General features: G+C 72.1%; 104 protein-coding genes, 2 tRNA genes and 1 riboswitch (2 of these 107 cut by a window edge). Of the genes, 70 read left to right on the forward strand and 36 right to left on the reverse strand.

Annotated elements, in window-relative coordinates:
* Positions 1 to 854 carry the 5' portion of an HAD family hydrolase gene (locus ACZ64A_RS25090; protein WP_469813292.1) on the reverse strand. 256 nt of this gene lie to the left of the window's left edge, so 854 of the gene's 1110 nt are visible here — the first part of the coding sequence; the start codon lies at positions 852 to 854; its stop codon lies off the left edge, out of view.
* A gap of 178 nt (positions 855 to 1032) precedes the next feature.
* Here ACZ64A_RS25090 and ACZ64A_RS25095 point away from each other — a divergent pair, with 178 nt between their 5' ends.
* On the forward strand, positions 1033 to 2016 hold the full coding sequence (locus ACZ64A_RS25095) for an extracellular catalytic domain type 1 short-chain-length polyhydroxyalkanoate depolymerase (protein ID WP_469813294.1): 984 nt from the start codon (positions 1033 to 1035) through the stop codon (positions 2014 to 2016).
* A 131-nt stretch (positions 2017 to 2147) separates the two neighbouring features.
* On the opposite strand, the gene ACZ64A_RS25100 is transcribed toward ACZ64A_RS25095, so the two are convergent.
* Complete coding sequence (locus ACZ64A_RS25100; protein WP_469813296.1) at positions 2148 to 3434, reverse strand: MFS transporter; 1287 nt, start codon at positions 3432 to 3434, stop codon at positions 2148 to 2150.
* Between the two features lie 120 nt (positions 3435 to 3554).
* Between ACZ64A_RS25100 and ACZ64A_RS25105 the strand changes: the two genes are divergently transcribed.
* The 6 genes from ACZ64A_RS25105 to ACZ64A_RS25130 all read left to right on the forward strand — a co-directional run bounded on the left by ACZ64A_RS25105 (position 3555) and on the right by ACZ64A_RS25130 (position 12547).
* On the forward strand, positions 3555 to 4508 hold the full coding sequence (locus tag ACZ64A_RS25105; RefSeq protein ID WP_469813297.1) for a LysR family transcriptional regulator: 954 nt from the start codon (positions 3555 to 3557) through the stop codon (positions 4506 to 4508).
* Between the two features lie 367 nt (positions 4509 to 4875).
* The gene (locus ACZ64A_RS25110) at positions 4876 to 6141 is read left to right on the forward strand and encodes a hypothetical protein (RefSeq protein ID WP_469813298.1); all 1266 of its coding nucleotides are present in this window, start codon (positions 4876 to 4878) and stop codon (positions 6139 to 6141) included.
* Complete coding sequence (locus ACZ64A_RS25115) at positions 6141 to 8333, forward strand: glycosyltransferase (RefSeq protein WP_469813300.1); 2193 nt, start codon at positions 6141 to 6143, stop codon at positions 8331 to 8333. Before ACZ64A_RS25110 ends, ACZ64A_RS25115 begins: the two co-directional genes overlap by 1 nt.
* Positions 8330 to 9628, forward strand: a complete 1299-nt coding sequence (locus ACZ64A_RS25120) for an acyltransferase family protein (protein WP_469813302.1) — start codon at positions 8330 to 8332, stop codon at positions 9626 to 9628. Before ACZ64A_RS25115 ends, ACZ64A_RS25120 begins: the two co-directional genes overlap by 4 nt.
* A gap of 177 nt (positions 9629 to 9805) precedes the next feature.
* Positions 9806 to 11185: a nitrate/nitrite transporter gene (locus ACZ64A_RS25125; RefSeq protein ID WP_469813304.1), complete on the forward strand. Its 1380-nt coding sequence runs from the start codon at positions 9806 to 9808 to the stop codon at positions 11183 to 11185.
* A 210-nt stretch (positions 11186 to 11395) separates the two neighbouring features.
* On the forward strand, positions 11396 to 12547 hold the full coding sequence (locus ACZ64A_RS25130; protein ID WP_469813305.1) for a uroporphyrinogen-III synthase: 1152 nt from the start codon (positions 11396 to 11398) through the stop codon (positions 12545 to 12547).
* Positions 12548 to 12864: 317 nt separating this feature from the next.
* On the opposite strand, the gene ACZ64A_RS25135 is transcribed toward ACZ64A_RS25130, so the two are convergent.
* Complete coding sequence (locus tag ACZ64A_RS25135) at positions 12865 to 13407, reverse strand: anthrone oxygenase family protein (RefSeq protein ID WP_469813307.1); 543 nt, start codon at positions 13405 to 13407, stop codon at positions 12865 to 12867.
* Positions 13408 to 13564: 157 nt separating this feature from the next.
* Between ACZ64A_RS25135 and ACZ64A_RS25140 the strand changes: the two genes are divergently transcribed.
* The 6 genes from ACZ64A_RS25140 to ACZ64A_RS25165 all read left to right on the forward strand — a co-directional run bounded on the left by ACZ64A_RS25140 (position 13565) and on the right by ACZ64A_RS25165 (position 21094).
* Positions 13565 to 14230, forward strand: a complete 666-nt coding sequence (locus tag ACZ64A_RS25140; protein ID WP_469813308.1) for a CGNR zinc finger domain-containing protein — start codon at positions 13565 to 13567, stop codon at positions 14228 to 14230.
* 219 nt (positions 14231 to 14449) lie between these two features.
* Positions 14450 to 15031, forward strand: a complete 582-nt coding sequence (locus tag ACZ64A_RS25145) for a sigma-70 family RNA polymerase sigma factor (RefSeq protein ID WP_103784269.1) — start codon at positions 14450 to 14452, stop codon at positions 15029 to 15031.
* A complete protein-coding gene (locus ACZ64A_RS25150) occupies positions 15031 to 15852 on the forward strand; it encodes an anti-sigma factor family protein (RefSeq protein ID WP_469813310.1) in 822 nt (273 codons plus the stop codon). The genes ACZ64A_RS25145 and ACZ64A_RS25150 overlap by 1 nt, the downstream gene beginning before the upstream one ends.
* Positions 15853 to 16061: 209 nt before the next feature.
* Complete coding sequence (locus ACZ64A_RS25155) at positions 16062 to 18356, forward strand: HelD family protein (protein WP_469813312.1); 2295 nt, start codon at positions 16062 to 16064, stop codon at positions 18354 to 18356.
* 701 nt (positions 18357 to 19057) lie between these two features.
* Positions 19058 to 20473, forward strand: coding sequence for an NAD-dependent malic enzyme (locus tag ACZ64A_RS25160; RefSeq protein WP_469813313.1), 1416 nt, complete (start codon positions 19058 to 19060; stop codon positions 20471 to 20473).
* Positions 20474 to 20812: 339 nt separating this feature from the next.
* Positions 20813 to 21094, forward strand: a complete 282-nt coding sequence (locus ACZ64A_RS25165) for an HU family DNA-binding protein (RefSeq protein ID WP_103784273.1) — start codon at positions 20813 to 20815, stop codon at positions 21092 to 21094.
* A 204-nt stretch (positions 21095 to 21298) separates the two neighbouring features.
* Here ACZ64A_RS25165 and murA read toward each other — a convergent pair whose 3' ends face one another.
* Entirely contained in the window at positions 21299 to 22636 is a 1338-nt protein-coding gene (murA, locus tag ACZ64A_RS25170) for a UDP-N-acetylglucosamine 1-carboxyvinyltransferase (RefSeq protein ID WP_469813315.1), read from the reverse strand.
* 252 nt (positions 22637 to 22888) lie between these two features.
* Here murA and ACZ64A_RS25175 point away from each other — a divergent pair, with 252 nt between their 5' ends.
* From ACZ64A_RS25175 to ACZ64A_RS25205, 7 genes are all read left to right on the forward strand, one after another.
* Positions 22889 to 23461 (forward strand): YqgE/AlgH family protein, encoded by a 573-nt coding sequence (locus ACZ64A_RS25175; protein WP_361622439.1) that lies wholly within the window; start codon positions 22889 to 22891, stop codon positions 23459 to 23461.
* Positions 23462 to 23490: 29 nt separating this feature from the next.
* Positions 23491 to 23787 (forward strand): DUF3039 domain-containing protein, encoded by a 297-nt coding sequence (locus ACZ64A_RS25180; protein ID WP_469813317.1) that lies wholly within the window; start codon positions 23491 to 23493, stop codon positions 23785 to 23787.
* 460 nt (positions 23788 to 24247) lie between these two features.
* Positions 24248 to 25876: a beta-N-acetylhexosaminidase gene (locus ACZ64A_RS25185; RefSeq protein ID WP_469813319.1), complete on the forward strand. Its 1629-nt coding sequence runs from the start codon at positions 24248 to 24250 to the stop codon at positions 25874 to 25876.
* Between the two features lie 325 nt (positions 25877 to 26201).
* Positions 26202 to 27095, forward strand: coding sequence for an FAD binding domain-containing protein (locus ACZ64A_RS25190; protein ID WP_469813320.1), 894 nt, complete (start codon positions 26202 to 26204; stop codon positions 27093 to 27095).
* The gene (locus ACZ64A_RS25195; protein WP_469813321.1) at positions 27092 to 29077 is read left to right on the forward strand and encodes a (2Fe-2S)-binding protein; all 1986 of its coding nucleotides are present in this window, start codon (positions 27092 to 27094) and stop codon (positions 29075 to 29077) included. The genes ACZ64A_RS25190 and ACZ64A_RS25195 overlap by 4 nt, the downstream gene beginning before the upstream one ends.
* Positions 29074 to 31380: a xanthine dehydrogenase family protein molybdopterin-binding subunit gene (locus tag ACZ64A_RS25200; RefSeq protein WP_469813322.1), complete on the forward strand. Its 2307-nt coding sequence runs from the start codon at positions 29074 to 29076 to the stop codon at positions 31378 to 31380. Before ACZ64A_RS25195 ends, ACZ64A_RS25200 begins: the two co-directional genes overlap by 4 nt.
* 90 nt (positions 31381 to 31470) lie before the next feature.
* Entirely contained in the window at positions 31471 to 31986 is a 516-nt protein-coding gene (locus ACZ64A_RS25205) for an SUKH-4 family immunity protein (RefSeq protein ID WP_469813324.1), read from the forward strand.
* Positions 31987 to 32066: 80 nt separating this feature from the next.
* On the opposite strand, the gene ACZ64A_RS25210 is transcribed toward ACZ64A_RS25205, so the two are convergent.
* Positions 32067 to 32138: transfer RNA gene (locus ACZ64A_RS25210), tRNA-Cys, on the reverse strand.
* Between the two features lie 173 nt (positions 32139 to 32311).
* On the opposite strand from ACZ64A_RS25210, the gene ACZ64A_RS25215 reads away from it, so the two are divergent.
* The 5 genes from ACZ64A_RS25215 (at position 32312) to dapE (ending at position 39746) form a co-directional block, all read left to right on the forward strand.
* Positions 32312 to 33793: an MFS transporter gene (locus ACZ64A_RS25215; RefSeq protein WP_469813325.1), complete on the forward strand. Its 1482-nt coding sequence runs from the start codon at positions 32312 to 32314 to the stop codon at positions 33791 to 33793.
* Positions 33794 to 34265: 472 nt separating this feature from the next.
* A complete protein-coding gene (locus ACZ64A_RS25220; protein WP_469813326.1) occupies positions 34266 to 36068 on the forward strand; it encodes a DEAD/DEAH box helicase in 1803 nt (600 codons plus the stop codon).
* 392 nt (positions 36069 to 36460) lie between these two features.
* Complete coding sequence (locus tag ACZ64A_RS25225) at positions 36461 to 37102, forward strand: IclR family transcriptional regulator (protein WP_361622472.1); 642 nt, start codon at positions 36461 to 36463, stop codon at positions 37100 to 37102.
* A gap of 134 nt (positions 37103 to 37236) precedes the next feature.
* Positions 37237 to 38697 (forward strand): amino acid permease, encoded by a 1461-nt coding sequence (locus tag ACZ64A_RS25230; protein ID WP_469813327.1) that lies wholly within the window; start codon positions 37237 to 37239, stop codon positions 38695 to 38697.
* Complete coding sequence (dapE, locus tag ACZ64A_RS25235) at positions 38694 to 39746, forward strand: succinyl-diaminopimelate desuccinylase (RefSeq protein WP_469813328.1); 1053 nt, start codon at positions 38694 to 38696, stop codon at positions 39744 to 39746. Before ACZ64A_RS25230 ends, dapE begins: the two co-directional genes overlap by 4 nt.
* On the opposite strand, the gene ACZ64A_RS25240 is transcribed toward dapE, so the two are convergent.
* Entirely contained in the window at positions 39727 to 41268 is a 1542-nt protein-coding gene (locus ACZ64A_RS25240; RefSeq protein WP_469813329.1) for a PucR family transcriptional regulator, read from the reverse strand. The genes dapE and ACZ64A_RS25240 overlap by 20 nt on opposite strands.
* 101 nt (positions 41269 to 41369) lie before the next feature.
* On the opposite strand from ACZ64A_RS25240, the gene ACZ64A_RS25245 reads away from it, so the two are divergent.
* The 3 genes from ACZ64A_RS25245 to ACZ64A_RS25255 all read left to right on the forward strand — a co-directional run bounded on the left by ACZ64A_RS25245 (position 41370) and on the right by ACZ64A_RS25255 (position 44363).
* The gene (locus ACZ64A_RS25245) at positions 41370 to 42155 is read left to right on the forward strand and encodes a chorismate synthase (protein WP_469813330.1); all 786 of its coding nucleotides are present in this window, start codon (positions 41370 to 41372) and stop codon (positions 42153 to 42155) included.
* Positions 42152 to 43288, forward strand: coding sequence for an o-succinylbenzoate synthase (menC, locus tag ACZ64A_RS25250; protein ID WP_469813331.1), 1137 nt, complete (start codon positions 42152 to 42154; stop codon positions 43286 to 43288). The genes ACZ64A_RS25245 and menC overlap by 4 nt, the downstream gene beginning before the upstream one ends.
* Before the next feature lie 283 nt (positions 43289 to 43571).
* Entirely contained in the window at positions 43572 to 44363 is a 792-nt protein-coding gene (locus ACZ64A_RS25255; RefSeq protein WP_469813333.1) for a S16 family serine protease, read from the forward strand.
* On the opposite strand, the gene ACZ64A_RS25260 is transcribed toward ACZ64A_RS25255, so the two are convergent.
* The 7 genes from ACZ64A_RS25260 to ACZ64A_RS25290 form a co-directional block, all read right to left on the reverse strand.
* Positions 44360 to 44539, reverse strand: coding sequence for a hypothetical protein (locus ACZ64A_RS25260; protein ID WP_469813334.1), 180 nt, complete (start codon positions 44537 to 44539; stop codon positions 44360 to 44362). The two genes, ACZ64A_RS25255 and ACZ64A_RS25260, sit on opposite strands and share 4 nt — an antisense overlap.
* Positions 44540 to 44552: 13 nt before the next feature.
* Positions 44553 to 45050, reverse strand: a complete 498-nt coding sequence (locus ACZ64A_RS25265; protein WP_469813335.1) for a helix-turn-helix domain-containing protein — start codon at positions 45048 to 45050, stop codon at positions 44553 to 44555.
* Positions 45051 to 45089: 39 nt separating this feature from the next.
* Positions 45090 to 45971 (reverse strand): glycine betaine ABC transporter substrate-binding protein, encoded by an 882-nt coding sequence (locus tag ACZ64A_RS25270; protein ID WP_469813747.1) that lies wholly within the window; start codon positions 45969 to 45971, stop codon positions 45090 to 45092.
* A 74-nt stretch (positions 45972 to 46045) separates the two neighbouring features.
* Positions 46046 to 46861, reverse strand: coding sequence for an ABC transporter permease (locus ACZ64A_RS25275; protein ID WP_469813337.1), 816 nt, complete (start codon positions 46859 to 46861; stop codon positions 46046 to 46048).
* A complete protein-coding gene (locus ACZ64A_RS25280; protein WP_469813338.1) occupies positions 46858 to 48132 on the reverse strand; it encodes a betaine/proline/choline family ABC transporter ATP-binding protein in 1275 nt (424 codons plus the stop codon). Before ACZ64A_RS25280 ends, ACZ64A_RS25275 begins: the two co-directional genes overlap by 4 nt.
* Positions 48125 to 48772 (reverse strand): ABC transporter permease, encoded by a 648-nt coding sequence (locus ACZ64A_RS25285; RefSeq protein WP_469813339.1) that lies wholly within the window; start codon positions 48770 to 48772, stop codon positions 48125 to 48127. The genes ACZ64A_RS25280 and ACZ64A_RS25285 overlap by 8 nt, the downstream gene beginning before the upstream one ends.
* 19 nt (positions 48773 to 48791) lie before the next feature.
* Positions 48792 to 49274: an Lrp/AsnC family transcriptional regulator gene (locus ACZ64A_RS25290; protein WP_469813341.1), complete on the reverse strand. Its 483-nt coding sequence runs from the start codon at positions 49272 to 49274 to the stop codon at positions 48792 to 48794.
* A 123-nt stretch (positions 49275 to 49397) separates the two neighbouring features.
* Between ACZ64A_RS25290 and hppD the strand changes: the two genes are divergently transcribed.
* Complete coding sequence (gene hppD, locus ACZ64A_RS25295) at positions 49398 to 50543, forward strand: 4-hydroxyphenylpyruvate dioxygenase (protein ID WP_469813342.1); 1146 nt, start codon at positions 49398 to 49400, stop codon at positions 50541 to 50543.
* Between the two features lie 106 nt (positions 50544 to 50649).
* Here the strand turns inward: hppD and ACZ64A_RS25300 are convergent, their stop codons facing one another.
* Positions 50650 to 52068, reverse strand: coding sequence for a tetratricopeptide repeat protein (locus ACZ64A_RS25300; RefSeq protein WP_469813344.1), 1419 nt, complete (start codon positions 52066 to 52068; stop codon positions 50650 to 50652).
* Between the two features lie 92 nt (positions 52069 to 52160).
* Between ACZ64A_RS25300 and ACZ64A_RS25305 the strand changes: the two genes are divergently transcribed.
* Positions 52161 to 53567, forward strand: a complete 1407-nt coding sequence (locus ACZ64A_RS25305; protein WP_469813345.1) for an FAD-binding oxidoreductase — start codon at positions 52161 to 52163, stop codon at positions 53565 to 53567.
* An 11-nt stretch (positions 53568 to 53578) separates the two neighbouring features.
* Here the strand turns inward: ACZ64A_RS25305 and ACZ64A_RS25310 are convergent, their stop codons facing one another.
* Complete coding sequence (locus ACZ64A_RS25310; RefSeq protein WP_469813347.1) at positions 53579 to 53989, reverse strand: SsgA family sporulation/cell division regulator; 411 nt, start codon at positions 53987 to 53989, stop codon at positions 53579 to 53581.
* 233 nt (positions 53990 to 54222) lie between these two features.
* On the opposite strand from ACZ64A_RS25310, the gene ACZ64A_RS25315 reads away from it, so the two are divergent.
* Positions 54223 to 56250 carry an RDD family protein gene (locus tag ACZ64A_RS25315; RefSeq protein WP_469813348.1) on the forward strand — a complete coding sequence of 676 codons (2028 nt, stop codon included), beginning with the start codon at positions 54223 to 54225 and terminating at the stop codon, positions 56248 to 56250.
* Positions 56251 to 56337: 87 nt separating this feature from the next.
* Positions 56338 to 57048, forward strand: a complete 711-nt coding sequence (locus tag ACZ64A_RS25320) for an RDD family protein (protein WP_469813350.1) — start codon at positions 56338 to 56340, stop codon at positions 57046 to 57048.
* A gap of 18 nt (positions 57049 to 57066) precedes the next feature.
* Here the strand turns inward: ACZ64A_RS25320 and ACZ64A_RS25325 are convergent, their stop codons facing one another.
* Entirely contained in the window at positions 57067 to 57309 is a 243-nt protein-coding gene (locus ACZ64A_RS25325) for a hypothetical protein (protein ID WP_469813351.1), read from the reverse strand.
* Positions 57310 to 57652: 343 nt separating this feature from the next.
* Here ACZ64A_RS25325 and ACZ64A_RS25330 point away from each other — a divergent pair, with 343 nt between their 5' ends.
* Together ACZ64A_RS25330 and ACZ64A_RS25335 are read left to right on the forward strand one after the other, a co-directional pair.
* Entirely contained in the window at positions 57653 to 60004 is a 2352-nt protein-coding gene (locus ACZ64A_RS25330; protein ID WP_469813353.1) for an immune inhibitor A domain-containing protein, read from the forward strand.
* A 145-nt stretch (positions 60005 to 60149) separates the two neighbouring features.
* Positions 60150 to 60491 (forward strand): hypothetical protein, encoded by a 342-nt coding sequence (locus ACZ64A_RS25335; RefSeq protein WP_469813355.1) that lies wholly within the window; start codon positions 60150 to 60152, stop codon positions 60489 to 60491.
* Positions 60492 to 60529: 38 nt separating this feature from the next.
* Here the strand turns inward: ACZ64A_RS25335 and ACZ64A_RS25340 are convergent, their stop codons facing one another.
* Both ACZ64A_RS25340 and ACZ64A_RS25345 read right to left on the reverse strand, forming a co-directional pair.
* Complete coding sequence (locus ACZ64A_RS25340; protein WP_469813356.1) at positions 60530 to 61123, reverse strand: isochorismatase family protein; 594 nt, start codon at positions 61121 to 61123, stop codon at positions 60530 to 60532.
* A gap of 137 nt (positions 61124 to 61260) precedes the next feature.
* On the reverse strand, positions 61261 to 62589 hold the full coding sequence (locus ACZ64A_RS25345) for a nicotinate phosphoribosyltransferase (protein ID WP_469813357.1): 1329 nt from the start codon (positions 62587 to 62589) through the stop codon (positions 61261 to 61263).
* 120 nt (positions 62590 to 62709) lie between these two features.
* Between ACZ64A_RS25345 and clpS the strand changes: the two genes are divergently transcribed.
* The 7 genes from clpS to ACZ64A_RS25380 all read left to right on the forward strand — a co-directional run bounded on the left by clpS (position 62710) and on the right by ACZ64A_RS25380 (position 67538).
* The gene (clpS, locus tag ACZ64A_RS25350) at positions 62710 to 63027 is read left to right on the forward strand and encodes an ATP-dependent Clp protease adapter ClpS (protein WP_366834278.1); all 318 of its coding nucleotides are present in this window, start codon (positions 62710 to 62712) and stop codon (positions 63025 to 63027) included.
* 12 nt (positions 63028 to 63039) lie between these two features.
* Positions 63040 to 63645 carry a DUF2017 domain-containing protein gene (locus tag ACZ64A_RS25355; protein WP_469813359.1) on the forward strand — a complete coding sequence of 202 codons (606 nt, stop codon included), beginning with the start codon at positions 63040 to 63042 and terminating at the stop codon, positions 63643 to 63645.
* A gap of 344 nt (positions 63646 to 63989) precedes the next feature.
* Positions 63990 to 65414, forward strand: a complete 1425-nt coding sequence (locus tag ACZ64A_RS25360; protein ID WP_469813361.1) for an amino acid permease — start codon at positions 63990 to 63992, stop codon at positions 65412 to 65414.
* A 133-nt stretch (positions 65415 to 65547) separates the two neighbouring features.
* Complete coding sequence (locus ACZ64A_RS25365; protein WP_469813362.1) at positions 65548 to 65970, forward strand: M67 family metallopeptidase; 423 nt, start codon at positions 65548 to 65550, stop codon at positions 65968 to 65970.
* A 115-nt stretch (positions 65971 to 66085) separates the two neighbouring features.
* Positions 66086 to 66181 (forward strand): putative leader peptide, encoded by a 96-nt coding sequence (locus ACZ64A_RS25370; RefSeq protein ID WP_019065921.1) that lies wholly within the window; start codon positions 66086 to 66088, stop codon positions 66179 to 66181.
* A 121-nt stretch (positions 66182 to 66302) separates the two neighbouring features.
* Complete coding sequence (locus ACZ64A_RS25375) at positions 66303 to 66581, forward strand: MoaD/ThiS family protein (RefSeq protein ID WP_469813364.1); 279 nt, start codon at positions 66303 to 66305, stop codon at positions 66579 to 66581.
* A gap of 6 nt (positions 66582 to 66587) precedes the next feature.
* Positions 66588 to 67538 (forward strand): PLP-dependent cysteine synthase family protein, encoded by a 951-nt coding sequence (locus ACZ64A_RS25380; RefSeq protein ID WP_361622547.1) that lies wholly within the window; start codon positions 66588 to 66590, stop codon positions 67536 to 67538.
* Between the two features lie 31 nt (positions 67539 to 67569).
* Here the strand turns inward: ACZ64A_RS25380 and ACZ64A_RS25385 are convergent, their stop codons facing one another.
* Positions 67570 to 68013 carry a type II toxin-antitoxin system PemK/MazF family toxin gene (locus ACZ64A_RS25385; protein ID WP_469813365.1) on the reverse strand — a complete coding sequence of 148 codons (444 nt, stop codon included), beginning with the start codon at positions 68011 to 68013 and terminating at the stop codon, positions 67570 to 67572.
* Positions 68014 to 68249: 236 nt separating this feature from the next.
* Between ACZ64A_RS25385 and ACZ64A_RS25390 the strand changes: the two genes are divergently transcribed.
* The gene (locus tag ACZ64A_RS25390) at positions 68250 to 69002 is read left to right on the forward strand and encodes an MBL fold metallo-hydrolase (protein WP_469813367.1); all 753 of its coding nucleotides are present in this window, start codon (positions 68250 to 68252) and stop codon (positions 69000 to 69002) included.
* 127 nt (positions 69003 to 69129) lie between these two features.
* On the opposite strand, the gene ACZ64A_RS25395 is transcribed toward ACZ64A_RS25390, so the two are convergent.
* Both ACZ64A_RS25395 and ACZ64A_RS25400 read right to left on the reverse strand, forming a co-directional pair.
* Positions 69130 to 70392 (reverse strand): PTS transporter subunit EIIC, encoded by a 1263-nt coding sequence (locus ACZ64A_RS25395; RefSeq protein ID WP_469813369.1) that lies wholly within the window; start codon positions 70390 to 70392, stop codon positions 69130 to 69132.
* A gap of 264 nt (positions 70393 to 70656) precedes the next feature.
* On the reverse strand, positions 70657 to 71976 hold the full coding sequence (locus tag ACZ64A_RS25400) for a PTS transporter subunit EIIC (RefSeq protein WP_469813371.1): 1320 nt from the start codon (positions 71974 to 71976) through the stop codon (positions 70657 to 70659).
* Positions 71977 to 72177: 201 nt separating this feature from the next.
* On the opposite strand from ACZ64A_RS25400, the gene ACZ64A_RS25405 reads away from it, so the two are divergent.
* The 4 genes from ACZ64A_RS25405 (at position 72178) to rdgB (ending at position 74392) form a co-directional block, all read left to right on the forward strand.
* Positions 72178 to 72411, forward strand: a complete 234-nt coding sequence (locus ACZ64A_RS25405) for a PTS sugar transporter subunit IIB (RefSeq protein ID WP_380483641.1) — start codon at positions 72178 to 72180, stop codon at positions 72409 to 72411.
* Between the two features lie 77 nt (positions 72412 to 72488).
* Positions 72489 to 73235 carry a ribonuclease PH gene (rph, locus tag ACZ64A_RS25410; protein ID WP_469813372.1) on the forward strand — a complete coding sequence of 249 codons (747 nt, stop codon included), beginning with the start codon at positions 72489 to 72491 and terminating at the stop codon, positions 73233 to 73235.
* Between the two features lie 118 nt (positions 73236 to 73353).
* Positions 73354 to 73755 (forward strand): hypothetical protein, encoded by a 402-nt coding sequence (locus tag ACZ64A_RS25415; RefSeq protein WP_469813374.1) that lies wholly within the window; start codon positions 73354 to 73356, stop codon positions 73753 to 73755.
* Between the two features lie 34 nt (positions 73756 to 73789).
* Positions 73790 to 74392 (forward strand): RdgB/HAM1 family non-canonical purine NTP pyrophosphatase, encoded by a 603-nt coding sequence (rdgB, locus tag ACZ64A_RS25420; RefSeq protein WP_469813375.1) that lies wholly within the window; start codon positions 73790 to 73792, stop codon positions 74390 to 74392.
* A gap of 46 nt (positions 74393 to 74438) precedes the next feature.
* Here the strand turns inward: rdgB and ACZ64A_RS25425 are convergent.
* The 4 genes from ACZ64A_RS25425 to bcp all read right to left on the reverse strand — a co-directional run bounded on the left by ACZ64A_RS25425 (position 74439) and on the right by bcp (position 76452).
* Positions 74439 to 74513, reverse strand: a tRNA-Leu gene (locus tag ACZ64A_RS25425).
* 15 nt (positions 74514 to 74528) lie between these two features.
* Positions 74529 to 75188 carry an HNH endonuclease signature motif containing protein gene (locus ACZ64A_RS25430; RefSeq protein WP_469813377.1) on the reverse strand — a complete coding sequence of 220 codons (660 nt, stop codon included), beginning with the start codon at positions 75186 to 75188 and terminating at the stop codon, positions 74529 to 74531.
* Positions 75185 to 75847 (reverse strand): HNH endonuclease signature motif containing protein, encoded by a 663-nt coding sequence (locus tag ACZ64A_RS25435; protein WP_469813378.1) that lies wholly within the window; start codon positions 75845 to 75847, stop codon positions 75185 to 75187. The genes ACZ64A_RS25430 and ACZ64A_RS25435 overlap by 4 nt, the downstream gene beginning before the upstream one ends.
* Before the next feature lie 137 nt (positions 75848 to 75984).
* Positions 75985 to 76452 (reverse strand): thioredoxin-dependent thiol peroxidase, encoded by a 468-nt coding sequence (gene bcp, locus ACZ64A_RS25440; RefSeq protein ID WP_469813379.1) that lies wholly within the window; start codon positions 76450 to 76452, stop codon positions 75985 to 75987.
* 93 nt (positions 76453 to 76545) lie between these two features.
* Between bcp and ACZ64A_RS25445 the strand changes: the two genes are divergently transcribed.
* The 3 genes from ACZ64A_RS25445 (at position 76546) to ACZ64A_RS25455 (ending at position 77756) form a co-directional block, all read left to right on the forward strand.
* Positions 76546 to 76875, forward strand: coding sequence for a DUF3618 domain-containing protein (locus ACZ64A_RS25445; RefSeq protein ID WP_469813381.1), 330 nt, complete (start codon positions 76546 to 76548; stop codon positions 76873 to 76875).
* A gap of 50 nt (positions 76876 to 76925) precedes the next feature.
* Positions 76926 to 77279, forward strand: coding sequence for a GroES family chaperonin (locus tag ACZ64A_RS25450; RefSeq protein WP_103784957.1), 354 nt, complete (start codon positions 76926 to 76928; stop codon positions 77277 to 77279).
* A 59-nt stretch (positions 77280 to 77338) separates the two neighbouring features.
* Positions 77339 to 77402: riboswitch (guanidine-III (ykkC-III) riboswitch) on the forward strand.
* A gap of 33 nt (positions 77403 to 77435) precedes the next feature.
* Complete coding sequence (locus tag ACZ64A_RS25455) at positions 77436 to 77756, forward strand: DMT family transporter (RefSeq protein WP_469813383.1); 321 nt, start codon at positions 77436 to 77438, stop codon at positions 77754 to 77756.
* A 57-nt stretch (positions 77757 to 77813) separates the two neighbouring features.
* On the opposite strand, the gene ACZ64A_RS25460 is transcribed toward ACZ64A_RS25455, so the two are convergent.
* Complete coding sequence (locus ACZ64A_RS25460) at positions 77814 to 80249, reverse strand: transglycosylase domain-containing protein (protein WP_469813748.1); 2436 nt, start codon at positions 80247 to 80249, stop codon at positions 77814 to 77816.
* Positions 80250 to 81669: 1420 nt separating this feature from the next.
* Here ACZ64A_RS25460 and ACZ64A_RS25465 point away from each other — a divergent pair.
* Genes ACZ64A_RS25465 through ACZ64A_RS25480 form a run of 4 tightly spaced genes read left to right on the forward strand, consistent with a single transcriptional unit; the run spans position 81670 to position 85294 of the window.
* Entirely contained in the window at positions 81670 to 82470 is an 801-nt protein-coding gene (locus tag ACZ64A_RS25465; RefSeq protein ID WP_469813384.1) for an ABC transporter permease, read from the forward strand.
* A gap of 49 nt (positions 82471 to 82519) precedes the next feature.
* Complete coding sequence (locus ACZ64A_RS25470) at positions 82520 to 83284, forward strand: ABC transporter permease (RefSeq protein ID WP_469813750.1); 765 nt, start codon at positions 82520 to 82522, stop codon at positions 83282 to 83284.
* 13 nt (positions 83285 to 83297) lie between these two features.
* A complete protein-coding gene (locus ACZ64A_RS25475; RefSeq protein ID WP_469813751.1) occupies positions 83298 to 84413 on the forward strand; it encodes an ABC transporter ATP-binding protein in 1116 nt (371 codons plus the stop codon).
* A gap of 32 nt (positions 84414 to 84445) precedes the next feature.
* Positions 84446 to 85294, forward strand: coding sequence for a DUF1707 SHOCT-like domain-containing protein (locus tag ACZ64A_RS25480; protein ID WP_469813386.1), 849 nt, complete (start codon positions 84446 to 84448; stop codon positions 85292 to 85294).
* Positions 85295 to 85381: 87 nt separating this feature from the next.
* Here ACZ64A_RS25480 and ACZ64A_RS25485 read toward each other — a convergent pair whose 3' ends face one another.
* Positions 85382 to 86716, reverse strand: coding sequence for an SGNH/GDSL hydrolase family protein (locus ACZ64A_RS25485; RefSeq protein WP_469813387.1), 1335 nt, complete (start codon positions 86714 to 86716; stop codon positions 85382 to 85384).
* A 309-nt stretch (positions 86717 to 87025) separates the two neighbouring features.
* Between ACZ64A_RS25485 and ACZ64A_RS25490 the strand changes: the two genes are divergently transcribed.
* Together ACZ64A_RS25490 and ACZ64A_RS25495 are read left to right on the forward strand one after the other, a co-directional pair.
* Complete coding sequence (locus ACZ64A_RS25490) at positions 87026 to 88330, forward strand: DUF445 domain-containing protein (protein ID WP_469813388.1); 1305 nt, start codon at positions 87026 to 87028, stop codon at positions 88328 to 88330.
* A gap of 54 nt (positions 88331 to 88384) precedes the next feature.
* On the forward strand, positions 88385 to 89923 hold the full coding sequence (locus ACZ64A_RS25495) for an MFS transporter (RefSeq protein ID WP_469813390.1): 1539 nt from the start codon (positions 88385 to 88387) through the stop codon (positions 89921 to 89923).
* Between the two features lie 52 nt (positions 89924 to 89975).
* Here ACZ64A_RS25495 and ACZ64A_RS25500 read toward each other — a convergent pair whose 3' ends face one another.
* Complete coding sequence (locus ACZ64A_RS25500) at positions 89976 to 90290, reverse strand: hypothetical protein (RefSeq protein WP_469813392.1); 315 nt, start codon at positions 90288 to 90290, stop codon at positions 89976 to 89978.
* Between the two features lie 164 nt (positions 90291 to 90454).
* Here ACZ64A_RS25500 and ACZ64A_RS25505 point away from each other — a divergent pair, with 164 nt between their 5' ends.
* The 3 genes from ACZ64A_RS25505 to ACZ64A_RS25515 all read left to right on the forward strand — a co-directional run bounded on the left by ACZ64A_RS25505 (position 90455) and on the right by ACZ64A_RS25515 (position 92474).
* Positions 90455 to 90880, forward strand: coding sequence for an Hsp20/alpha crystallin family protein (locus ACZ64A_RS25505; RefSeq protein WP_469813393.1), 426 nt, complete (start codon positions 90455 to 90457; stop codon positions 90878 to 90880).
* Between the two features lie 186 nt (positions 90881 to 91066).
* Positions 91067 to 91570, forward strand: a complete 504-nt coding sequence (locus tag ACZ64A_RS25510; protein WP_469813395.1) for a DUF2267 domain-containing protein — start codon at positions 91067 to 91069, stop codon at positions 91568 to 91570.
* Between the two features lie 82 nt (positions 91571 to 91652).
* Positions 91653 to 92474, forward strand: a complete 822-nt coding sequence (locus ACZ64A_RS25515) for an alpha/beta fold hydrolase (RefSeq protein ID WP_469813396.1) — start codon at positions 91653 to 91655, stop codon at positions 92472 to 92474.
* On the opposite strand, the gene ACZ64A_RS25520 is transcribed toward ACZ64A_RS25515, so the two are convergent.
* Together ACZ64A_RS25520 and ACZ64A_RS25525 are read right to left on the reverse strand one after the other, a co-directional pair.
* Entirely contained in the window at positions 92451 to 92648 is a 198-nt protein-coding gene (locus ACZ64A_RS25520; protein WP_469813397.1) for a DUF397 domain-containing protein, read from the reverse strand. The two genes, ACZ64A_RS25515 and ACZ64A_RS25520, sit on opposite strands and share 24 nt — an antisense overlap.
* Positions 92648 to 93493, reverse strand: a complete 846-nt coding sequence (locus tag ACZ64A_RS25525; protein WP_469813398.1) for a helix-turn-helix domain-containing protein — start codon at positions 93491 to 93493, stop codon at positions 92648 to 92650. The genes ACZ64A_RS25520 and ACZ64A_RS25525 overlap by 1 nt, the downstream gene beginning before the upstream one ends.
* 240 nt (positions 93494 to 93733) lie before the next feature.
* On the opposite strand from ACZ64A_RS25525, the gene ACZ64A_RS25530 reads away from it, so the two are divergent.
* A complete protein-coding gene (locus ACZ64A_RS25530) occupies positions 93734 to 94396 on the forward strand; it encodes an ATP-binding protein (RefSeq protein WP_469813399.1) in 663 nt (220 codons plus the stop codon).
* On the opposite strand, the gene ACZ64A_RS25535 is transcribed toward ACZ64A_RS25530, so the two are convergent.
* The 3 genes from ACZ64A_RS25535 to ACZ64A_RS25545 form a co-directional block, all read right to left on the reverse strand.
* Positions 94393 to 97602: a DEAD/DEAH box helicase gene (locus ACZ64A_RS25535; protein ID WP_469813401.1), complete on the reverse strand. Its 3210-nt coding sequence runs from the start codon at positions 97600 to 97602 to the stop codon at positions 94393 to 94395. The genes ACZ64A_RS25530 and ACZ64A_RS25535 overlap by 4 nt on opposite strands.
* Positions 97603 to 97990: 388 nt before the next feature.
* Complete coding sequence (locus ACZ64A_RS25540) at positions 97991 to 99007, reverse strand: SEC-C metal-binding domain-containing protein (protein ID WP_469813403.1); 1017 nt, start codon at positions 99005 to 99007, stop codon at positions 97991 to 97993.
* Positions 99008 to 99092: 85 nt separating this feature from the next.
* Positions 99093 to 100514, reverse strand: a complete 1422-nt coding sequence (locus ACZ64A_RS25545) for an MFS transporter (protein ID WP_469813404.1) — start codon at positions 100512 to 100514, stop codon at positions 99093 to 99095.
* A gap of 167 nt (positions 100515 to 100681) precedes the next feature.
* Between ACZ64A_RS25545 and ACZ64A_RS25550 the strand changes: the two genes are divergently transcribed.
* From ACZ64A_RS25550 to ACZ64A_RS25565, 4 genes are all read left to right on the forward strand, one after another.
* Positions 100682 to 101290 carry a winged helix-turn-helix transcriptional regulator gene (locus tag ACZ64A_RS25550; RefSeq protein ID WP_469813405.1) on the forward strand — a complete coding sequence of 203 codons (609 nt, stop codon included), beginning with the start codon at positions 100682 to 100684 and terminating at the stop codon, positions 101288 to 101290.
* 65 nt (positions 101291 to 101355) lie between these two features.
* Positions 101356 to 101667: a DUF6412 domain-containing protein gene (locus tag ACZ64A_RS25555; RefSeq protein ID WP_469813407.1), complete on the forward strand. Its 312-nt coding sequence runs from the start codon at positions 101356 to 101358 to the stop codon at positions 101665 to 101667.
* Positions 101668 to 101799: 132 nt separating this feature from the next.
* Positions 101800 to 102522 carry a YidC/Oxa1 family membrane protein insertase gene (locus tag ACZ64A_RS25560; RefSeq protein WP_469813409.1) on the forward strand — a complete coding sequence of 241 codons (723 nt, stop codon included), beginning with the start codon at positions 101800 to 101802 and terminating at the stop codon, positions 102520 to 102522.
* Between the two features lie 176 nt (positions 102523 to 102698).
* Entirely contained in the window at positions 102699 to 103556 is an 858-nt protein-coding gene (locus tag ACZ64A_RS25565) for a fumarylacetoacetate hydrolase family protein (protein ID WP_469813411.1), read from the forward strand.
* A 126-nt stretch (positions 103557 to 103682) separates the two neighbouring features.
* On the opposite strand, the gene ACZ64A_RS25570 is transcribed toward ACZ64A_RS25565, so the two are convergent.
* The 3 genes from ACZ64A_RS25570 to ACZ64A_RS25580 all read right to left on the reverse strand — a co-directional run bounded on the left by ACZ64A_RS25570 (position 103683) and on the right by ACZ64A_RS25580 (position 106206).
* Complete coding sequence (locus tag ACZ64A_RS25570; RefSeq protein WP_469813413.1) at positions 103683 to 104546, reverse strand: LLM class F420-dependent oxidoreductase; 864 nt, start codon at positions 104544 to 104546, stop codon at positions 103683 to 103685.
* A gap of 89 nt (positions 104547 to 104635) precedes the next feature.
* Positions 104636 to 105130 (reverse strand): heme-degrading domain-containing protein, encoded by a 495-nt coding sequence (locus ACZ64A_RS25575; RefSeq protein WP_469813414.1) that lies wholly within the window; start codon positions 105128 to 105130, stop codon positions 104636 to 104638.
* Positions 105127 to 106206 carry a Gfo/Idh/MocA family protein gene (locus ACZ64A_RS25580; protein WP_469813416.1) on the reverse strand — a complete coding sequence of 360 codons (1080 nt, stop codon included), beginning with the start codon at positions 106204 to 106206 and terminating at the stop codon, positions 105127 to 105129. Before ACZ64A_RS25580 ends, ACZ64A_RS25575 begins: the two co-directional genes overlap by 4 nt.
* 276 nt (positions 106207 to 106482) lie before the next feature.
* Here ACZ64A_RS25580 and ACZ64A_RS25585 point away from each other — a divergent pair, with 276 nt between their 5' ends.
* From ACZ64A_RS25585 to ACZ64A_RS25615, 7 genes are all read left to right on the forward strand, one after another.
* Positions 106483 to 107550 carry an ROK family transcriptional regulator gene (locus ACZ64A_RS25585; protein WP_469813753.1) on the forward strand — a complete coding sequence of 356 codons (1068 nt, stop codon included), beginning with the start codon at positions 106483 to 106485 and terminating at the stop codon, positions 107548 to 107550.
* 212 nt (positions 107551 to 107762) lie between these two features.
* Positions 107763 to 108593: a hypothetical protein gene (locus ACZ64A_RS25590; RefSeq protein WP_469813418.1), complete on the forward strand. Its 831-nt coding sequence runs from the start codon at positions 107763 to 107765 to the stop codon at positions 108591 to 108593.
* A gap of 51 nt (positions 108594 to 108644) precedes the next feature.
* A complete protein-coding gene (locus ACZ64A_RS25595; RefSeq protein WP_469813420.1) occupies positions 108645 to 109400 on the forward strand; it encodes a GntR family transcriptional regulator in 756 nt (251 codons plus the stop codon).
* Between the two features lie 133 nt (positions 109401 to 109533).
* Positions 109534 to 110658, forward strand: a complete 1125-nt coding sequence (locus tag ACZ64A_RS25600; protein WP_469813422.1) for a TIGR03364 family FAD-dependent oxidoreductase — start codon at positions 109534 to 109536, stop codon at positions 110656 to 110658.
* Between the two features lie 8 nt (positions 110659 to 110666).
* Positions 110667 to 111356, forward strand: coding sequence for an HAD family hydrolase (locus tag ACZ64A_RS25605; protein ID WP_469813423.1), 690 nt, complete (start codon positions 110667 to 110669; stop codon positions 111354 to 111356).
* A complete protein-coding gene (locus tag ACZ64A_RS25610; RefSeq protein WP_469813425.1) occupies positions 111353 to 112405 on the forward strand; it encodes an ABC transporter ATP-binding protein in 1053 nt (350 codons plus the stop codon). Before ACZ64A_RS25605 ends, ACZ64A_RS25610 begins: the two co-directional genes overlap by 4 nt.
* Positions 112398 to 112481 carry the start of a 2-aminoethylphosphonate ABC transporter permease subunit gene (locus ACZ64A_RS25615; RefSeq protein ID WP_469813426.1) on the forward strand. 699 nt of this gene lie beyond the right edge of the window, so only the first 84 of its 783 coding nucleotides appear in the window; the start codon lies at positions 112398 to 112400; its stop codon lies beyond the right edge, outside the window. Before ACZ64A_RS25610 ends, ACZ64A_RS25615 begins: the two co-directional genes overlap by 8 nt.

Consider the following 112481-nt stretch of genomic DNA (forward strand, 5'->3'; position numbering starts at 1 on the left):
GCGAGTTTGCCGACGTACCAGGTGGCCGGCGTCCACAGGTACGGCGTCACCACCATGCCCGCGTGCTTGCTCGCCGGGTACTGGGCGTCGAGGAAGTGGCCCTGCTCGATCTGCTTGCGGGCGGTGGTGAGGTCACCGGTGGCGGGGTCGCGCAGGAGGGTCGTGACGCCGATGACGTTCTGCGGCTCGACGCCGAGGCCGTAGCGCGGGTCGGAGACCACCATGCGCACCAGCTCCTCGTGCGCGGCCGTCATGACGTACGGCGTGATGCCGTGTTCCCGCAGGGCGTTGAGGAGTTCCCGCTGGCCCGGATAGATGCGGGGCGCGCTGACCGTGTCGTGCACGAGCGCGCCGCCGTCGTAGTACGTCACCGGGATGGGCTTGTCGTAGGCGAAGAGCTCGTCGACGCGGGTCTTCAGGTGGCGCAGGCTGAGGCCCGCGAACACCTGGGCGATCCACGGGTAGCCGACCTTGTCGTCGATCTCGCAGAGCCGGACGTAGTAGGAGTAGAGGCTCTCTCCCTCGCGGAAGGGGATCAGCTTCAGGGACGGGTCGATGGTCTCCGGGGTCAGTTCGCCCTTCATCTCCAGGTAGGGGAGAAGGGCTTCTTCCAGGTCGTGGCGCCAGATCGTGTTGTCCGCGTCGAACACCGCGTACGCACCGCGCCCCGCGGACCCGGTGATGAGCCGCTCCAGCCGACGCGCCTGCGCCGGGGGCCAGTTCGTCAGCCGTGCCCTTTCTCCGCCCCGGTGACCGGGTGCGGGCCCGTCCGATGCCCGCGCCGGTACCGGCACGGCCGCCGCCGCGCTGACCACCGGTACGGCACTGAGCAGACGACGCCGGGTGACGGCCATGCCGGCCCCTCTCTTCCGGTTGGTTTCGTATCGTGCAATACCTCGCCCTATGAGCAACGAAGGGAACTCCCGGCGGACGGTCCCTGTCAAGACGTACGACACAGCCACACGGGGACCGCCCGATTGTGGGCGCCCGCCCCATGTCGGCCCGGCGGCCCGGCTCTTACCGTCCCTGCGCATGACATCGACCAGAGCCGTACACCGTATCGCCGCCCTCCTGGCGGCCCTCCTCGTCGCCCTGAGCCTGACCTCCCTCACCCCCGGCCGGGCCACCGCGGCACCGGCCCTCGCGGAGGTCACCGGCTTTGGCTCCAACCCCGGCAACCTGCGCATGTTCCGCTACGACCCCGACGCTCTCCCCGCCGGGCGGCCCGTCGTCGTCGCGCTGCACGGATGCACCCAGGACGCCGCCGGGTACGGCACCGGCAGCGGGTGGCTCCAACTGGCCGACCGGTACCGCTTCTCCGTGGTGCTGCCCCAGCAGCAGAGCGGCAACAACGCCTCGAACTGCTTCAACTGGTTCCAGAGCGGGGACATCCAGCGCGGTCAGGGCGAGGCCGCGTCCGTCGCGCAGATGGTGGACCGGCAACTCGCCGACACCGGGGGTGACCCGGCGCGCGTGTACGTCACCGGACTGTCCGCGGGCGGCGGCATGACCGCCGTGATGATGGCGGCCTACCCCGAGAAGTTCGCCGGCGGCGGGATCGTCGCCGGGCTGCCCTACGGATGCGCGCAGGCCGCCGGTTCGCCGTATGTGTGCATGTACGTCGGCGCCACGCAGACCCCGCGCCAGTGGGGGGACCGGGTGCGGGCCGCCCGGCCGGGATACGGCGGGCGCTGGCCGGTGCTCACCGTCTTCCACGGCAGCGCCGACTACACCGTCAAGCCGGTCAACATGTCCGACCTGGTCGAGCAGTGGACCGATGTGCAGGGCGCCGACCAGACCGCCGACGTCTCCGACACCGTCGCCGGGTATCCGCACCGCGTGTACCGGGACGGCGCCGGACGGGCCGTCGTCGAGACCTACGGCATCACGGGCATGGGGCACGGGCAGCCCGTCGATCCAGGCACCGGCTGCGGGACCGCCGGGGCCTATCTGCTCGACGTGGGCCTGTGCGCCGGGTACCGCCTCGCGCTCACCTGGGGGCTCGCGGCCGGCTGAGCGCCGGGGCGGTGGACCTCCGGGGGAGCGCCGCTGTTGACGGACCGCCGGGTGAGCGCCGACGCGGTGGACCGCCGGGTGACGGAACTCGGCGGTGCACCGGGTGGCGGAACCCGGCGGTCCGCCGTCGCTCAGGCAGGCTTGCGCGACTGGTGGGCGAGCGCCAGGAGCAGGGCGAGGGCCGCCGCCGTCACCGGTACGCCGTAGCCGGCGGTCGGGGAGAGGTGCTCCACCATCCAGCCGCCCGTGGCGCTGCCGCAGGCGATGCCGCCGAGGAGGCCCGTCACGGCGAGGGTCATGCCCTCGTTGATGCGGCCCTCGGGGGTGCGTTCCTGGACCAGGGTCATCGTGGTGATCATCGTCGGCGCGGTGGCCGTCCCGGCGATCAGCAGCGCGGGCGCCAGGACCAGCAGCGAACCCGTCAGGGACGCCGCCAGCAGCGGCAGCGTCAGCAGGGCCGCCATCGCCGCCAGACACCACGGGTGGCGCCACTCGGCCGGCCCGGACGGGCGTACGGCGCCGAAGACCAGGCCCGCCACGCAGGAACCGGCCGCCTGCAGGGCGAGGACCACGCCCGCCGCCGCCCGGTGTCCGTGTGCGTCGGCGAACGCGATCGTGACGACCTCCGTCGCCCCGAACACCGCGCCCAGCGCCAGGCACACGGCCAGCAGCGGCGGCAGTCCGGGCGTGCGCAGCGGCGAGGCGAGGGCCGTACGGGGATGCGGCGGTGGCTCCGTCGAGCGCTGCGCCGCGAACAGCAGCACCCCGGTCACCAACAGGGCCGCCCCGGCCAGCGTGCCCGCCTCCGGGAAGAACGTCCCGCACAGGAAGGCCGCCAGTACCGGGCCCAGCATGAAACACAGCTCGTCCACCGACTGTTCGAAGGAGTTCGCCGTGTGCAGGGCCTGCGGCTCCCCCTTCAGCAGGTGAGCCCAGCGCGCGCGGGACATGCCTCCGGTGTTGGGCGTGGTCGCGGTCGCGGCGTACGCGGCGAAGAGCGTCCAGTCGGGCGCGCCGGTGCGCACGCACAGCAGCAGCGCCAGGCTGCCCAGGGCCGCGAACAGGGTGGCGGGGACGGCGACCCGGGCCTGCCCGTACCGGTCGACGAGGCGCGCGATGCGCGGCGCGAGCACGGCGGTCGCCGCGAGCCCGGTGGCCGTGACGGCGCCGGCCAGCGCGTACGACCCACGGGTTCCGGCGATCATCACGACCGCGCTCACACTGAACATGCCCATGGGCAGGCGGGCCAGGAGATTCCCGAGTGTGAAGGCGAGCGCGCCCCGGCGGGCGAAGAGACGGCGGTAGGGGCCGGGCGGGCGGTCCCGGGCGCGGGAGGTGAAGTCGACCAGGACGACGGTGTCGGCGGTCAGGGTGGGCAGGGGTGCGGGCGGGGTCGTCCCCCGGGAGGTCTGCGGCATGGGATCCAGGCTGGCCCGGTGCGGATCACGGGGTCCAACACCTGATCACCACCGATTCACGCGCCCGCGTTGTCAATCCTGTCCGCCGTGCCGGTCGTCCCCGCGTTGTAGGTTCGCCGGATGCCGTCCCCGTCCTCCGTCGAACCCCGCCTGCTGCGTGCCTTCGTCGCCGTCGCCGAGGAGTTGCACTTCACCCGGGCCGCCTCCCGTCTGTACATCGCCCAGCAGGCGCTCAGCCGGGATGTGCGGCGGTTGGAGCGTGAGCTGGGCGCGGAGCTGTTCCTGCGCACCACCCGGCAGGTCGCCCTGACGCCCGACGGCGAACGCCTGCTGCCGCTGGCCCGCAGGGTGCTCCAGGCGCAGGACGACCTGCTCGCCGCGTTCGGCCAGGCCCGTCCGCTGCTGGTCGACCTCAACTCGCCCGGCCTGGTCACCGGCCGCCGCGTCCTGGAGCGGGCCCGGGCACTCGCCCCCGACTGCGAACTGATGGCCCGCTACGAGAGCGGCCTGACCGGCGCGGCCGCCGAGATGATCGCCGGTCGCCTCGACGCGTCGTTCGGCCGTTTCGCCGGTCTGGACCCGGCGTTGCGGGCCGCCCTGGACCACCAGCCGGTGCGCCACGAGCCGATGGCCGTCATCCTCCCCGAGGCGCATCCGCTGGCCGCGCGCGAGGTCGTCCCGCTGGCGGCGCTGGCCGGGGAGACGGTGTACGCCGGTGCCGGGAACCCGCGCACGCCGGAGTGGACGCAGCTCGCCGGGCTGCTGTTCGAGGGGCGGGGCATCGAGATCGCGCCACCGGCTCCGCTGGCCGTCGGCGAGGAGGAGTTCCAGCGGCTGATGGCGAAGACCGGCCATCCCGTCCTCGCCGTCGTCGACTTCCCCGCGCTGCCCGGCACGGTGGTGCGGCCGCTCGTCGAGCCGGTGCCGCTGTCGCCGGTGTCCCTGGTGTGGCGACGTGGCCTCACCCACCCCGCGTTCGATGCCCTGCGGCAGGCGGCCGCCCAGCTCACGGCGGAGGAGGAGTGGCTGCGACGGCCGGCCGGCGGATGGATTCCGGTCGTGGACGAGGAGTGATTTTTGGTCATCCGTCAGGTCACAAAGCGGATCCACAACTGACACGTGGCGACCACGGGCCCCGCACGTGCGCTACATTCATGGCCCGAGCACGGTGTGGTAAAGGGGCGCTGGGCCCGGGTGGGGGCCCGGTCCGATCGACGGATGCTCGGTGTCGTAGGCGCTTCCAGAACTGTCCCGTGGGGGGAAGTCGCGCGTGAAACAGTGGCGGGAAGACGCCCAACCGGAATGGCCCGAGTCGGCGTCCGCGGCCTGGAACCACCCTTCAACAGGGAGAGACACCCAGGCCTTCCCCGAAACCGGACCGTCCGGCGTTCGGCCCTCGGGGCTGCCCGACGGCGCGGCCTCCGCGTCGCCCGGTGACGCGATGCCCTCCGGGAGTTCCGGTGCCGGCGGACCGGCCGGCTTCTTCGGCGACGCGAGGACCACCGGCCTCTCCGGCCGCCCGTCCGCCGGTTGGCCACCACTCGGCGCCACGGACCCCACCCAGGCACTGCCCTTCCGCGGCGACGCGGACCTTCCGACCTACCGCCCGACCGACCGGACGCCCGCCATGCAGCACTACGGCCCCACCGACCGGACGTCCGCCATACCGCCGCGTAATGGCGACGCCCTGACCGCACCGCTGTCCATACCCGGCCACGCCGGCCCGACCGCGGCCCTGCCCGCCTTCGCCGACGCCGATCCCACCACCGCCCTGCCTCCGGTCGGCCACCCCGGCCGGACGTCGGCCCTCCCGGCGCACGGCGGTCACAGTGATCCGACGTCGGTTCTCCCGGCCCACGGGCCGGCCGCCGCCGACGCCGCCGGTGTCCTGAGCGACCCGTGGAGCGAGCCCGCCGCCGTCACCGCCCCGGCCCGAGCGGAGCACGACCCGCACGAGGTCACCGTCCAGATGGACGCCGTGCAACTCGGCGACCTGCGGCTGCGCCCGGTCAAGGGCGGTCCCGGCTCGGCGCAGGACGGCTCCGACGGCCCCGTGTTCGTCGACGAGTCGGGCCGCCGCAGCCGTACCTTCCGGCGCCTCGGCATGGCGATCGCCCTGGCCTGCTCGGTCTACGCCGTCGTGATCATCGCGACGCTGCTGTCGGGCAGCTCCAGCGCACCCTGGCTGCCCGTGCCGGAGCCGAAGGCGGAGAAGCCCGCCGGGCAGGTCGACACGTCCCCGGCGCCGAGCGCGTCGGCGCAGCCCTCCGGCACCGCCGCCACCTCCCCGGGCGCGAGCGCCCCGGCGACCGGAGCCACCTCCGCGCCCGGCACCGGCGGTACCGCCCCCGGCGCGAGCGCCCCGGCCGGCTCCCGCAAGCCGGGTGCCTCGAAGGCCCCCGAGCCGCATGCCACCAAGTCCACCGCGGGCTCCGGCGGGACCAAGAGCTCTCCCGGCCCCGGCTCCACGCAGCAGCCCGCACAGCCCTCGTCCGGCCCGTCCAGCCCCGCGGGCGGCACCGGTGGTTCGCCCGACCCCGTCCCGACCGAGACGAGCGGCGGTGCCGGCGGCGGCATCGCCGGCACCGGGCCCGGCGCCGAGGGCAGCGGCCCTGTGGCCGCCGGACCGAGCGATCCCTCGCCCGTCGCCGAGCGCCCCGCCGACCAGGCCGCCGCTCCCGCCCCTTCCCCGGAGAACGTCCTCTGATGGCATCCCGCAACCGCCGCCACCGCGCAGCAGCCGGTGGCGGCCTCCGGCGGCGCCGCGTGCCCATGCGGCTGCTGCTGCCGGTCCTCGTCCTCGTCGCGCTCATCGCGATGCTCATGCTGCGCGGATACGTGCACAGCGAGATCCTCGCGGACCACCGCATCCAGCCCGAGGCGTCCTCGTCGAAGGTCCCGGAGAAGATCCTGGACGGCGGCCCGGTCATCGACACGCGCGGCGGCCAGGTCACCAGCCTGAGCATCCCCGACCACCGGCTCGTCCTCACCTTCGACGACGGCCCGGACCCGGTCTGGACCCCCAAGGTGCTGGACGTGCTCAAGAAGCACCACGCGCACGCGGTGTTCTTCGTCACCGGCACCATGACCTCGCGCTACCCGGAGCTGGTCAAGCGCATGGTGGACGAGGGCCACGAGGTCGGCCTGCACACCTTCAACCATCCCGACCTGTCCTTCCAGTCCAAGAAGCGCATCGACTGGGAGCTGTCGCAGAACCAGCTCGCCATCACCGGTGCCGCCGGCATCCGCACCTCGCTGTTCCGCCCGCCCTACTCCTCCTTCGCCGACGCGATGGACAACAAGGCCTGGCCGGTCACCCAGTACATCGGCTCCCGCGGGTACATCACCGTCGTCAACAACACCGACAGCGAGGACTGGAAGAAGCCGGGCGTCCACGAGATCATCCGCCGCGCCACCCCGCACGGCGGCAAGGGCGCGATCGTCCTGATGCACGACTCCGGCGGCGACCGGCACCAGACCGTGAAGGCGCTGGACACGTTCCTGCCGAAGCTGCAGGCGAAGGGCTACACCTTCGACAACCTCACCGAGGCCCTGGACGCGCCCAGCGCCCACACCAAGGTCACCGGCGTCGACCTGTGGAAGGGCAAGGCCTGGATCTTCCTGGTCGGCGCCGCCGAGAACGTCACCGGCGTCCTCGTCGTCGGGCTCGCGGCCATCGGCGCCCTGGTCATCGGCCGGTTCGTGCTGATGCTGCTGCTTTCCGGCATCCACGCCCGCCGGGTGCGCAAGCGCGGCTTCCGCTGGGGCCCGCCCGTCACCGAACCGGTCACGGTGCTCGTCCCGGCGTACAACGAGGCCAAGTGCATCGAGAACACGGTGCGTTCCCTCGCCGCGAGCGACCACCCCATCGAGGTGCTCGTCGTCGACGACGGCTCCTCCGACGGCACCGCCCGCATCGTGGAGGCCATGGGCCTGCCCAACGTACGGGTCATCCGCCAGCTCAACGCCGGCAAGCCCGCCGCCCTCAACCGCGGCCTGGCCAACGCCCGCCACGACATCATCGTGATGATGGACGGCGACACCGTCTTCGAACCGGCCACCGTCCGCGAGCTGGTCCAGCCGTTCGGCGACCCGAAGGTCGGCGCGGTGGCGGGCAACGCCAAGGTCGGCAACCGCAACTCGCTGATCGGGGCCTGGCAGCACATCGAGTACGTGATGGGCTTCAACCTCGACCGCCGGATGTACGACATCCTGCGCTGCATGCCCACCATCCCCGGCGCGGTCGGCGCGTTCCGGCGCAGCGCCCTGGAACGGGTCGGCGGGATGAGCGAGGACACCCTCGCCGAGGACACCGACATCACCATGGCCCTGCACCGCGACGGCTGGCGGGTGGTGTACGCGGAGAACGCCCGCGCCTGGACGGAGGCACCGGAGACCGTCCAGCAGCTGTGGTCCCAGCGCTACCGCTGGTCCTACGGCACCATGCAGGCCATCTGGAAGCACCGCAGGGCGCTGATCGAGCGCGGCCCCTCCGGCCGCTTCGGTCGCGTGGGCCTGCCGCTGGTCTCCCTGTTCATGGTGGTCGCCCCGCTCCTCGCGCCGCTGATCGACGTGTTCCTGCTCTACGGCGTGGTCTTCGGCCCGACCCAGAAGACGATCGTCGCCTGGCTCGGCGTGCTGGCACTGCAGGCGTTCTGCGCCGCCTACGCCTTCCGCCTCGACCGGGAACGCATGACGCACCTCATCTCGCTGCCGTTGCAGCAGATCCTGTACCGCCAGCTCATGTACGTCGTGCTGCTCCAGTCCTGGATCACCGCCCTGACCGGTGGCCGGCTGCGCTGGCAGAAGCTGCGGCGCACCGGAGTCGTGGAGGCCCCCGGCGGCCCGGTGCCCCAGCAGCGCACGTCCAGCAGCAGTGATCGGAGGCCCGTGGGATGACCCAGGGACACACCAGCGCGGAGTCGTCGATACCGTCGTACGGCTTCCCCCAGCAGCGCACGGCCGGCCCCGGCCCCGTCGCACCACCTGCCGCCGCGGCCACCGAGGCGCCCGGGGCCGCCGGGCCGGCGCCGCAGGCCGGACCGGCCGGATCCGGCCGGGACCGCTACCTAGATCTGCTGCGCTCCCTCGCCCTGGTCCGTGTGGTCGTGTACCACCTGTTCGGCTGGGCGTGGCTGACGGTGCTGTTCCCGTCGATGGGCGTGATGTTCGCGCTCGCCGGTTCGCTGATGGCGCGTTCGCTGAAGCGGCCGGCGCTCGGCGTGATCCGGGGCCGGGTGCGCCGGCTGCTGCCGCCGCTGTGGGTGTTCAGCGCGATCGTGCTCGCGATGATGTTCGCGGGTGGCTGGAACCCGCTCAAGGACCCCGACCACGGGGGAACCCTCGGTCTCGTCGAACTGCTCAACTACATCGTCCCGGTCGGCGCACCGCCCTTCCCCTGGCACATCGGCTCCAAGTCCGGCCTGCTGGAGGACACCTGGGCGGTGCAGGCCGCGGGTGTGCTCTGGTACCTGCGTGCCTATCTGTGGTTCGTGGTCGCCTCGCCCCTGCTGCTGTGGGCGTTCCGCCGGCAGCCCTGGCTGACGCTGTTCGCCCCGCTGGCCCTGACGGCCGTCGTCGGCACCGGTCTGGTGAAGATCCCCGGTGAGACCGGCAACGCGATCGGCGACTTCGCGATGTACGGAAGCTGCTGGGTGCTCGGGTTCGCCCACCACGACGGGCTGCTCAAGCAGATCCCCCGGTATCTCGCGGTCTCGTGCTCGGCCATGGTGATGGCGTTCGGACTGTGGTGGGCTTCGGGCCACCAGGGGCCCGACGGCTGGGACCTCAACGACATCCCGCTGGCCCAGGCGACCTGGTCCTTCGGGTTCGTGGTGATCCTGCTCCAGTACTCCCCGTCCTGGCAGGAGCTCCCGGGCCGGCTGGCCCGTTGGGACAAGCTGGTGACGCTGTCCAACAACCGTGCCGTGACGATCTACCTCTGGCACAACCTGCTGATCATCTCCACGGTCCCGATCATCGACCTCGCCTACAACCTGCCCTTCATGGACGGCCGTGGCACCGAGCTGCTGGACGCGACGTACATGATCTGGATGTTCGTCCTGGTCTGGCCGTTGATCGGGCTCGCGATCCTCGCGTTCGGCTGGATCGAGGACATCGCGGCCAAGCGCAGTCCGCGGCTGTGGCCGAACGGCGTGAAGCGCGGGGGATCCCGCAGCCGCCGCACCGCCTGACCGCACCGGGGGCCGGCCGCCCGTGCGGCCGGCCCTCACCTCCGTCCTCGTCTCCCGGTGAGAGCAACGTTCCCTCCCGGTCACCCGTGGCCACAGCGTGGAAACGACTCCTCCCTAGCGTCGGAACCCGGCCACCCGCAGGCCGTGTGGACCGAACCGTCGCACCGTGGAGGCGTCATGACCGCACCGAGCTCCGCCCCCGCCCCCGGCAGGGGCGGCCGCTGGATCCGGCAGTGGGATCCGGAGGACGAGACCTTCTGGCAGGAGACCGGGGAGAGGATCGCCCGGCGCAACCTCGCCTTCTCCGTCCTCTCCGAGCACATCGGGTTCTCCGTGTGGACCCTGTGGTCCGTGCTGGTGCTCTTCATGGGGCCCGAGTACGGGCTGAGCCCCGCCGACAAGTTCCTGCTGACCTCGGTGGTCACACTGGTCGGCGCGGTCGTCCGGGTGCCGTACACCTTCGCCGTCGCCGTGTTCGGCGGGCGGAACTGGACCGTGATCTCCGCCGGACTGCTGCTGGTGCCGACGATCGCCGCGTTCGCGGTCATGGAACCGGGGACCTCCTTCACCACCTTCCTCCTCGTCGGGCTCCTCGCCGGCGTCGGCGGCGGCAACTTCGCCTCCTCCATGACCAACATCAACGCCTTCTTCCCGCTGCGGAAGAAAGGCTGGGCGCTCGGGCTCAACGCGGGCGGCGGCAACATCGGCGTGCCGGTCATCCAGCTCGCCGCGCTCGCCATCATCGGCGCGGGCGGCGGACCGCGCGTGCTGCTCGGGATCTACATCCCGCTGATCGTCCTCGCCGCCGGCCTCGCCGCGTGGAAGATGGACAACCTGGAGAACGTCCGCAACGACACCGGCGCCGCCAAGGACGCCGCCCGGGACGCCCACACCTGGATCATGTCGCTGCTCTACATCGGCACCTTCGGCTCGTTCATCGGCTACTCCTTCGCCTTCGGGCAGGTGCTCACCAACCAGTTCGGCCGTACGCCGCTGGAAGCCGCCTACGTCACCTTCCTCGGCCCGCTGCTCGGCTCCCTCGTCCGCCCGCTCGGCGGCCGGCTCGCCGACCGGTTCGGCGGCGCGCGGATCACCCTCGCCACCTACGTCGCCATGGGCGCCGCGACCGCCGTACTGATCTTCGCCTCGATGCAGAAGTCGCTGACGCTGTTCACCGGCGCGTTCGTGGTCCTGTTCGTGCTCACCGGGCTCGGCAACGGCTCCACCTTCAAGATGATCCCCGGCATCTTCCAGGCCAAGGCGCAGGCCAAGGGCCTCACCGGCGAGGCGGCGGCCTCCTACGGACGGCGGCTGTCCGGGGCGTCCATGGGACTCATCGGGGCCGTCGGCGCCCTCGGCGGCGTCGGCATCAACCTCGCCTTCCGCCAGTCCTTCCTCTCCTACGGCTCCGGCACGGGCGCGTTCGTCGCCTTCCTCGCCTACTACGCCGTGTGCTTCGCCGTGACCTGGGCCGTATACCTTCGCCGTACGGCCGCGCGCAGCCGGGCCGGAGCCGCCGCCGAGGCGGCGCCGCAGCTCACCTACGCCGAGGTGTGACGCCGCGCCGGCCCGGCGCAGGACCTGCGGGCCCCCGGGCCGGCGATCACAGCCGCTGATGTCGCCGGGCCGCGGTTTCGGTAACACCGTGGACATCACACCGAACCGAGCCTGTCACGCGCCGTTGACAGGCTCGGCCGGCATACAGGTACACCGGACGCAGGGATGCCGGCGGCAAGGGACGACGACCGAAGTGCGGGACGAGTAGCCATGGACGAACAGCTTCAGCGACCGGAACACGGACCCCTGGCCGGGTTCACCGTGGGAGTGACGGCCGCGCGCCGCGCCGACGAGCTGGGCGCGCTGCTCCAGCGGCGCGGCGCGGCCGTCCTGCACGCGCCCGCCCTGCGGATCGTGCCGCTCGCCGACGACGGTGAGCTGCTGGCGGCCACCGAGCAGCTGATCGCCCGGGCGCCGGACGTGGTCGTCGCGACCACCGCGATCGGGTTCCGCGGCTGGGTGGAGGCCGCCGACGGATGGGGGCTCGGCGAGCAGCTGCTCCAGCGGCTGCGGACGGTGGAACTGCTCGCCCGCGGGCCGAAGGTGAAGGGCGCGGTGCGCGCCGCGGGGCTCACCGAGGACTGGTCGCCGTCGAGCGAGTCCATGGCCGAGGTGCTCGACCGGCTGCTCGCCGAGGGCGTGGACGGCCGCCGTGTCGCCGTACAGCTGCACGGGGAGCCGCTGCCCGGGTTCGTGGAGGCGCTGCGGGAGGGCGGGGCGGAGGTGGTGGGCGTACCGGTGTACCGGTGGATGCCGCCGGACGACCTCGCCCCGCTGGACCGGCTGCTGGACGCCGCCGTGACGCGTGGGGTGGACGCCGTCACCTTCACCAGCGCGCCCGCCGCGGTCTCCCTGCTGAACCGGGCGCAGGACCGCGGGCTGCTGCCCGAGCTGCTCGCCGCCTTCCACCACGACGTGCTGCCCGCCTGCGTGGGGCCGGTCACGGCGGTGCCGTTGCAGGCGCACGGGGTGCAGACCGCGCAGCCGGAGCGCTTCCGGCTCGGGCCGCTGGTGCAGCTGCTGTGCCAGGAACTGCCGGGCCGGGCACGCGCGTTGCCCGTCGCCGGGCACCGCGTGGAGATCCGCGGGCACGCGGTGCTGGTCGACGGCGAGCTGCGGCCCGTGCCGCCGGCCGGCATGTCCCTGCTCCGGGCGCTGTCCCGGCGGCCGGGATGGGTGGTGGCCCGCGCCGACCTGCTGCGGGCCCTGCCGGGCGCCGGCCGCGACGAGCACGCCGTGGAGACGGCGATGGCCCGCCTGCGCACGTCCCTGGGCGCCCCGAAACTGATCCAGACGGTGGTCAAACGCGGCTACCGCCTGGCCCTGGACCCGGCAGCGGACGCGAAGTACGCCGACGCGTAGCCCTCCGGGGGCGGGGCGGGGCGGGGCGGGGCGGGGCGTGAGCGGCGCGGGGCCGGTAGCCCGCCGGGCGCCGGGGCCGGGCGCCTGTCTGCTGGACGGTGGGCCGTCGGGCCCGTATCGCCGGTTGTCTCGGCCGGGGGCCGTATCGGCGGCGCCTCCCGGTGGTACGGCCCCTGCGGTCAGGCGCCGGGTCGTGCCGCCGGGGTCACGCCGCGGGCGTGCCACTACGGCCCCGGTGCCCGGCCCCCTGGCCGGGGTGGCTTCGCCCCGGCCAGGGGGCCGGGCACCTCGCCGGGGCGGCTTCGGCGCCTGGAGTGTCAGCGCAGCGCCGAGCTGCGGGGCACCTGGGCGGTCGGTGGTGCGGTGCGCGGGGGGCGGGTGGTGGGCAGGGCCGCGGTCAGGAAGACCGTCGCCAGAGTGGTCAGCACCGTGCGGATCACGTTCCACGTCACCCACGGGTCCTCGAAGTGCTCGCGCAGCGCCGCCGGATCGCCGGGGCGGGCCAGCGCGTCGTTCAGGGGGACGTTCACCACGACCGTCACCGCGAACGCGAGGACGGACGCGGCCAGCGCCACCCACAGCCGGCCACGGCCCGGAGCCGTCCGCGCCTGCCACGCGGCCAGCGCCGTCAGCGCCGGAGCGCCCAGGAAGACCAGCATGAACAGCGGGTTCTGGATGACGTCGTTGATGTTCCGCATCACCTCGACGTAGACGCGGTCGTCGCTGCGCGCCAGCGCCGGCATCACCGCGCAGGCGAAGATGAGGAAGACCCCGGCGAGCAGCCCCGAGGTGACCACGGCCGCGCCCAGTACCGCCCGGGCGGCCGTCGGTCGCGGCCTGTTGTCCGTCGTATCAGCCATGGGTCCAGTCAACCGGCGGGCGCCGTCGCGGGACATGGTTCAGGCGCGCTGCCGCATGCGCGGGCGTCCAGGCGGTCGGAGGGGTACCCGGCGCGCCCGTGGGCAGGCACTGTGGAAGGGACCGATTCCGCGGGCGACCCCAGGCGGTGACAGGGACATGGCGCTCGGTACGGCCACGGCACCGGACGAACTGCGCTTCGACGCCGGGCGGGTCTGCCTCGACCTGCTCGCCACGACGCACCCCGTCGAGCGGCTCGGCTCGGTCGAGGTGCTGCGCGCGTGGATCAGCGGCTCGGGACTCGTCCCGCCCGGCACCCCGCTGGCCCACGCCGACGCGACCTGGCTGCGCGGCTTTCGTGAACTGCGCGAAGAGGTGAGTCAGTTGGTGCGCGGCTGGCTCGCCCCCGGCCCCCTGCCGTACGACCTCGCGCTCGCCCGCGTCAACGACGCCGCCCGCACCCCGCCGCCCGCCCCTCGGGCCGTACGCGCCCAGGACGGCACGCTCGTACGGGAGTTGGCCGAGGTCCCGGAGTGCGCCGCCCTGCTGGCCGCGGTCGCCCGCGACGCCGTGGAACTGCTCACCGACCCGGTCGCCCGGGCGGCGCTGCGCCAGTGCGAGGGCGACAACTGCCCGATCGTCTACCTCGACACCTCCCGGGGCCGGCGGCGCCGCTGGTGCTCCAGCGAGGTCTGCGGCAACCGCGAGCGGGTGGCCCGGCACCGCCGCCGGCTCGCCTCCCGCAAGCCCGGCCCACCCGCGGGTGCCCGCTTCGCGCCGTCCGCCCGGAGTGCGTCGACACCGGCCCGAGGGGCATCGACGTGATCTCGGTTACATCATGTGTACCTACGGCCCCGTAGGGAAACAAGTGGCGACCTTGCGCCCGGTGGGGGAAATGTAAAGAAGACGGGGCGGCTATGTGCGTGCATGTCCGCTCACGTCACCCCGCTCGCTGAAATCCGTCCCTCCGCTTTGAACATCCGAAGCCCCGCCTCCGTACCCGTGGACGAGCGACCGACTGGGGGGAAGCCCCGGACACCGGAGGTGGGCGTGCGCAAGGATTCCGTCGTGGCCAATGAACGTGGATCGAGGGCCCGACATCGCGCTTCCCAGCCCTCGGAACCCGACGAGGAGCTGGTGCGTGCCCTGTATCGCGAGCACGCCGGACCCCTGCTCGCCTATGTGCTGCGCCTGGTCGCCGGAGACCGGCAGCGCGCCGAGGACGTCGTGCAGGAGACGCTCATCCGTGCCTGGAAGAACGCCGGCCAGCTCAATCGAGCGACCGGTTCGGTACGCCCCTGGCTGGTGACGGTCGCGCGCCGCATCGTCATCGACGGCCACCGCAGCCGGCAGGCCCGGCCGCAAGAGGTCGATCCGTCGCCGCTGGAGGTCATCCCCGCGGAGGACGAGATCGACAAAGCGCTGTGGCTGATGACGCTGTCGGACGCGCTCGACGACCTGACCCCGGCCCACCGGGAGGTGCTCGTCGAGACGTACTTCAAAGGGCGTACCGTCAACGAGGCGGCCGAGACGCTGGGCATCCCCAGCGGCACCGTCCGCTCAAGGGTTTTCTACGCCCTGCGGTCCATGAAGCTGGCACTGGAGGAGCGGGGGGTGACGGCGTGATGAGCGGATACGGGGACATCCGAGGATTCGGCATGGAGGGCCCGGGTAACACTGGACCCATGCAGGGATCACCGGGCCCGAACGAGCACGAGACGGTCGGCGCCTACGCCCTGGGGATTCTGGACGACGCCGAAGCAACCGCTTTCGAAGCCCACCTCGCCACCTGCGAGTGGTGCGCGCAGCAGCTCGACGAACTCGCCGGCATGGAGCCGATGCTGTCCGCGCTCGCCGACCTGCCCGGCGCCGGCACGCCCGCGATCGGCGAGTCCCTGTCGGCCCGGCCCAGCCCGCGGCTGGCGGAGAAGCTCGTCGACGAGATCGCCGAGCGGCGCGCCGCCAAGCGCCGCCGCGGCTTCTACATGGTGGCCGCGGCCGCCGCGCTGATCGTCGGAGGTCCGCTGGTCGCCGTCGCCACGACCGGCTCGGACTCCGGCGGCAGCACCCAGGCGGCGTCGGCCAGCCCGGCGAAGACGCTGTTCTCGACGATGGGTGACAAGGTCACCGGGCACGACGCGGCGACCGATGTCACCGGGACCGTCGGCATGGCGCAGAAGGACTGGGGCACCCAGGCGGTCCTGGAGCTGAAGAACGTCAAGGGGCCGCTGAAGTGCAGCCTGATCGCCGTCGGCAAGAACGGCGAGCGCGAGACCGTGTCCTCGTGGTCGGTGCCCGGATGGGGGTACGGGATCCCGAACTCGAAGACCGAGGAGGCGAAGGCCCCGCTGTACATCGGGGGCGGCGCGGCGTTCAAGCCGAACGAGATCGACCACTTCGAGGTCATGACGTTCGAGGGGCAGAAACTGGTACAGATCAAGGCGTGAGCCCCTGACGGTGGGGCGGATGGGCGCCTTCCGGGGTGGGGGGTGGTCGTCGCCGCGCGGGTGCCGGTGAAGGGTGGCCGGTCGCGCGGTTTCCCGTGCCCCCGGGGGCGGCATCCTTTTTCGGCACCGAGTGACGCCGCCTCCTCTCGCCTCGCGTGGCCTCCTTCGCGTACGGTTGACGGCTGCCCAGCACGTCAGAAGGGGGCCCGGTGGCCGCTCAGGCACAGCAATCCGCGGTCGAACCGGTTCACGACTCGGTTCGGGACCGGGAGATCGACGTCGAACAGGAACACCTCGACCGGGTGTACCGGCGCCTCGAGGAGAAGATTCACGAGGCCGAGTTCCTCATGAACGACGCGGCCCAGCGCGGCCAGGTCGGCACCCCCGGCGCGCTCGCCGAGCGGGACGCGCAGGTCTTCCGGGCCGGCGTGCACCTCAACCGGCTGAACAACGAGTTCGAGGACTTCCTCTTCGGCCGTATCGACCTGCTCCTCGGCAAGGACGGCAAGAAGGGGCCCGACGGCGCCTACACCGCCGTCGAACCCGCCGAGGGCGCCGTGCGGCCCGACAACACCGCCGACATCGCCGAGACGCTGCACATCGGCCGGATCGGCGTGCTCGACCAGGACTACGCGCCGCTGGTCATCGACTGGCGGGCGCCCGCCGCCGCGCCGTTCTACCGGTCCACGCCGGTCGACCCCGGACGGGTCGTACGGCGCCGGGTCATCCGCTCCAAGGGCCGCCGGGTCCTCGGCGTCGAGGACGACCTCATGCGCCCGGAGCTGACGGCGTTCCTCGACGGGCGCGAGCTGCCCGTCATCGGCGACGGCGCGCTGATGGCCGCCCTGGGACAGGCCCGCACCCACACCATGCGGGACATCGTCGCCTCCATCCAGGCCGAGCAGGACCTGGTGATCCGCGCGCCCGCCGCGTCCGTGACGTACGTCGAGGGCGGACCCGGCACCGGCAAGACCGCGGTCGCCCTGCACCGCGCGGCCTATCTCCTCTACCAGGACCGGCGCCGCTACGCCGGCGGCATCCTGATCGTCTCGCCGACCCCGCTGCTCGTCGCCTACACCGAGGGCGTGCTGCCCTCGCTGGGCGAGGAGGGCCAGGTCGCCATCCGCGCGATCGGCTCCCTGGTCGACGGGGCCGAGGCCACGGTCTACGACTCACCGGCCATCGCCCGCGCCAAGGGCTCCAGCCGCATGCTGAAGGTGCTGCGCAAGGCCGCCCGGGGTGCGCTGGAGGGGCCCGACGCCCCGGCCCGGCTGCGGGTCGTCGCCTTCGGGCGGCGCCTGGAGCTCGAGGCCGGGCAGCTGGACTCCATCCGCCGCAACGCCCTCGGCGGTACGGCCCCGGTGAACCTGCTGCGGCCGCGCGCCCGCAAGCTGCTGCTGGACGCCCTGTGGGAGCAGTCGGGCGCCGCCGGGCGGCACACCGATCCCGAGCTGGCCGCCGAGCTGCGCTCCTCCTTCGACGACGACGTCAGCACCGAGGACTCCTTCCTGGAGTTCCTGGGCGCCTGGTGGCCCGAGCTGACCCCGCGGGGCGTGCTCGCGGCGATGGCCGACGAGAAGCGGCTCGGGCGCTGGGCGCGCCGCGTCCTGAACCCGGGCGAGGTCCGCAAGGTCGCCCGCTCGCTCAGACGCGACGGCTACTCCGTGCACGACATCGCGCTGCTGGACGAGTTGCAGGCGATCCTGGGCGCGCCGGTGCGCCCGAAGAAGAAGCGCGAGCTCGACCCGCTGGACCACCTCACCGGTCTGGAGGAACTGATGCCGGCGCGGGAGGAGTCGCAGCGTGAGCGCGCCGAGCGGCTGGCCGCCGAGCGCGTCGAGTACGCCCACGTCATCGTCGACGAGGCGCAGGACCTGACGCCGATGCAGTGGCGCATGGTCGGCCGCCGCGGCCGGCACGCGACCTGGACGGTCGTCGGCGACCCGGCGCAGTCCTCCTGGTCCGACGTCGACGAGGCCGCCGCGGCCCGCGACGAGGCGCTCGGGACGCGTCCGCGCCGGCGCTTCGAACTCACCGTGAACTACCGCAACCCGGCGGAGATCGCCGAGCTGGCCTCGAAGGTGCTGGCGCTGGCCATGCCGGGCTCCGTCGCGCCGTCGGCGGTGCGCTCCACCGGCGTACGGCCGCGGTTCGCCGTCGTGGCGGACTCGCTGGAGAAGACCGTGCGGGCCGAGGCCGAGCGGCTGCTCGGGGCGGTCGACGGCACGGTCGGCGTCGTCGTCGCGATGAACCGCCGCGAGGAGGCGCGGCGCTGGCTGGCCGGGCTCGGCGAGCGGGTCGTGGCGCTCGGCAGCCTGGAGGCGAAGGGGCTGGAGTACGACGCGACGGTCGTCGTCTCGCCGGCGGAGATCGCCGACGAGAGCCCTGCGGGGTTGCGGGTGCTGTACGTCGCGCTGACTCGGGCGACGCAGCAGTTGACGGTGGTGTCGGCGGAGCGGGACGAGGCGGACGGGGCGGGCGTGCCGGATCTGCTGCGCGACTGAGCGGGTTCCTGGGGCGCGGGTGCCTGCGGCGCTGGGTCGTCGTTCGGCTGCGGGTGCGTTGGGGCTGGGCGCCTTGCCTGCGGCGGTCCGTGCGGGTTCGTTGTGGCTGGTCGCGCCGTTCCCCGCGCCCCTTTTTTGCCTGCGGCGGCCCGTTGCGGTCGCGTCGTGGCGTGCGTCGCCGCCTACGGGCGGTGGTCAAGGCGGGGCCGGGGTGGGGGGTGTCCGTCCTCGGTCCGGCCGGCCGTTTCCGACGAGGGTGCCGTGTCACGGTGCCGGACGCTGCGGGCGGACACCCCCCACCCCGTCCCCTCGCCGCCGTACGCGGCTGCGGGTCGGCGCTGGCGCGTTTCGTGCGGGGGGAATGGTCTTCCTCGATCCGTTTGTTAGCCTGGGTGTGGCACCGGCTCGATCCAAGCCCCCGGGCCCAACCTTCGTCCCTCAGAGGGACCACTTGCCGCGAGGCGAGCATGGCGGGCCGGTGTCATGAACGTCGGAGACCCACGTCACCCAGTGACGTGGGTCTCTTTATTTGTCTGATCGCTTGCCGTACTCTCTCGCATGGCGGAAGTCGTTTTCCGAAAACGAGGTCCTGCCTGTGAACAAAACGTCCGCAATTCGGGGCGACTACCACGTACTCCGGGGTAGGTGCGACGATCGGACGGCACAACTCAGCGAAACGGTGAAAGCAGAGGAAGTCGGCCATGGCAACGGCGCCCAGCGTCTCCTACTCGATGACGATCCGGCTGGAGGTGCCCGCGAGCGGAACCGCCGTCTCGCAGCTCACCACCGTCGTGGAGTCCTCCGGAGGCTCGGTGACCGGCCTCGACGTCACCGCATCCGGGCACGAGAAGCTCCGGATCGACGTCACGATCGCGGCCACCTCCACCGCCCACGGCGAGGAGATCGTCGGCAAGCTCCGCGCCATCGAGGGCGTCACGCTGGGCAAGGTCTCCGACCGTACGTTCCTGATGCACCTCGGCGGCAAGATCGAGATGGCGTCCAAGCACCCCATCCGCAACCGTGACGACCTCTCCATGATCTACACCCCGGGTGTGGCCCGGGTCTGCATGGCGATCGCCGAGAACCCCGAGGACGCCCGCCGCCTCACCATCAAGCGCAACTCCGTCGCGGTGGTGACCGACGGGTCCGCCGTGCTGGGCCTCGGCAACATCGGCCCGAAGGCCGCGCTGCCGGTGATGGAGGGCAAGGCCGCGCTGTTCAAGCGGTTCGCCGGGATCGACGCCTGGCCGATCTGCCTCGACACGCAGGACACGGACGCGATCGTCGAGATCGTCAAGGCCATCGCCCCCGGTTTCGCCGGCATCAACCTCGAGGACATCTCCGCGCCGCGCTGCTTCGAGATCGAGGCCCGCCTGCGCGAGGCCCTCGACATCCCCGTCTTCCACGACGACCAGCACGGCACTGCCATCGTTGTCCTGGCCGCCCTCACCAATGCCCTGCGCGTGGTCGGCAAGGGCATCGGCGACGTCCGCGTCGTGATGTCGGGCGCGGGTGCCGCCGGTACGGCCATCCTCAAACTCCTGATCGCCGCCGGTGTGAAGAACGCCGTCGTCGCCGACATCCAGGGCGTCGTGCACGCCGGCCGTGAGGACCTCGTCGACGCCCCCGCCGGCTCCGCGCTGCGCTGGATCGCCGACAACACCAACCCGGAGAACCTCACCGGCACCCTCAAGGAGGCCGTGCGCGGCGCCGACGTCTTCATCGGCGTCTCCGCGCCCAACGTCCTCGACGGCGACGACGTGGCCGCCATGGCCGACGGCGCCATCGTCTTCGCGCTCGCCAACCCCGACCCCGAGGTCGACCCGGCGATCGCCCGCCAGAGCGCGGCGGTCGTGGCCACCGGCCGCTCCGACTTCCCGAACCAGATCAACAACGTGCTGGTCTTCCCGGGTGTCTTCCGCGGCCTGCTGGACGCGCAGTCCCGCACGGTCAACACGGACATGATGCTGGCCGCCGCGACGGCGCTCGCGGACGTGGTGACCGAGGACGAGCTGAACCCGAACTACATCATCCCGTCCGTCTTCAACGACAAGGTCGCCGGCGCGGTCGCCGGGGCGGTCCGGGACGCCGCCAAGGCGGCCGGAACGACCGCGTAAGCGCTTGTGAGACTTCCCACGGCCGCCTCCCGGCGCGTCGTGGAACCAAGGGCCTGCGGCCGCCCTCTATGGTGGGCGGCCGGCCAGTGGCATAGGTGGCGCCCGGGACGGTGGCGCTTTCGTGTGACTCCCAAGAGTGTTCTCACGACTCCTACGGGTGCCGGATTGGCTTTCCCGCCGCAGGTAGGGGCAGGATGCCTCTCTGGGCGCTCGCGTCCGAGGACGGGACCGGGCCCGGGACCGTCCGACGACCCTGGCAGCAACGGCTTCGCTGTGTCCCATATGCGGCTGTCGCCGCGTGGCACGCCCCAACGGCAAGAAGAACACGGGAGTAACAACATGAACCGCAGTGAGCTGGTGGCCGCGCTGGCCGACCGCGCCGAGGTGACCCGCAAGGACGCCGACGCCGTGCTGGCCGCGTTCGCCGACGTCGTCGGCGATGTCGTCGCCAAGGGCGACGAGAAGGTCACCATCCCCGGCTTCCTGACCTTCGAGCGCACCCACCGTGCCGCTCGCACCGCCCGCAACCCGCAGACCGGTGAGCCGATCCAGATCCCGGCCGGCTACAGCGTGAAGGTCTCCGCGGGCTCCAAGCTCAAGGAAGCCGCCAAGGGTAAGTAATCGCGCCGCTGTGCGGGCCATGGCTCCAGACGCCGTGGCCCCATAGCGCCCTGGGCGACTGCGGACGTGTGCGGCCGGTCGCGACCACGCGGCGGCGCCGTACACCAACGCAGCCCCGCGCCCCTTCGGGGGCGTGCTGAACGCCCGATGGGGCGGCCCCCTCACCGGGGGGCCGCCCCATCGTCGTACGCGCGTGTGCCGCCGTTACAGGGCCTGGCCCGGCAGCTCCACCTTCGCGCCCAGCGCCACGAGCTTCTCCATGAAGTTCTCGTAGCCGCGGTTGATCAGGTCGATGCCGTGCACCCGGGACGTGCCCTGCGCGGCGAGGGCCGCGATGAGGTACGAGAACCCGCCGCGAAGGTCGGGGATGACCAGGTCGGCGCCCTGGAGCTTGGTCGGGCCGGAGACGACCGCGGAGTGCAGGAAGTTGCGTGCGCCGAAGCGGCAGGCCGAGCCGCCCAGGCACTCCCGGTACAGCTGGATGTGCGCGCCCATCTGGTTGAGCGCGGAGGTGAAGCCCAGCCGGGACTCGTAGACCGTCTCGTGGATGATGGACAGCCCCGTGGCCTGTGTCAGCGCCACGACCAGCGGCTGCTGCCAGTCGGTCTGGAAACCGGGGTGCACGTCCGTCTCCAGGGCGATCGACTTCAGCTGACCGCCGGGGTGCCAGAAACGGATGCCCTCGTCGTCGATCTTGAAGGCACCGCCCACCTTCCGGTAGGTGTTCAGGAACGTCATCATCGAGCGCTGCTGCGCGCCGTGGACGTAGATGTCGCCCTCGGTCGCCAGCGCCGCCGACGCCCAGGACGCCGCCTCCAGCCGGTCCGGCAGCGCCCGGTGGTCGTAGCCGCCGAGCTTGTCCACACCGGTGATGCGGATCGTGCGGTCGGTGTCCATCGCGATGATCGCGCCCATTTTCTGCAGGACGCAGATCAGGTCCTCGATCTCGGGCTCCACCGCCGCGTTGGACAGCTCCGTCACGCCCTCGGCGAGCACCGCGGTCAGCAGCACCTGCTCGGTCGCGCCGACCGACGGGTACGGCAGCCGGATCTTCGTGCCGCGCAGCCGCTGCGGGGCCTCCAGGTACTGGCCGTCCGCGCGCTTCTCGATGACCGCGCCGAACTGCCGCAGCACGTCGAAGTGGAAGTCGATGGGCCGGCCGCCGATGTCGCAGCCGCCCAGGCCCGGGATGAAGGCGTGCCCGAGGCGGTGCAGCAGCGGACCGCAGAACAGGATGGGGATACGGCTCGAGCCCGCGTGGGCATCGATGTCAGCGACGTTGGCGCTCTCCACCCGGGTCGGGTCGAGCACCAGCTCACCCGGCTCCTCACCCGGACGGACCGTCACCCCGTGCAACTGCAGCAGGCCGCGTACGACCCGTACGTCGCGGATGTCCGGAACATTGCGCAGTCGGCTCGGCTCACCGCCCAGCAGGGCGGCCACCATCGCCTTCGGCACGAGGTTCTTCGCGCCGCGGACACGGATCTCGCCCTCCAGCGGGGTTCCGCCGTGGACAAGCAGGACATCGTCGTTGACGGTCATGTATCTCGCGTTCCGATGAGTCGGGCAGGGGGAGAGAGACAGAGTAATCGCCACGGACCCCCCTGAAGTAAGCCCGCGGACCACCCGGGAACGTCATAGCTGTGTCACAACACGAACGGTTGAGCCCCGGGCACGTGCGGTCACCGCCGCCGGGTGTGCGCCCGGGGGAGCCTCCGTGAGCCGTGACCTGCCTTCACCCGCCTACCCCGATTGCCTCCCCACAGCCCGGGAAGATGCGGGATCATGTCTGGCATGACCGAGGTGTCCTCGCTCACAGGGCGGTTGCTCGTGGCCACCCCCGCCCTGGCGGACCCGAACTTCGACCGTGCGGTGGTGCTCCTCCTCGACCACGACGAGGAGGGCTCGCTCGGTGTCGTCCTCAACCGTCCCACGCCGGTGGACGTGGGCGACATCCTGGAGGGCTGGGCGGACCTGACCGGGGAGCCCGGCGTCGTCTTCCAGGGCGGACCGGTCTCGCTGGACTCGGCCCTCGGCGTCGCCGTCGTCCCGGGTGACCCGGAGGCGAACGGCACCCCGCTCGGCTGGCGGCGCGTCCACGGAGCGATCGGCCTGGTCGACCTGGAGGCCCCGCCCGAACTCCTCGCCTCGGCCCTGGGCTCCCTGCGGATCTTCGCCGGATACGCCGGCTGGGGCCCCGGCCAGCTGGAGGACGAACTGGTCGAGGGTGCCTGGTACGTCGTCGAGTCCGAGCCCGGCGACGTCTCCTCGCCGTCTCCCGAGAGACTCTGGCGCGAGGTCCTGCGCCGCCAGCGCAACGAACTGGCGATGGTGGCGACCTACCCGGACGACCCGACGCTCAACTGAACCATGTGACCTTCAGTACCCTTGCGTTTATGAGCACTCTCGAGCCCGAGCGCGGGACTGGTACGGGGACCCTCGTAGAGCCGACGCCGCAGACCTCCCACGGTGACGGTGACCACGAGCGCTTCGCCCACTACGTCCAGAAGGACAAGATCATGGCGAGCGCCCTCGACGGGACGCCCGTCGTGGCGCTGTGCGGCAAGGTCTGGGTGCCGGGCCGCGACCCGAAGAAGTACCCCGTGTGTCCGATGTGCAAGGAGATCTACGACTCCATGGGCGCCGGCGGCGACGAGGGCGGCAAGGGCGGCAAGGGCGGCGGCAAGCAGTAGTCCGTCGGTCCGCCGTCCGAAGCGGGCGAGGCCCCCGGCGCGCCACGGCGCGCCGCCGGGGCCTCCGTGCGTTCGGGGGCGTTGCGGCGGTCGGGGGAGTGGCGGATCGGGCGCGTGGCGTTCGGGGGCGTACCCGTCGGGCGGGTGGCGTCCGGGGTGTGGAAGTCGCCGGGTGGCACTCGGCGGGTGGCGGTCGGGCGAGTGGCGCTCGCCGGGTGGCACTGCGGCGAGCGGCGGTCGCGTGAGCAGCGGCCGGGGGAGTCGCTCTCCCGCGAGTGGCACTCCGCGCGTGGTGGTCCGGTGAGTGGTGCAGACCTCTTGTGGTCGTGACCGCGGGCTCCCTAGCCTTCCTTGCTGTGCCGTACCGAAGGCCGTCCGGTGAATGCCGGGCCGCTCTCTGTGAATCTTGTGCGCCGATTTCCCGCGGCGGCGGGCCGGGCCGAACGGTGGGGGAGCCGACATGACTGCTGCGGAACTGATCCCGGCACCCCGGGCCGTACGGGCGCTCGCCGCCGGTTTCACGCTCGACGAGCACACCCCGCTGGCGGCCGGACCCGGCACCGAGACCACCGCGCGCTGGCTGCGCGCCACGCTCGGGGCCGTGACCGGCTTCGCGCTGCCGCCCGGCGAGCGCCGGGACGGCGGCACGATCCGGCTGGCCGTCGAGGACACCGGAGCACTCGGCCCCGAGGGCTACCGGCTGACCGTGGACGACGCCGGCGTGACCCTCCACGGCGGCGGTCCGGCCGGGGTCTTCTGGGGCGCGCAGACGCTGCGCCAGCTGCTCGGGCCCGAGGCCTTCCGGCGCGCCCCGCTGACGCCCGGCCGGCGCTGGACCCTGCCCGGCACGGTCGTCGAGGACACGCCCCGTTTCGGCTGGCGCGGCCTCCTGCTGGACGTCGCCCGGCACTTCCTGCCCAAGGACGGCGTGCTGCGCCAGCTGGACGTGATGGCGGCGCACAAACTCAACGTCCTGCACCTCCATCTGACCGACGACCAGGGCTGGCGCATCGAGATCCGACGCCACCCGAAGCTGACGGAGACCGGCGCCTGGCGCGCCCGTACGAAGCTCGGTCACCGCGCCTCACCGCTGTGGGACGAGCGGCCCCACGGCGGCTACTACACCCAGGACGACATCCGCGAGATCGTCGCCTACGCCGCCGAGCGGCATATCACCGTCGTCCCGGAGATCGACGTGCCCGGCCACTCGCAGGCCGCCATCGCCGCGTACCCCGAACTCGGGAACACCGACGTCATCGACACCACCGCCCTCACCGTCTGGGACACCTGGGGGATCAATCCGAACGTACTCGCCCCCACTGACAACACCCTGCGCTTCTACGAAGGCGTGTTCGAGGAGGTGCTGGAGCTCTTCCCGTCCGTCTTCGTCCACGTGGGCGGCGACGAGTGCCCCAAGGAGCAGTGGCGGCGCTCGGCCACCGCCCGGGCCCGCATCAAGGAACTGGGGCTGGCCGGCGAGGACGAGCTCCAGGCGTGGTTCATCGCCCACTTCGACCGGTGGTTGGCCGCGCGCGGGCGGCGGCTCATCGGCTGGGACGAGATCCTCGAGGGCGGCCTCGCGCCGGGCGCGGCCGTGTCCTCCTGGCGCGGTTACGAGGGCGGGATCGCCGCCGCCCGCGCGGGCCACGACGTCGTCATGTGCCCGGAGCAGCACGTCTACCTGGATCACCGTCAGGCCGCGGGCGAGGACGAGCCGGTGCCCATCGGCTTCGTGCGCACCCTGGAGGACGTCTACCGGTTCGACCCCGTGCCGCCGCAGCTCACCGAGGACGAGGCCCGGCACGTCCTGGGCACGCAGGCCAACCTGTGGTCGGAGGTGACGGAGGACCAGCAGCGCGTGGACTACCAGCTGTTCCCGCGGCTCGCCGCGTTCGCCGAGGTGGCCTGGAGTGCGCTGCCGGCCCCGGCCGAGCGGGACTTCGCCGGCTTCGAGCGCCGGATGGCCGTCCACTACCGGCGACTTGACGCCCTCGGCGTGGCCTACCGCCCGCCCGCCGGCCCCCGGCCCTGGCAGCGGCGGCCGGGCGTCCTGGGCCGCCCGGTCGACGGCCCGCCGCCGAACCGGTAGGCGCCCCCCCCCGCGGGCGGGGCCACAGGGTGTGGCCGGTGGTCGTCCACAGGGTGCCGGTGGTCGTTTTCCACAGCCCCCGCGGGGGTCGAACCGGTAGTGGCACAATCGCATCAGGGTCACCGAAGAGTGCCAATCGGCACCCTTCGGCGAAGCCGTGCGAAACCGGACCAACCAGCCGGTGAGGTGGGCGAACACCTCCTACCGGACCCGCGTCCTCAGCTGCCCGGAAGATGTGCCAGAGTTGCCACGTCCGCCCTGTCAGCACGTACCGTACGGCGCAACAGGCGGGACCAGGTGGGGCAGCGGGAAGGGGCAGCCGGTTTTGACCACGCACGCACCGCAGGCGGCGCAGCCCGTCACGCTGCCCACGACACTGGACGAGGCCGTGGAGGCCCTGACCGCCATGCCGGCCGCCGTGCCGGTCGCGGGCGGCACCGATCTGATGACCGCCGTCAACTCCGGGCAGCTCAGGCCCGCCGGACTGGTCGGCCTCGGCCGGATCAGCGAGATCCGCGGCTGGCAGTACCTGGACGGACACGCCCTGCTCGGCGCCGGGCTCACCCACGCGCGCATGGGCCGCCCCGACTTCGCCGCCCTCATCCCGGCGCTCGCCGCCGCCGCCCGCGCCGCCGGCCCGCCGCACATCCGCAACGCAGGCACGCTCGGCGGCAACATCGCCTCCGCCGCCCCGACCGGTGACGCGCTGCCCGTGCTGGCCGCGCTGGAGGCGACCCTGATCATCGCCGGACCGGGCGGCGCCCGCCGGGAGGTCCCGGTCTCGCACCTGCTGGCCGGGATGGACATGCTGCGCGGCGGCGAACTCATCGGCTACGTGCGCGTGCCGCTGCTGCACGCCCCGCAGGTCTTCCTCAAAGCCACCGGCCGCACCGGCCCCGGACGGGCCCTCGCCTCCGTCGCGCTGGTCCTGGACCCCGCGCGCCGGGGCGTGCGCTGCGCGGTCGGCGCCATCGCACCGATGCCGCTGCGGCCCCTGGAGGCCGAGCACTGGGTCGCCCAGCTCATCGACTGGGACAACAACCGCGCGATCGTCCCCGAGGCCCTGCACGCCTTCGGCGAGTACGTCGCGGCGGCCTGCATCCCCGACCAGGCCCCGGCCGAGGACGGCTCCGTGCCGCAGCTGCCACCCGCCGTACTGCACCTGCGGCGCACCGTCGCCGCGCTGGCCCGACGAGCACTGGGGAGGGCGTTGTCGTGACCGACGACCAGCACGCTGAGGGCACCCCGCAGGGCGCCGGCCGCTGGGACCCGCTGCCCCAGGGCGACTACGACGACGGCGCGACCGCCTTCGTCAAGCTCCCCGAGGGCGGCATCGACGCGCTGCTCTCCGGTGACAGCCCGCTGGCCGCGCCCGGGCACGGCTATGTGCCGCCGCAGATAACGGTCGCCCCCGCCACCACCGCCGGCACCGACCCGGCCGCCACGGGCACGTGGAGCATGCCGGTGGACGGCGTGCAGTGGGGGTCGCCCCCGGCCGGTGACGTGTCGCAGACGGCCCCGGACGACCGGTTCGGCTACCAGCCCGGGGCGACCGGGCAGTGGAACTTCGCGGAGCACACGGACACGGACGCGTACGGCACCGGCGGCGCCCCGGCCTCCGCCGAGCCGGAGTCCGCGTCCGCGCCGGGTCACGACGTCACCGGTCAGTGGTCGATCCCGGTCGCCGGGGGCGATCTGCCGGACGAGTCCGGCGAGTACACGACGTCCTCGCTCGTCGAGCAGTGGGGCGGCACACCGCCGGCCACGCTGCCCGGAGGAGCGGCCGCACCCTGGGCGACCGGGGCGCAGGGCCACCCGTGGGACGCGCCGCAGCCCGAGGCGCCCGACGCGGAGGGGGAGCGGCACGCCGATCCGGCGCACGGCGGTGGGCACGCGTTTCCCGGACACTCCGGTGCGCACGTTGCCCCGTCGCACACCGGTCACTTCGCCGGACACGGGGACGAGTACGCCGCCGGCCCCGCGGACGCGCCGGTGACCGAGCCCTATCCGGCAGCCGCGCACACCGCCCCGGCTCCGGAGGCCCCCGCCGCGCCCGAGGAGCCCGGCACCGGGTCCCCCGCCGACGAGTCCGGGGCCGAGCCGTCCACGCCGTCCGCGGCCGCCGCCCAGGAGGCCGCAGGCGCCCAGGACGCCGCCGACACGCAGGACGCGGAAGACACGCAGGGGGCCCTCGACACGCAGGGCGTGCTCGACGCGCAGGGCGTCCTCGGCGCGCCGCCAGCCCCCGACGCGCAGCCGGATGGCGATGTGCAGCCAGAGGGCGGCGCGCAGGCGGACCCCGGCGCCGTGGACTCCGACGCCGACCCGGCCGCCGTATCCGCGCCGGAGCCGCCGGCCGACGAGGCACCCGCGGCGGAGTCGCCGGAGGCGGCCGCTGCGCGGGAGGGCGCCGAGGAGCCGTCCGCCGAGCCGTCCGGGGTGCCCGCGCACGAGGCGCCGGTCCCCGGCGAGTTCGCGCACGCCGACCGGCCGCCGCACGAAGCCCCACCGCCCCCGCACGACGAACACCCCCTCGCCTCCTACGTGCTGCGCGTCAACGGCGCCGACCGGCCCGTCGGCGACGCCTGGATCGGCGAGTCGCTGCTGTACGTGCTGCGCGAGCGGCTCGGGCTCGCCGGGGCCAAGGACGGCTGCTCGCAGGGCGAGTGCGGGGCGTGCAACGTACAGGTGGACGGCAGGCTCGTCGCCTCCTGCCTGGTGCCCGCCGTCACCGCCGCCGGCAGCGAGGTGCGCACCGTGGAGGGCCTCGCCGAGGAGGGGCAGCCCTCGGACGTGCAGCGGGCGCTCGCCCGGTGCGGCGCGGTCCAGTGCGGCTTCTGCGTGCCCGGCATGGCGATGACCCTGCACGACCTGCTGGAGGGCAACCCGGCGCCGACCGAGATGGAGGCCCGTCAGGCACTGTGCGGCAACCTGTGCCGCTGCTCCGGCTACCGGGGTGTCCTGCAGGCCGTCCAGGAGGTCGTCGCCGAGCGGGAGGCGCTGCGCACCGGCGACGGTGAGACGGACGGCGACGAGGCCCGTATCCCGCACCAGGCGGGCCCCGGCGCGGGCGGTGTGCACCCGAGCGCGTTCGAGGCCGGCGGCTCCTTCGAGGGCCCGGCCGGTTTCGAGGACCCCGCCGCCCCGCACGGGCACGACCAGCAGCCGTACGGACAGGGAGAGGACGGAGGCCAGGCGTGAGCAACGAAGCGGCCGCCGCGACCACGACCGCGGAGGCAGCACCCGCCCCCGAGCAGATCCCGCACGGCCTGGGCGCCTCCCTGCCGCCCGCCGACGCCCGCGCCAAGACCGAGGGGACCTTCCCCTACGCGGCCGACCTGTGGGCCGAGGGCCTGCTGTGGGCGGCCGTGCTGCGCTCACCGCACCCGCACGCGCGCATCGTGTCCATCGACACCACCCACGCGCGCGAGATGCCCGGCGTGCGGGCCGTCGTCACGCACGAGGACGTCCCCGGCAGCCCGGTGTACGGCCGGGGCGCCGCCGACCGCCCGGTGTTCGCCTCCGACGTCGTACGTCACCACGGCGAGCCCATCGCGGCCGTCGCCGCCGACCACCCGGACACCGCGCGGATGGCGGCCGCGGCCGTCATCGTCGAGTACGAGGTGCTCGACCCGGTCACCGACCCGGAGCACGCCTTCGAGGCCGAGCCGCTGCACCCGGACGGCAACCTGATCCGGCACATCCCGCTGCACCACGGCGACCCGGCCGCGGTCGGCGAGGTCGTCGTCGAGGGCCTGTACCGCATCGGCCGTCAGGACCCCGCCCCGATCGGCGCGGAGGCCGGTCTCGCGGTGCCCCGCCCCGACGGCGGCGTGGAGCTGTACACGGCCTCAACCGACCCGCACACCGACCGCGACGCCCTCGCCGCCTGCTTCGGGCTGGAGCCGGAGCGGGTGAAGATCGTCGTCACCGGCGTGCCCGGCGCGACCGCCGACCGCGAGGACCAGGGCTTCCAGCTCCCGCTCGGGCTGCTCGCACTGAGAACCGGCTGCCCGGTGAAGCTGACCGCGACCCGCGAGGAGTCCTTCCTCGGCCACGCCCACCGCCACCCCACCCTGCTGCGCTACCGCCACCACGCGGACGCCGAGGGCAGGCTCGTGAAGGTCGAGGCGCAGATCCTGCTGGACGCGGGCGCCTACGCCGACACGTCCTCGGAAGCGCTCGCCGCGGCGGTCGCCTTCGCGTGCGGCCCCTACGTCGTGCCGAACGCGTTCATCGAGGGCTGGGCGGTGCGCACCAACAACCCGCCGTCGGGCCATGTGCGCGGCGAGGGCGCCATGCAGGTCTGCGCCGCCTACGAGGCGCAGATGGACAAGCTGGCGAAGAAGCTGGGCGTGGATGCGGCGGAGCTGCGCCTGCGCAACGTCATGGCCACGGGCGACGTGCTGCCGACGGGCCAGACGGTGACCTGTCCCGCGCCCGTCGCCGAACTCCTCCAGGCGGTCCGGGACTTTCCGCTGCCGCCGCTGCCCAAGGACACCCCCGAGGAGGACTGGCTGCTGCCCGGCGGCCCCGAGGGCGCGGGCGAGCCGGGCGCGGTGCGGCGCGGCGTGGGGTACGGCCTGGGCGTGGTGCACATGCTCGGAGCGGAGGGCGCCGACGAGGTGTCCACGGCGACCGTGAAGGTGCACGACGGGGTCGCCACCGTGCTGTGCGCGGCGGTGGAGACCGGGCAGGGCTTCGCCACGCTGGCCCGGCAGATCGTGCAGGAGACCCTCGGCATCGACGAGGTGCACGTGGCGCCCGTCGACACCGACCAGCCCCCGGCGGGCCCGGGGTGCCGCGGCCGCCACACATGGGTGTCGGGGGGCGCGGTCGAGCGTGCCGCCAAGATGGTCCGTACGCAGCTGCTGCAGCCGCTGGCCCACAAGTTCGGCATGTCGACGGAGCTGCTCCAGATCACCGACGGCAAGATCACCTCGTACGACGGCGTGCTGTCGACGACCGTGACCGAGGCGATGGACGGCAAGGAGCTGTGGGCCACGGCCCAGTGCCGCCCGCACCCCACCGAGCCGCTGGACGAGTCCGGCCAGGGCGACGCCTTCGTCGGGCTCGCGTTCTGCGCGATCCGCGCGGTCGTGGACGTCGACATCGAGCTGGGTTCGGTACGGGTGGTGGAGCTGGCCGTCGCGCAGGACGTGGGCCGGGTCCTCAACCCCGCGCAGCTCGCGGCGCGGATCGAGGCGGGTGTCACGCAGGGCGTGGGCATCGCGCTGACGGAGAACCTGCGCACGCCGCGCGGTCTGGTCCGCCACCCCGACCTCACCGGGTACGCGCTGCCGACGGCCCTCGACGCGCCGGACATCAGGATCGTCAAGCTGGTCGAGGAGCGGGACGTGGTGGCGCCGTTCGGCGCGAAGGCGGTGAGCGCGGCGCCGGTGGTGGCCTCGCCGGCGGCGATCGCGTCGGCCGTGCGCGCCGCGACGGGCCGCCCGGTGAACCGGCTGCCGATCCGCCCGCAGGCGGCGGTGGTGAACCACTGACGGGGCCCGTTGTCAGTGGTGGGGCGTAGTGTTCTGAGTGCGGGACAGGGACAGGGAGTTCACCCGCACGGGGAAGCACACGGGGGAAGCATGAGCACGCACACCATCACCGCCAGGGGACCGGACACCGCGTCCGGGCTGGCCCTGGACCTGCCGCCCCGGCTGCTGGACGAGGAGTTCGGCGCCGGGCGGATCGTCCGCTTCGAGGAGATCGACTTCCCGCGCGTCCTCACGCACGAGCCGACCCGCCGTTTCCTGCGCGAGGCCGGCCTGCCGGAGGAGACGCCGTGGTTCCGGCTGGACATGGACGTCCCGCTGGCCACGCTGGAGGAGTACGCGGTGCACGAACTGCGGCTCGCCCCGGCCCCGCAGGAGGCTCTGCCGCCGGGAGCGGCCCGCCTGGTGCGCCTGGGCGAAGCCGTGGACGGCACCAGCCTGACCATCGACGGCGCCACGGGCACGGTCCTGTCCTGGCCCGGCCCCGGCACCACGGCACAACCCCTGAACGCCGACATCTCCAGCCTGGCCTTCCTCCTCTGGCTGGCCCACCGCCGCGAAACAGACACCCTCACCCACGCCGACACACCGGCGGCCCTGGGCATCTAGGGCCCCGCGTGACGGCACGCGAAAGGGCGGCGCCCTGGGAAGGCACCGCCCTTGCGTTCGCCTGGTCGGTCAGGCGCCGGAGGCCGTGGCGGGAATCGAACCCGCGTAACCCGCTTTGCAGGCGAGTCCCTGAACCACTCGGGCACACGGCCGGGTCGGGGTGGAGGCCCGTGGACTCCGTTCCGATCTCGGTGCTTTGACCGTACGGCGGGGCGGGAGGGGGCTCAAGGGAAACCCGGGTCGCGCAACGCGACTGCCATACGCCGTTCATGAAGGGGGGTCGGGACAGGGGCGCAACTCCGTTACGGGCCTTACCCTGGCGACCATGAGCGCCCTCGAACCGCGCGACGACGCTGTCGCCCACGACCAGGCCGCCGACCAGGCGCACGCGGGGACGCCCGCCGGCCGCGAGACCGTGCTGAGCCGGTCCTACCGGGCCCTGAGCATCGGGATCGTCTCCGTCATCGTGCTGATCGCCTTCGAGGCGACCGCCGTCGGCACGGCGATGCCGGTCGCGGCGCGCGAGCTGGACGGGCTGTCGCTGTACGCGTTCGCGTTCTCCGGGTACTTCACGACGAGCCTGTTCGGCATGGTGCTCGCCGGGCAGTGGTCCGACCGGCGCGGCCCGCTCACCGCGCTCACCTGCGGGATCGCCGCGTTCGGCGCGGGGCTGCTGCTGTCGGGGACGGCGGGCGCGATGTGGCTGTTCATCGCCGGGCGGGCCGTGCAGGGGTTCGGCGGCGGGCTGGTGATCGTCGCGCTGTACGTGGTCGTGGGCCGGGCCTATCCGGAACCGCTGAGGCCGGCGATCATGGCGGCGTTCGCGGCGGGCTGGGTCGTGCCGTCCGTCGTCGGCCCGCTGGCCGCCGGTGCGGTGACCGAACACCTCGGCTGGCGCTGGGTGTTCACCGGTATCCCGGTGCTCGTCGTCGTCCCGCTGGCCCTCGCGCTGCCGCAGATACGGCGGCGGGCGTCGGGGCCCGTGGACCACGGCGGCGAGGCGGCGGAGGGAACGACCTCCTTCGACCGCCGGCGCCTGCGGCTCGCGCTCGGCATCTCCGTCGGCGCCGGGCTGCTCCAGTACGCCGCACAGGACCTGCGCCCGCTGTCGCTGCTGCCCGGCGTCGCCGGGGCCGTACTGCTCGTGCCGGCGGTGCTGGGGCTGCTGCCGCGCGGCACGTACCGGGCCGCGCGCGGGCTGCCCTCGGTCGTGCTGCTGCGCGGGCTGGCGGCCGGGTCCTTCATCGCCGCGGAGTCCTTCGTGCCGCTGATGCTGGTCACGCAGCGCGGCCTCGCGCCGACGCTCGCCGGGCTGTCGCTCGCGGCGGGCGGCGCGACCTGGGCGCTGGGCTCGTGGGTGCAGGCCCGGCCGCGGGTGGAGCCCTACCGGGAGCGGTTGATGACCCTCGGCATGGTGCTGGTCGCCTCGGCGATCGCCGCCGCGCCGAGCGTGCTGATCGACGGGGTGCCGGTGTGGACGGTCGCCGTCGCCTGGGGGTTCGGCTGCTTCGGGATGGGCCTGGTGATCTCCTCCACCAGCGTCCTGCTGCTCCAGCTCTCCGCGCCCGAGGAGGCCGGCGCCAACTCCGCGGCGCTGCAGATCTCCGACGGCCTCTCCAACGCCCTGCTCCTCGCCGCCGGCGGTGCGGCCTTCGCCTCTCTGGGCGGCGGCACGGTGAGCCACACGGACACCCCGAGCGGGGGTGCGCATCCGGCCGCCTTCGCCGCCGTGTTCCTGCCGATGGCATGCGTGGCACTGCTGGGCACCTGGGTGACCACCCGGTTGCGCGAACACCGAGCACGGTGAACCGCCGCGGGTCGCTCAGCGCGGCGAACCCGCCGCAGGACCGGTCGCGGAAGCCGTGGCCCGCGCACGCAGGTCGAGCGCGGCAGACCCGTCGCAGGGCCCGGCGGAGCCGTGGTCTCCGCGCCCGCGGGCCGAGCGACGTAAACCCGTCGCTGGGCCGTAGTCTCCGCGCATGCAAGAGCTGACCGCTTCCCTCGACGCCCGTCTCGGACGGCCGCCGCCACCTTCCTGGCCGTGAACGGCGTGGATCTCGTCGGTTGCGATCAGGGCGTGGCGTATGACCTGGTCATCGATGTGGCCTTCGGTGAGGTGAGCGATGTGGGGATGATCGCGGGGCGGCTGAGGACGTTGTGACGTGAGTCCCACCCGCGGGCGAGGCGGGCTTGTCCGCGCGTGGTGCGGGCCGCGGCGCCGGTAGGGTGGCCCGGTTGTCATACGTAGCCGAGCCGCCACGACCTTGATCCCGGAGACCGTGACTACCACCGCCAGCTCCCCCTCGTCACACTCGCACCATCTGTCGCCCGCCTTCCCCGGCCGCGCCCCCTGGGGCACCGCCAGCAAGCTGCGTGCCTGGCAGCAGGGGGCGATGGAGAAGTACATCCAGGAGCAGCCGCGTGACTTCCTGGCGGTCGCGACCCCCGGCGCAGGCAAGACGACCTTCGCCCTGACGCTGGCGTCCTGGCTGCTGCACCACCACGTCGTGCAGCAGGTGACCGTGGTCGCGCCGACCGAGCACCTGAAGAAGCAGTGGGCCGAGGCCGCCGCCCGGATAGGGATCAAGCTCGACCCCGAGTACAGCGCGGGGCCGCTGGGCCGCGAGTACGACGGCGTCGCCGTGACCTACGCCGGTGTCGGCGTGCGGCCCATGCTGCACCGCAACCGCTCCGAGCAGCGCAAGACCCTCGTCATCCTCGACGAGATCCACCACGCCGGCGACTCCAAGTCCTGGGGTGAGGCCTGTCTGGAGGCGTTCGAGCCGGCGACGCGGCGCCTGGCGCTGACCGGTACGCCGTTCCGCTCCGACACCAACCCCATCCCCTTCGTGACCTACGAGGAGGGGGCGGACGGCATTCGCCGCTCGGCCGCCGACTACACCTACGGCTACGGCTCCGCCCTGTCCGACGGCGTCGTCCGGCCGGTCATCTTCCTCTCCTACAGCGGCAACATGCGCTGGCGCACCAAGGCCGGTGACGAGATCGAGGCCCGCCTCGGCGAGCCGATGACCAAGGACGCCATCAGCCAGGCCTGGCGCACCGCGCTGGACCCGCGCGGCGAGTGGATGCCGTCCGTGCTGCGCGCCGCCGACCAGCGGCTCACCGAGGTCCGCAAGGCCATCCCGGACGCCGGCGCCCTGGTCATCGCCTCCGACCAGGACTCCGCCCGCGCCTACGCCAAGCTGATCCGGGAGATCACCGGCCACAAGGCGACCCTGGTGCTGTCCGACGACACCGGCGCCTCGCAGCGGATCGACGACTTCAGCGCGAGCGACGACCGGTGGATGGTCGCCGTTCGCATGGTGTCGGAGGGCGTCGACGTGCCGCGCCTCGCGGTCGGCGTGTACGCCACGACGATCTCCACGCCGCTGTTCTTCGCGCAGGCCGTCGGCCGTTTCGTGCGTTCCAGGCGGCGCGGCGAGACCGCGTCGGTGTTCCTGCCGACCGTGCCCGACCTGCTCTCCTTCGCCAACGAGATGGAGCGCGAGCGCGACCACGTCCTCGACAAGCCGAAGAAGGACGGCGAGGAGGACCCCTACGCCGAGGAGGACAAGCTCCTCGCGGAGGCGGAGCGGCAGCAGGACGAGGACACCGGCGACCAGGACATGCTGCCCTTCGAGGCGCTGGAGTCCGACGCCGTCTTCGACCGGGTGATGTACAACGGCGCCGAATTCGGCATGCAGGCCCACCCCGGCAGCGAGGAGGAGCAGGACTACCTCGGCATCCCCGGCCTGCTGGAGCCCGACCAGGTGCAGCTGCTGCTGCAGAAGCGGCAGGCCAAGCAGATCGCGCACAGCAAGAAGAAGCCGGCCGAGGAGGCCGACCTGCTGGAGATGCCCGCCGAGCGGCGGCCGGTGGTCACGCACAAGGAGCTGATGGAGCTGCGCCGCCAGCTCAACACCATGGTCGGCGCCTACGTCCACCAGAGCGGCAAGCCGCACGGCGTCATCCACACCGAGCTGCGCCGGGTGTGCGGCGGCCCGCCGAGCGCGGAGGCCACGGCCGGGCAGCTGCGGCAGCGGATCGCCAAGGTCCAGGAGTGGGCGACCCGCATGAAGTGACGCGGGGGCGCGGACCGCGCGAGGGAAGGTCCGGCGACCCGTATGAAGTGACGCCGGCCCCGCGCCTGGAACGGCGCCCGGGCGACGTCCCGCAGGGGTGTGTGAGCACGGCCGTGCGCTGTACGTATCCGGACAAACACAGATGGTTCGTCTCGGCCATTGCCCGGATTCTGGACGGAGCCTTCCGCTGAGCGAACCGGCTTCGCTACTGTCCCGCTACGCACACGCCCCGTGGCAGAGCCGCCGCGGAGCGCAGCCGTGAAGCGACTGGGTCCGGAACGACCCGGACCGTCACCGATCGGCGGCCTTCGTTGCGCGTCACCGACGGGACTCGGTGGCGCATCCGTCCCTGTGGAGGCCCGCCGACCTCACCACTTGGAGGAGTGGGCGTCGTGACCGCGGAGACCTCTCAGACGCTCGACCGAGGACTACGGGTCCTCAAGCTGCTGGCCGACACGGACCATGGGCTGACCGTCACCGAGCTTTCCCACAAACTGGGGGTGAACCGGACCGTGGTGTACCGGTTGCTCGCCACGCTGGAGCAGCACGCTCTCGTACGGCGTGATCTGGGCGGCAGGGCCCGGGTCGGGCTGGGCGTGCTGCGCCTGGGCCGCCAGGTGCACCCGCTGGTACGGGAGGCAGCGCTGCCGGCGCTGCGGTCCCTGGCGGAGGACATAGGCGCGACCGCGCACCTCACGCTCGTGGACGGGACCGAGGCGCTGGCCGTCGCGGTCGTCGAGCCGTCGTGGACGGACTACCACGTGGCCTACCGTGCCGGTTTCCGGCACCCGCTGGACCGGGGCGCCGCCGGCCGGGCGATCCTCGCGGCCCGGGCCAACCCGCTGGGCGACCCCGGCTACACGCTGACGCACGGCGAGCTGGAAGCCGGCGCCAGCGGGGCCGCGGCACCGCTGCTGGGGCTGACGGGTGTCGAGGGCAGCGTCGGCGTGGTGATGCTCGCCGACGCCGTACCGGAACGGGTCGGCCCCCGCGTCGTCGACGCCGCCCGCGAGGTGGCGGAGGCCCTGCGCTGAGCGCTTGGGCCAAGCGCTTTGGCCCAACCGACAAACACCCGCGCCCCGCTTAGGCCGTTCCCATCACCCTGTGACGTTCCCTCCTCCGCATCATCAAGGGCCAGACAAGCCCGTGCGGTGAAGGGAGCGGCAGCGTGGACACAGTCGGCACGCAGGCGCCAGCAGGACAGCAGACAGGGCGGACAGGGCCCGTCGGCCGGTTGACCCGGCGGCAGGCGGTCGGCTCCCTCGTCGGGGACGCCGGGCGCAGCCCACTGCACCGGACCATGGGGGTCGCCCAGCTGACCTTGCTCAGCGTGGGCGCCACCCTGGGCACCGGGATCTTCGTCGTGCTCGGGCAGGCCGTGCCGGAAGCCGGCCCCGCGATCGTCGTGTCGTTCGTGCTGGCCGGCGTCACCGCGCTGTTCTCGGCGCTGTCGTACGCCGAGCTGGCCGGGATGATCCCGGGCTCCGGGTCGTCGTACAGCTATGCCTACGCCACCCTCGGCGAGCTGGTCGCCTGGGTGTGCGGCTGGTGTCTGATCCTGGAGTACGGCGTGTCCGTCGCGGCCGTCGCCGTCGGCTGGGGACAGTACGTCAACGAGCTGCTGCGGCTCACGCTCGGCGTGACCCTGCCGGCCTCGCTCAGCGCCCCGCCGGGCGCGGGAGGCACCCTCAACGTCCCCGCCGCCCTGATCGTCGTCCTCGCCATGGTCGTCCTGCTGCGCGGCGCCCGCGAGAGCGCCGTCGCCAACACGGTCATGGTCGCCGTGAAGATCGCCGCGCTGGTGCTGTTCTGCGCGGTCGCCTTCACCGCGTTCCGGGCCGGGAACTTCCAGCCGCTGTTCCCGCTGGGCGCCGCCGGCATGAGCGCCGGAGCGGCCTCGCTGTTCTTCTCCTACATCGGCTTCGACGCCGCCTCCACGGCAGGTGAGGAGGCCCGCAACCCCCAGCGCGACCTGCCCCGCGCGATCATCCTGTCCCTCGTCCTCGTCACCGCCCTGTACGTCCTCGTCGCGGTCGCCGCGCTCGGCGCGATGCCGTGGACGAAGTTCGCCGGCACCGAGGCCACGCTCAGCGAGGTGCTCGTGCAGGCGGTCGGCGGCGGCGACCTGTGGCCGGTGCTGCTGTCCGTCGGCGCCGTCGTCGCGACCACCAGCGTGGTGCTCACCGTGCAGTACGGGCAGATCCGCATCCTCTTCGCGATGGCCCGTGACGGGCTGGTGCCGCCGCTGTTCGCCCGCGTGCACCCGCGCACCGGTGTGCCCCGCGCCAACACCGTGATCGTCTCCTCGTTCATCGCGGTGCTGGCCGCGCTCGTGCCGCTCGGCAGCCTCGCCGACGCCACCAGCATCGGCACGCTCTTCGCGTTCATGCTGGTCAATCTGGCCGTCGTCCTGCTGCGCCGCCGCAACCCGGACGCGCCGCGCTCCTTCCGCGTCCCGTTCTCCCCCGTCACCCCGCTCCTCGGCGTCCTGTTCTGCGGCTACATGCTCTTCAGCCTCGGCGCCGGCACCTGGATCGCGTTCGGCGCGTGGATGGCGGTCGGTCTCGTCGTCTACGGCCTCTACGGCATCCGCCACTCCAAGCTGAACTCCGCCCGGGAGCAGGTGTGACCGCCCTGGACCTGTCCGCCGACGTCGTGGACCTCACCCGCGCCCTGGTCGACCTCCCCTCCGTCAGCGGGCAGGAGGCTCCGATCGCCGACGCCGTCGAGACCGCCCTGCGGGAACTGCCGCACCTGACCGTCGAGCGGATCGGCAACTCCGTCGTCGCCCGCACCCGCCTCGGCCGCTCCCGGCGGGTCCTGGTCGCGGGCCACCTGGACACCGTCCCGGAGGCCGGGAACCTGCCCTCCCGGCTCGCCGACGGCCGCGTCCACGGGCTGGGCGCCTGCGACATGAAGGGCGGCGTGGCGGTGGCCCTGCGCCTCGCGGCCGACGTCCCGGCCCCCTCCCGGGACATCAGTTACGTCTTCTACGAGTGCGAGGAGGTCGAGGGCGACCGCAACGGCCTGCACCGCATCGCCGCCTCGCACCCCGCACTCCTCGAAGCGGACCTCGCGATCCTCATGGAGCCCTCCGACGCCGGTGTCGAGGCCGGCTGCCAGGGCATCCTCACCGCCGACATCGTCGTGAAGGGTTCCCGCGCGCACACCGCCCGCGCCTGGCAGGGCGTCAACGCCGCCCACAAGGCCGCGGCCGTCCTGAGCCGCCTGGACGAGCACACGGCCGAGCGGGTCGTCGTGGACGGGCTGGAGTACCGGGAGGGGCTCAGCGCCGTCGCCGTACGGGCCGGGGTGGCGGGGAACGTCGTACCGGACGAGTGTGTCGTCACCGTCAACCTGCGTTTCGCGCCGACCCGTACACCTCAAGAGGCCGAGCATTACGTCCGCGCGCTCTTCCCGGAGTACGAGGTGCGGGTCACCGAGGTCGTCGCCGGTGCCCTGCCGCACCTGGACCGGGTCGGCGACCTCGTCGCGGCGCTCGGCGCGCGGCCGCGGCCCAAGCTGGGCTGGACCGACGTGGCCCGGTTCGCCGCGCTCGGCGTGCCCGCGCTGAACTACGGCCCCGGCGACCCGTCGCTCGCCCACACCCCCGGCGAGTATGTGCCCGTGGAGCATCTGCGCGGCTGCGAGGAGCGGCTCAGGCGGTGGCTGCGGTGAGCCCGGCGAGGGTACGCAACTGCAGCCACAGCACGAGCCGTTCGTCCGGGTCGCCGAGGTCGACGCCGACCTGCTGCTGGAGCTGCCTGAGCCGGTAGCGGCAGGTGTTGGGGTGCACGCCGAGCAGTTTCGCCGCGCCCGCCATGTCGCACCCGGCGTCGAAGAAGCACACCAGGGTGCGGGCGTACTCCGTGCCGTGCCGCTCGTCGTGGTCCAGCACCCGCCGCCATGCGCCCGCGCTCAACTCTCGCCGCTCGCCGAGCAGTTCGGTCAGCCGCAGCAGGACGACGCGCGGGCGCACCGTGTCCACGGACGCCACCGGCAGCTCCGGTCCGAGCAGCCGCAGCACCAGGTCGGCGTCGGCGCGCGAGTCCGCCGCCCGCCCGGGCTCCGGCACCACCTCGCCGAGAGCCGCCCGCACCGGCACCCGCAGCGCCTGTCCGGCCCGCGCCACGATGTCCTCGGCCAGCTTCAGATGCCGCTCCCCGGGCCCCGGCAGCAGCGCGTACACCACCCCGTCGAGGAGCACGCACGCGTGCCGCCCGTACCGCGCCTCGCACTGCAGGCGTACGACGTCCAGCAGCCGCAGCGCGGTCTGTTCGGCGTCGGGCAGGCCGGAGGCGCCGCCGAGGACGAACGCCGCGACCCGCACCGGGCCGCCCACGCCCAGCCGCCCGGCGGCCGTGTCGTCGGCGCTGCCGTCGAGGAGGCGGCGCAGCAGGTCGCCGCCCTGGTGCCGGGCGAGTTCCTGGGCGGCGCGGGACCGCAGCAGGAGCAGCGCCGCCGTGGACGCGCCCTGCGCGAGGGTCTGTTCGGCGTCGGGCGCGAGCCGGCCGTCGTCCACCACCCAGATCGAGCCGAGCGTCTCGCCGCCCGCCCGCACCGCGACCGCCAGCCGGGGCAGGTCCCCGGTGCGCAGCGCGGGCAGCCGCACCGGGCCGCCGGCCGCGAACAGGATCCGGTACTGCTCGGTGTTCTCCGTACTGACCGGCACCTGGAGGCCGAGGATGCCCTGGCGGCGGTCCTCGTCCACCGCCTGGCCCGGCACGGTCGAGTACGCCAGGATGCGCTGGCGCGGGTCCTCCACGGCCGTCGCCCCGCCGACCGCCGCGGCGATCGCGTCGGCCAGCGCGAACAGGTCCGCGAGACCGCCCGCGGCCGGGGCGGGCCCGGTGCCCGTCGCCGAGGCCAGCAGCAGGTGCACCTGGTGCCAGGCCGCGTCCTCGTCGACCGACAGCAGCGCCACCCCGTGCGCCTCGGCCACGTCCGTCGGCCCGCCCTCGCCGCGCACCACCACACCCGTCATCCCGGCCCGCGCCGCCTCCTCGACCAGGGGCCCGGCCTCCTGCGGCAGCACCCCGACCGCCAGCAGCAGCGCGCCCGGTGCGCGGGGCAGCGGGGTGTGGGCGTCGTACAGCAGGACGTCGGTGACGGGGACGGCGAGGCCGGCGGCCGCGGTGCGCAGCCGGACGGTGGGCCCGCCGACCACGTCCAGCAGGGCGCCGAGAGTGCGGGCGTCCATCGGGCTCCTTCGCGCATGGTTGGCCGATCTCGCAAGGAACCTACGCCGCTGTTGTCCGCTCGCACAACACATGGGCCCGCACCGGCTTCGAGACTCGAGCCATGACAGACACCGTGACGACCGGAGTCACCATCCGCACCGTCCACGACGTCGCCTCCCTCGCGGCCGTGGCCGACTTCTTCAGCGACGTGTGGCGCACCCCGCGCGTCGCGCCGCCCTACCCGGCCGAGGTGCTGCACAGCCTGGTGCACGCCGGGGGAGCGGTGCACGCGGCGCACGCCGGACCGCGGCTCGCCGGGGCGGCCGTCGCGGTGCGCGGCGCGGACGGCGACACGTACTCGCTGGTCGCCGCCGCCGACCGCGGCCTCGGGCACGCCGTGAAGCAGGCCCAGCGCGGATGGGCCGTCGGCATCGGCGCCCGCACCATGCGCTGGACCTTCGACCCGCTGGTCGGCCGCAACGCCCGCTTCAACCTGGTCAAGCTGGGCGCGGCCGGCACGGAGTACCTGGTCGACTTCTACGGCCGCATGACCGACGGCGTGAACGACGGCGACGAGAGCGACCGGCTGACGGTGACGTGGGACCTGACGGGCCCCTCACGGCCGTACGACCTCGACCGCGACCCGGCTCCGCACGGGCCGGTCGCCGCCACCGCCCCCGACGGCGGACCGCTCACCCGCCGCTCCCTCACCGACCGGCATCTGTGGTGCCGCGTCCCCGACGACATCGTCGCCCTGCGCGCCGCCGACCCGGTGCTCGCCCTGCGCTGGCGGTACGCGGTGCGCGAGGTGTTCACGCATGCCTTCGCCGACGGCTTCCGCGCGACCGGGATGTCCCGCGACGGCTGGTACACACTGACCCGCTGCGCTGGGGAGGCCGGCGCATGAGGCTGGAGCGCGCCGAGATCGTGCACGTGGCGATCCCTCTCGTCACCCCCTTCCGCACCTCCTTCGGCACGATGACGACGAAGGACACCTTCCTGCTGCACGTCGTCACGGACACGGCCGAGGGCTGGTCGGAGTTCGCCGCCGACCCCGAACCGCTGTACTGCTCGGAGTTCGTCGCGGGCGCCGAGCTCGTCCTGCGGGACTTCCTGCTGCCCCGCGCGGCGGCCCTGCCCCGGCTGACGGCCGCCGCCCTCGCCCCCGCCTGCGCGCAGATCAAGGGCCACGAGCTGGCGAAGGCCGCACTGGAGACGGCGGTCCTCGACGCCGAGCTGCGCTCCTACGGCATGCCGCTCGCGACGTATCTCGGCGCGGTGCGCGAGCGCGTGCCCGCGGGTGTCTCGGTCGGCATCCGGGAGTCCGTCGGTGAGCTGCTGGACGACGTCGAGCGCTATCTCGCCGAGGGGTACGTCCGGATCAAGCTGAAGATCGAGCCGGGCTGGGACGTCGAGCCGGTGCGGGCGGTGCGGGAACGGTTCGGGGAGGGCCTGCCCCTTCAGGTCGACGCCAACACGGCGTACACCCTCGCCGACGCGGAGCACCTGCGGCGCCTGGACGATTTCTCCCTGCTGCTGATCGAGGAGCCGCTGGAGGAGAACAACCTGCACGCCCACGCGCGGCTCCAGCAGCGGCTGCGCACGCCCGTCTGCCTCGACGAGTCCCTGCACAACGCCCGCGACACCGCCTCCGCGATCGCGATGGACGCCTGCCGGGTCGTCAACGTCAAACCGGCCCGGGTCGGCGGCTATCTGGAGGCCCGCCGGGTGCACGACGTGGCGCACGCGCACGGGGTGCCGGTGTGGTGCGGCGGCATGCTGGAGACCGGCATCGGCCGCGCCCCGAACCTGGCGCTGGCCGCGCTGCCCGGCTGCACCCTGCCCGGCGACACCTCCGCCTCCAGCCGCTACTTCGCCGAGGACATCACCGAGCCGTTCGTACTGAAGGACGGCCATCTGCCCGTACCGACCGCCCCGGGCATCGGTGTGGAACCCCTGCCCGAGGCACTGCGCCGCTTCACCCGCGACCGCCGGGACATCTACACCCACCGCCCGGTGCGGAGCGGACCGACCGCCTGACGGCGAGCGGGGGAGGGGGCGGGGGTCTGCCCGACGGCGACGGGCGGAGGGGTCGTGAGGCTGACGGCGACGGGGCCGGCGCCGGGTGGGGCCTGACGGCGGCGGGCGGGCGTGGGCCTGACGGCGGCGCCCCGGTTCAGGCAGGCGACGGCCCGAGTCGGGGAGCGGCCCCCGTCGCCCGGAGCTGGAGGCGGGGGCGGTATGACGCGACCGGCGCTGGAAGCGGAGGTGGCCTGTCGTGACCGGCGCCGGACGTGGGGTGGGGGCGCGTTAGATTGGCTTCGTGCTCTCTCGTCTCACACGCCTCCAGGCCCTCGCCGTCTGCGCGCTGCCCGTCGTGGCCCTGCTCGCCACGGCGGCGTTCGCGCCGCTGCCGTTCTCGGTGGCGCAGCCGGGTACGACGGCGAACGTGCTGGGCGACGACAAGGGCACACCGGTCATCACGATCACCGGGGCGCCCACCCGCCGCACCAGCGGCCAGCTGCGGATGACGACCATCGAGGCGACCGGCCCCGACGCCCGTGTCTCGCTCGGCGATGTCATCGACGGCTGGTTCGCCACCGACCGGGCGATCATGCCGCGCGACGCGGTCTATCCGAGCGGGCAGAGCGTCAAGGAGATCGAGCGGCACAACCTCGCGCAGATGGACCAGTCCCAGGACGCGGCGGCCAAGGCCGCGCTGGGCTACCTCCACCTCAGCGAACAGAAGGTCAAGGTCGATCTGAAGCTGGCGGACATCGGCGGCCCCAGCGCCGGGCTGTTCTTCGCCCTCGGTGTCGTCGACAAGCTCGACGGCGACGGCAGCGGTGGCGACCTCACCGGCGGCCGGACCATCGCCGGCACGGGCACCATCGACGCCGACGGCACGGTCGGCCCCGTGGGCGGAGTGGGCCTGAAGACGCAGGCCGCCCGCCGGGACGGGGCGACCGTCTTCCTCGTACCGAAGGCGGAGTGCTCCGACGCCAAGGGCGAGCTGCCCAAGGGCCTGCGCCTGATCCCGGTCACGACGCTGGAGAACGCGGTGGACGCGCTGGTCGCCCTGGAGAAGGGCCACGGCACGGTCCCGAGCTGCTAGGCCGGACCCGGGGTCGCGAGTCGCAGGCCCACCTCCACGAGGGTCCAGCCGAGACGGCTGCGCAGTTCCCGCCGGGGGTGCGCGGGGGGCTCGGGCGGGCTGTGGTGGTGCGTCTGCCGGTGCGAGGTCTCGGTGCGCTGGCGGTGCAGGACGAGGTGCGTGTGCGGGTCGAGCATCGAAGAGCCTCTCTCAGTCCGTGGTGAACGGGAAGACGTGCGTGTGGACGCGGACGTGCTCGGCGCCGGGGGACTCCTCCTGGAACCGGTACTCCTCGATCAACGTGTGCATCTTCTCGATGAGTTCGGCCGCCCGGGCGGGGTCAAGCCGCAGCGTGAAGTCGCTCAGGTCGGTGGCGTGGGACCAGACCGGCAGCCAGTCCTCGCGGGTGGCGACCCAGGTGGACACCTCCCGGGCGTGCACGCCGCCGATCTCGTGCAGATAGGTGTCCACCGCTCCCCGGGTGTCCGGGTCGGCCGACTGCAGCAGGGTCTCGTCGAAGCTGATCCCCTGGTCGACGGCGCGCCACCAGCGTTCCCGCCCCTTGCCGTGTTCCGGGGCGTCCTCCACGAAGCCGTGCGCGGCGAGCTGCCGCAGGTGGTAGCTGGTGGCCCCGCTGGACTCGCCGAGGCGCTCGGCCGGCCGGGAGGCGGTGGCCGGGCCGTGCACGCGCAGCGCACGGAGCAACACACCGCCTGCTTGGCCGCCCCGCCTGCTTGGCCGGCCCGCCTACTTGACCAGCCCCTGCTGCTTCATCCAGTCCAGCGCCACCTGGTGCGGGTCCTCCCCGTCCACGTCCACCTTCGCGTTCAGCTCCTGGGCCACCTTGTTGGTCAGCCGGGCCGTCAGCGGGGCCAGGACCTGGGCGATCGCCGGCCACTTCCGGAAGGTGGCGGTGTTGATCTCGGGGGCGGCGTTGTAGTTGGGGAAGAACTTCTTGTCGTCGTCCATCACCACCAGGTTCATCGAACGGATCCGTCCGTCCGTGGTGAAGACCTCGCCGTAGGTGCAACTGCCCTTCGCCGTCTGGGTGTAGATGATCCCGGTGTCCATCTGCGTGACGTTCTTCGCCGGGATGTCCATGCCGTACTTCTTCTCCATGCCCGGCAGCCCGTCCGCCCGGTTGGCGAACTCGCCCTCCACGCACAGCGTCACCGCGCCCGGGTCCTTCTTCGCCAGCGCCGCCACGTCCGACAGCGTCCTCGTGCCGTACTTCCTGTACGCGTCCTGGTTCATCGCCAGCGCGTAGGTGTTGTTCAGCCTGGACGGCGGCAGCCAGGTCAGGCCCTCCTTCACATCGGCGTCCTTCACCGCCTGCCACTGCTGCCGCGGGTCGGGGATCGGTGTGCTGTGCCCCTGGTAGGTGATCCACGCGGTGCCCGTGTACTCGTACATGGCGTCCGCGTCGCCCTTCTTCACCGCCTCCCGGCCGCCAATGGAACCCTGGATGCCGGTGCGGTCCACGACGTGCGCGCCGGCCGCCTGGAAGGCGATGCCCATCATCGCGCCGTGGATCAGGCTCTCCGTGAACGACTTCGACGTGACCGTCAGATCCGCGCCCTTGAGCGGCTCGCCCTTGCCGATCAGCCCGGGCTTGACGTCGTCGGACATGGGGGAGCCGCTGGTCAGCCCGCAACCGGCGGCCGTCAGCAGCACACAGCCCAGCAGGACGCGCAGCGGCCGTCTCACGTCCCCACCTCCAGCCCCCGCGGCTTCAGCAGCAGTTCCGCGAGCGACGCCAGCCAGTCCACCAGCAGGGCGAGCGCGACGGTGAGCACGGAGCCCAGCACCAGCACCGGCATCCGCTGGTTGGTGATCCCGGTCGTGATCAGTACGCCGAGCCCGCCGCCCCCGCCGAACGCGGCCAGCGTCGCCGTGCCGACGTTCAGCACCAGCGCCGTACGCACCCCGGCGAGGATCAGCGGCACCGCGAGCGGCAGTTCCACCCGCAGCAGCACTCCCAGCGGGGACATCCCGATGCCGCGGGCCGCCTCCAGCAGCGTCGGGTCGTTGGCGCGCAGGCCGGCGATCGTGTTCGACAGCACCGGCAGGATGGCGTAGACGATGATGCCGATCAGGGCGGCCCGGCGGCCGATGCCCAGCCAGATCACCAGCAGCGCCAGCAGACCGATCGCCGGAGTGGCCTGCCCCATGTTGGCGAACGCCATCGCCACCGGGGTCGCCCGGCGGAACAACGGGCGGGTCAGCAGGATGCCCAGCGGGATGGCGATGATCAGCACGAAGAACGTGGAGATCACCGTCAGCTGCACGTGCTGCCACAGCGCCTTGGAGACCTGGCCGCCCGACAGGGCGTTCTTCGAGATCTGGTCCAGGTCGGCCTGCTCGAACCACAGCCAGGTCGCCAGCAGCACGGCGACCAGCACGGCGGGCAGGAACGTCAGCTTCTGCCAGCTCACCCGCCGCCGCGCGGCGGGCCGGGCCGGGGGCGGCGGCTCCTCCTCGTCGACCCGGTCGTCCCTCAGCTTCTCGGCGTCGTTCATGCCTTGCGTCCCCCGGCCTCGCCCTCCTGCTCGGCGTGTGTCTGCGCCGCGCGCGCCTCCGCCAGTTCGTGCTGGTGCTCCATCGCCTCCAGCCGGTCCGCCTCCAGCAGTTCGTGCACGGAGTTCATCAGCGTCTCCATGTCGACGACGCCTGTGTACGCGCCGTGCCGCCCGGTCACCGCGACCCGCCCGGCGCTGTCGGTGAGGACCGCCTCCAGCGCGTCGCGCAGGGTCGCGTCCCGCGTCACCGTGTCGCTGACCAGCGTGCCCGCCCGCGCCAGCGAACCGCGGGCCCGCATCAGGTCGCCGCGCCTGAGCCACTTGTAGGGGCGTCGGCGCCGGTCGAGCAGCAGGATCTCGTTGGTGCCGCTCGAGCGCAGCAGCGCGAAGATCTGCTGCAGCGGGGTGTCCACGGTGACCGTCGGATAGTCGGTGATCTCCACATCCCTCACGCGGGTGAGGTTCAGCCGTTTCAGGGCCGCACCGGCGCCGACGAAGCCGGAGACGAAGTCGTCGGCGGGGTTGGTGAGGATGGCCTCCGGGGTGTCGAACTGCGCGATGTGCGAGCGTTCGCGCAGCACCGCGATGCGGTCGCCCAGCTTGATGGCCTCGTCGAAGTCGTGGGTGACGAAGACGATCGTCTTGTGCAGCTCCCGCTGGAGACGGATCAGCTCGTCCTGGAGGTGGTCGCGGGTGATCGGGTCGACCGCGCCGAACGGCTCGTCCATCAGCAGCACCGGCGGATCGGCGGCCAGCGCCCGCGCCACGCCGACGCGCTGCTGCTGCCCGCCGGAGAGCTGGCGCGGGTAGCGGCCGTGGAACTCCCCGGCATCGAGCCCGACCAGGTCCAGCAGCTCCTCCACCCGGGCGCGGATCCGGGACTTCGGCCAGCCGACCATCTTGGGTACGAGGGCGATGTTCTGGGCGACGGTCATGTGCGGGAAGAGCCCGGCCGACTGGATGGCGTAACCGACCTTGCGGCGCAGCTTCACCGGGTCCATGTCGGTGACGTCCTCGCCGCCGATGCGGATGCGGCCGCCGGTCGGCTCGATCAGCCGGTTGATCATCTTCAGCGTGGTCGACTTCCCGCAGCCGGACGGCCCCACGAAGATCACGGTCTCCCCGGCCTTGATCTCCATGCTGACGTTGTCGACGGCCGGATGGGGGTTGCCCGTATAGCGCTTGGTCAGGTTCTCCAGCTCGATGGCCGCCCCGGCGACGGACGCCGACGGCGCGCCGGAGCGGTCGGTCACCTCATGCGCGTCAGGCACGGATCCCCCTGGGGATGGTCAGCCGTCCGATCAGGACGTACGCGGCGTCGAACAGCAGGGCCAGCACGATGATCCCGAGGGTGCCCGCCAGCACCTGATTGAGCGCGTTCTTGCTGCCCAGCGAGGCCAGCCCACGGAAGATCTCGTTGCCGAGACCCGGCCCGGAGGCGTAGGCGGCGATGGCGGCGATGCCCATCAGCATCTGGGTGGAGACGCGGATGCCGGTCAGGATCGGCGGCCAGGCCAGCGGCAGCTCCACCCGCACCAGCCGGGCCGGCCGCGACATGCCGATGCCGCGCGCCGCGTCCACCAGCGCCGGATCGACCCCGCGCAGACCGACGATCGCGTTGCGCACGACCGGCAGCAGCCCGTACAGGGTCAGCGACACCACCGTCGGCGGCACGCCGAGCCCGACGACCGGGATCAACAGACCGATCATGGCGAGGGACGGGATGGTGAGGATGCTCGACGTGAGCAGCGTCGCCAGGTTGCCCGCCCACTCGCTGCGGTAGGTCGCCACCGCGATGAGCACGCCCAGCGCGGTCGCCAGCACCATGCACTGGAAGACGGCGCTGGCGTGTTGATAGGCGTCGGTGAGCAACTGCTGATGGCGGTTGCCGAGGTACTCCCAGAAGGTCACCGGCCTCATCCCCGTCGGGTCACATGGTCCGCTCCCGGTCCTCCGCCGCCTGCTGCACCAGCGGGATGACCCGCAGCGGCACGGGGTTCTCCATCACGATCGCGGTGGAGGCCCGGACGATGCCATCAAAGCCGACGACCCGGTCGATCACCCGCTGGAGATCGGCGTTGGAACGCGCCACCAGGCGGCACAGCATGTCCCCGGTGCCGGTCGTGGTGTGCAGCTCCAGCACCTCCGGCACGGACGCCAAGTGCGCCCGCACGTCCGCCCCTTGGCCCTGCCGGATCTGCAGCGTGGCGAACGCGGTGACCGGGTAGCCGAGGGCCGCCGGGTCCACCTCGGGACCGAATCCGCGGATGACTCCGTTCGACTGAAGCCGGTCCAGGCGCGCCTGCACGGTCCCGCGCGCCACCCCCAGCCGCCGGGACATCTCCAGCACCCCGATCCGCGGTTCCTGCGCGAGCAGCACGATGATGCGGCCGTCCAGATGATCGATCGCCACAGCAGCCTCCCCAGGTGGGCATCCTGTACAGAAAGGCCGACGACACGGCCGTATCGCTGAGCAGATTGCCCAGTGAATACGCGAACTATTGCGCACCTTGCAGAGCGGGGCCAGGCTTCGGCTATGACGCAGACCACACACCACACTCCCGACACCGCCCGGCAGGCCGACCCCTTCCCGGTCAAGGGAATGGACGCGGTCGTCTTCGCCGTGGGCAACGCCAAGCAGGCCGCGCACTACTACTCCACCGCCTTCGGCATGACGCTGGTCGCCTACTCCGGACCGGAGAACGGCAGCCGCGAGACCGCGAGCTACGTGCTCGAGAACGGCTCCGCCCGGTTCGTGTTCACCTCGGTGATCAAGCCCGCCACCGCCTGGGGCCACTTCCTGGCGCAGCACGTGGCCGAGCACGGCGACGGGGTCGTCGACCTCGCCATCGAGGTGCCGGACGCGCGCGCCGCCTACGCCTACGCCATCGAGCAGGGCGCGAAGAGCGTCGCCGAGCCGTACGAGCTGAAGGACGAGCACGGCACCGTCGTCCTCGCCGCGATCGCCACCTACGGCGAGACCCGCCACACCCTGGTCGAGCGCACCGGCTACGACGGCCCCTACCTGCCCGGTTACGTCGCCGCCAAGCCGATCGTCGCGCCGCCCGCCCAGCGCACCTTCCAGGCGATCGACCACTGCGTCGGCAACGTCGAGCTCGGCAAGATGGACGAGTGGGTGGCCTTCTACAACAAGGTCATGGGCTTCACGAACATGAAGGAGTTCGTGGGCGACGACATCGCCACCGAGTACTCGGCGCTGATGTCCAAGGTCGTGGCCGACGGCACCCTGAAGGTGAAGTTCCCGCTCAACGAGCCGGCGATCGCCAAGAAGAAGTCCCAGATCGACGAGTACCTGGAGTTCTACAACGGCCCCGGCTGCCAGCACATCGCGCTGAACACCGGTGACATCGTCGAGACCGTGCGCACCATGCGCGCCGCCGGCGTGGAGTTCCTCGACACCCCGGACTCCTACTACGACACGCTGGGGGAGTGGGTCGGCGAGACCCGCGTGCCCGTGGACACCCTGCGCGAGCTGAAGATCCTCGCCGACCGCGACGAGGACGGCTACCTGCTGCAGATCTTCACCAAGCCGGTCCAGGACAAGCCGACCGTCTTCTTCGAGATCATCGAACGCCACGGCTCCATGGGCTTCGGCAAGGGCAACTTCAAGGCCCTGTTCGAGGCGATCGAGCGCGAGCAGGAGAAGCGCGGCAACCTCTGAGCCGCGCTCGGCACCGGGAAACGGTTCGCTGTCGTCCGCGGCACCGATCGGGCCGGTCGCGCAGCTCCCCGCGCCCCTTCGGGGGGCGCGGGGCAGCCGGCCGGCGTCAACGGGGGAGCCCGGTCTCCGGCGGCTCGCCCAGCGCCGCCAGCGCCGTGCGGGCCTCCCGCACGCCCAGCGGCGAGAAGTACGGGTTGATCCGCAGCGCCTCCTGCAGATGCCTGCGGGCCGGGCCCGCCTGCCCCAGGGACTTCTCGATCATCCCGCGGTGGTAGGCGTACGGCGCGCTGCGCACCGTGCCGCCGTGCTCCCGGTCCGTCGCGGTCGCCGCGTACCGCAGCGCCTCCGTGTCCTGCCCCGCCCGGTGCAGCGCCCAGCCCAGCGCGTCGGCCACGTCGATGCCCGGCTGGCGCTGCCACTCCGTGCGCAGCAGCCGCACCGCCTCAGCCGGGTCCCCGTGGTCCGCCTCCAGCCGGCCGAGGACGACCGAGTCGTCCACCCCGCCCGCCTCCCGCAGCCGCACCCGCTCGCGCAGCAGGTCGTAGTTCACCCGGGCCGGCTGCGTCAGCCCCAGCGACTCGTACAACTCGCCCAGTTCCAGCGCGTATTCGGGCAGCGGCTGCCGCCGCAGCGCCACCCGGTACGCGTTCAGCGCCTCCGAGGTGCGCCCCAGCGCCGCCAGCGCCCGCCCCTGCCCGGCCTGCGCCGCCCGCTGGTCCGGGTCCAGCCGCACCGCCTCCTCGAAGTGCCGCAGCGCCGCGTCCGGCTCGCCGCGCTCGAACGCCAGCTGCCCCGCCCGCTCCAGATACGCCGCCTGTTCGGCCGGCCCCCGCGCGGCCGCCGCCGCGTCCGCCAGCGCCGCCGCCGCGTCCTCCCGCCGGCCCTGGTCCCGGTACACGCCCGCGGCCCACGCCCGCACCGCCGGACCGGAGGGCGCCGCCGTCAGCGCGTCCAGGGCGCGCCCCGCCGCCTTGTAGTCACCGAGCCCGGTACAGGCGTCGATCAGCGCCGGATACGCCGTCCACCGCTTCGGCTGCGCCTTCAGCGCCTCCTCCGCGAAGCCGCGCGCCGCCCGGAAGTCCCGCCGCGCGTCCGCCAGCACCGCGAGCCCCTCCAGCGCCCCGGCGTTGCCCCGCGCCCGCACCGTCAGCGAGGTGCGCAGCGCCCGCTCCGCCTTCGGGAACGCCCCGGCCGCGTCCGCCGTCCGGCGCCCCTGCTCCACATACGCCGCGCCCAGCACCGCCCAAGCCGCCGCGTCCTTGGGATGTGTGCGCACATACGCCTCCCGGTCCCCGATCAGCGCGTCCAGACCGGGCAGCGCCGCCGGCACCCCGGCGCGCACCGCGGCCTGCGCCTGCGCCCCCGGGGCCGGCGCGGGCGGCGGCCCGGCAGGCCCGTCGCCGGGCCACAACGCCAGCGCCCCGCCGAGCACGAGGGAGCCGGCGAGCGAGGCGAGAAGGACCCGGACGGGCCACCGGCGACGCACGGGCGCGGCGGCTTCCACGGCACACTCCTGGTTCTCCATGAGCCTCACTGTGCGTCGCCGCCCCGGCCGTCCCCGGGCATACGGCGGCCGAGGTACACGGGGTTCACACCGATGGCCCCGGGTGCGAACCTGTGATCATGAGCCGTATCGAAGCGCCCCGCGACGAGCAGACCGGCAACCTCGTCGACCGGCTGCGCGCCGCCCTGCCGGCCGAGGCGGTCCTCACCGACTCCGACGTCACGGCCTCCTACGCCCACGACATGGCGAGCTTCTGCCCGGCCGGCACCCCGGCCGTCGTGGTCCTGCCGCGCACGGTCGAGCAGGTGCAGCACGTGATGCGCACCGCCACGGAACTACGCGTCCCGGTCGTCCCGCAGGGCGCCCGCACGGGCCTGTCCGGCGGTGCCAACGCCACCGACGGCTGCATCGCGCTGTCCCTGACCAAGATGGACCGCATCCTGGAGATCAACCCCGTCGACCGCGTCGCCGTCGTCGAACCGGGCGTGATCAACGCGACGCTCTCCCGCGCGGTGAACGAACACGGCCTGTACTACCCGCCCGACCCCTCCAGCTGGGAGATGTGCACCGTCGGCGGGAACATCGGCACCGCCGCCGGCGGCCTGTGCTGCGTGAAGTACGGGGTGACCGCGGAGTACGTCCTCGGTCTCGACGTCGTCCTCGCCGACGGCCGGCTGATGTCCACCGGCCGGCGCACCGCCAAGGGCGTCGCCGGATACGACCTGACCCGGCTGTTCGTGGGCGCCGAGGGCTCCCTCGGCATCGTCGTCAAGGCCGTCCTCGCGCTCAAGCCGAAGCCGCCCGAGCAGCTGGTACTGGCGGCGGAGTTCGCCTCGGTGACCGCCGCCTGCGACGCCGTCTGCACGATCATGGAGGCCGGGCACGTCCCGTCACTCCTCGAACTGATGGACTCGACGACGGTCCGGGCGGTCAACGACCTCGCCCACATGGGCCTGCCCGAGACCACCGAGGCCCTGCTGCTCGCCGCCTTCGACACCCCCGACCCGGCCGCCGACCTCGCCGCCGTCGGAGCGCTGTGCGAGGCGGCCGGCGCCACCCAGGTCGTCCCCGCCGACGACGCCGCCGAGTCCGAACTGCTCCTCCAGGCCCGCCGGCTGTCCCTGACGGCCCTGGAGGCGGTGAAGGGCACGACGATGATCGACGACGTGTGCGTGCCCAGGACCCGGCTCGGCGACATGCTCGCCGGCGTCGAGCGCATCGCCGAGAAGTACGACCTGACGATCGGCGTGTGCGCGCACGCCGGCGACGGCAACACCCACCCCACCGTCTGCTTCGACGCCGCCGACCCGGACGAGTCGCGGCGCGCCCGCGAGTCCTTCGACGAGATCATGGCCCTCGGCCTGGAACTGGGCGGCACCATCACCGGCGAACACGGCGTGGGGGTACTGAAGAAGGAGTGGCTGGCCCGGGAGATCGGCCCCGTGGGCGTGGAGATGCAGCGGGCCGTCAAACAGGTCTTCGACCCGCTGGGCATCCTCAACCCCGGGAAACTCTTCTGAGCCGTCCCGGCTCACCGGGCGAGCAGCTGGTCGAGCGCGTCGTCGATCCCCAGCTGCTCGCTCTCACTGCCCGGCGGCACCACCCGCAGGGTGCGCTCCAGCCACGCCGAGACCTGGGCGGCCGGCGCCTCCAGCAGGGCGTCCCCGTCCGGGGAGCTGAGCGCCACCAGCACGACAGCGTGCCCGTCGGCCTTCGTCGGCCACACCCGCACGTCCCCGTGCCCGCACGGCCGGAACACGCCCTCCACCAGCAGCTCCCTGGCGAACGTCCAGTGCACCGGGTGGCCGGAGTCGATGTGGAAGGTGATGTGGACGGCGTAGGGGTCGTCGGTGCGGTAGGCCAGACGGGCCGGGACGGGGACGGCACGCTCCGGCGACAGGATCAGCCGCAGCTCCAGTTCGCGCTCCACGACGGTGTGCATGGTCGACCTTCCTCTCGTGTCGGGGGCCCCGGTGGCGGGCCCGCACGAGGGAGAGGGCGCGGCGCCGCGAGCATTACGCGGGTTCCGGGGATTTTTTTCCCGGGCGGTGAAGGAAGGGGTACGGCGTTGCCCGGAAAGGGGTGGGTACGGCGGGAGAGGCAGTGGCGCCGGTCCTCGTCTGATAGATGTGGAGGCCGCCATACGACCCCCTCGACAGATACGGGACGACGGACATGAGCGCCCCAACCCCGGCCCCCGGCGACGACCGGCCCCGCGAAGGCTATTACCCGGACCCGTCCATCCCCGGATACGTCCGGTACTGGAACGGTGCCGCCTGGGTACCGGGCACCAGCCGTCCGGCGCCGACGGACGGCGAACTGCTCACCCCTCCGCCGGGCGCCCGCCCGGCGGTCCCCACGGTCGAGGAGACCGGCCCGCACTTCTTCGACGAGGACCCGCAGCCGGCACCCGCTGCCGGGAACGCCGGCACGGCGACACCGGACGGCCCGACGCCGGGCGGCGCACCGGGCAGCCCGATGCCGGGCGGCGCGGGCGGTGTTCAGCAGGGCGGCCCGATGCCGGGCGGCACCGGCGGTGCTCAGCAGGGCGGCCCGGTGCAGGGACCCGTGGCGGGAGGCGCCGGGCACGGCGGTCCGCAGGGGCCCGTGGCGGGCGGTGCCGCCCCGGGCGCAGGGCCGGGCCCGGCCCAGGCCGGCGGCGGTGGTGGTGTGGTGCAGGCCGGTGCCGGGCAGACCTGGCCGGAGCCGGCGTCCTCGTGGGGTGCCGACCGGTCCCGGCAGTCCGGCTTCGGCGGCGAGCAGGACCGGCGCGTCTCGTGGGGCGCGGCACCGGGCACCGACCCCCGCCTCCCGGGCGACGGCCGCCCGACACCGGGACCAGTTGGTGTGCCGGGTCCCGCCGGTACGCCGGGTGCGGCCGGGGCGCCAGGTGCGGCAGGCACCCCGGGCTCGGCAGGTATCCCCCTCGCGGCGGGCACCCCCGGCTCGGCAGGCGCCCCCGACTCCGGCTCGGCCGCCGTGCCCGGCTCCGCAGGCACGTCGGGCTCGGCCGCAGCTTCGGGTTCCGGTTCGGGCTCGGGTGATGTGCCCTCCGACGGCACGTTCGTCTTCCGGCGGCCGACCGGTGCGGCGGGCGCAGGCCAGGGCGCCCCGCCCGCCGCCGCCTCCTCCTCCGGCGGCGGTGCCCGGCCCCGCGCGGGCCGCGAGTCCGACGAGGGCACGATCACGTTCCGGGCGGTCGCCCCCAAGGGCGGGACGCCCTCCGCCCCGGCGGCCCAGCCTCCGCAGGCCGGCCCCGGCGCGGCAGCGCAGGCCCCCCGGAGTGCCGCCCGCGCGGCGGGCTTCGGTGCGCCCGGCACCGGCGGTGCAGGCGACCGCGCCGGCGGGACGCAGACGCCGGGCGCCGCCGCGGGAGTCACAGCCACCCCGCCGTCCGGCCCCCAGCGCTCCACCCCCGCCCCGGCCGCGCCCACTTCCACCGCCACCGCCCCGGGCATCCCCCACCAGGGAGCCGCACCCCAGCCCACCCCCGGCCACCAGCCCACCCCCGGCCACCAGCCGGTCCCGGCCCAGCAGCCCGCCGCCGCGGGTGCCCCCGCCCCGCTCGCCACGCCGGTCACCACCGGGCCCGGAGGCGGGCAGGCCTCCTGGGCGCAGCAGGTCCACCACCTGGCCGGGGCCGGGGACGGCGAGCAGCCGGTCGCACCCTGGAAGCCGCCCGTCGAGGACGTCTTCCAGGCCGCCGCCCGGCGCCAGGCGTCCGCGCGCCCCGCGGGGCTGGGCAAGCGGCTGGCCGCCCGGCTGATCGACACGCTGGTGCTCGGCGCCCTCGTCTCCGCGGCCGCCGTACCCCTCGGGACGAAGGCCGCCGACCACATCGACGAGAAGATCGACGCGGCCAGGCTGTCCGGCCGCGAGGTCACCGTCTGGCTGGTCGACGGCACGACCGGCGTCTACCTCGGCATCGTGCTCGCGGTCCTGCTCGTGGCCGGCGTCCTGTACGAGGCGCTGCCGACCGCCCGCTGGGGCCGCACGCTCGGCAAGAAACTGCTCGGCCTGGAGGTGCGGGACATCGAGGCGCACGAGCCCCCGGCGTTCGGCGCCGCGCTGCGCCGCTGGCTGGTCTACAGCATCCCCGGCCTGCTCGCCGTAGGGGTGGTGGGTGTCCTGTGGTGCCTGTTCGACCGCCCGTGGCACCAGTGCTGGCACGACAAGGCGGCGCACACCTTCGTCGCCGGCTGAGGGAACGTCACCCGGCGTCCCGGGCCCGCTACTCCGTCCGGCCGCCCGCCGGGTGCACGGCGTGGGGCTTCGGGGTCCACTCGGGCCATGAGCAGCGAACCGCCCCACGGCTCCGGCCCGCCGCCCGACGACGACCCGTTCCGGAAGCAGCCCCCACCCGGCCCGGGGCAGGGCTCGCCGTACGACAGCCCGCCCCCGTCCGGCCCGGGGCAGGGCTCGCCGTACGACAACCCGCCCCCGTCCGGCCCGGGCCAGGGCTCGCCGTACGACGCGCCCTACGGCGGTGGTCAGGCACCGCCTCCGCCCTACGGCTCCGGCGGGGGCGGCTACCCCGGCGATCCCCTGGCCGGTATGCCGCCGCTCGCCGACAGCGGCAAGCGCACGCTGGCGAGGATCATCGACATGATCCTCGTCGGGATCGTCGTCTGGCTGCTCTCCTGGGGCTTCGGCGTCAACGAGTACACGATGAACGACACCAAGATCGAGGTCAGCAAGTCGATCGGGGAGTCCTTCGTCGCCGCCGTCCTCTACATCGCCTACGACACCTTCATGATCACCAGGTCGGGCCAGACGCTCGGCAAGAAGTGGCTGAACATGCGGGTCGCGGTCCTGGACAACGGCCAGAACCCCTCCGTGCAGACGTCGCTGATCCGGGCCGCGGTGCTGTGGGTCCCGTTCGCCTTCTGCTGCGCCTGCATCTGGACGGTGATCTGCGGAGGCTGGAGCTTCTTCGACAAGCCCTACAAACAGGGCCTGCACGACAAAGCGGCCAAGACGGTCGTCGTCACCACCCGCTGACGCCCCGTCAGGGCAGGCTCAGCGCACCGACGCCGTCGGCTGCGGCACCGCCTCCTCGGCGGCACCGGACGCCGGTGCCGCCCGGGAGGGCGTGGGAGCCGGAACGGTCACCGCGACCAGCAACCCGAGCGCGAGGGCCGCAACGGCTATGACCGCGATCGCCGGTCCCGAACTCGTCTGCGACAGCAGCAGCATGGCGAGCGTCGAGAAGATCACGGTGGTCGAACCGTAGACGAGCTGTGCGACGGTCGGACGAGGCATGGCAATCGTGTCCTCGGAAGCGGGGATGTGCTCGACTCTATTCGCGTGCATGCCCGAGGGGAACGAACGGTAAGCGTGACCTGACCAACAGTGCCGGTGCACGGGGGGCGCACCGAGTCACCGTCGAAGCGTGTCGGAGCGACGACAGGACGAGCGCCCGGTGTCCGTAAAGCGAACCCCATCTCCGCATAGTGCACTTGACTTGTTCAAGTCAAGGTCTGTCTTTTCTCTCAAACCTCTAGTCAAATGTCGTCACTTGATTACACGCGTTGATCACCGCGCGCGGTCCCCCGCCATGACCAGGGCCCCCTTCCGCGTGCGCTCACGCGGGGGAGGAACTCAAGTGACCAGTAGATCCTGGACGTACAGAGCGGCGGCGATCGGCGTCGCGCTCGCGGCGGCCTCCGCCGGTTTCACCACCTTCGCGGTGGCCGAGGCGGCCACGACCGCCCGTGCCGCGAACGTGGACCGGCACGACCCGGCGCCGGTGAAGCAGCAGAAGCACGACCTGGACGGCCCGCTGAGCAAGACCCAGGAAGCGCAGCGCCGGGAGGCGCTCGACCAGGTCATATCGGGCAAGGCCCAGGTGAAGGACAAGAACGGCTCCAAGGTCGTTCAGCTCAAGGGCAAGAAGGGCGACAGCAAGTACGTCGAGCTGGGCCGCGAGAAGACCGACAAGATCTTCACCATCCTGGTGGAGTTCGGCGACCAGACGGACCCCAAGTTCGGTGGCACGCCCGGCCCGCTGCACAACACGATCGCGGCGCCCGACCGCACCAAGGACAACTCCACGGCCTGGCAGGCGGACTACAACCGCCAGCACTTCCAGGACCTCTACTTCGGCACCGGCAACAACGTCGAGTCGGTGAAGAAGTACTACGAGAAGCAGTCCTCGGGCCGCTACTCGGTCGACGGCGAGGTCGCCGACTGGGTCAAGGTGCCCTACAACGAGGCCCGCTACGGCAACAACGCCTGCGGCTCCACCAACTGCCCGAGCGTGTGGAACGTCGTCAGCGACGGCCTGAACGCCTGGGTCGCGCAGCAGAAGGCGGCCGGCCGCACCGACGCCCAGATCAAGGCGGACGTCGCCCAGTTCGACCAGTGGGACCGCTACGACTACGACGGCGACGGCAACTTCAACGAGCCCGACGGCTACATCGACCACTTCCAGATCGTCCACGCCGGCGAGGACGAGTCCGCGGGCGGCGGCGCGCAGGGCAAGGACGCGATCTGGGCCCACCGCTGGTACGCCTTCGGCACCGACGCCGGCGCCACCGGCCCCGCGAGCAACAAGCTGGGCGGCGCGCAGATCGGCAACACCGGCCTCTGGGTCGGCGACTACACCATCCAGCCGGAGAACGGCGGCCTCGGCGTCTACGCGCACGAGTACGGCCACGACCTCGGGCTGCCCGACGAGTACGACACCGCGGGCGGCGAGAACTCCACCGGCTTCTGGACGCTGATGTCCTCCGGTTCCTGGCTCGGCCGCGGCAAGGACGCCATCGGCGACCTGCCCGGTGACATGAACGCCTGGGACAAGCTCCAGCTGGGCTGGCTCAACTACGACACCGCCAAGGCCGGCAAGCAGTCCAGCCACAAGCTGGGCGTCGCCGAGTACAACACCTGGAACAAGCAGGCGCTCGTGGTGAACCTGCCCGACAAGGCGGTCACCACCACGGTCGTCCAGCCCGCCCAGGGCAGCGCCCAGTGGTGGAGCGGCAGCGGCGACGACCTGAAGAACACGCTGACCCGCAGCGTGGACCTCACCGGCAAGAAGTCGGCCGCCCTCACCCTCGACGGCTGGTACGACATCGAGGCGAACTACGACTACCTCTACACCGAGGTCTCCACCGACGGCGGCGCCAACTGGACCGCCCTCGACGGCACGGTGAACGGTCAGCCGATCCCGCGCGACGGCAGCGACAAGCCGGCCCTGACCGGTTCGGTCGACGGCTACAAGAAGCTGGCGTACTCGCTGGACGCCTACGCGGGCAAGAAGATCGACCTGCGCTTCCGCTACCAGACGGACGGCGGCGTCGCCCTCAAGGGCTTCGCGGCCGACGAGATCGCGGTGACCGCCGACGGCGCCACCCTGTTCTCCGACAACGCCGAGAGCGCGGACCCCGCGTGGACGGCGGCCGGCTTCTCCCGCATCGGCGCGTCCTTCACCAAGGACTACGCGCAGTACTACATCGCCGAGAACCGGCAGTACGTGTCGTACGACAAGACGCTGAAGACCGGTCCGTACAACTTCGGCTTCTCCACGACGCGTCCGGACTGGGTGGAGCACTACCCGTACCAGAACGGTCTGCTGATCTGGAAGTGGGACACCTCGCAGGCGGACAACAACACCGGCACCCACCCCGGCGCCGGTCTGATCCTGCCGATCGACTCCCACCCGGAGGCGCTGCGCTGGAAGGACGGCACGCTGATGCGCGGCCGCATCCAGTCCTACGACGCGCCCTTCAGCCTGTACCCGACGGACGGCATCACGCTGCACAAGGCGGACGTCGCGACGAAGATCTGGCCGTCCTCGGGCGTGTCGGTCTTCAACGACCACGCGAACACCTACTGGGACGCCTCGAACCCGGCGTCCGGGGTCAAGGTCACTGACACCAACACCCGGATCCAGATCGTCAAGGAGGCCAAGGACGGCTCCACGATCAACCTCCTGGTCGGCCCCGCGGTGAAGTAGTCTCCATTTCCGCAGGTCAAACGCTTATCGGCGGCAACCCCCTGGCGGGTTGCCGCCGATCGTGTTTAGGTGCGTGCTGTGACTGTCTTATTGACACCGGCGTCGATACCGGCGCCGCAGCCGACCGGAACGGGGATGTGACCAGATGGCCGCAGGAGGTTTCTGCAAGCTGCCGAACGGCACGGTGGTGGTGGCGCTGAACCTGCCCAGCCCCGCCGGCGACGGCCCCGCCGGCGTGCGGGTCCTCGTCCACGCCCAGAACCGGGCGCGCGCCCTGACCCGGCTGCGCAACCTGGGACTGCGGGCGGTCTACCTACGCGGCAACGCGGCCCCACCGACCCCGGACGAGATCACGGCCGTGCTGCACCACCCCGACGGCCTGGTGTGGCGCACCGCCCCGGACCACGGTGTCAACGCACCCGACCTGGCCACTGAGCTGTGGCACCCGATCCGCTCCCTCCTGCGCCGCCCCACGCCCCAGACCTGAGGTCCGGAGTCCGGATCGCCCCGGCGTGGCGGGCCGGCTCAGCCGTGGGCCACCACCGGCTTGCCGGTGAGTTCCACGCCTGCTTCGCGCAGCTCCTCGAGTGCGCGGTCGGTGGTGTCCTGGGCCACTCCGGCGGTCAGGTCGAGCAGGACCTGGGTGCGGAAGCCTTCCCGGGCCGCGTCCAGCGCGGTGGCCCGTACACAGTGGTCGGTGGCTATCCCGACGACGTCGACCTCGTCGATCTCCCGGGCCCGCAGCCAGTCGGCGAGCTGCGTGCCGTTCTCGTCGGCGCCCTCGAAGCCGCTGTACGCGGCCGTGTAGGCGCCCTTGTCGAAGACGGCGTCGATCGCGCCGGAGGCGACGGCGGGCGCGAAGTTCGGGTGGAAGCCGACGCCCTCGGTGCCGGCGACGCAGTGCGCCGGCCAGGAGCGGACGTAGTCGGGCTCGTCCGCGAAGTGGCCGCCGGGCGCGATGTGGTGGTCCCGGGTGGCCACCACGTGCCGGTAGCCGGCGGGCGCCTGCCCGATCAGCTCGGTGATGGCGGCGGCGACGTCGGCACCCCCGGCCACCGCGAGGCTGCCTCCTTCGCAGAAGTCGTTCTGCACATCGACGACGATCAAGGCGCGACGCATGGCTGGGTCCTTCGGCTATGGGCTCTTCGGGTTCCTGCGACAGGGGCTGTCTACCCCTGCCTGACTGCGGGCAGTCACGGACTGCCCGCGCCGCCCGCCGGGGGGCGGCCTGCGCCCCCCGGACGACGACAGCCGTCCTACATGTACTCCGTCGGCAGCACCGGCTCCCCGCGGGAAAGCTGCGTCGCGGACAACGGCAGACCGGCGCGTGCCGCCGCGTGCCGGTCCCGGGCGACATCCAGCGGCTCGCGTCCCACGACCTCGCCCCCCTTCACCAGCTCGACCAGCAGCTGCCGGTCCGCCAGCTCGGTCGGCACCGTCCCGGTGCCCACGACCTCGGCCTCGGCCACGCCGTAGGCGTCGAGCCGGCGCGCGGCCCACTTGCGGCCCCCCACGGACGTCTTGCCGCCGGAGGACTTCTTCGCCACCGCCTTCAGCGGCGAGCGCGGGTCCGCGGTCTCGGCCCGGGCGACCAGCTTGTAGACCATGGAGGACGTCGGGTGCCCGGAGCCGGTCACCAGCTGCGTGCCCACGCCGTACGCGTCCACCGGCGCCGCCGCCAGCGAGGCGATGGCGTACTCGTCGAGGTCCGAGGTCACGATGATCTTCGTGTTCGTCGCGCCCAGCTCGTCCAGCTGCTGCCGCACCCGGTGTGCGACCAGCAGCAGGTCGCCGGAGTCGATGCGCACCGCGCCCAGCTCGGGTCCGGCGATCTCCACCGCGGTCCGTACGGCCTCGGCGACGTCGTAGGTGTCCACCAGCAGCGTGGTGCCCCGGCCCATGGAGTCGACCTGGGCCTGGAAGGCGTCCCGCTCCCGGTCATGCAGCAGGGTGAAGGCGTGCGCGGAGGTGCCGACGGTGGGGATGTTGTAGCGGAAGCCGGCCGCCAGGTCGGAGGTGGAGGTGAACCCGCCGACGTACGCGGCGCGGGCCGCGGCCACCGCGGACAGCTCGTGGGTGCGCCGGGCGCCCATCTCGATCAGCGGCCGGTCGCCCGCCGCCGACGACATCCGGGACGCGGCCGCCGCGATCGCGGAGTCGTGGTTGAGGATGGAGAGGATCACCGTCTCCAGCAGCACGCACTCGGCGAAGGAGCCCTCCACCCGCAGGATCGGCGAGCCCGGGAAGTACACCTCGCCCTCGGGATAGCCCCAGATGTCCCCGGTGAAGCGGTAACCGGCGAGCCAGTCCAGCGTCCCGTCGTCGACGATCGCGCGTTCCCGCAGGAAGCCGAGCACATCGGCGTCGAAGCGGAAGTTCTCCACCGCGTCCAGGACGCGTCCGGTGCCGGCGACGACGCCGTAGCGCCGGCCGTCCGGCAGCCGCCGGGTGAAGACCTCGAACACGCTGCGCCGCCCGGCCGTGCCGGCCTTCAGGGCGGCCTGCAGCATCGTCAGCTCGTAGTGGTCGGTGAAGAGCGCCGTCGAGGGAACGTCCACCGGCAGCCCAAGGTCCGCTGTGTTCATGGGGAGGATGCTACCCCCATCTCGTCACTCTGACGATTTTGGTCGCGTGTGATCTGCACCCGCCCCGAATCACGCACCACCGGGGGGCGGTTTGTGCGAGTACCCCCCGCAGGTGGCAGCATGGGCAGTGTGACGGCAGCCGCACCCATCGAGATCGAGAAGACCGAGTCGGCGGAAGAGGTGTCCGCCGTACCCGAGCCAGACGTTCCCTGGGTGACGATCGTCCACAACGACCCCGTCAACCTCATGAGCTATGTGACCTACGTCTTCCAGACGTACTTCGGGTACTCCAAGGACAAGGCCACCAAGCTCATGCTCGACGTCCACCACAAGGGCAGGGCGGTCGTCTCCAGCGGGAGCCGCGAGGAGATGGAACGCGACGTGCAGGCCATGCACGGCTACGGTCTGTGGGCCACCCTTCAGCAGGACCGGAAGTAGCGAACCTCCTCCATGCCAGGAACCTTCGAACCGCTCCCCGGCGGCGGCGCGGCCGTCGCACTCGACGACGTCGAGATCTCCATCATCCGCTCCCTCGCGGTCCAGCTCCTGGAGCTGATCGGCCCGGGCCCCGCCGCGGACGCCCCGGCCGACCCGCTGGCCGAGCTGTTCGCCGAGGGCCCGAGCGAACCGCCCTCCGACCCGGTCCTCAAGCGTCTGTTCCCCGACGCCTACACCGACCCCGAGGAGCAGCCGGCGAGCTCGCGGGAGGCGGAGGAGCGCGCGGCGCACTCCGCGGAGTTCCGCCGCTACACCGAGAACGACCTGCGGGCCGGCAAGCGCGAGAACGCCCTCGCGGTGATCCGCTCGCTGGACGCCCTGAACTCCGCGGGCGACGGCGGCGCGGTGCTCAAGCTCTCCCCGGAGGAGTCCCGGCGGTGGCTGGGCGCGCTGAACGATCTGCGCCTGGCGATCGGCTCCCGCCTGGAGATCACCGACGAGGACGACACGGATCTGCTCTACCGGCTGCCCGACGACGACCCGCGCAAGCCGATGGTGATGGCGTACCTGTGGCTCGGCGGTCTCCAGGAGACGCTCGTCACGACCCTTATGCCCTGATCCGTCCCCGGAGAGTGTTCGCTCAGAGGACGCTCAAATCCGGATAACGATCGTATGAAATCGCCGCCCCCGTTCGTCCGTTTCGGGTGGCCTTTGTCCGGTTCTCCCTGTGTGATGCGTCACAGGGCGTACCTGTGATCTCTGTTGCGGCCGTGATAAATCTTCACGACCGCCCGGCGAACACCACCCATGTTCAGCCGGGTGCGCCACCGAGCCGGCAACCGCCGGCCAGGCACGAGCAGGCGCACGTGAAGCCCGCTCAGCTCCATTTCATCCGGGGGGATCGAGACCCGATCCGAGGCCGACTCAAGGCCCGGATCGGCATGGAGAAAGGCGCACCACACATGACCTCTGCGCAGGTCGACAAGGGGACCACCCCCGAGGAGGGGTACGAGCGCGGGCTCGGCAGCCGGCAGGTCCAGATGATCGCGATCGGCGGAGCCGTCGGCGTGGGTCTGTTCCTGGGGGCCGGGGCGAACATCGCCAAGGCGGGCCCCAGCCTCATCCTGATGTACGCCCTCGCGGGCGTCATCATCTTCTTCATCATGCGGGCGCTCGGCGAGCTCCTGCTCTACCGTCCGGTCTCGGGCTCGTTCGCCGAGTACTCGCGTGAATTCCTCGGCCCGTTCTTCGGCTACTTCACCGGCTGGACGTACTGGCTGATGTGGGTCGTCACCGGCATGGCCGAGCTGACGGCCGCGGCGATCTACGTGAACTACTGGTTCCCGGCCGTCCCGCAGTGGGTCACCGCACTGGTCTTCCTGGTGATCCTGTTCGGCGTGAACCTGATCTCCGTGAAGCTCTTCGGTGAGCTGGAGTTCTGGTTCTCGATGGTCAAGGTCACCGCCCTCATCGGCATGATCGTGATCGGCCTGGGCGTGCTCACCTTCGGCTTCTCCTCCGCCGGTGACACCGCCGCCGTCTCCAACCTGTGGGCCTTCGACGGCTTCTTCCCCAAGGGCATCGGCTCCTCCCTGATGACCCTGCAGGGCGTGATGTTCGCCTACCTCGCCGTCGAGCTGGTCGGCGTCACCGCCGGCGAGTCCGAGGACCCGGAGAAGACCCTCCCCAAGGCGATCAACACCCTGCCCTGGCGCATCGCCCTGTTCTACGTCGGCGCCCTCACCGTCATCCTGTGCGTGGTGAAGTGGACCGAGTTCGCCGCCGGCGTCAGCCCGTTCGTGAAGGCGTTCGCGGAGATCGGCATCCCGGCCGGCGCGGGCATCGTCAACTTCGTCGTGCTCACCGCGGCCCTGTCGTCGTGCAACTCCGGCATGTACTCCACGGGCCGCATGCTGCGCACCCTGGCCGACAACGGCGAGGCGCCCCGCGCCTTCCAGAAGCTGTCCTCCACCAAGACGCCGGCGTTCGGCATCACCGTCTCCGTCGGCTTCATGGCCATCGGCGTGGTGCTGAACTACATCGTCCCGGAGAAGGCCTTCGGCTACGTCACCTCCGTCGCCACCGCGGCCGGCATCTGGACCTGGCTGATGATCCTGGTCAGCCACGTGCTGTACCGCCGCGCGGTGGTCGCCGGCCGGCTGCCCGCCTCCGCCTTCCCCGCCCCGGGCGGCGCGAAGTGCTCCTATGTCGCCATCGTGTTCCTCCTCTTCGTCACCGGCCTGATCGCCTACGACAGCGAGTCGCGCATCTGCCTGTACGTCATGGCCGGCTGGGCCGTCGCCCTCGGCATCGGCTGGGCCGTGCTCAAGGCGCGCAACCCGGAGGTCACCCAGCGCCGCGAACCGGAGCTGGACCGGGTCGGCTGAGCCACCCCGGGACGTCCCGCCGCAAGGAGCTCTCGTGGCGCCCCGCTGCGGCCGCCGCTCAGGACGTCCGGCATATGGGCCGTTTCGTACCAACCCTCGGTACGAAACGGCCCTTCTGCTTATCCTGAGCCCCATGCTGACCATCACCCAGGCCCTCCACGACCAGATCGTCGCCCACGCCCGCAAGGACCACCCCGACGAGGCGTGCGGCGTCATCGCGGGCCCGGCGGGCACGGACCGCCCCGAGCGCTTCATCCCCATGCTGAACGCGGCCATGTCGCCCACCTTCTACGAGTTCGACTCGGGCGACCTGCTCAAGCTCTACCGCGAGATGGACGACCGCGACGAGGAGCCGGTGGTCATCTACCACTCCCACACCGCCACCGAGGCCCACCCCTCGCGCACCGACATCTCCTACGCCAACGAACCCGGCGCCCACTACGTCCTCGTCTCCACCGCCGACACCGACGGCCTCGGCGAGTTCCAGTTCCGCTCCTTCCGGATCGTGGACGGCGAGGTCACGGAGGAGGAGGTCAGGATCGTGGAGTCCTACTGAACAGGCCGCGTCCCACCCTCGCGTCCCACCCTCGCGTCTCACTCACCGGACGAATTCGGTCCGGCATGCGGAATCACACTCCGGGTCCGGGCACGGGAATCGATACGATGAGCCCATGGTTCTTCTCGACGTGAGCGACAAAGCGCCGGGCACGCTGCTCGTGGCGCGGCTGCACGTCGACCTGTGCAGGCTGAACAGCGCCATCTGTTGATCTTCCGCTGCCGCCGTCCGACCGTGGCCGCGGCGCTCCCGCAGTGCCGAAATCCCGGGGGCACCCCCGGGTGCGCGCGCCTGACCGAACCGACGACACCTTCCGACAGGAGCCCTGAGCCATGGCCATCGAGGTCCGCATCCCGACCATCCTCCGCACCTACACCGACGGCCAGAAGGCGGTGCAGGGCAAGGGCGACACCCTCGCCGAACTGTTCGCCGACCTCGAGACCCGGCACGCGGGCATCCAGGCCCGCATCGTGGACGGCGAGCAGCTGCGCCGCTTCGTCAACGTCTACCTCAACGACGAGGACGTCCGCTTCCTCGACGGCATCGACACCAAGCTCACCGACGGCGACAACGTCACGATCCTGCCGGCCGTGGCCGGCGGTATGGCCTGACCCGCGATGCGCTACGACTCCCCGCTCGCCGCGGTCGGCAACACCCCCCTGGTGCGCCTGCCGCGGCTGTCGCCGTCCGAGGACGTGCGCATCTGGGCGAAGCTGGAGGACCGCAACCCCACCGGCTCCGTCAAGGACCGCCCGGCGCTGCACATGATCGAGCAGGCGGAGAAGGACGGCCGCCTCACGCCCGGCTGCACGATCCTCGAACCCACCAGCGGCAACACCGGCATCTCCCTCGCCATGGCCGCCAAGCTCAAGGGCTACCGCATGGTCTGCGTGATGCCCGAGAACACCTCGCAGGAACGCCGTGACCTGCTCGGCATGTGGGGCGCGCAGATCATCTCCTCCCCGGCCGCGGGCGGCTCCAACACCGCCGTACGCGTCGCCAAGGAGCTGGCCGCCGAGCACCCCGACTGGGTGATGCTCTACCAGTACGGCAACCCCGACAACGCCGGCGCGCACTACGCGACGACCGGCCCGGAGATCCTCGCCGACCTGCCCTCCGTCACCCACTTCGTGGCCGGACTCGGCACCACCGGCACGCTCATGGGCGTCGGCCGCTACCTGCGCGAACACAAGCCGGACGTGAAGATCGTCGCCGCCGAGCCGCGCTACGACGACCTGGTCTACGGCCTGCGCAACCTCGACGAGGGCTTCGTCCCCGAGCTGTACGACGCCTCCGTCCTCACCACCCGCTTCTCCGTCGGCTCCGCCGACGCGGTCACCCGCACCCGGGAACTCCTCCAGCAGGAGGGCATCTTCGCGGGCGTCTCCACCGGCGCCGCCCTGCACGCGGCGATCGGCGTCGGAAAGAAGGCCCTGAAGGCGGGCGAGTCCGCCGACATCGTCTTCGTCGTCGCCGACGGCGGCTGGAAGTACCTGTCCACCGGCGTGTACACGGCGGCGACGACCGAGGAAGCGATCGAGACACTGCAAGGCCAGCTCTGGGCCTGAGGCGCCGGATCCGGCAGGCCCCGCTCGGGCGCTAACCCGCCAGGTGACGGACCTGGTCCCACAGGACCGGGTCCACCACGCCCACCCGGCGGCGGAAGTCGCCCACCGGCACCTCCCGCAACTCGTCCGTCTGCAGGAAACTCGCCCGGCCCTGCGCGTCCCCGACCGAACCAGGCGGCAGCGGGATCACCCCCGACCGCTCGTCGTGGTACTTCGTGCTGATCTTCGCCACCCGCACCCGCCGGCGGCGCACCGACAGCACCAGACACGGCCGGTCCTTGCTCTCCGGCCCGTCCTCGTACGGCACCTGGGCCCACCAGATCTCCGCCGGCCGCGGCCGCAGCGCCGCCGCGGCCCGCGCCGCCGACCGCGCACGCCGCGCCCCGCGCCGCCCCCGGCCCCAGCCGTCCACCAGCACGGCGACGAGAGCCAGCAGCAGCACCGCCGCGAGCGCGAGCCACCAGGACGTGTCCATACGACGACGTTACCGGCGTACCTCACACAGCGCGCCCTTGCGGTCACAGCGATCGGCCGCCCGGACGCGCCCGGAACCGGCAAGTTCCATCCGAACCGGTGACAGCGCAGGTGAGTTCGCCCACAACAGCCCTTGGCGGAGGAGCGACCGGGACTTTTGCGCCTTACGCTCGACGCACCGCACGACCCCCGTCGCCCCCTTTCTTCCGGTTCCCCGCCAGCGGAGGTTTCTGCTTCATGAAGCTCACCGTCGTCGGCTGCTCGGGGTCGTTCCCGTCCGCGGATTCGGCCTGCTCGAGCTACCTCGTCGAGGCCGACGGCTTCCGGTTGCTCCTCGACATGGGCAACGGCGCCCTGGGCGAGCTGCAGCGCCACTGCGGTCTCTACGACCTCGACGCGATCTTCCTCAGCCATCTGCACGCCGATCACTGCATCGACATGCTCGGGTACTTCGTCGCGCGCTACTACCGCCACGACGGCGGCCGCTGCGAGCCCCTGCCGGTCTACGGCCCCGAAGGCACCGAGCACCGCCTGACCACGGCGTACGCCGACACCCCGTCGGCCTCGTCCATGAGCGAGGTCTTCGACTTCCACACGGTCAAGGCGTCCACCTTCGAGCTCGGCCCCTTCACCGTGCACACCGAACGCGTGGCCCACCCGGTCGAGGCCTACGGCATCCGCATCGAGCACCGCGGGAAGGTCCTGACGTACTCCGGGGACACCGGCGTCACCCCCGCCCTGGACGAACTCGCCCGGGACGCCGACCTGTTCCTGTGCGAGGCCGCGTTCACGCACGGCAAGGAGTCCATCCCCGACCTGCACCTCAACGGCCGCGAGGCCGGCGAGACCGCCGCCCGCGCCGGGGCCCGCCGCCTGGTCCTCACCCACATCCCCCCGTGGACCGACCCCCAGGCCAACCTCACCGACGCCCGCGCGGTGTACTCCGGCCCGGTGGACCTGGCGGCCCCGAGGAAGTCGTACGAGATCTGACCCCGCGCCCGGCACAGCAGAAACGATCCCGGGCACCTGTCGGGGCACCTGCCCGGGCCGTTGCGCGGGCACGGAAAAGGCCCCCCGGAGCGCCCAGTGCTCCGGGGGGCCTTCGGGTGCGGGGAGGCTACTTGGCCTCGGCCTTCTGCAGCTCCGCCAGTTCCTCGTCCGACTCCCGGCCCGGGGTCGGCAGGTTCCACTTGGTGATCGCGAAGCGGAAGACCACGTAGTAGACCGCCGCGAAGCACAGGCCGACCAGGGCCAGGCCCCACGGGTTGCTGGCGATGCCCAGGTTCAGCCCGAAGTCGACCGCGCCCGCCGAGAAGCCGAAGCCGTCCCTCATGCCGAGCGCCCAGGTCAGCGCCATGGACACACCGGTGAGGACCGCGTGGATGGCGTACAGCACCGGCGCGATGAACATGAACGTGAACTCGATCGGCTCCGTGACACCCGTGACGAACGAGGTCAGCGCGAGGGAGAACATCATGCCGCCGACGACCTTGCGCCGCTCGGGGCGGGCACAGTGCACGATCGCCAGACAGGCGGCCGGGAGCGCGAACATCATGATCGGGAAGAAGCCCGTCATGAACTGGCCCGCGTGCGGGTCGCCGGCCAGGAAGCGCCCGATGTCACCGCTCTTGCCGTGGTACTCACCGGCCTGGAACCAGGGGAAGGAGTTCAGCAGGTGGTGCATGCCGATCGGGATCAGCGCCCGGTTGGCGACACCGAAGATGCCGGCGCCGACGGCACCCGACCCCACCAGCCACTCACCGAAGTTGTGCAGACCCGTGCCGAGGACCGGCCAGATGTAACCGAAGACGATGCCGAGGACCAGGCCCGCGAACGCCGACAGGATCGGCACCAGACGGCGGCCGCCGAAGAAGCCCGCCCAGTCGGGCAGCTTGGTGCGGTAGAAGCGCTGGTAGATCAGCGCCACGACGATGCCCATGACCACGCCGCCCAGGACCTTGGCGTCCACCGGCGCGTCGACCATGACGACCTTGCCGTCGACCGCCGTCGCCACCTTGGGCAGGTTCTTGTCGGTGAACGTGCCCAGCACGTTCTTGAAGACCAGGTAGCCGGTGACCGCCGCGAGGGCCGTCGAGCCGTCCGACTTCTTGGCGAAGCCGATCGCGATGCCCACCGCGAACAGCAGCGCCATGTTGTCCAGGATCGCGTTGCCGCCCGCCGCCATGAAGCCGGCGATCTTGGTGACGAACGTGGGGAACGACGCCCGTCCCAGCATGTCCGGGTTGCCGAGGCGGACCAGCAGGGCCGCCGCGGGGAGCACAGCGACCGGCAGCATCAGGCTGCGGCCGATGCGCTGCAGGACCGCCATCGGCCCGGCGCCCTTCTTCTGTGCGGCGGGTGCCGCGCTCGCCGTGGTCATCAACTTCCTCCATTGGGCAAGGCGCCGCCAGGGGACACGGTGAGGACGGCGGCGTCTTCGGGAAATGCGCGGCGAACCGACGCATGGTCTACACCACTCAGTGGTGTAGACCTGTTGTAGCACGATGAAGGCGGCGTAAGGAACCCGCGATTCCGCGACCGTGACATCACGGCGCGTACCGGACGCAGGTCATCACGAAAAGGCCCCCGAACCGGCACGGTTCAGGGGCCCCGGTGAACGGCGGCGACGATCTCAGGCCCGCGGTCAGGCCTTCGTGGCGTCCTCCACCTCCTCCTCCGGCTCCCGCCCCGGCGTCTTCAGATCGAACTTCGTGATCGCGAACCGGAACACCGCGTAATACACGACCGCGAAGCACAGACCGATCGGAATGATCGCCCACGGCTTCGTCGCCAGATTCCAGTTGATGACGTAGTCGATCAGCCCCGCCGAGAAACTGAAACCGTCGTGCACCCCCAGCGCCCACGTCACCGCCATCGACACACCCGTCAGCACCGCGTGCACCGCGTACAGCAACGGCGCGATGAACAGGAACGAATACTCGATCGGCTCCGTGATCCCCGTCACGAACGACGTCAGCGCCACCGACAGCATCAGACCGCTCACCTCCTTACGGCGATGCGGCTTCGCCGTGTGCGCGATCGCCAGCGCCGCCGCCGGCAGCGCGAACATCATGATCGGGAAGAACCCCGAGGTGAACTGCCCCGCATGCGGATCACCGGCCAGGAACATATTGATGTCACCGTGCACCGGCTTCCCGCCCGGCGGCGTGTACGTACCGAACTGGAACCAGATGGGCACGTTCAGGAACTGATGCAACCCGATCACCAGCAACGCCCGGTTCGCCACACCGAACACACCCGCACCCCACGAGCCCGCGTCCCGCAGCCACTTGCTGAAACTCTCCAGACCGTCACCGATCGGCGGCCACACCCACAGACACAGCGCCGCGAACGCGATCGCCACGAACGCCATGATGATCGGCACCAGCCGCCGGCCATTGAAGAAGCCCAGCCAGTCCACCAGCTTCGTGCGATGGAAACGCACCCAGAAGAACGCCGCCAGCAGACCCATCACGATCCCGCCGAACACCCCCGGATTCTGGAACGTGAACGGCGTCACCGACCCGGCCCCCGCACCCACACTCACCTGGCAGCCGATGTCCGGAACGGACGTCGACCCACCCGGACACGTCTCCGGGAACTGATGCAGCACCTGGTAGTAGACGAGGAAGCCCACCACCGCCGCCAGAGCCGTCGAACCGTCCGACTTCTTCGCCATGCCGATCGCCACACCGATGCAGAACAGCAACGGCAGACCCAGCGAACCGTCGAGCAGCGCGCCGCCCGCGCCCTTCATCACCTTCGAGACGTTCGTCCAGCCCAGCCCCTGGTCACCGAACACATCCGGCTGCCCCAGACGGTTCAGGATGCCCGCCGCCGGCAGCACCGCGATCGGCAGCTGAAGACTGCGCCCCATCTTCTGCAGACCCTGGAAGAAACGGTTCCAGCGCTCACGCACGGGACTCACCGGGCGCGGTGCGGCGGCGGCGCTCTCGGCACTCATGGCGGTGTCCTTCCGGCCCCCTCACCGCGGGGGCGGTTTGGCGACCGTCCGTCAGCTGGTGTAGACCAGTCGCGTACGGTTCGGTTCCGCTGTCGTGATCGCCATCATTCGGTACGGACGACGTGGTCGCTCGCGAAGTTGGGCCAACTGTGGGTTACTGCGACATAGCGGTTCGGATCGGGTAGTTCAGGGAGACGGAACATGGCCAGCAAGGCAGAGAAGATCGTCGCCGGGCTCGGCGGCATCGAGAACATCGACGAGATCGAGGGCTGCATCACCCGCCTGCGCACCGAAGTGCACGACGCCTCGAAGGTCGACGAAGCCGCCCTGAAGGCCGCCGGCGCCCACGGCGTCGTCAAGATGGGCACCGCCATCCAGGTCGTCATCGGCACCGACGCCGACCCGATCGCAGCGGAGATCGAAGACATGATGTGACCCGACCGGTCACCCGCCGAGGGGCTCCTCCCACAGCCGGGGGAGCCCCTCGCGCCGCTCCCGATAGGCTCAAGCCCATGTCTCGCATCGACGGCCGCACCCCCGAACAGCTCCGCCCCGTCACCATCGAACGCGCCTGGAGCAAGCACGCCGAAGGCTCCGTCCTCGTCTCCTTCGGCGACACCAAAGTCCTGTGCACCGCCTCCGTCACCGAAGGCGTCCCCCGCTGGCGCAAGGGCAGCGGCGAAGGCTGGGTCACCGCCGAATACGCCATGCTGCCCCGCGCCACCAACACCCGCGGCGACCGCGAGTCCGTCAAGGGCCGCATCGGCGGCCGCACCCACGAGATCAGCCGCCTCATCGGCCGCTCCCTGCGCTCCGTCGTCGACTACAAAGCCCTCGGCGAGAACACCATCGTCCTCGACTGCGACGTCCTCCAGGCCGACGGCGGCACCCGCACCGCCGCCATCACCGGCGCCTTCGTCGCCCTCGCCGACGCCGTCACCTGGGCCCAGGGCAAGAAGCTCGTCAAGCCCGGCCGCCAGCCCCTCACCGGCACCGTCAGCGCCGTATCCGTCGGCATCATCGGCGGCGTCCCCATGCTCGACCTCGCCTACGAGGAGGACGTCCGCGCCGACACCGACATGAACGTCGTCTGCACCGGCGACGGCCGCTTCGTCGAGGTCCAGGGCACCGCCGAAGCCGAACCCTTCGCCCGCGACGAACTCAACGCCCTCCTCGACCTCGCCGTCGCCGGCTGCGAAGAACTCGCCGCACTCCAGCGCGCCGCCCTCGCCGACGCCGCCGACACCGCCGGAAAGTAAAAGACACACCAACAAAGACGGGCGGCCCGGGCAACCGGGCCGCCCGTCACCGCGTCAGAACGGATACCGACACGCACACACGGGGGCCGGGGAGGCCACCAGGGGAGGGACACCGCACATGGCCGCGAGCCGAGGCCACCGCACCACCACGACCATCGCCGCGGCCGTCGCCGCCGTCGCCCTCACCGCGGGACTCGCCACCGGATGCGACGCCGTCGGCAAAGCCCTCGACTGCGTCCAGACCGCCGACTCCATCGCCGACAGCGTCACCGACCTCCAGCAAGCCGTCGAAAACGCCGCGAACGACCCCGCACAGACCGACCAGGCCCTCGCCGCCATCGACACCAACCTCGACCGGATCGGCGACCGCACCGACCACACCGACGTCAACAAAGCCGTCGACGACCTCCGCAAAGCCGTCGACAACGTCCGCACCGCCGTGAAGAACGGCGACAACACCCCCGACCTGACCCCCGTCACCGACGCCGCCGGCGAACTCACCAAGGTCTGCACACCGTGAGAACACGCCCGCGAGGACCGCGATACTGAACGCCATGACCCGCCTGATCCTCGCCACCCGCAACGCCGGAAAGATCACCGAGCTCAAGGCCATCCTCGCCGAAGCCGGACTGCCCCACGAACTCGTCGGCGCCGACGCCTACCCCGACATCCCCGACGTCAAGGAAACCGGCGTCACCTTCGCCGAGAACGCCCTGCTCAAAGCCCACGCCCTCGCCCAGGCCACCGGACTGCCCGCCGTCGCCGACGACTCCGGCCTCTGCGTCGACGTCATGAACGGCGCCCCCGGCATCTTCTCCGCCCGCTGGGCCGGCCGCCACGGCGACGACCAGGCCAACCTCGACCTCCTCCTCGCCCAGCTCTCCGACATCGCCGACGAACACCGCGGCGCCCACTTCGCCTGCGCCGCGGCACTGGCCCTCCCCGACGGCACGGAACACGTGGTCGAGGGCCAACTGCGAGGCGTACTGCGCCGTGAACCCGCCGGCACGGGCGGCTTCGGCTACGACCCGGTCCTCCAGCCGCACGGAGAAACCCGCACCTGCGCGGAACTCACACCCGCCGAAAAAAACGCGATCAGCCACCGAGGAAAGGCCTTCAGGTCCCTGGTACCGGCGATCCGCGAACTGCTTGGGTGAGCGCATCGAGGGGCGCCCGCCTTTCACGCGGAGCGCCCCTCATCCGTGGGCCCGGTGGGACTCGAACCCACGACACACCGGACCTAAACCGGCGCCCTCTAGCCTGCTGGGGTACGGGCCCTCAGCGCCGACTACTCTACTGGGCGCGGCGGATCATCCGACGCCCTCCTCGGCACCAGGTGCTGGTGATCGAGTGGCAGTTCGGGCAGAGCAGCCGCAAGTTCTCCCGCCGGTTGTCGCGCCAGTCCCCGTTGATGTGGTCGACCTCCAGTGTCATGGGCTTGCCAAGCCACTCGGGGCCGACCCCGCATCGTTCGCATCGATCGGCTACGCCGACTTCGGACAGTGCGCGGCGGAGGCGAGCAGTCGTAGTCCGGTGCCCACGCTCGTGCCGCACCAGAACGCCTTCCGGTGGCTGAGCGGTCGGGCTGCGTTTTCCCCGCTGATGTCCCTGCCCCAGGAAGTGGGCGGTGGAAAGGCGCTCGTCGGCGATCCACTTGCGCAGGTTCGCTCGTTGTGCCCCGTTGTCCGGTCGGCCCAGATGGCGCAGCACTTCGGCCAGGGAAACGGACTCCGCGACGGCGATCCGCAGCGCGTCGCACGTGGGCCGACCGAGCCTGCCTGTGGAACGGAAGTGCGAGACGTCGATGCCGAACCGAGCGAACCGCCTCATGAGATAACGCCGGAGGCTCCCGTACGGGCGAGTGCCGAAGAAGGCGATGACCTCATCCACGTCGGAGCACTGCGCGGCTGCCTCCAGCAGTCGCTCCCGGGTGTACTGCACGCCGCCGCTCACGACGCCACACTCTGGACTCGTCCCTTTCCGCGCCCACGGTAACTGTCCGTCGTGGAATGGCAGTTCGGGCAGAGCAGCCGAAGGTTGTCAAGCCGGTTGTTGCGCCAGTCGCCATCGATGTGATCGACCTCGAGCGGCAGCGGCTCTCCGAGCCAGACAGCGTCGGTCCCGCACAGAGCGCACCGCTCTTCAATGCCTACATCACGCATCGCTCGCTTGAGTCGACTGCTCGGCATGCGCCTGGCGTGGGCCGACGTATCTTCGACGAGAATTTCTTCCGCGGTCCGCCGACGTCGGTTGTCCCTCATGCACTCGGTCCGGGCCGCCGGAGTGAAGTGCGACGTGTCGATGCCGTATGCCTTGATCCGCCGGCTGATGTGGGTGTGATGTCCGCCGACCACGTCGAGGCCGAGAACCCGCAGCACTTCACACATGTTTGTCGAGGCTGCCACTGCGGCCTGCAGGACACCCTTGGTCCACTTCACCCCCTCCCGCTCGAAATGCGACGTGTCCACCCCGAGCCGCCTCATCCGCTCCCGGACGTACCGTCGTGTCGGGCTCTGTGGATCCACCCCCAACCTCACGCACGCCTCCGACAGCGTCCGTGCTCCCAGAGCCGCCTCCTCCAGCCGTTCCTTGGTGTAGGCACTGGTCCCCATCGCGTCCCCTCCGTTCCGGTCACGTGTTCGTGACTCACACGGAGTAACGAGCGGCTCATCCGACAGTCACGTCGGGAACGGCGAGCGGCCCGCGTCGGGGGATTCCCGGGCGGGCCGCTGAGCTGCTGAAACGTTCCTCAGATGCCGAGGTCCTTGATGATCTTGGCCACGTGGCCCGTCGCCTTGACGTTGTACAGGGCGCGTTCGACCTTGCCCTCCTCGTCGACGATGACCGTGGAGCGGATGACGCCGACGACCGTCTTGCCGTAGAGCTTCTTCTCGCCGAAGGCGCCGTACGCCTCCAGGACCTTCTTGTCGGGGTCGGCGAGGAGGGTGACCTTCAGGGACTCCTGCTCGCGGAACTTCGCGAGCTTCTCCGGCTTGTCGGGGGAGATCCCGATCACGTCGTAGCCCGCGCCGGCGAGCAGCGCGAGGTTGTCCGTGAAGTCGCACGCCTGCTTGGTGCAGCCTGGCGTCAGCGCGGCGGGGTAGAAGTAGACGATGGTCTTGCGGCCCTTGTGGTCCGCCAGGGACACCTCGTTGCCGTCGGCGTCGGGCAGGGTGAAGGCGGGGGCCACGTCCCCCGGCTGGAGTCGCTCGCTCATCGGACTAGCGTAACCGGGGGTCCTGACAGTGCGGCGGGACCAGGAACTGACAGACTGTCCAGAACAGCATCCTCTTACTTCGGAGGCCGTACGGTGGCGGACACGTCGGACACGAGAACCCCGGCGCAGATCGAGGCGGACATCAGGCGCCGTCGTCAGGTGCTGGCCGAGACGCTGGACGAGATCGGGGTGCGGGTGCACCCGAAGACGATCGTCGGGGACGCGAAGGCCAAGGTCGTCGCCAACCTCGACCACACGGTGGGCCGGGCGTACGTCCAGGTGAACCGGGTGGTCACGGAGGTGAAGGCGCAGTTCACGGACGAGGAGGGGGCGCCCCGGCTGGAGCGTGTGGTGCCGGTCGCCCTGGTCGTGGTCGGTGTCGTCGGTCTGCTCACGCTGGGCACCCGGCGCCGTCGGGACTGACCCCCACCCACCCGCGCAGGTATTCGGTTCAGGCAGGTAGGTTCAGTGGCGTGAGCGCCAACAGAAACGACAGCACCCAGCACGACAAGCTGCCCATCCGCATGCTGCACGACCGCGTCCTCGTGCGGCAGGACACCAGCGAGGGCGAGCGGCGTTCCGGCGGCGGCATCCTGATTCCGGCCACGGCGGCGGTGGGCCGTCGGCTGGCGTGGGCGGAGGTCGTCGCGGTGGGGCAGAACGTGCGGACCGTGGAGCCGGGTGACCGGGTCCTGTACGACCCCGAGGACCGGGCGGAGGTGGAGGTGCGGGGTATCGCGTACGTGCTGATGCGTGAGCGTGACCTGCATGCCGTGGCCGCGGACCGGTTCGAGGGGTCGGAGGACTCCACGGGTCTGTATCTGTGACCGATGGGTCGGAAAAGGGGCTGGTGACCAGGGTCACCGGCCCCTTTTGCCGTTGTTTGCTACGGTCGTAGGACACGCCCGACGAGACGCGCCGTACCGGGTCCAAGGAAAAGACGACGCACCCCCGTTCAGAAGTGATCTTCCGGAGGTGCCGTCATGGCCTGGGTTCTGCTTGTCGTCGCCGGTCTGCTCGAGGTGGGCTGGTCGATCGGGATGAAGTTCAGCGAGGGGTTCACCCGGCTGTGGCCGAGTGTGTTCACCGGTGCCGGCATCGTGGCGAGCATGCTGCTGCTGTCGTACGCCGCGCGTTCCCTGCCCATCGGTACCGCCTACGGCGTGTGGGTGGGCATCGGCGCGGCCGGTGCGGCGGTGCTCGGCATGGTGGTGCTCGGTGAGCCGGCGACCGCCGCCCGGATCTTCTTCATCTGTCTGCTGCTGGTCGCCGTCGTGGGGCTGAAGGCGACCTCCGGCCACTGACGCGGACCCGCAAGGTCAGCGCCAGGGCCGGGATCGGGGCCGGGGCCGCGGCCGGGCTTACGGGAGCGTGCCGCCGTCGGTCGTCCCGGTGTCCGTGCCGCCGCCACCGCCGGTCGTGTTGCCACCGCCGGTGGTGGTCGGCCCGCCGCCGGTCGTGTCGCCGGTGGTGCCCCCGCCTCCGGTGGTGCCCCCGCCGCCGTTCGTGCCGCCCCCGCCGGTGGTCGGCGTGCCGCCGGTGGTGGAGCCGGTGGTGTTGCCGCCGGTGGTCGGCGTGCCGCCCGTCGTGGAGCCGGTGGTGTTGCCGCCGGTGGTCGGGGTGCCGCCGGTCTGGCCCTGCGTCTGCCCCTGGATGCCCTGGCCGCCGGTCGTGCTGGTGTCGCCGGTCGTGCCGCCGTCGTTGCCGCCGATCGTGCCGGTCGGGTCCTGGCCGGGGTCGCTGGGCGGGGCCTGCGGCGTGTCCGCGCCGTCCTGGAGTTCCAGGTCGAAGTCGCTGGCGGGCGTGTCCTTCAGCGCTTCCTTGGTGTACTGCGCCCAGATCTCGGTGGGCGCGCCGCCGCCGTTGATGCGGTCGAGGCCGAGCGCGCCGTACAGCGGCTTGTGGGCGGCGGTGTCCGGGTCCTGGCCCATCACCGACACGACGGTGGCGAGGTCGGGGGTGTATCCGGCGAACCAGGCGGCGGTGTCCTGCTCGGCGGTGCCGGTCTTGCCCGCGGCGGGGCGGTCGGCGGCCTGCGCGGCGGTCGCGGTGCCGTTGTCCACGACGCTCTGCAGGATCGCCGTGGTGGTGTCGGCGGCCTCGCGGCTGACGGCCTGGTGGGACGCCTGCGTGGGCAGCGGCAGGGCGTCGCCGTCCTTGGTGATCTTGTCGATGAGGGTGTATGTGCCGTGCTTGCCGTGGTTGGCGAGCGTGGCGTAGGCCTCGGCCATGTCGAGCACGCTGGCGTTGGCGACGCCGAGCGCGATCGACGGGGACGCGTACAGTTCCTTGGTGTCCTTGGGCAGGCCCAGGTCGACCGCGGTCTGCTTGACCTTGGACGGGCCGACGTCGACGGCCATCTGGGCGTACACGGCGTTGACGGACTTGTCGGTGGCCTCGCGGACGGTGATGGGGCCGTAGGAGTGCTGGTCCTCGTTCTCCGGGGCGTAGCTGTCGCCGTCCCAGCCCTGGACGGGCCGTTTGTTGGTGCCGTCGTAGATGGTGTTCGGGGTGATGGGGCGGCCGTCCTGGGTGGTGGAGCCGTTCTCGACGGCCGCGGTGAACACGAACGGCTTGAAGGTGGAGCCGACCTGGAAGTCTCCGCGGGTGGCGCCGTTGGTGTACTGCTTGACGTAGTCGATGCCGCCGTACATGGCGACGACCTTGCCGGTCTTGGGGTCGACGGAGGCGCCGCCGGCCCGGACGTAGCGGTCGGCCTTGTTGTTCTTCTTGTCGAGCTTGCTGATCAGTTTGTCGTTGACGGCCTCGACGAAGGCGTCCTGCTTGTCCTTCTGCAGGGTGGTGGTGATGCGGTAGCCGCCGCGTTCGAGGTCGTCGAGGTCGACGATCTTGTTGTCGCGCAGGTAGTCCTTGATGGCGTCGACGATGTAGCCGCGCTGGCCGGACATGCTGGTGGAGGCGGTGGCCTGCTTGGGCGCGGGGAACTTCATCCCGGTGCGCTCGGACTGCGGCAGCCAGCCCTTCTTGACCATGCCGTCCAGGACGTAGTTCCAGCGGGCCTCGGCGGCGCGGCGGTTCTCCGGGTGGGCGACGACGTCGTATTCGCTGGGGGCGTTGAGCAGGGAGGCGAGGTAGGCGCCCTGGGCGGCGTTCAGGTCGACGGCGTCGATGCCGTAGTAGGCGCGGGCTGCGGCCTGGATGCCGTAGGCGTTGCGGCCGAAGAAGCTGGTGTTGAGGTAGCCCTCGAGGATGTCGTCCTTGCTCTTCTCGCGGTCGAGCTTGATCGCGATGAAGAACTCCTTCACCTTGCGGGTGACGGTCTGTTCCTGGCCCAGGTAGTAGTTCTTCACGTACTGCTGGGTGATGGTGGAACCGGACTGCTTGCCCTTGCCGGTGGCGGTGTTCCAGGCGGCGCGGACCATGGCCTTGGGGTCGACGGCGGACTCGGTGTAGAAGTCGCGGTCCTCGGCGGCGAGCACGGAGTGCTGGGCGGCCTTGGAGACCTGGGCGAGGGTGACGTTCTCGCGGTTGATGTCGCCGTCGCGGGCGATCTCGGTGCCGTCGGCGTACAGGTACACGTTGGCCTGCTTGGTCGCGACCGCGTTCGCCGAGGGGATCTTCACCATGGAGTAGCCGAGGAAGAACGCCCCGGCGACGAGCAGGACGCCGATGACGAAGGTCCCGAGGACCATGCGCCAGGTGGGGAACAGCCGCCGCCATCCGGTACGGCGGGGACGCTTGCCCTTCTTCCCCCCGCCGGCGCCGTCACCGCCCCCACCGCCGCCGCTTCCGCCGTCGCCGCCGTCGCCGGTCCCGCCGGCACCGGTGGAGTGCAGGGCGGAGGTGGCCGCGGCGGGCCCGGTGGCTCGCGTGGCTGCGGTGGAGTGAGGGGCCGCGGCGGAACCGGTCGCGTGCGCGGTGGCACCGGTCGCGGCGGCAGGGGTGGTCGCGGTCGTGGGCGTGTTGCCGGCACCGCGGGTGGGCGCGGCGGCGGCACGCGCGGAACCGGTGGCGCCGGGGGACGACAGGGCGCTCGCAGCAGCCGCGGCCGCACCTGCGCCTGCGGACGGTACGGCCGCTGCGGCGCCCGGTGCCGACGCGGCCCCCGCCCCGCGCGCCGCGGACTTCGCGGCCCGGGACTTGCGGCCCGCGCCGCCGGCGGACCGGCCGGCCTGCGCGTCGCCAGCGTCTGGGGCGGCCGGTCCCGTCGCGGCGGACTCGGCTCCCGGAGCCTGTGACTGCCGCCGGGCGTCGACGGCACGGAGAACCTGTGTGGTGTCGGAGTCCCGCTCCGCCGCCGCGTCCGGCGCGGCCGCGGCACCCCGGCCGGCCCTGGCCGCCCTGGCCGCCCGGGCGTTGGAAACCGGCCCCCCACCGGCACCCTCGCCGACGCCGTGAGTCCTTTCGGCCGCGCTGCCAGTGGCGGCGGTGGGAGCAGAGCCATGCCCACCCCCGTCACCCTGCCCGGCCGGCGTGCCGTCGGCACCCTTGGCGCCCCGAGCGGCCCGCGCGCCTTCGGCGCCCTTGACTGCCGACGCTTCGTCAGCGGCGCGCCCGGCGGAAACGCCACCGGCGGTTTCGGTGGCCCGAGCGCGCGGCGAGTCATCGGCGCCCTTGGCGCCACGCTCGTCCTCAGCGACGCCTCCGGCGCCCGCGCTGCCCGCAGCCCGGTCGGCCGACGTACCCCCCGCGGCCGGCGAGGCCGACGTACCCCCGGTGGCCGGGGAGGCCGACGTATCCGCAGCGGCCGGACCGGCCGAGGCGCCGCCCGCGGCCCGGGAGGCAGACTTCCCCCCGGTGGCCGGGGAGGCAGACGTACCCCCCGCCTCCGGGGAGGCAGACGTGCCCCCCGCCGTCCGGGAGGTCGACGCGTCCCGGGTGCCCCCCGCGGCCGCCGCCGCGCGGGCGGCCCTGGCGGCCCTGGCGGCTCTGGCGGCCTTGGGGTCTGCGCCCGGCGCGGGCTCCTGCTTCGCCGAGCCCGGGTTCGGCTGCTGCGGCTCGTCGCTCATCTCGTGCACGGACTCCTGTTTCGCGTCGTACGTTCCCGTACGGCCTACTACGCCTGCCGGCGCCCACATGCGCCGTCTGCGCCCACTTACGCCGCCGGCGCCCCCATTGAAGACTCTCGCAGCGGGCGTTTCGTTCCCGGGGGACCCGCCCCGCTCCGTCTCCGGCCGGAAAACGCGTGGCGGACCGCGGCGGACACGCACTAGGCTCCTGCGCTTCGGTGCCGGGACGAGCCGGGAGGTCGTCGGCGTGGGAGCGGGGCGGTTGTACGCGGCCGTCGCGGTGGGCGGTTTCAGACGGTACGCGACGTATCGGGCGGCCACGGTCGCCGGGGTGTTCACGAACACCGTCTTCGGGTTGATCTTGGTATACACCTACTTGGCCCTGTGGGACGAAAAACCGCACCTCGGCGGCTACGACCAGGCCCAGGCGACGACGTACGTATGGCTCGGGCAGGCGCTGCTGTCCACCCTCGCGCTCGGCGGCGGGGGTGTCGAGGACGAGCTGATGGAGCGTATCCGCACCGGCGACATCGCGATCGACCTGTACCGCCCGGCCGATCTGCAGATGTGGTGGCTGGCAGCCGACGTGGGCCGGGCCTGCTTCCAGCTGCTGGGCCGCGGCGTGATCCCTTTCACCTTCGGCGCGCTGTTCTTCCCGGTGGCCCTGCCCGCGCACGCCGCGACCTGGGCCGCTTTCCTCGTCGCCGTGGCGCTGGCGATGGTGGTCGGCTTCGGCATCCGTTATCTGATCGCGCTCACCGCGTTCTGGCTGCTGGACGGCACCGGCGTGATGCAGATGCTGATGATCACCGGCACCTTCTGCTCCGGCCTGATGCTGCCGCTGAACCTCTTCCCGGGCGTGCTCGGTGACGTCGTGCGCGCGCTGCCCTGGTCGTCGCTGCTCCAGGCCCCGGCCGACGTGCTGCTGGGACACGCCGACCCGTGGGCGACGTACGCCTTCCAGGCCGGCTGGGCCGTGGCGCTGCTCGCGGCCGGGCGGGCCGTGCAGTCGGTGGCGACCCGCAGGGTGGTGGTCCAGGGTGGCTGAGACCGGCCGCGTGAGGGAGGCGGCGCGCGCCTACCGGCTGGTCGCCGGGATGTGGATCCGCTCGACCCTCGCCTACCGCACCTCCTTCGCGCTGACCACGCTCGGCAACTTCGCGCTGACCGGCCTGGACTTCGTGGCGATCCTGCTGATGTTCTCCCGCGTGGACGCCCTGGGCGGGTACTCGCTCGCCCAGGTCGCCTTCCTCTACGGGGCCTCGTCCGTCGCCTTCGGCGGCGCCGACCTCGCGATCGGCTCGATGGACCGGCTCGGACGGCGCGTGCGCGACGGCACCCTCGACATCCTGCTGGTGCGTCCCGCGCCGGTGCTGGCGCAGGTCGCCGCCGACCGCTTCGGCCTGCGCCGGCTGGGCCGCCTCACCCAGGGGACGCTGGTGCTGGGCTGGGCGCTGGCGCGGCTGGACATCGACTGGACGCCGTCGCGGCTGCTGCTGATGCCGGTGATGCTGCTCAGCGGCCTGGTGATCTTCTGCGCGGTGTTCGTGGCGGGCGCGGCCTTCCAGTTCGTCGCGCAGGACGCCTCGGAGGTGCAGAACGCCTTCACCTACGGCGGGACGACGCTGCTGCAGTACCCGCCGACCGTGTTCGGCAGGGAGCTGGTGCGCGGGGTGGTGTTCGTGCTGCCGCTGGCGTTCGTGAACTGGCTGCCGGCGGCCTATGTCCTCGGCCTGCCGATGCCGTTGGACCTGCCCCGCTGGGTGGCGTTCGCGCCGCCGCTGGTGGCGGTGGCGTGCTGCGCCCTGGCCGGGGCCGCCTGGCGGGCGGGGCTGCGGGCGTACCGGAGTACAGGGAGCTGAGGGCCGAGTGGACATGACGGAAGCGTTCATCGAGGTCGACCGGGTGGAGAAGGTCTTCGACGTCCGCCGCAGGACCGGGTTCCTGACCCGGGAGCGGCGGCAGGTGCGGGCGGTCGACGCGCTGTCCTTCACGGTCGCGCGCGGCGAGATGGTCGGCTACATCGGGCCGAACGGCGCCGGGAAGTCGACCACGATCAAGATGCTGACCGGCATCCTCACCCCCAGCGGCGGCCGGCTGCGTGTCGCCGGCATCGACCCCTCCCGGGAACGCACCCGGCTCGCGCACCGTATCGGCGTGGTCTTCGGGCAGCGTACGACCCTGTGGTGGGACCTGCCGCTCATCGACTCCTACCGGCTGGTGCACCGCATGTACCGGGTGCCGGACGCCCGTTACCGGGAGAACCTGGAGCGCTGTGTCGAACTGCTGGAACTCGGTGAGCTGCTGGACGTGCCGGTGCGTCAGCTGTCGCTGGGCCAGCGGATGCGCGGCGACATCGCGGCGGCGCTGCTGCACGACCCGGAGGTGCTGTACCTGGACGAGCCGACGATCGGCCTGGACGTCGTGTCGAAGGCGAAGGTTCGCGCCTTCCTGCGGGATCTGAACGCCGAACGCGGCACGACGGTCCTGCTGACCACGCACGACCTTCAGGACATCGAGCAGCTGTGCTCCCGGGTGATGGTCATCGACCACGGCCGTCTGATGTACGACGGTCCGCTCGCCGGGCTGCACGAGGCGGGCGAGAGCGAGCGCACCCTCGTGATCGACCTGGAACGCGAGTTCCCGCCGATCGACGCGCCCGCTCCCGCGAGGGTGGTCCGGGTGGAGGGGCCGCGCCAGTGGCTGGCGTTCCCCGCGTCGGAGTCGGCGGCGCCGCTGGTGGCGCGGCTCGCGACGCAGTACCCGCTGGTGGATCTGTCGGTGCGCGAGCCGGACATCGAGGCCGTGATCGCACGGATGTACGCGGAGCAGCCGCCCCGCCCTGCCGGGGAGCCGTCTCCGTCTGCCGGGGAGCCGGCCGGTCCCGCCGGGCAGGCGTCCCCTCCCGCCGGGCAGCCGTCCGGTCCCCACGGGCACCCGTCTCCTCCTGCCGGGCAGCCGGCCAGTCCCGCCGAGGAGTCGGTTTCGTAGCCGCCGGACGGTGCTTCTCGTAGGCTGCCGACATGACCGACGACGCAGCCCCGGACCTTCGTGCGTCCGACGCCGATCGCGAGCGGGTCGCCGAGATCCTGCGGGACGCCCTCGCCGAGGGACGCCTGGACATGGCCGAGTTCGAGGAACGGCTCGACGCCACGTACCGGGCGCGCACCTACGGCCAGTTGGCCCCGATCACCCGTGATCTGCCGTCCCCAAACGTGCCGGCCCCGGCCGTCTCCCTGACCAAGGAACCGGAGGGCGGCGGCAGTTGGCGGGACCGGATCGTCGGCGGTGACGGCTCCTCGCAGTGGGCGGTGGCCGTCATGTCCGGCTTCCAGCGCAAGGGCCGCTGGACCGTGCCGCGCCGCATGGACTGCGTGGCCTTCTGGGGCGGCGGTGAACTCGACTTGCGCGACGCCCTCTTCGCCGACCGCGAGGTCGTGATCAACTGCGTGGCGATCATGGGCGGGGTGAACATCGTCGTACCGCCCGGTGTGGAGGTCGTCGTCCGCGGCATCGGCGTCATGGGCGGCTTCGACCAGTCGGAGGCGGACGTCGTGGGCGACCCCGGCGGTCCCCGCGTGATCGTCACCGGCTTCGCCTTCTGGGGCGGTGTCGGCATCGAACGCAAGCTGCCCCGCGCGGAGCGGCTGCGCCTGAAGGAGGAGCGCCGCCGCGAGAGGCTCGACCGCGGGAAGTCGCTCCGCGAGATCCGGTCCGGCTTCCACGAGGACGTGCGCGAGGCCCACCGCCGCATGCTCGACGACCACCGCGACCTGCTGGACGAACACCGCGACCTGCACCGCGAGCGCCGGCGGGAGCGGCGCGACCAACGCCGTCAGGAACGGGAACGCCGGCGGGACGCAGACCACTAGCGCCCGGCCGGGCGGCCGCCGGCAACGCCGCTGGAGCCCCGAGGCCATGCGGGCCCCGAGGCCGTGCCCGGCCCCGCGCCCGGGTGGCTAGGCCGCCGCCCCGTGCGCCGCACTCGACGCGCCCGTGAGTTCCCGCAGGTCGAAGACCTCCGCCATGCGCCGGTACCCCCGGTCGCTGGGATGCAGGTGGTCCCCGCAGTCGTACGGAGCCCGCAGTCGCCGCGGGTCGTACGGATCGCGCAGCGCCTTGTCGAAGTCGACCACCGCGTCGAACACCCCGCCCCCGCGGATCTGCGCGTTGACCCGCAGGCGTGCGGTCTCCCGCTCCTGCGTGTCCCAGGTGTGCCCGCCGAACGGCGTCAGGGTCGCCCCGATCACCTTCAGCCCGTGGGCGTGGGCCTGCCGCACCAGGCCGCGCAGGCCCTCGACGATGAGCTCGGGGTCGGCGGGCCGGCGCGGGCGCAGGATGTCGTTGACGCCGAGGTCGATGACGACGGCCTTCACGTTCGGCCGGCCGAGCACGTCCCGCCGGAAACGGTGCGCGGCGCTGGGGTTGTCCGTGGACAGGCCGTCACCGTCGACCAGCAGCCGGTTGCCGCTGATGCCGGCGTTGACGACGGCGTAGCGCGGCAGGTCCTCCCCGTCGTGCAGGGCGTCCCGCAGCCGGTCCGACAGCACGTCCGGCCAGCGCCGGTTGGTGCCCTCCGTCGACCCCGACCCGTCGGTGATGGAGTCGCCGAGCAGGACGACGGTGCCGTCGGCGTCGTCGCTGAGCACGTCCAGGGCGGTGAGGTAACGCCAGTAGGGCACGCGCCGGGTGTAGGGGCCGGCGCTCTCGCTCTGCGCGTGGTCGCCGTCGGCGGCGTAGGAGGTCTGCCGTGCCACCCGGTGGACGGTGACGGGTCCGGACGGGGTCGGGGAGTAGGTGCTGACCAGGACGTCGCTGTCCGGCGGGAGCACGATGCCTATGGGATCGCTGACCACCTGGCCGCCGGCGGGGACCACGACCCGCGGGGCGCCGCCGAAGGTCAGCCGCCGCATGCTGCCGGGCTGCGCCGCGGCCGTGCCGGAGCCGGCGGCGAGGGCGAGGGAGGCGTCGGTCAGGGTCAGCGGTGTCCGGCCGTAGAGGTTGGACAGCGTGATCCGGGCACTCGTACCGCCGACGCCGGTGTGGACCACGTTGCGGACGGACCGGCCGGCCACGCCCCTGAGGTCGGTGCCGGGTTCGTGACCGGACGGCGAGGCGGCCCAGGAGCCGACCCACAGCCCGGTGGAGGCCGGGTGGGCGGAGTCGTACGGCGTGGAGGGCGCCCCGCCCCGGCCGGGCAGGCCGTCGTTCACGGCGACATAGATGCCGGCGGACACGACCGCGATGAGGGCGACGATCGCGCAGAGCAGGGCATAACCGTGACGCCTGGCCATGAGGGTATGTGTCTCCTGGGACAGCGGGAGCCCGGGGCGGGTGCCCGGTACTCCGAAAGGATCACCTCATGATGCGGCATGAGGAACGGACGACCGCACACGACCCCGGCTGCCCCCGTGGGCGGTCCTGGTGGGTCGCAGGGGAACCCTCCACCCGCCCGCGTCGCCCCGCCGGGAACCGAGCGCGTCGCCCCGCCGGGAACCTTTCACCGGCGCCGGGAGTCGCTCCTACGGGGCAGGAGGGAACCGGAAAGAGACAATGGGTGAGGCAACCATGACCGGACGGAGCGGACGGAGCGGACCGAGCGGATGCAATCGGAGATAAAGGCCGGCGAGACGCCCACGCGCGCCATGACCGCTTTCGGCCCCGCCGACGAGGAGCGCCGCCGCGGTGTGCGCCGGATGAAACTCACCGCGACCGGTCTGCTGCTCCTGGTCGCCGTGGTCTACGTCCTCGCGAAGTGGGCGGACGACTCCGGCGCGGGCGCCTGGGCGGCGTACGTCGCCGCGGCCGCCGAGGCCGGCATGGTCGGCGCGCTCGCCGACTGGTTCGCGGTCACCGCCCTCTTCCGCCACCCCCTGGGCCTGCCCATCCCGCACACGGCGATCATCCCGAACAAGAAGGACCAGCTGGGCGTCTCCCTGGGCGAGTTCGTCGGCGAGAACTTCCTGTCCGAGGACGTCGTACGGCAGCGGCTGCGCGCCGTCGGCATCGGCAGCCGGCTCGGCGCCTGGCTCGCCGAACCCGCCAACGCGGACCGGGTGACCGCCGAGCTGTCCACGGCCCTGCGCGGCGCGCTGACCGTGCTGCGCGACTCCGATGTGCAGGCGGTGGTCGGCGAGGCCATCACCCGGCGGGCGAACGCCCAGGAGATCGGCCCCGGCCTCGGCAAGATGCTGGAGAAGATCGTCGCCGACGGCGGGCACAAACGCGTCGTCGACCTGGTCGTCACCCGCGCCCACGACTGGCTGGTGCTGCACGGCGACTCCGTGATGGACGCCGTCCAGGGCGGCGCGCCCGGCTGGACCCCGCGGTTCGTGGACCGCAAGGTCGGCGAGCGCGTCTACAAGGAACTGCTGCGTTTCTGCGCCGAGATGCGCGACATGCCCTCGCACCCCGCGCGCGGCGCCCTGGACCGTTTCCTCACCGACTTCGCCGGTGATCTGCAGTCCGACACCGACACCCGCTCCCGGGTGGAGCGGCTCAAGGGCGACGTGCTGGGCCGGGGCGAGGTGCAGGACCTGATCGCGTCCGCGTGGACCGCCGTACGCTCCATGATCGTCTCCGCGGCGGAGGACGAACGCAGCGAACTGCGGCTGCGGGTGCGCTCCTCCCTGCTCGCCCTCGGCGCCCGGATGGCGTCGGACCCGGCCACGCAGGGCAAGGTCGACCGCTGGGTGGAGGGCGCCGCCGTGCACGTCGTCACCACCTACCGCAAGGAGATCACCTCCCTCATCACCGACACCGTCGCGGGCTGGGACGCGGAGCACACCACCCGCAAGATCGAGGCGCACATCGGCCGCGACCTGCAGTTCATCCGCATCAACGGCACCGTGGTGGGCTCCCTGGCCGGTCTGCTCATCTACGTCGTGACGCAGGTACTCGGAGCGTAAAGCGGCGTCGGCCGGGCACCCGATCGAGCGGTTCGCTCAAGGAGGAGGGTGCCCATGACCACCGCGGAGGCCGAGTCCGGCCGTACCGTCACCACGAACATCCCCGCCCGTCTCGACCGTCTGCCGTGGTCCCGCTGGCACTGGACGATCGTCATCGGCCTCGGCACGGTGTGGATCCTGGACGGCCTCGAGGTGACCGTCGTCGGGAACATCGCCAGCCGGCTGTCGGAACCCGGCAGCGGACTGGACATCAGCTCCGGCCAGATCACCGGCACCGCCGCCGCCCTGTACGTGGCCGGTGCCTGCGCGGGCGCCCTGTTCTGGGGCCGCCTGACGGACCGCTGGGGCCGCAAAAAACTCTTCATGATCACCCTGGCGGTGTATCTGGCGGCCACCGCCCTGACCGCGGTCTCCTTCGACGCCTGGTGGTTCTTCCTCTTCCGCTTCCTCACCGGCTTCGGCATCGGCGGCGAGTACGCGGCCATCAACTCCGCGATCGACGAGCTGATCCCGGCGAACTACCGCGGCCGCGTCGACCTCATGATCAACGGCAGCTTCTGGCTGGGCGCGGTCGGCGGCTCCCTGCTGTCGATCCTCGCGCTGAACACCGCGATCCTGCCCGCGGACGTCGGCTGGCGGCTGACCTTCGCGCTCGGCGCCGTCCTCGCCCTGGTCATCCTCCTCGTACGGCGTCACGTCCCGGAGAGCCCGCGCTGGCTGCTGATCCACGGCAGGGACCGGGAGGCGGAGGAGATCGTCACCTCCATCGAACGGAAGGTGGAGTCGGAGAAGGGCGGCGCCCGGCTGCCGGAGCCCGAGGGCGAGATCACCATCCACCAGCGCCGCAGCGTCACCTTCGTGGAGATCGCCCGCACGGTCTTCTCCCGCTACCGCCGCCGCGCGATCCTCGGTTTCTCCCTCTTCATCGGCCAGGCGTTCCTGTACAACGCGATCACCTTCGGCTTCGGCGCGATCCTGACGACGTTCTTCAAGGTGCCGGCCGACCACACCGGCTACTACTTCGCGGTCATCGCGGTCGGCAACTTCTGCGGCCCGCTGCTGCTCGGCAAGCTCTTCGACACGGTCGGGCGCCGGGTGATGATCGCCTCCACCTACCTGCTGTCCGGCCTGCTGCTGTTCGGCACGGCATGGCTGTTCGGCCAGGGTCATCTGAACGCCACGACGCTGACCGCGTGCTGGTGCGCGGTGCTGTTCTTCGCCTCGGCGGGCGCGAGCAGCGCGTATCTGACGGTGTCCGAGATCTTCCCGATGGAGACCCGGGCGATGTCCATCGCGTTCTTCTACGCCCTCGGCACGGCCGCCGGCGGCATCAGCGGGCCCGTGCTGTTCGCGGACCTCACGGGCACCGGCAAGGTCGGCGACACGGTCCTCGCCTTCTCCATCGGCGCGGCGCTGATGTGCGCGGCCGGGCTGGTGGCGGCGTTCCTCGCGGTGAACGCGGAACGCCGCTCGCTGGAGGACATCGCCCAGCCGCTGACGGCGGTGGCGAAGAAGGCGACGGGCGCGGCGGGCACACCGGGCACGCCCGGTACGGGGCCGGGGCACCCGGGGTCCAAGCCGGCTACGGCGTGACTCCGGACGGCGCCCGCGGCGGCCCAGGCCCGCCGCGGGCGCCGTCCGTGGGTCACCGGTTCCCGGCGCTGCCCCGGTCGGCGACGGCCCAGGAGGCGAGGGCGACGGCGCCCGCGACCCCGAAGACGGCCGGCCAGGCGCCCACCTTCTTGGCGAGCGGATGCGAACCGGCGAAGGCGGCGACATACGCGGCGGTCAGCGCCCCCGCGGCCCGGCCACCGGCACGCGCGCGCCACTGCTGAGCGGCGGCGGCCCCGGCGACGGCCAGGACGGCCCCGCCGAACTGCCGCTTCTTGGTCCAGCGGGCGACGCCGTAGCCGCCGACGAGTCCGCCCGCGGCCACCACCGAGCTGGGAACCTTCGCCATGCCTGCCTCCTCGAATCGGTCTGCCCCGAGGCTAACCCCGGCACGCGGGCGGACCGTTCCTGAGTCCCCCCTTGTCAACTTTCCTCCCCGGAGCTATATAAAAAGAGAAGCCCCCGCATGAGGCACCACGTACAGCACGTAGGCATCGAAGGGAGTGACCAGTGATGCTCATGCGCACCGACCCGTTCCGTGAGCTCGACAGGGTCACACAGCAGGTCTTCGGCGCCATGGCCCGCCCGACGGCGATGGCGATGGACGCCTACCGGTCCGGGGACGACTTCCTGGTCCACTTCGACCTCCCCGGCATCGACCCCGAGTCGATCGAACTCGACGTCGAGCGCAACGTCCTCAACGTCCGCGCCGAGCGCAGGTCGCCCGCGCCCCAGGACGCGGAGGTCATCGCCTCCGAGCGGCCCACCGGCACCTTCACGCGCCAGCTGTTCCTCGGCGAGACCCTCGACACCGAACGCATCGACGCGTCGTACGAGGCCGGCGTCCTGACCCTGCGCATCCCGGTGGCGGAACAGGCGAAGCCGCGCCGTATCCGGATCAGCGGAGGCGGCGACCGGCGCAGGGAACTGAACGGCTGAGCCAGGCCGATGGACGGGTCGGGGCCGCCGGGCCCCGGCCCGCACCGCGCCGCCACCGAGGACTTCACGCCATATCTGAGATGTGAGACGTGTACGAACCGCCCGGCAGGGGATTCGGTTACGGGCGCCACGGCTCGACGCAGCCCGCGCCCGCCAACGATCGGGATCCGGAGGAGGACGCCGCACATGACGACGACGGTGCCGAACACGACGACACTGCCGCCCACCACGACGCCGTTGAGGACACCGACCCCCGCACCGCCGCAGCCCCGCAAGCCGATGGCAGGGGACGAAGGCTGGCGGGCGCTGACCGATGCGGTGAAGGAGATGGGCCAGTATGCGACGAGAGGGCAGGCCGAGACGGTCACCCGCGTCGTCCTGTCGGCACTCGGCGGCCATGTCATAGGCGAGGAACGCGTGGCCCTCGCGCAGTCCCTGCCGCCGGAGGCGGCCTGCGTGGTCGCCTCCCAGATCCCGGTCACCCGCCGGCTCACGGCCGCGGAGTTCGTCGACTCGGTGGCTGCCCGCATCGAGGGCGCGACCCCGGCGACGGCCCGCTGGGACGTCAGCTCCGTGCTGAGCGTCCTGCCGCCCCTGATAGGGGAGGACCTGACGACCCGTATCCTCGCCGAACTCCCCCCGGGCTACGCCCTCCTGTTCGGCCGGGCGGACCTGGCCCCGCACCACTAGGCACCGGTCCCGGCTCCGGCGGAGTCGCGTCCGCCGCCGAACGGACTGGCGCCGACCGGAGGTTGCGACCGACACTGCCCGTGTGCGCTATGTGAAGACCCCGGACGGCACCGCCCTCGCCTACGACGACCAGGGCCCGGCAGACCCGCCGGGCCCGCCGCTCGTCCTCCTCCACGGCCTGGCGGGCCACCGGGGCGAATGGGACGACCTGACCGCCCGCCTCCTCGCCGACGGCCACAGAGTGATCCGCTACGACGCCCGAGGCCACGGCGCGAGCACCCGCACCCCGCCCGACATGACCCGAGCGGCAGCCGTCTCGGACGCGGCGACCCTGATCGACCACCTGTCGCTGCCGCGTGTCTCCCTGATCGGCCAGTCCCTGGGCGGCCTGACAGCCCTCCTCCTGGCCTCCCGCCACCCGGCCCTGGTCGCGAACCTGACCCTGATAGAGGCGGGCCCGGCGTGCAGCACGCCGTCCCTCCCCGCCGACATAGCCGCCTGGCTGGACAGCTGGCCGACCCCGTTCCCGACCCTGTCATCGGCAACGGCCTTCTTCGGCCACGAGGCCTGGGCCCGAGGCCTGGAACAAGGCGAGGACGGCCTCCACGCCCGCGTCGACCGCGCCACGATGGTCGCAGCGGTGACCGAACTGGCCACCGAGAACTACTGGACGGACTGGTCCCGGATCACCTGCCCGACGCTGGTCCTGCGGGGCGAACAGGGCACGATGCGCCCGCAGGAGGCGGAGGAGATGCACGCCCGCCGCCCGGAGACCCGGGTGGAGGTGGTGGCGGGGGCGGGACATGACGTGCATCTGGATGCGCCGGGGGAGGTGTACGAAAGGATCAAGACGTTCCTGAAGGAGCCGGACAAGCAGGGCTCAGGCACCCGCGCCGACGGCTGACCAACGTATGAAGGCGCGCCACGCCTCATCAGGGACGACGAGGACGTCACCGTCATCCATCTTGGAGTCCCGCACGAGCGTGCCCCTGTCGACGTGGGCACACTCCACGCACTCGGTCCCGCTACCGCCGCTGTAGGAGGATGTGAACCACTGAGGTGTGGACTGCGCCGTCATCAGAGCTCCTTGCTTATGCGATCGATGATGTCCGCTGAGGACTCGAGGTCGAGTGCCTGAGCGCTCAGGTATTCGAACGCCAACCTATAGCGCTCCAGTTCCTTCGGCTTCTCCATGAAGAGACCGCCGCCGAGTAGATCGACGTAAACCACGTCCAGTTCTCGAGAGGGGCCTCGCAGGACGGCGAAGCTGCCGACAGCGGCTGCATGGGCGCCCTTGGAGAACGGCAGCACCTGAACGGTCACTCGGGGCCGGTCCAAGGTGATCAGAAGGTGACGCAGTTGTTCCCGCATCACCTCATGACCGCCGACCTGTCGACGAAGAGCCGCCTCGTCGACGACACACCAGATGTGGGGAGGGTCTTCCCGCTCCAGCAACTCCTGGCGCTTCATGCGAATGTCCACCATGTGCTGCACTTCCCGCTCGGGGCACTGCACTTCCGAAGCACGGTGAACCGCCTCTGCGTAAGCCCGGGTCTGAAGCAGCCCGGGGATGTACATGCAGGCGTAGTGGTCCTCGCGCACCACCTCGTCCTCGAGGGTGAGCATGAGGTTCATGGAGTCGGGGATGGGGTCGGCCAGAGAACGCCACCATCCCTGAATCTTGGCGCCCTTCGCGAGCTCAACGAGGGCGACCCGTTCCGCTTCAGATGCGCCGTACTCGCGGCACAGGGCGTCTACAGCAGGCCACTTGACCGTTCCCTCCTTCGTCTCATAGCGGCTCAGGGTCGCCTTGGAGATGCCGACGCGGGCGCCCGCTTCCTCCAGGGTCAACCCCGTGCCCTCTCGGAGACGACGCAAGTCCGCGCCCAGCTGGCGCCTGCGAGTCGTGGGTCCAACTGCCATATGAAAGGCCCTCCGTGTCGCTCCAAGAGATCGTCCCCGCTGCCCGAGCGGGACGGCAAGACGGTGTGCGCCGGGGGCGCGTGGTGAGTACTGCGCTCCTGCTGCTGCCCTCGGCATCTTTGTGAGAGTTTCATTTTGAGAGTTTCAGTGCAACTCTATGTGTGTCAGGGGCTACATAGCGCAACCACGTCGCACGAGGGGATGCCTGGGATGGACGGCACAAGCAACGAGGCTCAGGTCATGACGAGGCTCTGGAAGCTACCGCTTCTCGCAGAGCCCCATGAGGTCTCCGCCCTCCGGCGGTTGCTGCGCCTCCAGTTAGAGATGTGGCGGCTGCCCGAGCTCGTGGAGCCTTCCGAACTCTGCGTCAGCGAGCTGGTGTCCAATGTCATCACCCACGTTGGCCCGGGGACTCCGGCGACCCTCGTCGTCTCCACGGATGGCCGGTACGTGCGGATCGAGGTGCACGACCCGGACACGCGGGCACTCCCCGCTCTCGTCGAAGCCGAAGTCGACAGTGAAGGCGGCCGAGGGATGGCCCTCGTAACGGCCACCGCCGACCGCTGGGGCGTGGAATTGCACCCAGATCGAAAGGTGACGTGGTGTGAGTTGGCCGTCGGGCGGCCCCTCTCGCCCGTGGAGCGTCCATCCCCCCGCATCTCCAGAGCGCAAGGCCTGCTGGATTTGTACGGGGGCGGCATCGAGCGCGCACAGGGCGGCACCGACCATATGGGCACGGGCCGGCTGTGGCTGACCTGTGCGGAGGAGGCCGCCATCGACATCATCACGGACCTCCTCCACTGGCTCCAGACGCATGGGCGGGACGCCGATGACGTCCTGGATCGAGCGCAGACGCACTTCGAGGCCCAGGCTGCGCGTGCTGGATCGCCCTCGGTTGGCTAATTCGCCGCGATGGCCGCGTACGTCCACACATCGGCTGGCAGTTCATGCGCGAGGCGCCAGGTGATTCCCATCGGCTTGCTGCCTTTGTGTTCGACGTACGTGGCCGGACCGAGGAGCATCCACGGTTGAGGCTTGCCTATGTCGGTGTTCTTGTACCGCCGCATGAACAGGAGCACGTGGCTGCCCTGCTGGACGTGTTCCTGATAGCGCAGACCTGTGGCTGAGTTCTCTGCGGTGGCGTTCTGCGACTCCCAGTGGAAGAGCGTGGGGCTCAGGGCGTAGTCCTTGTAGCGAACGGTCGGGGAGAAGTCCTTCTCGTTCTTCTCCAGCGTGACGAGAAGAGCGTCCGTTTTGAGGTCCTCCACCCACTGCACACCCTGTGCAAACGACCGGGGCATCTGCCCACCGAAGCGGGCTACTCCGAGTGCGGCCAGGATTTCCGAGCGGTTGTAGGCGCTGTGCACCTTGAGAGGAAGGTCGCGGTGCGGTCCTGACAGGTCGATGGGGTAGTGATCAGAGCGCTCGATGACGTACGTCAGCACTTGCCGCAGTTCGTCTCGGACGGCCCCCTGCTCGCGCAGAGCCTCAAGACCATCTTCGAAGCTCGTGTAGCCGCCTGCATCGTCCCAGAGGTTGAAGAAGAGCATGCGGGCGTACGCCTGGTCCTTGGGCGGGAGGCTTGCGTAGGCAGGGGCGTCGTCGGCGAGCAGCCGGAGGTAAGCCTGGGCCCGCTCAGCATCATCAACGTGCAAGAAGGCATGAACGCGCTTCAGAAGTGCCGCTTCTCCATCCGGAGCAGAGTCACTTACCAAGCCCGCCCTACGCAGCACCGCCGTCCAGGAGTTGTCGCTCTTGTACAGTTCCTTGATCTCACGGCGGCTCTCCCGTAGATAGTCAGCGAGGCGAGGCTCGCGGTACTCCTTGACCTCCTTCACCAACGTTTTGATCGTCGCACCCAACTGCGCACGGATGTTGCCGAGGATGAGGTCCTTCGCCTTGCCCTCAAGGATGATCTGGCATCCGGAGGGGAGTTGCGGGAAGTCGTGCTCGATGTGGTCGACAAGGCGGTTGCGGGTGAGGTTGGTCAGTGCCCGGAACTGCTCCTCGAAGCGGAACTCCGTCCGGTGCTGGCCGATGAAGTCGAGAACCGTCACGACCGGCTTCGTGGCGGTGCGCCGCAATCCCCTGCCCAACTGCTGGAGAAAGACAGTGGCGCTGTTCGTCGGCCGCAGCAACAGCAGCGTGTCGACGTCGGGTATGTCGAGGCCCTCGTTGAACAGGTCGACGGAGAAGATCACCTGCAGCCGGCCGTCGCGGAGCTCAGCCAGTGCCTTGGCGCGCGCTTCAGCAGGTGAGTCGCTGTCCAGCGCGACGGCTGTGAACCCGGCCTGCCGGAAGAAGTCGGCCATGAAGTGTGCGTGAGCCTTGGACACACAGAAGCCGAGTGCGCGCATGGCACCGGGGTTGGCGACCTTGTCGCGGATCTGCTTGACGACGATACGAGCTCGGGCGTGATTGCCGGTGTAGAGGTCGTCGAGGTCACGATCTGTGTAGGCCCCCCTCTGCCAGCCCAGGTTGGTGAGGTCCGTTCCGTCCGGAATGCCGAAGTAGTGGAAGGGGCAGAGCAGGTCGTTCTCGAGCGCTTCCCACAGGCGCATTTCCGCCGCGATGCGGCCGTCAAAGAACTCGTCCTGCACGTTGAGCCCGTCCATGCGTTCCGGCGTCGCGGTGAGGCCCAGAAGTTCCTTCGGCTTGAAGTGATCGAGGACCCGGCGGTAGGTGGCGGCCGTGGCGTGGTGGAACTCATCAATGACGATGATGTCGAAGTGTTCGGGGTCGAGTTGTTCCAGTCGCTGCACGTTCAGTGACTGAACGCTGGCGAAGACATGGTTCCAGTCGTTCGGGTCCTGGCCGCCGTAAAGCAGTTCACCGAAGGACGCGTTGTCGAGCACCTCACGATAGGTGCGGATCGACTGGTTGAGGATCTCCTTGCGGTGGGCCACGAACAGAAGCCGGGGATAGCCGTCCCCGAGCCTTTGTTGCAGGTTGCGGTAGTCCAACGCCGCCATGACCGTCTTGCCGGTCCCTGTGGCTGCAACCAGGAGATTTCGGTTCCGCCCCCGGATCTCACGCTCCACACGGAGACGCTCAAGCATGTCCTGCTGGTGAGGGAAGGCACGCACCTCAAGGCCAGAGAGGTTGATCTTCAGATCGGTTGAGGGACCGTTCCCGCTGGCCTGGGCGAGGGCCTGGTCCAGGCGCTCACCGTCGGTGTCCGGGTCGTACGTCTCGAATGCGCTGTCGTTCCAGTAGGCGTCGAAGGTCGCCTCGAACTTGTTGAGCACCGCGGGTGTGGCGACCGAGGACAGGCGAACATTCCACTCCAGCCCATCGAGCAAGGCGGCCTTCGAGAGGTTGGAGCTACCGACATACGCCGTATCAAAGCCGCTGTTGCGCCGGAAGAGCCACGCCTTCGCATGCAATCGCGTCGAGCGGAGTTCGTAGTTGACCTTGACCTGTGCGCCGAAGTCGCGGACGAGACGGTCCAGCGCGTGACGGTCGGTGGCGCCGATGTAGGTGGTCGTGATGACACGGATGGGAATTCCCCGGCCCCGGGCGGCACGGAGGGAGTCCTCAAGCACCCGCAGCCCGTACCACTTCACAAACGCGCAGATCAGGTCGACACGGTCGGCTGTGGCCAGCTCCGCGCGCAGTTCACTGCCGAGGCTGGGGTCCTCCGGCGAGTTGGTGATGAGCGCCGTCTCCGACAGGGGAGTCAGTGGGCGTACGGCGTAGACACCAGGAGCTTCCTGCTCGGCCAGGGCGATCAACTGGCGCGGTCCCTCGAGGATGGCGTCCGGGACTCCGGCTTCCTGAGCGGCCTTGGTCCCCGGTGAGGTGCCGGTCAACGCCTGCAAGACACGGTTCGCCACAGCGACCTGCTGATCGCGCGGGACCTGACTCAACTCTTGGGCCACCGCGTCACCGATGTAGCGAGCCAGCACATGAGGGGTGGACTCCGCGCTGACCTCTACATCGATGGCCTTCCACCCCGCTGCGGTCAGTCCCCCTATCCGTTCCTGCAGGCCCTCGGTGATGAGCTCTTCATAGACGCCCGCTACCGGTTTCCTCACGCCCCCCGAATGCGCCACCCCTGGCCCCCTCTGTCTTGCTGTCTTGACCTGCGCCCTTGCGCACGACCCCATGGCCTTAGCCCTGATGCCGATCAGTTCTAACAGGTGTCACTGACACCCGGCGCGTCCTTGCCAGAAAGGGATGGCTTGCGGGCGCTGAGCGCAGAGAGGGCGCAGCCTGCTGCCACTGCACCGTCGGCCACCCGCTTCTTCGGCAGTGTCGTGCTTCCGCGGCCCGAGTAAAGGGCGCTGCGCGTCGCCTTCGGCGATGGCCCTCCGGGCCACCCTTGACTCGGGCCGCTCCAGCACGGGGGAGAAGCGAGCGGGCGGCCGGAAGGGGAGCGGGGCCCCAGTTGCGTGGGGCCCGGTCACTTGGGGAGCGGCCGGCGTGCGGGGCGCGACCGCGTCTCGCATGCACGCCGGGTGGCTTGGCGGCTTGCGGGCCGTGGGGGCGTGTGGCTCAGGCTGAGGCGCCGTGACACTCCCCATAAACCGCCCCCGACCCGCACCAGCAAGCCTCCCCCCGCTCCGGCGGCCAGGGCATCGCTCGGCCTCGGGCTGCCAAGGTCGTCGCGTACTGGGGGAGGAGGGTCGGGTCCGACGGGGGTGTGGCCTCCGAGGCGGCGAAGGCTTCGTAGGACGGGACCGTGCCGGTGACGATGCCCAGGTTGGGGGTGCCGGAGGCGGCCAGCTCGCGCAGGGACGTCTCTATCGTCGCGAGGTGGGCCTCGTAGGAGGGGTACTCCTCGGCCAGGGCCGGGTGGTCGGCGACCAGTTCGGCGAGTTCCGGGGCCGGCCAGTGCAGGACCGCCACCGGGAACGGGCGGGAGAGCGCCTCTCGGTACGTGCCCAGCTCGGCCTGGAGGCGGGAGATCTCCGCCTGGAGTTCCGCCGGGTTCGAGGAGCCCAGGGACCAGACGCGTTTCGGGTCGTGGAGTTCGTCCAGGGGGACCGGCGCGGTGTTCAGGGTGTCCGCCAGGGTGTCCCAGTCGTCGTGGGGCAGGCCCAGCATGCGGCGGACCCGGTGGCGGCCGAAGAGGAGGGGGCGCGCGGAGTAGGGCGGCTCGCCCTCCGAGGGGAGCAGCAGGTGCGCGGCCTGCGTGAACGTGTCCTGGGCCGCCTCCAGTTCGTCGTGGGACTCCAGGGCCTCCGCGACGATCACCCAGGGGAGCGGATCGCGGGGGGCGGCCACCCGGATGCCCTCGATGATCGCGCGGGCCTCGGCCTCGTGGTCGTACTCCCAGAGGTTCGCGGCCTTGCGGGCGCGGACCAGGTGGGGGCGCTCCAGGGCGTCCCCCGTCGCGAGCAGGCGGTCGTAGAGGGTCGTCGCGGCGGGGCGGTCGCCGGCGAGTTCCAGGTGGGCCGCGGCCCGCAGCAGCAGGGCTTCCGCGTCCTCGGGATACAGGCCGGCGGTCCGCGCCAGGCGTGCCGCTTCGGCGGTGTGGTCGACGTTCTCGGCAGGCGTGTCGGAGCGCATGGGGGACACCGTACTGCCGATGAATGACAAACGTCAGGGATCCGCAGGCCGGGGGTGTACGACCTGACGGGGCCGCCTCACGTCGTCATGCCCGCTCCCGCAGTACCCCCACCGCGAGGCCGCCCACGGCCGCCAGGGCCGCCGACACCAGCAGGGCGACGTCCGCGCCGTCGGACAGGCTCCCCGTGGAGGTCGCCAGGGCGATGGTCAGGGCGACGCCCGCGCAGGAGCCGATGTAACGGAACGTCTGCTGGGCGCCGGAGCCCATCGCCGCGCGCTCCGGCGGGACCGACTCGACCGAGACCAGCGGAAGCGCGGCGTTCAGCAGGCCGCTGCCGATCCCGCCGATCAGCAGGCCCGGCAGCAGGCGCGGCCAGGAGTGGGCAGACAGCGCCCCGAGCATGGTCAGCGCGGCCGCCGCGTGCAGGACGAAGCCCGCCGCCAGCTGCAGGCGCGGCGGGATGCGGCCCGCCAGGCGCCGCGCCTGCAACGCCACGACGAAGGACAGGCCGGACCACAGCAGGAACAGCCACGCCGTCGCCATCGCCGACATCCCGAGCGTCCGCTGGAGCAGCGCCGGCAGATAGCTGAACAGGCCGATCACCGCGAGGCCGGTGAACAGGCCGCCCGCGGAGGACGCGAGGAACCGGGGGCGGCGCAGCAGGGTCAGGTCGATCATCGGGGTGGCCGTGCGGCGTTCGGCCACCGCGAACAGGGCGAGCAGGACCAGGGTGGCCAGCAGCAACAGGCCCACCGGGGCGCGCAGCCAGCCGTCGCGGCCCAGCGTCAGCGCGGCGACCAGGCAGATCAGCGCCGGGCCGAAGGTGAGCGCGCCGAGCAGGTCGGGGCGCCCGCCGCGCGGGGCGCGTGACTCCGTCAGGGTGCGCGCGGCCAGGGCCGCCGTCACTACCGCCGCCGCGCCGAGGACGCCGTACGCGACCCGCCAGTCCGGCATGGATCCGGTGAGCAGCGGGCCGACGGCGATGCCGCCGGAGACGAACGCGCCCCACACTCCGGTCGCGTGCAGGCGGCCGCGCGGGGTCGGGTACGCGTGCACGATCAGGCCGAGGCTGCTCGCCAGCAGGGCCGCGCTGGCCGCGCCCTGCGCGATGCGGGCCAGCGTGAACAGCCAGGTCGAGGTGGTCAGCGCGCCGAGAGCCGTGGTCAGGCCGAGGGCCAGGGTGCCCGCGGTGAAGATCCGGCGGCGGCCGTAGTCGTCGGCGAGGCTGCCGGCGACCAGCAGCAGGGCGGCGAGGCCGAGCGGGGTGCCGTTGAGCAGCCAGGCCTGCGCGGACAGCGGGGTGTGCAGATCGGCGGCCGTGTCGGGGAGTGTGACCATCGGCGCGGTGTACGTCATCAGCGCGATGGCCGTGGCCGCGCTGGTCAGGGCGAGGGTGGCGCGCGGGCGGACGGCGGCGGGGGCGGCAGCCGTCTTCCGACCGGCCGCCGGGGGGCCTGGTGGTGCGGAGGCCGCCTCGACGCTGCCGGGGAGGTCGGAGCTGGGCATGACGGTTTCCCTTCCGAGCGGGTCTTCGGGGCCGACGACCCCGCGAGCCGGCCCGAACCGGTCGTCGAACCTGAAGGTTCGGTCACTGAACCTATACGGACTCCGTCACCGTAGCAGGGTAGGTTCGGTGATTGAACCTATGGACCGGAAATCGGTACAGTGGCCTCATGGCACTGGGCAAGGACTACGCGGCGCAGGAGTGCTCGATCGCCCGGGCGCTGGAGGTCGTCGGTGAGCGGTGGACGCTGCTCGTCATCCGCGACGCGTTCTTCGGCGTCCGGCGCTACAACGACTTCCTCGTCCACCTCTGCATCCCGCGCGCCGTCCTCGCCGCCCGCCTGCAGACCCTCACCGAGCACGGAATCCTGGCCAAGCGCCGGTACCAGCAGTCACCGCCGCGCGACGAGTACGTCCTCACCGAGCGCGGCATCGCCCTGTGGCCCACTCTGCGCTCGCTCGGCCTGTGGGGCCGCGAGCACTTCGGCGAGCGGCCGCTGCGCATCCTCCGCCACGCCACCTGCGGCACCGACCGCGAACTCGGCCCCTACGGCGAATGTCCCGACTGCGGAACCATCGCGCCGGTCCCGGACGTTCTCATGCTGCCGGGACCGGGACTCGACCCCGACCCGGCGGATCCGGTCAGCCGGGCCCTGCTCCAGCCCCGCAGGCTGCTGCAGCCCCTCGAACCGGAGCCGGTACGACCGGAGCCGGTGCGGACGAATGCTGTGCGGACGGACGCCGTACGACCGGATGCTGTACGGCCGGATCCTGTATAAACGGCCTTACGAACAAGGTTTCGCCGACAAGGCGTACGACGAACGGGGCGGGGGGGGAGAAGCCGATGAACCGCGACTGGGCCGGGCTGCGTCCCGCCGCCGCGCTGCTGCTCCTTGTCCTCCAGGTCGCCCTGCTCGACACCGGCAGCCTCTCCGCCACCGTCGCCCTCGCCGCGACCGCCGCCGTCGGCTCCACGCTCGCGCTGTGCGCACTGGTCACGGCGCTCTGCGTGCCCGCGGTGCCGCCCACACGGGTCCGCACCGCGATACGCGACCGTGCCCGCCGCACGGCTTTCCTGCCCCAGCGCGACCCCGACGCGCCCGGCCGCCGCCGGCCCAGGGCACCCGGACACGCCCTCCCGGCGACCACCGCGTAGGGCATCCCGCCGCCGCCCCCACGGGCACCACCGCCGTCCCCGGGACGGACGGGATCCCCGCGTGGTTCGTCATGCCGATCTCATCGATCCCCATCGTTCCGGCACGACGTGACCCCGGAGGGCCACTCACCCATGTCCGTTTTCGCCCACCTCGTCGAGCGGCTCGCCGAGCTGCTCCAGCCCCTGTTCCACGCCTCCGCGGCCGCCGCGGCGATCGTGCTGTTCACGATGCTCGTCCGGCTGCTGGTCCACCCCCTGTCCCGGGCCGCCGCCCGCGGGCAGAAGGCCAAGGCCGCCCTCCAGCCCCGGATCGCCGAGCTGCGCACCAAGCACGCCAAGGACCCGCAGAAGCTGCAGAAGGCGATCATGGAGCTGCACGCCGAGGAGAAGGTCTCGCCGCTGTCCGGCTGCCTGCCCAGCCTCTTGCAGGCGCCCGCCTTCTTCCTGCTCTACCACCTGTTCTCCAGCACCAGCATCGGCGGCGAGGCCAACGCTCTGCTCGGCCACCAGCTGCTCGCCGCACCCCTCGGCGACCGCTGGGCCGACGCCCTCACCGCGGGCGGCCCGCTCGGCGGCGCCGGACTCGTCTACCTCGCCCTGTTCGCCCTGGTCGCGGTCATTGCCGCGTTCAACTTCCGGCGCACCCGGCGGACGATGGCCGAGAACGTGCCGGTGGCGATGCCGGCGGCCGGGGCGGGGGAGCAGGTCCCGGGCCTCGGAGCGGTCACGAAGGTCATGCCGTTCATGTCCTTCTTCACCCTCGTCACCGTCGCCGTCGTACCGCTGGCCGCCGCGCTGTACGTCGTGACCAGCACGGCGTGGAGCGCGGTGGAACGGGCGGTCCTCTACCGCTGAGCCGTCTCGGCCACGGCCGGACCCGGCTCACCCTACGGTCCAGTACGTGAACCGGGTCTTGCGGAGTGGACCCCCCTCTTGGAGGATCGACCAGTCCTCCGATGGCTGTCGCGCCACGGCCGCACCCGGCGGCGCCATCGGCCGGGCGCCCGCGATCGAGGAAGATGGTGACGACCATGAAGCTGCTGCGAGTCGGTACGGCCGGGGCCGAGCGCCCGGCGCTGCTCGACGCCGACGGGACCCTGCGCGACCTGTCCGGCCTCGTCCAGGACATCGACGGCGCGCTGCTCGCCGACGACGCGGCCCTCGGCCGTATCCGCGCCGCGGCCGAGGGCGGTGAGCTGCCCGCGCTGGACGCGACCGGGCTGCGCATCGGCCCGCCGCTGGGCCGCATCGGCAAAGTCGTGTGCATCGGGCTGAACTACTTCGACCACGCCCGCGAGGTCGGGGCCGAGCCGCCCGCCGAGCCGGTCGTCTTCTTCAAGGCCGCGGACACGGTCGTCGGCCCGAACGACACGGTGCTCGTGCCCCGGGGCTCGGTGAAGACCGACTGGGAGGTCGAGCTGGCGGTCGTCATCGGCCGCACCGCCCGCTACCTCGGCTCGGCGGAGGAGGGACTCGCGCACGTCGCCGGCTACGCCGTCGCGCACGACGTGTCCGAGCGGGAGTGGCAGATCGAGCGGGGCGGGACCTGGGACAAGGGCAAGAACTGCGAGACGTTCAACCCGCTCGGGCCGTGGCTGGTGACCGCCGACGAAGTACCCGACCCGCAGGCGCTCTCCCTCAAACTGTGGGTCAACGGCGAGCTGAAGCAGGACGGCACCACCGCCGACCAGATCTTCCCGGTGGGCGAGGTCGTGCGGTACGTCAGCCAGTTCATGACGCTGTACCCCGGAGACGTCATCAACACCGGAACGCCTGCCGGGGTGGCGATGGGGCAGCCCGAGCCGAAGCCGTACCTTCGGTCCGGGGACGTGGTGGAGCTGGAGGTCGAGGGGCTGGGCCGGCAGCGGCAGGAGCTCAAGGACGCGTGAGCGCTCCGCTGGGGGGGGCGGGGAACCACGGCTTGTCCGTCGGCCGCGGGCCGGATGTGGTTGCTCGCGCCCACGCGGCGGAGCCGCATGTTGCACGAAACCCCGCGCCCCTCGAGGTAACCGCAGTCACCCCAGCAGAGAAGCCAGGCGCCTCCACTCCCCCCTCGGGAGGTTCTCCCTCGGCCCGTCGGTCACCACCTGGAGAGCCACGTGGTCGGCGCCCGCCTTGACGTACGTCTCGATGCGGTCGCGGATCCGGGCCTCCGTGCCCCAGGCGAAGACCGCGTCGACCAGGCGGTCGCTGCCGCCGTTCGCGAGGTCCGCCTCGGTGAAGCCGAGGCGGAGGAACGTGTTCGTGTAGTTCGCCAGACCCAGGTAGGGAGCCAGCGCGCCGCGGGCCAGTGCGCGGGCGCGGGCCGGGTCGGTCTCGAGGACGACCTTCAGCTCCGGGGCGAGCAGCGCGCCACCGCCCAGGATCTCGCGGGCCTCGGCGGTGTGCTCGGGCGTGACCAGGTACGGGATCGCGCCGGCCGCACGGTCCCGGGAGAGCTGAAGGTTCTTCGGGCCGAGCGCGGCGAGGACACGGCGCTCGGCGGGGACGCCGGCCGCGTCGAGCTCGTCGAGGTAGGCGGTCAGCGCCGCGAGCGGGCGGCGGTACTGCGAGGCCAGCTTGGCGTGGCTGACGCCCAGGCCCAGCAGGAAGCGGCCGGGGCGGTCCCGCTCCAGCTCGGCGAAGCGGGCCGCGGTGTCGGCGGCCGTGTGCTGCCAGATGCTCTGGATGCTGGTGCCGACGGTGATGCGCCCGGTCGCCTCCAGCAGCGGCGCGGCGTGCTGGACGGCGCTGCTGCCGCCGAGCCACAGGGCGCCGAAGCCCAGCGCTTCCAACTCGGCGGCCGCCTCCGCCCGTTCGCCCCGCAGGGCCGGGTCCTCGGAACGCAGGCCCACGTTCCAGATGCCGTACCGGCCGATCCTGTCCTGCACCGTGCTCATGGGTCCCTCCGGCGGGTCCGTGATCATCACGTCTACGGCCAGTCCCAACCGGAGGGACCCCGGGGTTAATCCCGGCGCACGTCGGATCCTCAGATCTTCAAAAACTCCTCCAGCGCCTCCACCACGAACCGGTGGTCCTGCAGCTGGGGCAGCCCGGAGACGGTGACCGCGCCGATCACGCCGACACCCTCGACGGTGATCGGGAAGGAACCGCCGTGCGCGGCGTACGCGTCCGGGTCGAGCCGGGAGGACTCCTCGAAGGTGGTCCCCTTGGCACGGAATCGGGCGCCGACCAGGTAGGAGGCGCTGCCGTAGCGTTCGACGACCCGGCGCTTGCGGGCGATCCAGGCGTCGTTGTCGGGCGTGGAGCCGGGCAGGGCGGCGTGGAAGAGCTGCTGGCCGGCCCGGTGGATGTCCACGGCGACCGGGGCCTGCCGCTCGCGGGCCAGGCCGACCAGCAGCGAGCCGAGCGCCCACGCGTCGTCGTGCGTGAACTGCCGGAAGACCAGGCGGCGTTCCTGGGCCTCCAGCTCCTCGATGCTCGGGGTCAGCTCGGGCGTGAACTTCGGGGTCAGTCCGCTCAACGCAGGGTCACCGTCACTTTGTCGCGGGCCGACCGGCGGGCCGCTTCCAGTACGTCGAGGGCGTCGGCCGCCTCCAGCGCGGTCACCGGGTTGGGGCCGGCGCCGGTGAGGGCCTTCGCCACGGCCGCATAGTAGGCCGGGTAGTCGCCGGGCAGGGTGGGTTCGGCGCGGCCGCCGCCGGTCAGCGGGGACTCCCCGGCACCGACGCGGCCCCACAGCTCCTCCGGCTCGACGCCCCAGCCGGGGCCCGGGCGGCGGCCGTCGCGCAGCGCCGCCTCCTGCGGGTCGAGGCCGTACTTGACGTAGCCGGCCTGCGAGCCGAGCACCCGGAAGCGCGGGCCGAGCTGGGCGGTGGTGGAGGAGACGTACAGGTGGGAGCGGACGCCGTTCGCGTGCGTCAGTGCGAGGAACGTGTCGTCGTCGGCCTCCGCGCCCGCGCGCCGGACCACCGACTCGGCGTAGACCTGGGTGACGGGGCCGAAGAGCACCAGCGCCTGGTCGACGACGTGGCTGCCGAGGTCGTACAGCAGGCCGCCGATCTCCGCGGGGTCGCCGGACTCGCGCCAGCCGCCCTTGGGCTTGGGCCGCCACCGCTCGAAGCGGGACTCGAAGCGCCATACGTCGCCCAGCGCGCCCTCGTCGAGCAGGTGCCGCAGGGTGAGGAAGTCGTTGTCCCAGCGGCGGTTCTGGAACACCGACAGCAGCAGCCCGCGCTCCTCGGCGAGGGCCGCCAGCGCGCGTGCCTCGGCGGCGGTCCCGGCGACCGGCTTGTCCACGACGACCGGCAGCCCCGCCTCCAGGGCGGCGGTGGCCAGCGGGACGTGCGTCTTGTTCGGGGAGGCGATGACGACCAGGTCGAGCTCGCCGGCCCGCTCCAGCAGCTCGCCGGCGCCGGCGACCGTCGTCACGCCGGGGTGCTCGGCGCGCGCCTGCGCCTGGCGCTCGGGGTTGGAGGTGACGACCGTGTCGAGACTCAGGCCGTCCGTGGTGGCGATCAGCGGGGCGTGGAAGACGGAGCCCGCGAGGCCGTAGCCGATGAGGCCCACGCGGAGGGGGGTGCCTGTCGTACCTGTCATGCCCCCCACTTTCGCAACGCTGTTGCCAAAGTGCAAGCGGCGAGGACAATGGGGCCTGTGAGCGGCACGAACGGTGGAACGAGCAGAAGCGACGGAAGCGCGACCGGGGGAACGAGCAGAGGCGACGGCGGTACGACGGGGGGCGGCGGCCCGGTCAAGGGTGATGGCGGTACGACCGGGAGCGACGGCGGCCCGGTCAAGGGCGATGCCGGTACGGCCGGGAGCGGCGGCGGACCCGTCGCAGGCGACCGTGGTCCGGTCGGTGGCGGCGTCAATCTGCTGGGGCTGCGCAGCCACAACACCGCGCTCGTGCTGGAGCTGCTGCGCACGGCCGGCGCCGAGGGCATCAGCCGGCTCGAACTCGCCGAGCGCACCGGGCTGACCCCGCAGGCCGTCAGCAAGATCACCGCACGGCTGCGGGAGCGGGGGCTGGCCACCGAGGCCGGGCGCCGGGCCTCCACCGGGGGCAAGCCGCGCACGGTGCTGCGGCTGGTGCCGGACGCCGGGCACGCCGTCGGGGCGCATCTGGACCGCGACGAGCTGCGGGCGGTGCTGGTCGATCTCACCGGCGCGGTCGTCGGGCAGGAACGGGCGCCGCTCGACCTCGGGGCGGGGGCGGAGGCGGTGCTCGCCGCCGTGGAGCGGGCGGTGCGGCCGCTGGCCGGTTCCGTGCCGGACGAGTCGGTGCTCGGCGTGGGTGTCGCGCTGCCGGGGCCGCTCGACCATGTACGGGGCGTGCTGCACCGGGTGACCGGTTTCCCCGAGTGGGACGGCTTCCCGCTGCGGGACGCGCTCGCCGGACGCCTCGGCCTGCCGGTCGTCGTCGACAAGGACACCAACGCCGCCGCGCTGGGCCTCGCCGTCGCCGGGGAGGGTGACTCCTTCGCCTACCTCCACCTCGGCACGGGCCTGGGCGCCGGGCTGGTCGTCGGCGGGGCCGTGCACCGGGGGGCGCGCACCGGGGCGGGGGAGTTCGGGCACCAGGTGATCCAGCTGGACGGACCGGTGTGCGGGTGCGGGGACCGGGGCTGCATCGAGGTGCTGTGCCTGGGCGCGGTACGGCGCGGGGACACGGCGGAGGCCGCGCGGGTGCTCGGCGCCGGGGCCGGCAATCTGGTCGGGCTGCTGGACATCGACGGGGTGCTGCTCGGCGGGCGGGTCGTCGCGCGGGCGCCGGAGACCTTCGTACGCGGGGTCGCGGCGGTCCTCCAGGAGCGAGCGCAGCGCGAGGGAACGCGGGGCGGCGCGGTGCCGGTACGGATCGCCGGGGGCGGGGAGTGGGGAGTCGCGGCGGGTGCCGGGCAACTGGTCCTGGGGCCGGTGTTCGGGCGGCGTGACGCGTAGAGCGGCGGACATCCAGGGGCGCCCGGGGGTATCCGGGGCGTACAGCGGCCAGGGGAGTCCTGCCGGTGACGCACGGCGGGGGGAGTCCTGCCGGTGACGCACGGCGGGAGCCCGGAAGGAACCCGCTCGGGTGCGATCCGTCCGCCGTTCGAGGGCTCTCGCCGGTACGCCTCCGCCGCAGCGGCCACCCCACCCGCCAAGCTCATGTGATCATGCGACTGTTCCCGCTCAGCCGTGTCCCCGCGGCGGCAGCCGCCACGCTGCTGCCGCTGCTGTCCCTGCTGCCGTTACCGGTCCTCGCGCCCCCGGCGCACGCCGCCCCTGCGGCCGACCCCGCGTGTGCGGCCGGGTCCGGCTCCCACGACTTCCCCCTGCGCGCCCGGATCCGCGGCGGCCCCGCCGCATACGACGCCGGCGGCGGATACGGCGTCTGGTATCTGGACCTGACGAACACCACCCCCGGCACCTGCACCGCCATCCATCCGGTCGTCGTCCTCGTCGACGAGCGGCGGGCGCTGACGGCGGCCCAGCCGCGGCTGGAGTTCGCCGACGGCCCCCGCACCCGTACCGTGCCGTTCGAGACGACCGACGAGGACGAACTGGTCGGCGCGTTCGGCGAGAAGGACGGCTTTCCGGGGTTCAGCGTCGGGCCGCACCGCACCCTGACCGTGCGCGTGCGGCTGGCGTTCACCGCCGACGCCGTACCCAACGAGGTCACCGCCGAGGCCGCGGTCGTCCGGCGGCACAACGACGACGGCGACTGGGTGGGGCAGTCCGACGACTACCGCTTCGCCGTGCACAACGCGTCGCTGCCCCCAGCCGGCCGGACCCCGGGCACCGACCCCGCAGGCACCCCGCCGGGCCCGGCCCGCACCCCGGCCGCCCCGTCCCCCGACCCCACCCCGGCGCCCACTCCCGCCCCCACCGGCGCGCTCGCCGCCGACGAACTCGCCCGTACCGGCATCGCCGACGGCGCCCTCGCCGCGACCATCGCCCTGCTGCTGGGCGGCGCCGCGCTGCTGGTGGCCCGCAGACGCCGCTGACGGGGACAGGGGCCGCCGTTCGGGCCGGTCCGTGTCTGCGACGATCCTCGCGTGGACTACCCGAACGACCAGGCCCCCGGTGCCCCCGTCCGCTCCGGCATCCCGGAGCACGGGCGCATCCCGAAGTACTACGCGGTCAAGGCCCGTATCGACGGTCTCGTGGCCGAGCTCGGCGAGGGCGCCCTCATCCCCACCGAACGCGACCTCGCCGAGCGCTACGACGTGGCCCGCGAGACGGTGCGGCAGGCCCTGCGCGAGCTGGTGCTGGAGGGCAAGCTGCGCCGGCAGGGACGCGGCACCGTCGTCGCGGGGCCCAAGCTGGAGCAGCCGCTGTCCCTGGCCAGCTATACGGAGGGCGTGCGCCGTCAGGGCCGTACACCCGGGCGTGCTCTCGTCACCCTGGACCGCTTCCCCTGCCCGCAGGCCCTGGCCGCGGAGACCGGGCTGACGCGCGGCGAGCCCGTCTGGCACCTGGAGCGGGTGCTGCTCGCCGACGACGAGCGGGTCGGCCTGGAGAGCACCTATGTCGCCGTGGCCCGGGTGCCCGACCTGGACACCGGCTTCGAGCCGGACTCCTCCTTCTACGGCTACCTCCAGGGCCGCGGCATCGCGTTCGGCGACGCCGACGAGCGCATCGAGACGGTGCTGGCCACGCCCCGCGAGGCGCTGCTCATCGGCACCCCGCCCGCCCTGCCGATGCTGCTCATCCACCGGGTCTCCCGGGACGCGCAGGGCCGGCCGCTGGAGCGGGTGCGCACCCTGTACCGGGGGGACCGGTTCTCCTTCACGACGCATCTGCGGGGCTGAAACACGACGACACCCGCCTCCCTCTGGAAAGTAACGAAACGATAACGGGTCTAGCCCAAACGTGATGGCTCGTTCACGCTCCCATCGGCAGCCGGACCCTTCCGGTTCCCCGGGCGGGAGGAGCGTGACCGGCGTGAGAGTGACAGTCGTCGGAGGCGGCGTGGTCGGGACCATGCACGCCTGGCAAGCAGTCCAGCGCGGCCATGAGGTCGTACAGATCGAGCGCGAGAGCGAGGCGCGCGGCGCCTCCCTGCGCAACTTCGGCCAGATCTGGGTCAGTGGCCGCGCAGGGGGAGAGGAACTGGCCACGGCCCTGCGGGCCCGCGAGCTGTGGCAGGAGATCGGCGCCCGGGTGCCCGGGCTCGGCTTCCGGCCCAACGGCTCGCTGACCCCGCTGCGCACAGACCTCGAAGTCGCCGTCGCCGAGGCCGCGGTGGCCCGCGAGGACGCCGCCGACCGCGGCTACAAGCTGCTCGCGCCCGACGAGGCCCGCGCGCTGAACCCCGCTCTGCGCGGTACGTTCGACGCCGCCCTGTACTGCGAGCGCGACGCGGCCGTGGAGCCGCGCACCGCGCAGCTCGCCCTGCGCGCCGAGCTGGCGAAGTCCCCGCGCTACACCTTCCTGCCGGGCCGCGAGGTCCGCGAGGTGACCGACGCGGGGGACGTCCGCGACGACCACGGTGACGTGCACAGTGCCGATGCCGTCGTCCTCGCCACGGGCGCCTGGCTCGGCGGGCTGGTGCGCGAACTGGCCGGAGGGGACCTGCCCGTGCGCCGGGTGCGGCTGCAGATGATGCAGACCGACCCGCTCGGCGAACCCCTGACCACCTCCGTCGCCGACGCCGACAGCTTCCGCTACTACCCGGCCTACGCCTCGCCGCAGCTGGACGACCTCAACGCCCGGCAGCCGCAGCCGCAGACGGCCGCCGAGCACCGGATGCAGCTGCTGATGGTGCAGCGCGCCGACGGCGGCCTGACCATCGGCGACACCCACGAGTACGAGCACCCCTTCGCCTTCGACACCCTCGAGGACCCCTACGAGCACCTCACGGGCGTCGTCGAGTCCCTGCTGGGCCGGCCGCTGCCGAGGATCCGGCGCCGCTGGGCCGGGGTGTACGCCCAGTGCACCGACCCGCGCCGGGTCGTGCACCGGCAGCAGGTGCGCGAGGGGGTGTGGCTGGTCACCGGGCCCGGCGGGCGCGGCATGACCTGCTCGCCCGCGATAGCCGAGACCACCGCGAACGAACTGAACTGGTGACCCTCCCCATGAGCGACCCGACCCGCGACATCCGCCTCGTCGTCCTCGACATGGCCGGTACGACCGTCGCCGACGGCGGCCTCGTCGAGCAGGCCTTCGAGGCGGCCGCCGCCGAACTGGGCGTCGAGCCCGGCAGCCCCGACCACGCCGAGAAGCTCGCCCATGTGCGCGCCACCATGGGCGAGTCGAAGATCTCCGTCTTCCGGCACCTGTTCGGCGCGGAGGACCTCGCCCGGCGCGCCAACACCGCCTTCGAGAAGGCGTACGGCGACCTCGTCGGCGGCGGCCGCATCGCACCCGTCCCCGGCGCCCGCGAGGCCGTCGAACAGCTACGGGCCGACGGCCGGACCGTCGTGCTCACCACCGGCTTCGCCCGCACCACGCAGGACGCCATCCTGGCCGCGCTCGGCTGGCAGGACCTCGTGCCGCTCACACTGTGCCCCGCGGACGCCGGCGGGCGCGGGCGGCCGTACCCGGACATGGTCCTCACCGCCTTCCTGCGCACCCGGGCCGCGGACGACGTCCGTCAGGTCGCCGTCGTCGGCGACACCTCCTACGACATGCTCAGCGGCGTCCGGGCCGGGGCCGGCGTGGTGGCCGGTGTGCTCACCGGCGCGCACCGCGAGCCGGAACTGCGCCGGGCGGGCGCCGGTCATGTCCTTGCCTCCGTACGGGAGTTGCCGGGAGCACTCGGATGAGCAGCGGCATCCGCTTCGAGAACGTCACCGTCGCCTACGACGGCCACGTCGTCCTCGACTCCCTCGACCTCACCGTCGGGCCCGGCGAGGTCATGGCGCTGCTCGGGCCGTCCGGTTCCGGCAAGACCACCGCGCTGCGGGCGGTCGCCGGGTTCGTGCGGCCCGCCGCCGGGCGGGTGCACCTCGGCGGCCGGGACGTCACCGACCTGCCGCCGCACCGCCGGGGCATCGGCATGGTCGTGCAGAGCTACGCGCTCTTCCCGCACCTGCGGGTCGAGGACAACGTCGCCTTCGGTCTGAAGGCCCGCAAGGTAGCCCGGAGCGAGATCCGCGGCCGGGTCGCCGAGGCGCTGGAGATGGTCGGCATGGCCGGCTACGCCCGCCGCCACCCGCGGGAGCTGTCCGGCGGTCAGCAGCAGCGCGTCGCCATCGCCCGCGCGCTCGCGATCCGCCCCTCGGTGCTGCTGCTGGACGAGCCGCTCTCCGCGCTGGACGCCCGTCTGCGCTCGGGCATGCTCACCGAACTGGCCCGGCTGCACCGCGAGCTGCCCGAGGTGTCGATGCTGTACGTCACCCACGACCAGGTCGAGGCGCTCACCCTCGCCGACCGGATCGCGGTGATGGACCGGGCCCGCCTGCGGGCCTGCGGCACCCCGCGCGAGCTGTACCGGGCGCCGGCGAACGAGTTCACGGCGTCCTTCGTGGGCGGCGCGAATCTGCTGCCGGTCACCGTCGCGTCCGGGGGCGTCGACTTCGCGGGCACCAAGGTGCGGGTCGACACGGCGGGCGCGGTCGCGGGGGCGCGGGCCACCTTGTGCGTACGCCCGCATCTGGTGGGGCTGGGCGACGGGCCGAACCGGCTCACCGGCGTCCTGCGGGAGATCCAGTGGCGCGGGGCCACGCACCGGCTGTACGTCGAGGTCGACGGGCAGCTGATGACGGCCGACGTACGGGAGCTGACGGATCCGCCGGCGCTCGGGGACGCGGTGAACCTGCACTTCGCCGAGCAGGACGCGGTGCTGCTGCCCGCCGGAGCCGCCGATGCGTAGGCGCCTGTGGTGGGCGCTCCCCCCGGTGGCCCTCCTCTCCGTCTTCTTCCTCTACCCGCTGGTCCTGGTCGTCCGG

The sequence above is a fragment of the Streptomyces sp. NPDC104814 genome (genome assembly GCF_055583185.1).

Excerpts from the sequence above, each read along its gene's own strand:
- ACZ64A_RS25590 (WP_469813418.1), top strand. The coding sequence starts at position 107,763 with ATGCGACTGTTCCCGCTCAGCCGTGTCCCCGCGGCGGCAGCCGCCACG.
- ACZ64A_RS25245 (WP_469813330.1), top strand. The coding sequence starts at position 41,370 with ATGACAGACACCGTGACGACCGGAGTCACCATCCGCACCGTCCACGAC.
- ACZ64A_RS25510 (WP_469813395.1), top strand. The coding sequence starts at position 91,067 with ATGACGACGACGGTGCCGAACACGACGACACTGCCGCCCACCACGACG.
- murA (WP_469813315.1), bottom strand. The coding sequence starts at position 22,636 with ATGACCGTCAACGACGATGTCCTGCTTGTCCACGGCGGAACCCCGCTG.
- ACZ64A_RS25335 (WP_469813355.1), top strand. The coding sequence starts at position 60,150 with ATGGCCGCAGGAGGTTTCTGCAAGCTGCCGAACGGCACGGTGGTGGTG.
- clpS (WP_366834278.1), top strand. The coding sequence starts at position 62,710 with ATGGGCAGTGTGACGGCAGCCGCACCCATCGAGATCGAGAAGACCGAG.
- ACZ64A_RS25565 (WP_469813411.1), top strand. The coding sequence starts at position 102,699 with ATGAAGCTGCTGCGAGTCGGTACGGCCGGGGCCGAGCGCCCGGCGCTG.
- ACZ64A_RS25480 (WP_469813386.1), top strand. The coding sequence starts at position 84,446 with ATGACCGACGACGCAGCCCCGGACCTTCGTGCGTCCGACGCCGATCGC.
- ACZ64A_RS25435 (WP_469813378.1), bottom strand. The coding sequence starts at position 75,847 with ATGGGGACCAGTGCCTACACCAAGGAACGGCTGGAGGAGGCGGCTCTG.
- ACZ64A_RS25370 (WP_019065921.1), top strand. The coding sequence starts at position 66,086 with ATGGTTCTTCTCGACGTGAGCGACAAAGCGCCGGGCACGCTGCTCGTG.
- menC (WP_469813331.1), top strand. The coding sequence starts at position 42,152 with ATGAGGCTGGAGCGCGCCGAGATCGTGCACGTGGCGATCCCTCTCGTC.
- ACZ64A_RS25185 (WP_469813319.1), top strand. The coding sequence starts at position 24,248 with ATGACTGCTGCGGAACTGATCCCGGCACCCCGGGCCGTACGGGCGCTC.
- ACZ64A_RS25135 (WP_469813307.1), bottom strand. The coding sequence starts at position 13,407 with ATGGCTGATACGACGGACAACAGGCCGCGACCGACGGCCGCCCGGGCG.
- ACZ64A_RS25345 (WP_469813357.1), bottom strand. The coding sequence starts at position 62,589 with ATGAACACAGCGGACCTTGGGCTGCCGGTGGACGTTCCCTCGACGGCG.
- ACZ64A_RS25320 (WP_469813350.1), top strand. The coding sequence starts at position 56,338 with ATGAGCAGCGAACCGCCCCACGGCTCCGGCCCGCCGCCCGACGACGAC.
- rdgB (WP_469813375.1), top strand. The coding sequence starts at position 73,790 with ATGACCCGCCTGATCCTCGCCACCCGCAACGCCGGAAAGATCACCGAG.
- ACZ64A_RS25520 (WP_469813397.1), bottom strand. The coding sequence starts at position 92,648 with ATGACGGCGCAGTCCACACCTCAGTGGTTCACATCCTCCTACAGCGGC.
- ACZ64A_RS25580 (WP_469813416.1), bottom strand. The coding sequence starts at position 106,206 with ATGACAGGTACGACAGGCACCCCCCTCCGCGTGGGCCTCATCGGCTAC.
- ACZ64A_RS25365 (WP_469813362.1), top strand. The coding sequence starts at position 65,548 with ATGCTGACCATCACCCAGGCCCTCCACGACCAGATCGTCGCCCACGCC.
- ACZ64A_RS25325 (WP_469813351.1), bottom strand. The coding sequence starts at position 57,309 with ATGCCTCGTCCGACCGTCGCACAGCTCGTCTACGGTTCGACCACCGTG.
- ACZ64A_RS25115 (WP_469813300.1), top strand. The coding sequence starts at position 6,141 with ATGGCATCCCGCAACCGCCGCCACCGCGCAGCAGCCGGTGGCGGCCTC.
- ACZ64A_RS25415 (WP_469813374.1), top strand. The coding sequence starts at position 73,354 with ATGGCCGCGAGCCGAGGCCACCGCACCACCACGACCATCGCCGCGGCC.
- ACZ64A_RS25560 (WP_469813409.1), top strand. The coding sequence starts at position 101,800 with ATGTCCGTTTTCGCCCACCTCGTCGAGCGGCTCGCCGAGCTGCTCCAG.
- ACZ64A_RS25550 (WP_469813405.1), top strand. The coding sequence starts at position 100,682 with ATGGCACTGGGCAAGGACTACGCGGCGCAGGAGTGCTCGATCGCCCGG.
- ACZ64A_RS25395 (WP_469813369.1), bottom strand. The coding sequence starts at position 70,392 with ATGACCACGGCGAGCGCGGCACCCGCCGCACAGAAGAAGGGCGCCGGG.
- ACZ64A_RS25375 (WP_469813364.1), top strand. The coding sequence starts at position 66,303 with ATGGCCATCGAGGTCCGCATCCCGACCATCCTCCGCACCTACACCGAC.
- ACZ64A_RS25540 (WP_469813403.1), bottom strand. The coding sequence starts at position 99,007 with ATGCGCTCCGACACGCCTGCCGAGAACGTCGACCACACCGCCGAAGCG.
- ACZ64A_RS25310 (WP_469813347.1), bottom strand. The coding sequence starts at position 53,989 with ATGCACACCGTCGTGGAGCGCGAACTGGAGCTGCGGCTGATCCTGTCG.
- ACZ64A_RS25380 (WP_361622547.1), top strand. The coding sequence starts at position 66,588 with ATGCGCTACGACTCCCCGCTCGCCGCGGTCGGCAACACCCCCCTGGTG.
- ACZ64A_RS25215 (WP_469813325.1), top strand. The coding sequence starts at position 32,312 with ATGAGCGCCCTCGAACCGCGCGACGACGCTGTCGCCCACGACCAGGCC.
- ACZ64A_RS25160 (WP_469813313.1), top strand. The coding sequence starts at position 19,058 with ATGGCAACGGCGCCCAGCGTCTCCTACTCGATGACGATCCGGCTGGAG.
- ACZ64A_RS25605 (WP_469813423.1), top strand. The coding sequence starts at position 110,667 with ATGAGCGACCCGACCCGCGACATCCGCCTCGTCGTCCTCGACATGGCC.
- ACZ64A_RS25485 (WP_469813387.1), bottom strand. The coding sequence starts at position 86,716 with ATGGCCAGGCGTCACGGTTATGCCCTGCTCTGCGCGATCGTCGCCCTC.
- ACZ64A_RS25390 (WP_469813367.1), top strand. The coding sequence starts at position 68,250 with ATGAAGCTCACCGTCGTCGGCTGCTCGGGGTCGTTCCCGTCCGCGGAT.
- ACZ64A_RS25475 (WP_469813751.1), top strand. The coding sequence starts at position 83,298 with ATGACGGAAGCGTTCATCGAGGTCGACCGGGTGGAGAAGGTCTTCGAC.
- ACZ64A_RS25470 (WP_469813750.1), top strand. The coding sequence starts at position 82,520 with ATGTGGATCCGCTCGACCCTCGCCTACCGCACCTCCTTCGCGCTGACC.
- ACZ64A_RS25500 (WP_469813392.1), bottom strand. The coding sequence starts at position 90,290 with ATGGCGAAGGTTCCCAGCTCGGTGGTGGCCGCGGGCGGACTCGTCGGC.
- ACZ64A_RS25525 (WP_469813398.1), bottom strand. The coding sequence starts at position 93,493 with ATGGCAGTTGGACCCACGACTCGCAGGCGCCAGCTGGGCGCGGACTTG.
- ACZ64A_RS25095 (WP_469813294.1), top strand. The coding sequence starts at position 1,033 with ATGACATCGACCAGAGCCGTACACCGTATCGCCGCCCTCCTGGCGGCC.
- ACZ64A_RS25120 (WP_469813302.1), top strand. The coding sequence starts at position 8,330 with ATGACCCAGGGACACACCAGCGCGGAGTCGTCGATACCGTCGTACGGC.
- ACZ64A_RS25490 (WP_469813388.1), top strand. The coding sequence starts at position 87,026 with ATGCAATCGGAGATAAAGGCCGGCGAGACGCCCACGCGCGCCATGACC.
- ACZ64A_RS25535 (WP_469813401.1), bottom strand. The coding sequence starts at position 97,602 with ATGGGGTCGTGCGCAAGGGCGCAGGTCAAGACAGCAAGACAGAGGGGG.
- ACZ64A_RS25105 (WP_469813297.1), top strand. The coding sequence starts at position 3,555 with ATGCCGTCCCCGTCCTCCGTCGAACCCCGCCTGCTGCGTGCCTTCGTC.
- ACZ64A_RS25315 (WP_469813348.1), top strand. The coding sequence starts at position 54,223 with ATGAGCGCCCCAACCCCGGCCCCCGGCGACGACCGGCCCCGCGAAGGC.
- hppD (WP_469813342.1), top strand. The coding sequence starts at position 49,398 with ATGACGCAGACCACACACCACACTCCCGACACCGCCCGGCAGGCCGAC.
- ACZ64A_RS25175 (WP_361622439.1), top strand. The coding sequence starts at position 22,889 with ATGACCGAGGTGTCCTCGCTCACAGGGCGGTTGCTCGTGGCCACCCCC.
- ACZ64A_RS25205 (WP_469813324.1), top strand. The coding sequence starts at position 31,471 with ATGAGCACGCACACCATCACCGCCAGGGGACCGGACACCGCGTCCGGG.
- ACZ64A_RS25270 (WP_469813747.1), bottom strand. The coding sequence starts at position 45,971 with ATGTCCGACGACGTCAAGCCCGGGCTGATCGGCAAGGGCGAGCCGCTC.
- ACZ64A_RS25545 (WP_469813404.1), bottom strand. The coding sequence starts at position 100,514 with ATGCCCAGCTCCGACCTCCCCGGCAGCGTCGAGGCGGCCTCCGCACCA.
- ACZ64A_RS25570 (WP_469813413.1), bottom strand. The coding sequence starts at position 104,546 with ATGAGCACGGTGCAGGACAGGATCGGCCGGTACGGCATCTGGAACGTG.
- ACZ64A_RS25610 (WP_469813425.1), top strand. The coding sequence starts at position 111,353 with ATGAGCAGCGGCATCCGCTTCGAGAACGTCACCGTCGCCTACGACGGC.
- ACZ64A_RS25505 (WP_469813393.1), top strand. The coding sequence starts at position 90,455 with ATGCTCATGCGCACCGACCCGTTCCGTGAGCTCGACAGGGTCACACAG.
- ACZ64A_RS25340 (WP_469813356.1), bottom strand. The coding sequence starts at position 61,123 with ATGCGTCGCGCCTTGATCGTCGTCGATGTGCAGAACGACTTCTGCGAA.
- ACZ64A_RS25110 (WP_469813298.1), top strand. The coding sequence starts at position 4,876 with ATGCCCTCCGGGAGTTCCGGTGCCGGCGGACCGGCCGGCTTCTTCGGC.
- ACZ64A_RS25125 (WP_469813304.1), top strand. The coding sequence starts at position 9,806 with ATGACCGCACCGAGCTCCGCCCCCGCCCCCGGCAGGGGCGGCCGCTGG.
- rph (WP_469813372.1), top strand. The coding sequence starts at position 72,489 with ATGTCTCGCATCGACGGCCGCACCCCCGAACAGCTCCGCCCCGTCACC.
- ACZ64A_RS25555 (WP_469813407.1), top strand. The coding sequence starts at position 101,356 with ATGAACCGCGACTGGGCCGGGCTGCGTCCCGCCGCCGCGCTGCTGCTC.
- ACZ64A_RS25495 (WP_469813390.1), top strand. The coding sequence starts at position 88,385 with ATGACCACCGCGGAGGCCGAGTCCGGCCGTACCGTCACCACGAACATC.
- ACZ64A_RS25180 (WP_469813317.1), top strand. The coding sequence starts at position 23,491 with ATGAGCACTCTCGAGCCCGAGCGCGGGACTGGTACGGGGACCCTCGTA.
- ACZ64A_RS25360 (WP_469813361.1), top strand. The coding sequence starts at position 63,990 with ATGACCTCTGCGCAGGTCGACAAGGGGACCACCCCCGAGGAGGGGTAC.
- ACZ64A_RS25355 (WP_469813359.1), top strand. The coding sequence starts at position 63,040 with ATGCCAGGAACCTTCGAACCGCTCCCCGGCGGCGGCGCGGCCGTCGCA.
- ACZ64A_RS25530 (WP_469813399.1), top strand. The coding sequence starts at position 93,734 with ATGACGAGGCTCTGGAAGCTACCGCTTCTCGCAGAGCCCCATGAGGTC.
- ACZ64A_RS25150 (WP_469813310.1), top strand. The coding sequence starts at position 15,031 with ATGAGCGGATACGGGGACATCCGAGGATTCGGCATGGAGGGCCCGGGT.
- ACZ64A_RS25260 (WP_469813334.1), bottom strand. The coding sequence starts at position 44,539 with ATGCTCGACCCGCACACGCACCTCGTCCTGCACCGCCAGCGCACCGAG.
- ACZ64A_RS25405 (WP_380483641.1), top strand. The coding sequence starts at position 72,178 with ATGGCCAGCAAGGCAGAGAAGATCGTCGCCGGGCTCGGCGGCATCGAG.
- ACZ64A_RS25130 (WP_469813305.1), top strand. The coding sequence starts at position 11,396 with ATGGACGAACAGCTTCAGCGACCGGAACACGGACCCCTGGCCGGGTTC.
- ACZ64A_RS25140 (WP_469813308.1), top strand. The coding sequence starts at position 13,565 with ATGGCGCTCGGTACGGCCACGGCACCGGACGAACTGCGCTTCGACGCC.
- ACZ64A_RS25240 (WP_469813329.1), bottom strand. The coding sequence starts at position 41,268 with ATGGACGCCCGCACTCTCGGCGCCCTGCTGGACGTGGTCGGCGGGCCC.
- ACZ64A_RS25385 (WP_469813365.1), bottom strand. The coding sequence starts at position 68,013 with ATGGACACGTCCTGGTGGCTCGCGCTCGCGGCGGTGCTGCTGCTGGCT.
- ACZ64A_RS25455 (WP_469813383.1), top strand. The coding sequence starts at position 77,436 with ATGGCCTGGGTTCTGCTTGTCGTCGCCGGTCTGCTCGAGGTGGGCTGG.
- ACZ64A_RS25275 (WP_469813337.1), bottom strand. The coding sequence starts at position 46,861 with ATGAACGACGCCGAGAAGCTGAGGGACGACCGGGTCGACGAGGAGGAG.
- ACZ64A_RS25100 (WP_469813296.1), bottom strand. The coding sequence starts at position 3,434 with ATGCCGCAGACCTCCCGGGGGACGACCCCGCCCGCACCCCTGCCCACC.
- ACZ64A_RS25165 (WP_103784273.1), top strand. The coding sequence starts at position 20,813 with ATGAACCGCAGTGAGCTGGTGGCCGCGCTGGCCGACCGCGCCGAGGTG.
- bcp (WP_469813379.1), bottom strand. The coding sequence starts at position 76,452 with ATGAGCGAGCGACTCCAGCCGGGGGACGTGGCCCCCGCCTTCACCCTG.
- ACZ64A_RS25300 (WP_469813344.1), bottom strand. The coding sequence starts at position 52,068 with ATGGAGAACCAGGAGTGTGCCGTGGAAGCCGCCGCGCCCGTGCGTCGC.
- ACZ64A_RS25400 (WP_469813371.1), bottom strand. The coding sequence starts at position 71,976 with ATGAGTGCCGAGAGCGCCGCCGCCGCACCGCGCCCGGTGAGTCCCGTG.